Annotated in this window: 117 protein-coding genes (2 of these 117 cut by a window edge); 42 read left to right on the top strand and 75 right to left on the bottom strand. The window is 44.2% G+C overall.

Annotation, left to right across the window (positions count from 1 at the left end):
• From ruvA to JHD45_RS06950, 4 genes are all read right to left on the bottom strand, one after another.
• A protein-coding gene (gene ruvA / locus JHD45_RS06935; protein WP_199475788.1) for a Holliday junction branch migration protein RuvA crosses the window boundary here: on the bottom strand, positions 1-240 show its 5' end (the start). Its footprint begins 360 nt before the window's first position; 240 of the gene's 600 nt are visible here — the first part of the coding sequence; the start codon lies at positions 238-240; the stop codon falls past the left edge of the window.
• Positions 237-794: a crossover junction endodeoxyribonuclease RuvC gene (gene ruvC / locus JHD45_RS06940; protein WP_233407663.1), complete on the bottom strand. Its 558-nt coding sequence runs from the start codon at positions 792-794 to the stop codon at positions 237-239. Before ruvC ends, ruvA begins: the two co-directional genes overlap by 4 nt.
• 259 nt (positions 795-1,053) lie before the next feature.
• A complete protein-coding gene (gene aspS / locus JHD45_RS06945) occupies positions 1,054-2,826 on the bottom strand; it encodes an aspartate--tRNA ligase (RefSeq protein ID WP_199475790.1) in 1,773 nt (590 codons plus the stop codon).
• Positions 2,827-3,066: 240 nt separating this feature from the next.
• Positions 3,067-3,558, bottom strand: a complete 492-nt coding sequence (locus tag JHD45_RS06950) for a GreA/GreB family elongation factor (RefSeq protein WP_199475791.1) — start codon at positions 3,556-3,558, stop codon at positions 3,067-3,069.
• 249 nt (positions 3,559-3,807) lie between these two features.
• On the opposite strand from JHD45_RS06950, the gene JHD45_RS06955 reads away from it, so the two are divergent.
• Together JHD45_RS06955 and JHD45_RS06960 are read left to right on the top strand one after the other, a co-directional pair.
• Positions 3,808-4,236, top strand: a complete 429-nt coding sequence (locus JHD45_RS06955) for a MarR family winged helix-turn-helix transcriptional regulator (RefSeq protein WP_199475792.1) — start codon at positions 3,808-3,810, stop codon at positions 4,234-4,236.
• A 10-nt stretch (positions 4,237-4,246) separates the two neighbouring features.
• Complete coding sequence (locus tag JHD45_RS06960) at positions 4,247-4,987, top strand: siderophore-interacting protein (protein WP_199475793.1); 741 nt, start codon at positions 4,247-4,249, stop codon at positions 4,985-4,987.
• A gap of 126 nt (positions 4,988-5,113) precedes the next feature.
• Here the strand turns inward: JHD45_RS06960 and cysN are convergent, their stop codons facing one another.
• The 4 genes from cysN to JHD45_RS06980 all read right to left on the bottom strand — a co-directional run bounded on the left by cysN (position 5,114) and on the right by JHD45_RS06980 (position 10,273).
• A complete protein-coding gene (gene cysN / locus JHD45_RS06965; RefSeq protein WP_199475794.1) occupies positions 5,114-6,727 on the bottom strand; it encodes a sulfate adenylyltransferase subunit CysN in 1,614 nt (537 codons plus the stop codon).
• An 18-nt stretch (positions 6,728-6,745) separates the two neighbouring features.
• Positions 6,746-7,654, bottom strand: coding sequence for a sulfate adenylyltransferase subunit CysD (gene cysD / locus JHD45_RS06970; RefSeq protein WP_199475795.1), 909 nt, complete (start codon positions 7,652-7,654; stop codon positions 6,746-6,748).
• 184 nt (positions 7,655-7,838) lie between these two features.
• Positions 7,839-9,203: a tRNA 5-hydroxyuridine modification protein YegQ gene (gene yegQ, locus JHD45_RS06975; protein WP_199475796.1), complete on the bottom strand. Its 1,365-nt coding sequence runs from the start codon at positions 9,201-9,203 to the stop codon at positions 7,839-7,841.
• 131 nt (positions 9,204-9,334) lie between these two features.
• Positions 9,335-10,273 carry a hypothetical protein gene (locus JHD45_RS06980; RefSeq protein WP_199475797.1) on the bottom strand — a complete coding sequence of 313 codons (939 nt, stop codon included), beginning with the start codon at positions 10,271-10,273 and terminating at the stop codon, positions 9,335-9,337.
• 156 nt (positions 10,274-10,429) lie between these two features.
• Between JHD45_RS06980 and JHD45_RS06985 the strand changes: the two genes are divergently transcribed.
• A complete protein-coding gene (locus JHD45_RS06985; protein WP_199475798.1) occupies positions 10,430-11,014 on the top strand; it encodes a superoxide dismutase in 585 nt (194 codons plus the stop codon).
• Between the two features lie 178 nt (positions 11,015-11,192).
• Here JHD45_RS06985 and JHD45_RS06990 read toward each other — a convergent pair whose 3' ends face one another.
• Both JHD45_RS06990 and JHD45_RS06995 read right to left on the bottom strand, forming a co-directional pair.
• Positions 11,193-11,633, bottom strand: a complete 441-nt coding sequence (locus tag JHD45_RS06990; RefSeq protein WP_199475799.1) for a TerB family tellurite resistance protein — start codon at positions 11,631-11,633, stop codon at positions 11,193-11,195.
• A complete protein-coding gene (locus JHD45_RS06995; RefSeq protein WP_199475800.1) occupies positions 11,618-12,154 on the bottom strand; it encodes a DUF6942 family protein in 537 nt (178 codons plus the stop codon). The genes JHD45_RS06990 and JHD45_RS06995 overlap by 16 nt, the downstream gene beginning before the upstream one ends.
• Positions 12,155-12,358: 204 nt before the next feature.
• On the opposite strand from JHD45_RS06995, the gene JHD45_RS07000 reads away from it, so the two are divergent.
• The 3 genes from JHD45_RS07000 (at position 12,359) to JHD45_RS07010 (ending at position 14,658) form a co-directional block, all read left to right on the top strand.
• On the top strand, positions 12,359-12,769 hold the full coding sequence (locus tag JHD45_RS07000; RefSeq protein ID WP_199475801.1) for a YeeE/YedE family protein: 411 nt from the start codon (positions 12,359-12,361) through the stop codon (positions 12,767-12,769).
• 10 nt (positions 12,770-12,779) lie between these two features.
• Positions 12,780-13,202 carry a DUF6691 family protein gene (locus JHD45_RS07005; RefSeq protein ID WP_199475802.1) on the top strand — a complete coding sequence of 141 codons (423 nt, stop codon included), beginning with the start codon at positions 12,780-12,782 and terminating at the stop codon, positions 13,200-13,202.
• Positions 13,203-13,491: 289 nt separating this feature from the next.
• Positions 13,492-14,658: a type III PLP-dependent enzyme gene (locus tag JHD45_RS07010; RefSeq protein ID WP_199475803.1), complete on the top strand. Its 1,167-nt coding sequence runs from the start codon at positions 13,492-13,494 to the stop codon at positions 14,656-14,658.
• A 119-nt stretch (positions 14,659-14,777) separates the two neighbouring features.
• On the opposite strand, the gene JHD45_RS07015 is transcribed toward JHD45_RS07010, so the two are convergent.
• From JHD45_RS07015 to gcvT, 4 genes are all read right to left on the bottom strand, one after another.
• Positions 14,778-15,500, bottom strand: coding sequence for a flagellar brake protein (locus JHD45_RS07015; RefSeq protein WP_199475804.1), 723 nt, complete (start codon positions 15,498-15,500; stop codon positions 14,778-14,780).
• Positions 15,501-15,590: 90 nt separating this feature from the next.
• Positions 15,591-16,730 (bottom strand): 4-phosphoerythronate dehydrogenase, encoded by a 1,140-nt coding sequence (locus JHD45_RS07020; protein WP_199475805.1) that lies wholly within the window; start codon positions 16,728-16,730, stop codon positions 15,591-15,593.
• The gene (locus JHD45_RS07025; RefSeq protein ID WP_325097266.1) at positions 16,711-17,256 is read right to left on the bottom strand and encodes an elongation factor P hydroxylase; all 546 of its coding nucleotides are present in this window, start codon (positions 17,254-17,256) and stop codon (positions 16,711-16,713) included. Before JHD45_RS07025 ends, JHD45_RS07020 begins: the two co-directional genes overlap by 20 nt.
• Positions 17,257-17,486: 230 nt before the next feature.
• Positions 17,487-18,587 (bottom strand): glycine cleavage system aminomethyltransferase GcvT, encoded by a 1,101-nt coding sequence (gene gcvT / locus JHD45_RS07030; RefSeq protein ID WP_199475807.1) that lies wholly within the window; start codon positions 18,585-18,587, stop codon positions 17,487-17,489.
• 372 nt (positions 18,588-18,959) lie between these two features.
• On the opposite strand from gcvT, the gene glyA reads away from it, so the two are divergent.
• The 3 genes from glyA (at position 18,960) to gcvP (ending at position 23,650) form a co-directional block, all read left to right on the top strand.
• Positions 18,960-20,237 (top strand): serine hydroxymethyltransferase, encoded by a 1,278-nt coding sequence (glyA, locus tag JHD45_RS07035; RefSeq protein WP_199475808.1) that lies wholly within the window; start codon positions 18,960-18,962, stop codon positions 20,235-20,237.
• A 54-nt stretch (positions 20,238-20,291) separates the two neighbouring features.
• Positions 20,292-20,675 (top strand): glycine cleavage system protein GcvH, encoded by a 384-nt coding sequence (gene gcvH / locus JHD45_RS07040; protein ID WP_199475809.1) that lies wholly within the window; start codon positions 20,292-20,294, stop codon positions 20,673-20,675.
• A 110-nt stretch (positions 20,676-20,785) separates the two neighbouring features.
• The gene (gcvP, locus tag JHD45_RS07045) at positions 20,786-23,650 is read left to right on the top strand and encodes an aminomethyl-transferring glycine dehydrogenase (RefSeq protein WP_199475810.1); all 2,865 of its coding nucleotides are present in this window, start codon (positions 20,786-20,788) and stop codon (positions 23,648-23,650) included.
• Positions 23,651-23,738: 88 nt separating this feature from the next.
• Here the strand turns inward: gcvP and copD are convergent, their stop codons facing one another.
• The 3 genes from copD to JHD45_RS07060 form a co-directional block, all read right to left on the bottom strand.
• Entirely contained in the window at positions 23,739-24,659 is a 921-nt protein-coding gene (gene copD / locus JHD45_RS07050; RefSeq protein WP_199475811.1) for a copper homeostasis membrane protein CopD, read from the bottom strand.
• A gap of 6 nt (positions 24,660-24,665) precedes the next feature.
• Positions 24,666-25,031 carry a copper homeostasis periplasmic binding protein CopC gene (copC, locus tag JHD45_RS07055; protein WP_199475812.1) on the bottom strand — a complete coding sequence of 122 codons (366 nt, stop codon included), beginning with the start codon at positions 25,029-25,031 and terminating at the stop codon, positions 24,666-24,668.
• 382 nt (positions 25,032-25,413) lie between these two features.
• Complete coding sequence (locus JHD45_RS07060; protein ID WP_199475813.1) at positions 25,414-26,685, bottom strand: glucarate dehydratase family protein; 1,272 nt, start codon at positions 26,683-26,685, stop codon at positions 25,414-25,416.
• Between the two features lie 291 nt (positions 26,686-26,976).
• Between JHD45_RS07060 and JHD45_RS07065 the strand changes: the two genes are divergently transcribed.
• Positions 26,977-27,771 carry a GntR family transcriptional regulator gene (locus JHD45_RS07065; protein ID WP_233407666.1) on the top strand — a complete coding sequence of 265 codons (795 nt, stop codon included), beginning with the start codon at positions 26,977-26,979 and terminating at the stop codon, positions 27,769-27,771.
• Positions 27,772-27,888: 117 nt separating this feature from the next.
• Here JHD45_RS07065 and JHD45_RS07070 read toward each other — a convergent pair whose 3' ends face one another.
• A complete protein-coding gene (locus tag JHD45_RS07070) occupies positions 27,889-28,293 on the bottom strand; it encodes a DUF805 domain-containing protein (protein WP_199475814.1) in 405 nt (134 codons plus the stop codon).
• A 149-nt stretch (positions 28,294-28,442) separates the two neighbouring features.
• Positions 28,443-28,901 carry a hypothetical protein gene (locus tag JHD45_RS07075; protein WP_199475815.1) on the bottom strand — a complete coding sequence of 153 codons (459 nt, stop codon included), beginning with the start codon at positions 28,899-28,901 and terminating at the stop codon, positions 28,443-28,445.
• Between the two features lie 352 nt (positions 28,902-29,253).
• Here JHD45_RS07075 and JHD45_RS07080 point away from each other — a divergent pair, with 352 nt between their 5' ends.
• Positions 29,254-31,155 carry a PhoX family protein gene (locus JHD45_RS07080; protein WP_199475816.1) on the top strand — a complete coding sequence of 634 codons (1,902 nt, stop codon included), beginning with the start codon at positions 29,254-29,256 and terminating at the stop codon, positions 31,153-31,155.
• A 91-nt stretch (positions 31,156-31,246) separates the two neighbouring features.
• On the opposite strand, the gene JHD45_RS07085 is transcribed toward JHD45_RS07080, so the two are convergent.
• The 4 genes from JHD45_RS07085 to JHD45_RS22510 form a co-directional block, all read right to left on the bottom strand.
• Positions 31,247-31,945: a hypothetical protein gene (locus JHD45_RS07085; RefSeq protein ID WP_199475817.1), complete on the bottom strand. Its 699-nt coding sequence runs from the start codon at positions 31,943-31,945 to the stop codon at positions 31,247-31,249.
• 103 nt (positions 31,946-32,048) lie between these two features.
• Positions 32,049-33,221, bottom strand: a complete 1,173-nt coding sequence (locus tag JHD45_RS07090) for a lipase family protein (RefSeq protein WP_199475818.1) — start codon at positions 33,219-33,221, stop codon at positions 32,049-32,051.
• 32 nt (positions 33,222-33,253) lie between these two features.
• Positions 33,254-33,682 (bottom strand): DUF6795 domain-containing protein, encoded by a 429-nt coding sequence (locus JHD45_RS07095; RefSeq protein ID WP_199475819.1) that lies wholly within the window; start codon positions 33,680-33,682, stop codon positions 33,254-33,256.
• Between the two features lie 136 nt (positions 33,683-33,818).
• On the bottom strand, positions 33,819-33,992 hold the full coding sequence (locus JHD45_RS22510; RefSeq protein ID WP_199475820.1) for a DUF805 domain-containing protein: 174 nt from the start codon (positions 33,990-33,992) through the stop codon (positions 33,819-33,821).
• A 139-nt stretch (positions 33,993-34,131) separates the two neighbouring features.
• On the opposite strand from JHD45_RS22510, the gene JHD45_RS07105 reads away from it, so the two are divergent.
• The gene (locus JHD45_RS07105) at positions 34,132-35,175 is read left to right on the top strand and encodes a helix-turn-helix domain-containing protein (RefSeq protein ID WP_199475821.1); all 1,044 of its coding nucleotides are present in this window, start codon (positions 34,132-34,134) and stop codon (positions 35,173-35,175) included.
• Position 35,176: 1 nt separating this feature from the next.
• On the opposite strand, the gene JHD45_RS07110 is transcribed toward JHD45_RS07105, so the two are convergent.
• The 3 genes from JHD45_RS07110 to JHD45_RS07120 form a co-directional block, all read right to left on the bottom strand.
• On the bottom strand, positions 35,177-36,196 hold the full coding sequence (locus tag JHD45_RS07110) for an alpha/beta hydrolase family protein (RefSeq protein WP_199475822.1): 1,020 nt from the start codon (positions 36,194-36,196) through the stop codon (positions 35,177-35,179).
• Between the two features lie 114 nt (positions 36,197-36,310).
• The gene (locus JHD45_RS07115) at positions 36,311-36,949 is read right to left on the bottom strand and encodes an alanine--tRNA ligase-related protein (protein ID WP_199475823.1); all 639 of its coding nucleotides are present in this window, start codon (positions 36,947-36,949) and stop codon (positions 36,311-36,313) included.
• A gap of 155 nt (positions 36,950-37,104) precedes the next feature.
• Entirely contained in the window at positions 37,105-38,571 is a 1,467-nt protein-coding gene (locus tag JHD45_RS07120) for an anion permease (protein ID WP_199475824.1), read from the bottom strand.
• Between the two features lie 310 nt (positions 38,572-38,881).
• Between JHD45_RS07120 and phnF the strand changes: the two genes are divergently transcribed.
• From phnF to phnE (JHD45_RS07190), 14 genes are all read left to right on the top strand, one after another.
• On the top strand, positions 38,882-39,574 hold the full coding sequence (gene phnF, locus JHD45_RS07125) for a phosphonate metabolism transcriptional regulator PhnF (RefSeq protein WP_199475825.1): 693 nt from the start codon (positions 38,882-38,884) through the stop codon (positions 39,572-39,574).
• Entirely contained in the window at positions 39,574-40,044 is a 471-nt protein-coding gene (gene phnG, locus JHD45_RS07130; RefSeq protein ID WP_199475826.1) for a phosphonate C-P lyase system protein PhnG, read from the top strand. Before phnF ends, phnG begins: the two co-directional genes overlap by 1 nt.
• 2 nt (positions 40,045-40,046) lie before the next feature.
• Entirely contained in the window at positions 40,047-40,673 is a 627-nt protein-coding gene (phnH, locus tag JHD45_RS07135) for a phosphonate C-P lyase system protein PhnH (protein WP_199475827.1), read from the top strand.
• Entirely contained in the window at positions 40,674-41,786 is a 1,113-nt protein-coding gene (locus tag JHD45_RS07140; RefSeq protein ID WP_199475828.1) for a carbon-phosphorus lyase complex subunit PhnI, read from the top strand. It abuts the gene before it with no gap.
• The gene (locus JHD45_RS07145) at positions 41,783-42,703 is read left to right on the top strand and encodes an alpha-D-ribose 1-methylphosphonate 5-phosphate C-P-lyase PhnJ (protein WP_199475829.1); all 921 of its coding nucleotides are present in this window, start codon (positions 41,783-41,785) and stop codon (positions 42,701-42,703) included. The genes JHD45_RS07140 and JHD45_RS07145 overlap by 4 nt, the downstream gene beginning before the upstream one ends.
• Positions 42,696-43,502 carry a phosphonate C-P lyase system protein PhnK gene (phnK, locus tag JHD45_RS07150; RefSeq protein WP_199475830.1) on the top strand — a complete coding sequence of 269 codons (807 nt, stop codon included), beginning with the start codon at positions 42,696-42,698 and terminating at the stop codon, positions 43,500-43,502. The genes JHD45_RS07145 and phnK overlap by 8 nt, the downstream gene beginning before the upstream one ends.
• Positions 43,503-43,527: 25 nt before the next feature.
• Positions 43,528-44,253 carry a phosphonate C-P lyase system protein PhnL gene (gene phnL, locus JHD45_RS07155; RefSeq protein ID WP_233407668.1) on the top strand — a complete coding sequence of 242 codons (726 nt, stop codon included), beginning with the start codon at positions 43,528-43,530 and terminating at the stop codon, positions 44,251-44,253.
• Positions 44,254-44,269: 16 nt separating this feature from the next.
• Positions 44,270-45,406 (top strand): alpha-D-ribose 1-methylphosphonate 5-triphosphate diphosphatase, encoded by a 1,137-nt coding sequence (gene phnM / locus JHD45_RS07160; protein WP_199475831.1) that lies wholly within the window; start codon positions 44,270-44,272, stop codon positions 45,404-45,406.
• 65 nt (positions 45,407-45,471) lie between these two features.
• A complete protein-coding gene (gene phnN / locus JHD45_RS07165) occupies positions 45,472-46,056 on the top strand; it encodes a ribose 1,5-bisphosphokinase (RefSeq protein WP_199475832.1) in 585 nt (194 codons plus the stop codon).
• Between the two features lie 13 nt (positions 46,057-46,069).
• Complete coding sequence (gene phnP / locus JHD45_RS07170) at positions 46,070-46,915, top strand: phosphonate metabolism protein PhnP (protein ID WP_199475833.1); 846 nt, start codon at positions 46,070-46,072, stop codon at positions 46,913-46,915.
• A 219-nt stretch (positions 46,916-47,134) separates the two neighbouring features.
• Positions 47,135-47,905 carry a phosphonate ABC transporter ATP-binding protein gene (gene phnC / locus JHD45_RS07175; RefSeq protein WP_199475834.1) on the top strand — a complete coding sequence of 257 codons (771 nt, stop codon included), beginning with the start codon at positions 47,135-47,137 and terminating at the stop codon, positions 47,903-47,905.
• Positions 47,906-47,943: 38 nt separating this feature from the next.
• On the top strand, positions 47,944-48,873 hold the full coding sequence (phnD, locus tag JHD45_RS07180) for a phosphonate ABC transporter substrate-binding protein (RefSeq protein WP_199475835.1): 930 nt from the start codon (positions 47,944-47,946) through the stop codon (positions 48,871-48,873).
• Between the two features lie 54 nt (positions 48,874-48,927).
• A complete protein-coding gene (gene phnE / locus JHD45_RS07185; RefSeq protein WP_199475836.1) occupies positions 48,928-49,797 on the top strand; it encodes a phosphonate ABC transporter, permease protein PhnE in 870 nt (289 codons plus the stop codon).
• Positions 49,794-50,702, top strand: coding sequence for a phosphonate ABC transporter, permease protein PhnE (gene phnE, locus JHD45_RS07190; RefSeq protein WP_199475837.1), 909 nt, complete (start codon positions 49,794-49,796; stop codon positions 50,700-50,702). The genes phnE (JHD45_RS07185) and phnE (JHD45_RS07190) overlap by 4 nt, the downstream gene beginning before the upstream one ends.
• A gap of 125 nt (positions 50,703-50,827) precedes the next feature.
• On the opposite strand, the gene JHD45_RS07195 is transcribed toward phnE (JHD45_RS07190), so the two are convergent.
• Together JHD45_RS07195 and rluC are read right to left on the bottom strand one after the other, a co-directional pair.
• On the bottom strand, positions 50,828-52,294 hold the full coding sequence (locus JHD45_RS07195; protein ID WP_199475838.1) for a DASS family sodium-coupled anion symporter: 1,467 nt from the start codon (positions 52,292-52,294) through the stop codon (positions 50,828-50,830).
• A gap of 202 nt (positions 52,295-52,496) precedes the next feature.
• Positions 52,497-53,468, bottom strand: coding sequence for a 23S rRNA pseudouridine(955/2504/2580) synthase RluC (gene rluC, locus JHD45_RS07200; RefSeq protein WP_199475839.1), 972 nt, complete (start codon positions 53,466-53,468; stop codon positions 52,497-52,499).
• Positions 53,469-53,933: 465 nt separating this feature from the next.
• On the opposite strand from rluC, the gene rne reads away from it, so the two are divergent.
• Entirely contained in the window at positions 53,934-57,440 is a 3,507-nt protein-coding gene (rne, locus tag JHD45_RS07205) for a ribonuclease E (RefSeq protein WP_199475840.1), read from the top strand.
• 385 nt (positions 57,441-57,825) lie between these two features.
• On the opposite strand, the gene murI is transcribed toward rne, so the two are convergent.
• From murI to JHD45_RS07245, 8 genes are read right to left on the bottom strand one after another with little or no spacing between them, the layout of a single operon-like run.
• Entirely contained in the window at positions 57,826-58,629 is an 804-nt protein-coding gene (gene murI, locus JHD45_RS07210; protein ID WP_199475841.1) for a glutamate racemase, read from the bottom strand.
• Positions 58,626-59,705 carry a UDP-N-acetylmuramate dehydrogenase gene (gene murB, locus JHD45_RS07215; protein ID WP_199475842.1) on the bottom strand — a complete coding sequence of 360 codons (1,080 nt, stop codon included), beginning with the start codon at positions 59,703-59,705 and terminating at the stop codon, positions 58,626-58,628. The genes murI and murB overlap by 4 nt, the downstream gene beginning before the upstream one ends.
• A 25-nt stretch (positions 59,706-59,730) precedes the next feature.
• Positions 59,731-60,201, bottom strand: a complete 471-nt coding sequence (locus JHD45_RS07220) for a low molecular weight protein-tyrosine-phosphatase (RefSeq protein ID WP_199475843.1) — start codon at positions 60,199-60,201, stop codon at positions 59,731-59,733.
• Positions 60,198-60,395 (bottom strand): Trm112 family protein, encoded by a 198-nt coding sequence (locus tag JHD45_RS07225; protein WP_067017837.1) that lies wholly within the window; start codon positions 60,393-60,395, stop codon positions 60,198-60,200. Before JHD45_RS07225 ends, JHD45_RS07220 begins: the two co-directional genes overlap by 4 nt.
• Entirely contained in the window at positions 60,388-61,425 is a 1,038-nt protein-coding gene (lpxK, locus tag JHD45_RS07230) for a tetraacyldisaccharide 4'-kinase (RefSeq protein WP_199475844.1), read from the bottom strand. The genes JHD45_RS07225 and lpxK overlap by 8 nt, the downstream gene beginning before the upstream one ends.
• Positions 61,422-61,844 (bottom strand): ExbD/TolR family protein, encoded by a 423-nt coding sequence (locus JHD45_RS07235; protein WP_199475845.1) that lies wholly within the window; start codon positions 61,842-61,844, stop codon positions 61,422-61,424. The genes lpxK and JHD45_RS07235 overlap by 4 nt, the downstream gene beginning before the upstream one ends.
• Positions 61,841-62,470, bottom strand: coding sequence for a MotA/TolQ/ExbB proton channel family protein (locus tag JHD45_RS07240; protein ID WP_199475846.1), 630 nt, complete (start codon positions 62,468-62,470; stop codon positions 61,841-61,843). Before JHD45_RS07240 ends, JHD45_RS07235 begins: the two co-directional genes overlap by 4 nt.
• 25 nt (positions 62,471-62,495) lie before the next feature.
• Positions 62,496-64,469 carry a ComEC/Rec2 family competence protein gene (locus JHD45_RS07245; RefSeq protein ID WP_199475847.1) on the bottom strand — a complete coding sequence of 658 codons (1,974 nt, stop codon included), beginning with the start codon at positions 64,467-64,469 and terminating at the stop codon, positions 62,496-62,498.
• Between the two features lie 43 nt (positions 64,470-64,512).
• On the opposite strand from JHD45_RS07245, the gene JHD45_RS07250 reads away from it, so the two are divergent.
• A complete protein-coding gene (locus JHD45_RS07250; RefSeq protein WP_199475848.1) occupies positions 64,513-65,025 on the top strand; it encodes a DUF2062 domain-containing protein in 513 nt (170 codons plus the stop codon).
• A gap of 159 nt (positions 65,026-65,184) precedes the next feature.
• Here JHD45_RS07250 and JHD45_RS07255 read toward each other — a convergent pair whose 3' ends face one another.
• The 5 genes from JHD45_RS07255 to dapA form a co-directional block, all read right to left on the bottom strand.
• Complete coding sequence (locus JHD45_RS07255; RefSeq protein ID WP_199475849.1) at positions 65,185-65,898, bottom strand: ABC transporter ATP-binding protein; 714 nt, start codon at positions 65,896-65,898, stop codon at positions 65,185-65,187.
• The gene (locus tag JHD45_RS07260) at positions 65,891-67,135 is read right to left on the bottom strand and encodes a lipoprotein-releasing ABC transporter permease subunit (RefSeq protein ID WP_199475850.1); all 1,245 of its coding nucleotides are present in this window, start codon (positions 67,133-67,135) and stop codon (positions 65,891-65,893) included. Before JHD45_RS07260 ends, JHD45_RS07255 begins: the two co-directional genes overlap by 8 nt.
• 71 nt (positions 67,136-67,206) lie before the next feature.
• Positions 67,207-67,923, bottom strand: coding sequence for a phosphoribosylaminoimidazolesuccinocarboxamide synthase (gene purC, locus JHD45_RS07265; RefSeq protein ID WP_199475851.1), 717 nt, complete (start codon positions 67,921-67,923; stop codon positions 67,207-67,209).
• Positions 67,924-67,958: 35 nt separating this feature from the next.
• The gene (locus tag JHD45_RS07270) at positions 67,959-68,939 is read right to left on the bottom strand and encodes a hypothetical protein (RefSeq protein ID WP_199475852.1); all 981 of its coding nucleotides are present in this window, start codon (positions 68,937-68,939) and stop codon (positions 67,959-67,961) included.
• Positions 68,939-69,814 carry a 4-hydroxy-tetrahydrodipicolinate synthase gene (gene dapA / locus JHD45_RS07275; protein ID WP_199475853.1) on the bottom strand — a complete coding sequence of 292 codons (876 nt, stop codon included), beginning with the start codon at positions 69,812-69,814 and terminating at the stop codon, positions 68,939-68,941. The genes JHD45_RS07270 and dapA overlap by 1 nt, the downstream gene beginning before the upstream one ends.
• A gap of 193 nt (positions 69,815-70,007) precedes the next feature.
• Between dapA and bcp the strand changes: the two genes are divergently transcribed.
• Positions 70,008-70,457, top strand: a complete 450-nt coding sequence (gene bcp / locus JHD45_RS07280) for a thioredoxin-dependent thiol peroxidase (RefSeq protein WP_199475854.1) — start codon at positions 70,008-70,010, stop codon at positions 70,455-70,457.
• A 93-nt stretch (positions 70,458-70,550) separates the two neighbouring features.
• Here the strand turns inward: bcp and JHD45_RS07285 are convergent, their stop codons facing one another.
• A complete protein-coding gene (locus JHD45_RS07285; protein WP_199475855.1) occupies positions 70,551-71,444 on the bottom strand; it encodes a choline sulfate utilization transcriptional regulator in 894 nt (297 codons plus the stop codon).
• A 131-nt stretch (positions 71,445-71,575) separates the two neighbouring features.
• Between JHD45_RS07285 and betC the strand changes: the two genes are divergently transcribed.
• Positions 71,576-73,099 carry a choline-sulfatase gene (gene betC, locus JHD45_RS07290; RefSeq protein WP_199475856.1) on the top strand — a complete coding sequence of 508 codons (1,524 nt, stop codon included), beginning with the start codon at positions 71,576-71,578 and terminating at the stop codon, positions 73,097-73,099.
• Between the two features lie 54 nt (positions 73,100-73,153).
• Positions 73,154-74,107, top strand: coding sequence for a choline ABC transporter substrate-binding protein (gene choX / locus JHD45_RS07295; RefSeq protein ID WP_199475857.1), 954 nt, complete (start codon positions 73,154-73,156; stop codon positions 74,105-74,107).
• A 139-nt stretch (positions 74,108-74,246) separates the two neighbouring features.
• Here choX and queF read toward each other — a convergent pair whose 3' ends face one another.
• From queF to JHD45_RS07310, 3 genes are read right to left on the bottom strand one after another with little or no spacing between them, the layout of a single operon-like run.
• The gene (queF, locus tag JHD45_RS07300) at positions 74,247-75,062 is read right to left on the bottom strand and encodes an NADPH-dependent 7-cyano-7-deazaguanine reductase QueF (protein WP_199475858.1); all 816 of its coding nucleotides are present in this window, start codon (positions 75,060-75,062) and stop codon (positions 74,247-74,249) included.
• A gap of 10 nt (positions 75,063-75,072) precedes the next feature.
• The gene (locus JHD45_RS07305) at positions 75,073-75,846 is read right to left on the bottom strand and encodes an ABC transporter permease (protein WP_199475859.1); all 774 of its coding nucleotides are present in this window, start codon (positions 75,844-75,846) and stop codon (positions 75,073-75,075) included.
• A gap of 4 nt (positions 75,847-75,850) precedes the next feature.
• Positions 75,851-76,765: an ABC transporter ATP-binding protein gene (locus JHD45_RS07310; RefSeq protein ID WP_199475860.1), complete on the bottom strand. Its 915-nt coding sequence runs from the start codon at positions 76,763-76,765 to the stop codon at positions 75,851-75,853.
• 59 nt (positions 76,766-76,824) lie between these two features.
• On the opposite strand from JHD45_RS07310, the gene JHD45_RS07315 reads away from it, so the two are divergent.
• Positions 76,825-77,232, top strand: a complete 408-nt coding sequence (locus JHD45_RS07315; RefSeq protein WP_199475861.1) for a PA2817 family protein — start codon at positions 76,825-76,827, stop codon at positions 77,230-77,232.
• A gap of 37 nt (positions 77,233-77,269) precedes the next feature.
• On the opposite strand, the gene fabF is transcribed toward JHD45_RS07315, so the two are convergent.
• The 7 genes from fabF to JHD45_RS07350 all read right to left on the bottom strand — a co-directional run bounded on the left by fabF (position 77,270) and on the right by JHD45_RS07350 (position 82,411).
• Complete coding sequence (gene fabF / locus JHD45_RS07320; RefSeq protein WP_199475862.1) at positions 77,270-78,508, bottom strand: beta-ketoacyl-ACP synthase II; 1,239 nt, start codon at positions 78,506-78,508, stop codon at positions 77,270-77,272.
• 103 nt (positions 78,509-78,611) lie between these two features.
• Positions 78,612-78,845, bottom strand: a complete 234-nt coding sequence (gene acpP / locus JHD45_RS07325; protein WP_067017871.1) for an acyl carrier protein — start codon at positions 78,843-78,845, stop codon at positions 78,612-78,614.
• Between the two features lie 137 nt (positions 78,846-78,982).
• Positions 78,983-79,717, bottom strand: coding sequence for a 3-oxoacyl-ACP reductase FabG (gene fabG, locus JHD45_RS07330; RefSeq protein WP_199475915.1), 735 nt, complete (start codon positions 79,715-79,717; stop codon positions 78,983-78,985).
• A gap of 66 nt (positions 79,718-79,783) precedes the next feature.
• Entirely contained in the window at positions 79,784-80,707 is a 924-nt protein-coding gene (gene fabD, locus JHD45_RS07335) for an ACP S-malonyltransferase (RefSeq protein ID WP_199475863.1), read from the bottom strand.
• Positions 80,704-81,657, bottom strand: a complete 954-nt coding sequence (locus JHD45_RS07340; protein ID WP_199475864.1) for a fatty acid synthesis protein — start codon at positions 81,655-81,657, stop codon at positions 80,704-80,706. Before JHD45_RS07340 ends, fabD begins: the two co-directional genes overlap by 4 nt.
• Positions 81,658-81,668: 11 nt before the next feature.
• Complete coding sequence (rpmF, locus tag JHD45_RS07345; protein ID WP_013661159.1) at positions 81,669-81,848, bottom strand: 50S ribosomal protein L32; 180 nt, start codon at positions 81,846-81,848, stop codon at positions 81,669-81,671.
• An 11-nt stretch (positions 81,849-81,859) separates the two neighbouring features.
• Positions 81,860-82,411 (bottom strand): YceD family protein, encoded by a 552-nt coding sequence (locus JHD45_RS07350; protein WP_233407672.1) that lies wholly within the window; start codon positions 82,409-82,411, stop codon positions 81,860-81,862.
• Between the two features lie 116 nt (positions 82,412-82,527).
• Here JHD45_RS07350 and JHD45_RS07355 point away from each other — a divergent pair, with 116 nt between their 5' ends.
• Positions 82,528-83,118: a Maf family protein gene (locus JHD45_RS07355; protein WP_199475865.1), complete on the top strand. Its 591-nt coding sequence runs from the start codon at positions 82,528-82,530 to the stop codon at positions 83,116-83,118.
• Positions 83,119-83,173: 55 nt separating this feature from the next.
• Here the strand turns inward: JHD45_RS07355 and JHD45_RS07360 are convergent, their stop codons facing one another.
• The 9 genes from JHD45_RS07360 to dinG form a co-directional block, all read right to left on the bottom strand.
• Positions 83,174-84,112 carry a patatin-like phospholipase family protein gene (locus tag JHD45_RS07360; RefSeq protein WP_199475866.1) on the bottom strand — a complete coding sequence of 313 codons (939 nt, stop codon included), beginning with the start codon at positions 84,110-84,112 and terminating at the stop codon, positions 83,174-83,176.
• 11 nt (positions 84,113-84,123) lie between these two features.
• The gene (locus tag JHD45_RS07365; protein ID WP_233407674.1) at positions 84,124-84,900 is read right to left on the bottom strand and encodes a DUF4892 domain-containing protein; all 777 of its coding nucleotides are present in this window, start codon (positions 84,898-84,900) and stop codon (positions 84,124-84,126) included.
• 58 nt (positions 84,901-84,958) lie between these two features.
• On the bottom strand, positions 84,959-85,828 hold the full coding sequence (locus JHD45_RS07370; RefSeq protein ID WP_199475867.1) for an alpha/beta fold hydrolase: 870 nt from the start codon (positions 85,826-85,828) through the stop codon (positions 84,959-84,961).
• Positions 85,829-85,912: 84 nt separating this feature from the next.
• Entirely contained in the window at positions 85,913-86,410 is a 498-nt protein-coding gene (locus JHD45_RS07375) for a SixA phosphatase family protein (protein ID WP_199475868.1), read from the bottom strand.
• Positions 86,397-86,681, bottom strand: coding sequence for a DUF4389 domain-containing protein (locus tag JHD45_RS07380; RefSeq protein ID WP_199475869.1), 285 nt, complete (start codon positions 86,679-86,681; stop codon positions 86,397-86,399). The genes JHD45_RS07375 and JHD45_RS07380 overlap by 14 nt, the downstream gene beginning before the upstream one ends.
• Positions 86,674-87,708 (bottom strand): NAD(P)H-dependent glycerol-3-phosphate dehydrogenase, encoded by a 1,035-nt coding sequence (locus JHD45_RS07385; protein WP_233407676.1) that lies wholly within the window; start codon positions 87,706-87,708, stop codon positions 86,674-86,676. The genes JHD45_RS07380 and JHD45_RS07385 overlap by 8 nt, the downstream gene beginning before the upstream one ends.
• 125 nt (positions 87,709-87,833) lie before the next feature.
• Complete coding sequence (locus tag JHD45_RS07390) at positions 87,834-89,255, bottom strand: protein adenylyltransferase SelO (protein ID WP_199475870.1); 1,422 nt, start codon at positions 89,253-89,255, stop codon at positions 87,834-87,836.
• Positions 89,256-89,335: 80 nt separating this feature from the next.
• Entirely contained in the window at positions 89,336-90,688 is a 1,353-nt protein-coding gene (locus JHD45_RS07395; RefSeq protein WP_199475871.1) for a DEAD/DEAH box helicase, read from the bottom strand.
• Positions 90,689-90,826: 138 nt separating this feature from the next.
• Positions 90,827-92,950, bottom strand: a complete 2,124-nt coding sequence (gene dinG, locus JHD45_RS07400) for an ATP-dependent DNA helicase DinG (RefSeq protein WP_199475872.1) — start codon at positions 92,948-92,950, stop codon at positions 90,827-90,829.
• A gap of 70 nt (positions 92,951-93,020) precedes the next feature.
• Here dinG and lexA point away from each other — a divergent pair, with 70 nt between their 5' ends.
• On the top strand, positions 93,021-93,644 hold the full coding sequence (lexA, locus tag JHD45_RS07405) for a transcriptional repressor LexA (RefSeq protein ID WP_199475873.1): 624 nt from the start codon (positions 93,021-93,023) through the stop codon (positions 93,642-93,644).
• A gap of 125 nt (positions 93,645-93,769) precedes the next feature.
• On the opposite strand, the gene JHD45_RS07410 is transcribed toward lexA, so the two are convergent.
• The 3 genes from JHD45_RS07410 to topA are packed head-to-tail and all read right to left on the bottom strand — an operon-like array spanning position 93,770 to position 97,136.
• The gene (locus JHD45_RS07410) at positions 93,770-94,036 is read right to left on the bottom strand and encodes a hypothetical protein (protein ID WP_199475874.1); all 267 of its coding nucleotides are present in this window, start codon (positions 94,034-94,036) and stop codon (positions 93,770-93,772) included.
• Between the two features lie 2 nt (positions 94,037-94,038).
• Entirely contained in the window at positions 94,039-94,509 is a 471-nt protein-coding gene (locus JHD45_RS07415) for a DUF6586 family protein (protein ID WP_199475875.1), read from the bottom strand.
• Complete coding sequence (topA, locus tag JHD45_RS07420; protein WP_199475876.1) at positions 94,506-97,136, bottom strand: type I DNA topoisomerase; 2,631 nt, start codon at positions 97,134-97,136, stop codon at positions 94,506-94,508. The genes JHD45_RS07415 and topA overlap by 4 nt, the downstream gene beginning before the upstream one ends.
• 188 nt (positions 97,137-97,324) lie before the next feature.
• Between topA and JHD45_RS07425 the strand changes: the two genes are divergently transcribed.
• Complete coding sequence (locus JHD45_RS07425) at positions 97,325-98,116, top strand: DNA topoisomerase I (RefSeq protein ID WP_199475877.1); 792 nt, start codon at positions 97,325-97,327, stop codon at positions 98,114-98,116.
• Between the two features lie 83 nt (positions 98,117-98,199).
• Here the strand turns inward: JHD45_RS07425 and JHD45_RS07430 are convergent, their stop codons facing one another.
• Positions 98,200-98,685, bottom strand: coding sequence for a hypothetical protein (locus JHD45_RS07430; RefSeq protein WP_199475878.1), 486 nt, complete (start codon positions 98,683-98,685; stop codon positions 98,200-98,202).
• A gap of 91 nt (positions 98,686-98,776) precedes the next feature.
• Here JHD45_RS07430 and JHD45_RS07435 point away from each other — a divergent pair, with 91 nt between their 5' ends.
• Entirely contained in the window at positions 98,777-99,214 is a 438-nt protein-coding gene (locus JHD45_RS07435; protein WP_199475879.1) for a universal stress protein, read from the top strand.
• A 122-nt stretch (positions 99,215-99,336) separates the two neighbouring features.
• On the opposite strand, the gene cysS is transcribed toward JHD45_RS07435, so the two are convergent.
• The 5 genes from cysS to JHD45_RS07460 form a co-directional block, all read right to left on the bottom strand.
• Positions 99,337-100,719, bottom strand: a complete 1,383-nt coding sequence (gene cysS / locus JHD45_RS07440; protein ID WP_199475880.1) for a cysteine--tRNA ligase — start codon at positions 100,717-100,719, stop codon at positions 99,337-99,339.
• Between the two features lie 4 nt (positions 100,720-100,723).
• Positions 100,724-102,397: a glutamine--tRNA ligase/YqeY domain fusion protein gene (locus JHD45_RS07445; RefSeq protein WP_199475881.1), complete on the bottom strand. Its 1,674-nt coding sequence runs from the start codon at positions 102,395-102,397 to the stop codon at positions 100,724-100,726.
• Between the two features lie 149 nt (positions 102,398-102,546).
• Positions 102,547-102,867 carry an AzlD domain-containing protein gene (locus JHD45_RS07450; RefSeq protein WP_199475882.1) on the bottom strand — a complete coding sequence of 107 codons (321 nt, stop codon included), beginning with the start codon at positions 102,865-102,867 and terminating at the stop codon, positions 102,547-102,549.
• Positions 102,864-103,598 carry an AzlC family ABC transporter permease gene (locus tag JHD45_RS07455; RefSeq protein WP_199475883.1) on the bottom strand — a complete coding sequence of 245 codons (735 nt, stop codon included), beginning with the start codon at positions 103,596-103,598 and terminating at the stop codon, positions 102,864-102,866. Before JHD45_RS07455 ends, JHD45_RS07450 begins: the two co-directional genes overlap by 4 nt.
• Positions 103,595-104,566 carry a bifunctional helix-turn-helix transcriptional regulator/GNAT family N-acetyltransferase gene (locus tag JHD45_RS07460; protein WP_199475884.1) on the bottom strand — a complete coding sequence of 324 codons (972 nt, stop codon included), beginning with the start codon at positions 104,564-104,566 and terminating at the stop codon, positions 103,595-103,597. The genes JHD45_RS07455 and JHD45_RS07460 overlap by 4 nt, the downstream gene beginning before the upstream one ends.
• Positions 104,567-104,808: 242 nt before the next feature.
• Between JHD45_RS07460 and queC the strand changes: the two genes are divergently transcribed.
• From queC to JHD45_RS07480, 4 genes are all read left to right on the top strand, one after another.
• The gene (gene queC, locus JHD45_RS07465; protein ID WP_199475885.1) at positions 104,809-105,468 is read left to right on the top strand and encodes a 7-cyano-7-deazaguanine synthase QueC; all 660 of its coding nucleotides are present in this window, start codon (positions 104,809-104,811) and stop codon (positions 105,466-105,468) included.
• A gap of 162 nt (positions 105,469-105,630) precedes the next feature.
• Positions 105,631-106,281: a 7-carboxy-7-deazaguanine synthase gene (queE, locus tag JHD45_RS07470; protein ID WP_199475886.1), complete on the top strand. Its 651-nt coding sequence runs from the start codon at positions 105,631-105,633 to the stop codon at positions 106,279-106,281.
• Positions 106,282-106,324: 43 nt separating this feature from the next.
• On the top strand, positions 106,325-106,828 hold the full coding sequence (locus JHD45_RS07475; RefSeq protein WP_199475887.1) for a peptidylprolyl isomerase: 504 nt from the start codon (positions 106,325-106,327) through the stop codon (positions 106,826-106,828).
• Positions 106,828-107,610, top strand: a complete 783-nt coding sequence (locus JHD45_RS07480; RefSeq protein ID WP_199475888.1) for a UDP-2,3-diacylglucosamine diphosphatase — start codon at positions 106,828-106,830, stop codon at positions 107,608-107,610. Before JHD45_RS07475 ends, JHD45_RS07480 begins: the two co-directional genes overlap by 1 nt.
• A 171-nt stretch (positions 107,611-107,781) precedes the next feature.
• Here the strand turns inward: JHD45_RS07480 and JHD45_RS07485 are convergent, their stop codons facing one another.
• Both JHD45_RS07485 and JHD45_RS07490 read right to left on the bottom strand, forming a co-directional pair.
• Positions 107,782-108,084, bottom strand: coding sequence for a hypothetical protein (locus JHD45_RS07485; protein ID WP_233407678.1), 303 nt, complete (start codon positions 108,082-108,084; stop codon positions 107,782-107,784).
• A gap of 182 nt (positions 108,085-108,266) precedes the next feature.
• A complete protein-coding gene (locus JHD45_RS07490) occupies positions 108,267-108,884 on the bottom strand; it encodes a tRNA-(ms[2]io[6]A)-hydroxylase (protein ID WP_199475889.1) in 618 nt (205 codons plus the stop codon).
• A gap of 177 nt (positions 108,885-109,061) precedes the next feature.
• On the opposite strand from JHD45_RS07490, the gene JHD45_RS07495 reads away from it, so the two are divergent.
• Positions 109,062-110,816 carry a formylglycine-generating enzyme family protein gene (locus JHD45_RS07495; RefSeq protein ID WP_199475890.1) on the top strand — a complete coding sequence of 585 codons (1,755 nt, stop codon included), beginning with the start codon at positions 109,062-109,064 and terminating at the stop codon, positions 110,814-110,816.
• Positions 110,817-111,013: 197 nt separating this feature from the next.
• Positions 111,014-113,617, top strand: a complete 2,604-nt coding sequence (gene acnB / locus JHD45_RS07500; RefSeq protein ID WP_199475891.1) for a bifunctional aconitate hydratase 2/2-methylisocitrate dehydratase — start codon at positions 111,014-111,016, stop codon at positions 113,615-113,617.
• Between the two features lie 587 nt (positions 113,618-114,204).
• Here acnB and hpf read toward each other — a convergent pair.
• The 3 genes from hpf to JHD45_RS07515 form a co-directional block, all read right to left on the bottom strand.
• Entirely contained in the window at positions 114,205-114,597 is a 393-nt protein-coding gene (gene hpf, locus JHD45_RS07505; protein WP_199475892.1) for a ribosome hibernation-promoting factor, HPF/YfiA family, read from the bottom strand.
• Positions 114,598-114,877: 280 nt separating this feature from the next.
• Positions 114,878-115,243 carry a GFA family protein gene (locus JHD45_RS07510; protein WP_199475893.1) on the bottom strand — a complete coding sequence of 122 codons (366 nt, stop codon included), beginning with the start codon at positions 115,241-115,243 and terminating at the stop codon, positions 114,878-114,880.
• An 84-nt stretch (positions 115,244-115,327) separates the two neighbouring features.
• Positions 115,328-115,343, bottom strand: partial view of a hypothetical protein gene (locus JHD45_RS07515; RefSeq protein WP_199475894.1) — the 3' portion only. It continues 674 nt past the right edge of the window; only the last 16 of its 690 coding nucleotides appear in the window; its start codon lies beyond the right edge, outside the window; its stop codon occupies positions 115,328-115,330.

Genomic DNA, 115,343 nt, shown 5'->3' on the forward strand with positions numbered 1-115,343 from the left:
GCCATTTACTTTGATTAATACACGAAACAGTGCCCGTTCTGCTTTATCAATAAATCCGTACAAGGTCTGTGAGTCTTCTTTTACTTGAAAATGCGTAAACAAGACAACCTTTTCGCCAATCGGAGGCAAGTCATAAATGGTTGTCATGGAGGCACTTATTTCATACCCCACACCATTCACATCAACCAATAGCTCTGGTGGAGTTTTCTCCACCAATGTCCCAACAATACGTCCGATCACACAGATTTCCTTATATCCAATTCAGACCATCTTTTCGATGTGCGCCCAGCGCGCTTACCTACGCCGAACTCTATGCCCCCCGATGTACGAGTATTGGCATGACACAAAGCAATGGCCAAGGCATCAGCCGCATCGGCTTGTGGCGGAGAAGGCAGTGACAACAGCAACTGTACCATCGCCTGCACTTGGCTTTTTTCAGCGTTCCCGTTTCCCACCACCGACTGTTTCACTCGCCGTGCGGCATATTCATGAACAAATAATTCCTGCAAAGAAGCCGCTACAATGGCTGCCCCTCTTGCTTGTCCTAGCTTTAATGCCGAGTTGGCGTTTTTTGCCAAGAACACTTCTTCAATCGCAAACTCCTTTGGCTGGTACTCTTCCAGCAAGGAGCACACGCTATTGAAGATATTTTTTAACCTAACGGATAACTCATTATCTGGTAAACGAATGCAACCGCTCGTCACGTAAATGGACTTCCCGTTGATAACGTCAATGATGCCAAAGCCGGTAATACGTGAACCAGGGTCAATCGCTAATATTCTTGTGTCTTTCAAAACCAGACCCATATCAGTTTATCATTACTGTATATTCCAACAGCCCTTTACAAAGTATGCAATCGATAAATTCAAAAAAACGTCTTTACACTGTTAGTTTTACGGATATTTTTCAATCTCTTAGCACTAGCCAAGGTTACACGAATATTTGATATCTAAACATACAAGAATAAAAAAACCTCTGGCAACCAAGATCACCAGAGGTTTTTATAAAAATCAAACATATTTAGTCTAGAACTTTTATGCTCAATAAAAAGAACTAACCTTCAACAACAGGCTTTCTGACGCGAATATTGAGCTCTTTGAGTTGCTTCTCACTTACTTCACCAGGCGCTTGAGTTAATAAGCAAGTGGCGCTTTGCGTTTTCGGGAACGCAATAACGTCACGAATAGAGCTGGAGCCAGTCATCAACATTACCAGACGGTCTAGACCAAACGCCAAACCGCCGTGTGGTGGCGCACCAAATTTCAATGCATCCAACAAGAAGCCAAATTTTTCATCTTGCTCTTCTTTGCTGATTTTTAGTAATTCAAATACGGTTTCTTGCATAGAAGATTGGTGGATACGAATAGATCCGCCACCCAGCTCAGTACCGTTCAAGACCATGTCGTATGCTTGCGACAACGCTGTTAACGGACTTGCTTTAAGCTCTTCAGGAGAACAAGAAGGAGCGGTAAATGGATGGTGAATGGCTGTAATGCCGCCATCAGACGTTTCTTCAAACATTGGGAAATCAACAACCCACAAAGGTGCCCATTTGCAAGTATAAAGATCCATATCATCGCCCAACTTGCAACGCAATGCGCCCAAAGCTTCATTCACGACGTTCTCGGAATCCGCACCAAAGAAAATCAAGTCCCCATCTTGTGCTTCAAGACGCTCAAGTAAAGCCGCGCGCACTTCGGTTGGCAGGAACTTAACGATCGGTGATTGTAAACCTTCTTCTAGGTCAGACTTGTCGTTTACCTTAATGTAGGCCAACCCTTTCGCACCATAAATACCGACAAACTTAGTGTAGTCATCGATTTGCTTACGGGTCAGTGCATTACCACCAGGAACTTTCAGAGCTGCAACACGGCCTTTAGGATCTTTGGCTGGGCCAGAAAAGACCTTAAAGTCCACATCGGCCATCAAATCCGATACGGAGACAATCGTTAACGGAATACGTAGATCAGGCTTATCACTGCCGTATGTTTCCATCGCTTCAGAGTATGGCATGCGTGGGAAAGTCCCTAAATCCACATCCAACAACTCTTTAAACAATTTCACGATCATGTCTTCCGTCATCGCCATGATTTGTTCTTCGCTCATGAAAGACGTTTCGATGTCTACCTGAGTGAATTCTGGCTGACGGTCAGCACGAAGGTCTTCGTCACGGAAGCATTTGGCGATTTGGTAGTAACGATCAAAACCAGACACCATCAACAATTGCTTGAATAGCTGTGGAGACTGAGGCAATGCAAAGAAGCTACCTTGTTGTGTTCTGCTTGGTACCAAATAATCACGAGCCCCTTCTGGTGTGGCGCGCGTTAAAATAGGAGTTTCGATATCCAAGAAGCCATTGTCATCCAAATAACGACGTAACACAGACGTTACTTTTGAACGGAAACGCATTTTTTGCTGAATTTCTGGACGACGTAAATCGATGAAACGATTTTTCAAACGCACATCTTCGCCAACAGATTGGTGTTCATCAAGCTGAAATGGTGGCGTTTTTGAGGCATTAAGAATTTCAAGCTCTGTGCCCAAAACCTCAATCTCACCCGTATTCATATTCGGGTTAACTGTCCCTTCAGGGCGAGCGCGAACCAAACCTTTTAGCTTCACAACAAATTCGTTACGAACGCTATCGGCAATGGCAAAGCTGTCGGCACGATCTGGGTCAAAAACAACTTGCGTAATGCCTTCACGGTCACGCACGTCCAAGAAAATAACACCACCGTGGTCACGGCGACGATGAACCCAACCACATAAAGTGATTTCTTGTGAAATGTTAGAAGCATTTAACTCGCCGCAATAATGGCTGCGCATAATTTTTTTCCTATTACTGTCTCAGTGAGAGAGTGATGTGTTCTTACAATGTCTTTTTTGTTTAGCGGGTAAGTGATATTTCGATGGCACGACCAGTGTTTATGTCATCGTCGACTACCATTTTGCGTCTACCGAACAAAAAAAAGAATCTTTTAAGGCGAAGCATTATATGCGAACCGCGCCGGACTCTCTAGAGCCAGAACCAAATTTGTCAGCGACAAAGTACCCGGATAAGCGTCATCAACACACTCTGGTTATTTCATACACAACTTCTAGGCCATTCTGACGCAAACACACCTCGTCACCCTCTTCTTTTCCTATTAACACCTTTCCAACAGGGCTAGAAGGTGTTACCAAAAAAACACTTTGTTGACTTTGCTCTACAGTGAGTCCGCCAGCACAAGGAGAGATAAAAAACCATTTAGTATGGAACGTATTTTTTTCGAGCGCACTCAGTTCGACTAACGCCCATAGAGCGACGGTACTACTGTCTTCAAACAGCACACACCCCTTCTTCTCAAAAGTGCGCCAGTCATTCTCACAGTCGATCACGCGCTGAGATTGCCCATGGGCAAGATAGGAGGCCTCTAGACCAAAGGTATCGTATTTATTTTCTGCCACACTTTCTTCATTTGTCGCGGCATCATGGGCTTGCTTGGCTGCCCATAAAGCCGTATCGAAACGCTTTCTTAACGCGCTTGTGATCGCTTCATATACTGTCTGTTTCTTCATACCATCGATATACCTCGAATTGCCTGCAGGCATTGTAGTCATTCATCATTAGAAAAAAAGACATCATGGAAACTTCGTCACTTATACCCCTTAAAAACAAACCTGATACAGAGTCCCAAAAAGCCAAAAAATAAGGAAGTAACGTCTGTCCTCAGAGAAACGCATTTTATTGACGATTCTGAGTTGACTTAATCAACTCATAGCAGTATTTTGATAATCATTCTCAAAAAAAGACAAGTGCACATTACCATGCAAGATTCCATAGGCGAATCGCTACACAAATTAATTCACAGCTATAAAAGCACTCTTAGAGAGACGGCAATTCAATCAGGTATTAAATTGCCAGTCGGCCACATTCGCCTACTCAAAAGCCTAAAAAAAGAAGGGTGCATTGCTAAGGCTGTTGCGACTCAATTGTGCTTGGATAAATCTCAAGTGACGAGAGTAATTAACGATCTTGTTGAGCGCGGCTATCTCACCAAGGAGCGTCACCCAACGAACCATCGCAGCAGCCTACTCATCCTGACTCATTCAGGAAAAACATTACTGGATGACATTCAGACCTTTGAAAAGACCATTTCACAAGAAATGGCCATAGGGCTAACCGATCAACAAGTCGACCAATTCATCCAGATCGCCGACACAATGCGGCACAATCTCGAACAAACCAATGACTAAGGAGTCAGCAATGAGCAGACCACAACCAAGAGAACTCAGAGTGACCCGAAAAACACTGATCACACCTAATATGTTACGCGTTACACTAGGTGGAGAGAACATTAGCACCATTCCCGCAGACCAAGAAAGTAGCCACGTTAAATTGATATTTCCTCAAGGAGAAACGAAACCATTTGTCCGAACCTATACGATTCGACAACAGCGCCCAACAGAAATAGACATCGACTTTGTACTACATGAAGATGGTGGTCCAGCGTCGACTTGGGCGAAAAACGTACAAACCAATGAAGCCATTATGATCGGCGGCCCTGGCCCTAAAAAGATGATCACTCATACAACCGATTGGCAATTGTTGGTCGGAGATATGACCGCCCTACCTGCCATTAGTGTCAATCTTGCTAAATTGCCGGATGACGCAAAGGGCTATGCGGTAATCGAAGTGGTGAGTGAAGAAGACATTCAAGCACTTAGTCACCCTGCGGGGATTGAGTTAAAGTGGATCATAAACCCTCACCCAGGCCAACACTCAACCACTCTACTTGACGCAGTAAAAGCATTACCTTGGTTAGAGGGCGTCCCCTCAGTATGGACGGCTTGTGAGTTTAGCAGCATGAAAGCGCTGCGTGCCTTCTTTAAAAATGACAAAGCCGTTAGCAAAGAAAATCTCTATATTTCAAGTTATTGGAAACTAGGAAGCAATGAAGATCAGCACAAAATTGCAAAACGAGACGATGCTGAAACAGCGCTATAAAGGGCACCCTCTTTAATGGCCTAGACATCGACAATCATCTAATCAAAAAAATGCCAGCTCAATCTGATAAGCTGGCATTTTTGTTACCCTTAAGAACTAAGCTTCAAGTTATTGAGAACCAAGCGCTTACAAACGAGTGCTTTCGATGATCAAGTCTACCACATCATCAACACGGGTTTCTTTGATCTCAGATTCTGCAATATCCGCATTACCAACAAGGAAAACCACACCCGTTTGGCGAACCAATTGAGCTTCTTGTTCAGAGGCATCGGCTTTCACTAAAGCAACCACCCCTTTACGCAATAATTGGCGCTCCAGTGACACACTGCTAGCTAGTACTTCGGCAGACAAAGCGATGATGGCAGGCTTTTGACCAAGACGAGCGGCACGGTCTTCCGCGCTTACTTCTGACTCTTCATCTAATTCAGCAACCACCTCTTCCACCATACCCGCGCCCACCGTGACGTTAGTCAAACGGTCGATCACCACCAAGGCCCCAGTAAAGCGGCTGTCTGTGTATTGATCAAAAGCAACTGGCGCATCAAATTGAATCACCGCATCACCAATTTCATTCAAACCCAATACGTCAATATCACTTTCTTCTAGGGTATTAACATCCACACGATGGTTAAAATGATGGACTTTACCAGGCACCGTTTGTGCGCCCAATTTGAAGTCATACAATTTGCCTGAAACCAGTGGATGATCTGACATCCAAACCACAGAGGCTCGAAGTGTCGAACCAATTAAAGGCTCCTGACCAACATGGGACAACATATCACCACGACTGATATCAATCTCGTCTTCCAAAGTAATAGTGACCGCTTGACCGGCTTTAGCAATCTCCAAGTTACCGTCGTAAGTCACAATCTCAGCGACCTTGGATTTTTTACCGGAAGGCAAAGCCACCACTTCATCGCCAGGCTTCACTGCACCCGCCGCGATAGTGCCGGAGAAACCACGAAAATCTAGGTTAGGACGGTTCACATATTGCACAGGGAAACGGAAAGCATCACGTTTCACATCACGGTTAATCTGTACATTTTCCAGTATGGCCATCAGTGGCTGCCCAGCATACCAAGGCGTACTCTCGGAGGCATTCACCACGTTATCGCCACGCAAAGCGGAGATGGGCACAAACTTAATATCTTCTGGGCAACGATTACCAAGCTGCTCAGTAAAGTCCAAGTAAGCCGCTTGAATCTCTGTGTATTTGGCCTCTGAGAAATCGACCAAATCCATTTTGTTAATCGCCACGACTACATGTTTAATGCCTAACAGTGCGGCAATATAAGTATGACGGCGTGTTTGCGTCTGCACACCATAGCGAGCGTCGATCAAGATAATCGCCAAATCGCAGGTCGAGGCACCAGTGGCCATGTTGCGCGTATATTGCTCATGCCCTGGGGTATCAGCGATAATGAACTTACGCTTCTCTGTGGAGAAGTAGCGATAAGCCACATCAATGGTAATACCTTGCTCACGCTCTGCTTGCAGACCGTCTACAAGCAAAGCCAAATCCACTTCTTCGCCCTGGGTGCCAGACTTTTTGCTGTCACGTTTAACAGCATCTAAATGATCTTCATAAATCAATTTAGAATCATGCAGCAAGCGACCAATCAGGGTACTTTTGCCATCATCTACGTTACCGCAGGTTAGCAGGCGAAGCAGGTCTTTTTCTTCGTGTTGTTTCAAATAACCAAGGATGTCTTGGCTGATCAATTCGGACTGGTGAGACATTCTTTCTTTACTCCAAACTTAGAAATAACCTTGTTTCTTCTTCTCTTCCATCGACCCTGAAGAATCGTGGTCGATGACTCGGCCTTGTCGTTCTGAACTCTTGGTTAACAGCATTTCCTGAATAATATCAGGCAAGGACGCCGCTTCAGACTCCACCGCGCCAGTCAGTGGATAACAGCCAAGAGTACGGAAACGTACCGATTTCATATCAGGCACTTCGCCCTCTTTAAGTGGCATGCGGTCATCGTCCACCATGATCAGAGTACCATCACGCTCAACCACAGGGCGTTGTGCAGAGTAATACAAAGGAACAATAGGAATACTTTCTAAATAGATGTATTGCCAAATGTCCAACTCCGTCCAGTTGGACAAAGGAAAGACACGAATACTTTCGCCCTTATTCACTTTACCATTGTAGATATTCCACAATTCTGGGCGTTGGTTTTTCGGATCCCAACGATGCTGCTTATCGCGGAAAGAATACACTCGCTCTTTGGCACGGGACTTCTCTTCATCGCGGCGTGCACCACCAAAAGCGGCATCAAAACCATACTTGTCTAACGCCTGTTTAAGTGCTTGGGTTTTCATGACATCGGTATGTTTGGCACTGCCGTGAGTAAACGGGTTGATCCCTTGCTCAAGACCTTCTTTGTTTTGGTGAACGATCAGTTCCAGACCTAGATTAGCAACCAGCTCATCACGAAATTTAATCATTTCTTTAAACTTCCACCCAGTATCCACATGCATCAATGGAAAGGGTGGTTTACCTGGGTAGAAAGCCTTCATTGCAAGATGCAGCATCACCGCTGAATCCTTACCAATGGAGTAAAGCATTACCGGATTATCAAACTCGGCAGCCACTTCGCGAATAATATGAATACTCTCAGCTTCGAGCTGTTTAAGGTGTGTCAATCTTGCTTCAGTCATAATTTCCCATCTCAGATTGTAGGACTCTAGCATTTTTTCCACTATATCATGCATAGAGGTTATAAAAACCATGTCAACTAGATCATGATGATATATAGATATTAAAAAAGGCTCATAAGGTGAGCCTTTATAGAAAGAGATGAGATGACTAAAGAAACCTCAGGCGTTAGAACGTTCAACCAGATTAAGCATTTGGAAGATTGCGCATAATCATACCGAACGTCAAACCTTCAGGGCAGCTATCCATAGGAATACGCACCTTATGGCCTGACCCAGGCGCGACGACCATTGACTCTCCACGGAGGGTTTCCATGGCTTGCAATTGAACGAACTGGCTACCAGCGGGCGTCATTAATTCTAATGTGTCGCCTACCTTAAAACGATTTTTTACCTCTACCGTCAACCAGCCATTTTGCCAATCCAACATTTCGCCGACAAACTGCTGCTGGGTAGAGATAGAATTGCCATGTTGATAGTTCTGATACTGGTCATGTACATGACGGCGATAAAAGCCTTCGGTATAGCCCCGGTGGGCAAGGCCGTCTAGCTTATTCATTAAGCCCATATCAAAAGCACGCCCGTATGTCGCATCATCAATGGCTTGACGATATAATTGGGCCGTACGAGCCGCATAAAAATGCGATTTAGTACGCCCTTCGATTTTCAATGAGTGCACGCCCATTTCAATCAATTTTTCGACATGCTGAATGGCTCTTAGATCACGACTGTTCATAATATAAGTCCCATGCTCATCTTCGAACGCTGGCATGAACTCCCCCTCTCGACCTTGTTCACGAAGCAATACTACCTCGTCAAATGGCTTCCCTATCCCCAAAGTGGTTTGCTCCTTTGGATCAAGCGCTTTGGGATCAAACAACTGTGGTGAGGTTAAATGGCTGCCATCGGCAGGGACAATATCGCCCGTTATCTCTTCTTTCGCCGCTTTCACATCGTATTGCCAACGGCATGAGTTGGTACATGTACCTTGGTTTGGATCTCGACGATTAAAATAGCCAGATAATAAACAGCGCCCTGAATAAGCAATACACAAAGAGCCATGGACAAAGGTTTCAATTTCCATGTCTGGCACCATGGTGCGAATCTCACCGATCTCTTCTAAAGAAAGCTCTCGGGATAAAATGACACGGGTTAAACCGTAGTTATGCCAGAACTTTACCGTCGCCCAGTTCACCGCATTTGCCTGAACCGAAAGGTGAATGTCCATATCTGGCCATTTTTCTTTAACCAACATCATCATGCCAGGATCAGACATAATTAAGGCATCTGGCTGCATATCGATAACGGGCTCAATGTCTCGCAGGTAAGTTTTGATCTTGGCATTATGAGGAGCAATGTTACTCGCCACATACAATTTTTTGCCTTGCTGGTGGGCTTCTTCAATCCCCACTGCAAGGTTTTTCATATCGAAGTCATTATTACGCACACGCAAGCTATAGCGTGGCTGCCCTGCGTAGACCGCATCGGCACCATAGGCAAAGGCGTAACGCATGTTTTTGAGAGTACCGGCGGGAGAAAGTAATTCAGTCATGGGATCAATAAATCAGAATAATAAGAATGGGCGCATTCTAATCATTTGTAGGACGGTGGCTATTTGCAGAACAAAAAAAGACCGACAAAGTCGGCCTTTCAATGATGTAGATCAAGCGAGGTTAAAGATACTCAATTTGACCCTGAGCTCAACTGCTGCTGCAACATGATTTGATTGATCTGTTTACGAATCCGCAAGATCTCAGAATTAACTTGAGCTCGGAAAGCATCGTTTGAATTGAGGGCATCCTGATGCTTGCTAAGCTCTTGCTTCATCGCCGTAAGATCCGATCCACCATTAAGTTTCGCAACCTTTTTCTGCAAGGTAGACAAATCCTGAGACACTTGATCAATGCTCAATGCTTGCGCATCGTTACTGTCACTTTGGGCAGCAATATTCTGTTCAAGCTTCGCCAGTTTATCGTTAATCTTAGTCAAGCTACTTTTTAGATCACTTGTATCCGATGCGATAGGTTTGACCTTATCCGTTAAATCGGCCACGGACTTGACCACCTTATTGTAGTTGTTTTCCAGCTCGTTAAAAGAATTGCCTTGCATAGCAACACGCTGCCCTTGGCTTGAGACATTATCCTTCAACAAGGCAAGTTTCTTATTGAGCGCATCAATCGCATCACTATTATCTGAAATGTTTTTTCGGTTACGGTCGTAGGCAACTGCCCAAAGCTTACGTACCTCGCTCTCGTTATCCTTAATGCGATCTTCTAAGCTTTGGCCTTTCTTATCGGCTGACACATCCGCAGCAAGCAACTGATTGTCCAAGTTTTCAATCTTATTTTTCGCACCAGACAATTCATTGCGCAATTGTAAATTCTGCTGCCATAACCAGTAGCCTGCTCCGGCAGCGGCGGCTAGAATGAGGAAAAGTAATAGGTAAATACCAGCAAGACTTGGCTTTTTGTACACCACAGATTGGTTTGTGGATGGTCTTGTTGGGGGTGGATTTAAGCGGCGTTTAGGATCCTGCTGCGACCGCTGTTGTGGGCGTCTATCGCTGACTTCGTCCTGGTCTAAAGTCAAACTTGGTATTTCGATGTCATCTTTTCTTGGCATGGCGTTATGGTATCTTCGCTATTAACAAAAATTATGAAACTAATAACCACAAAAACTTAATGATTATTATATTTCAAAGTTCGGTGCTACTATATAAGCACCATTAACTGCTTGATAACAAGCATTTTTCGTTAATACAAAGCAAGGAGAAAAGAAATGGCTTTTGAATTACCCGCTCTTCCTTATGCTAAAGACGCACTTGAGCCTCATATGTCAGTTGAGACCCTTGAGTACCACTACGGCAAGCACCACAACACATACGTAGTGAAGCTAAATGGTTTGATTCCTGGCACAGAATATGAAAATAAATCTCTAGAAGAAATCATCACTTCTGCTCCAGCGGGTGGCGTATTCAACAACGCGGCGCAAATCTGGAACCATACGTTCTTCTGGAACAGCCTAAGCCCTAATGGTGGTGGCGAGCCTACTGGCGCGCTAGCTGAAGCGATCAATGCAAAATGGGGCTCTTTCGCGAAGTTCCAAGAAGCATTCAACGACAAAGCGGTTAACAACTTTGGTTCTAGCTGGACTTGGCTGGTTAAAACCGCTGACGGTTCTCTAGACATCGTTAATACTAGTAATGCTGGCAATCCACTTACTGATGGTTTGACGCCTGTACTGACTGTTGACTTGTGGGAACACGCTTACTACATCGATTACCGTAACGTACGTCCTGATTACCTAAAAGGTTTCTGGGCATTGGCTAACTGGGATTTCGCTGCCGCAAACTTCGCAGCGTAATTCACTTTTACCAAATTGTAATGCAGTCTAAAAACGCGGCCAAGTGCCGCGTTTTTTCTTATTGATGAATCAGTTAGAGCTACCAATCAATAAATACACTAAATAGTCATTATTTTTCAAACCCATCTAGGCTTAAAAAACCTTTAACTTAATAGTTTTTATTAATACATAGAATCAATCATTTTTGCATTTCTTTTTGCGCAATCAACTTAGCTTGAATAAATTCTGAATGAGGCATAAACAGCAGATCACTAATAGAGCGAATACGATGATCTTCGTAGGCGTCAACATCACCATCAGCATAGGCAACTCGCCATAAGCCAATCAACAATTCCATTTTTTGCTCTAAAGAGGCATTATCATTTATCACTTTAGTAAACTGATAAAGATCGTTCGCCTCCTTAATACCCGCCTTTGCTTCTTCAAAAAGCATGTCCACATCATCTCCTAAATCCGTCACGCCTTTTAGGAAGTCTTTCATTTGAGTGACTTCTTTTTCATTGACGTCATCATCCGCCATAATAACCTCCATCATGAGCGCTGCCACTGCTCTTTGATAAGAGATACGCTCATGGGGCTCAGTAGATACCTGAAAAAGGCTTTTTAATGCTTGTAACATGAATTCTCCAGTAAATTATCTAGAACTTGATGACGCAACTCACTAATCAAACGGTTGGGGAACTGACGATAATCAAGGTATGGACACCAAACTTGATGGTCATAAAAAGCAGCCTGCTGTTTGTCTCCCACCACCGTCGCCCTTTCATCAATCACTATGTCTTGACGAAAGGTATTACCAACGATAAACACAACACATTCTTGACTGACCTCATCACTCGCCGCGTAATACTCCTCCAGCTGGTGCTTATCCCAAATGATCGCACAACGAGAAAATAAACACTCATCACGATAATATCGCCAATCTTCCTGCGAAGGCACTAACAACTTCGCTATAATAGTGAATATTTTACGCCAATGATTCCCATTTAATTCAATCAGCAAGGGAACATTCGGATAAGATAAAAAGGCCTCATCATAATCCGACGGCAACACAGGCTTATTTGGCATGAGAAAAATACATTGCGCGGTTTCCTTTGGAGCGCCTAACCACAGCAACGCATCATTACTTAAATCAGACATCCCACACCTTGAATAGGTTCATTTATTATGACCATAGTAACTAACTAATGTTCAAAGACGATGGAAGAAGAGAATATTCATTAAAAAAACAAATAGCATCCTAGATTAATCCTTTAATTTCATACGAAACTTAACAGAATAAGCTTATTCTATTATGATATATTATTAACTATCTTCTCAGACAACCTCAACGAGATTACCACCATGACTGACATACTTTATCCCATCCTTGGCGGGCTTTGCATTGGTCTTTCAGCAAGCATTTACTTGTTAGCAACAGGTAAAATTATGGGCATCAGTGGCCTGTTGTCCCAAGCATTGTTTGGTCCACCTGGCATGAATACAAAATGGTTACCTCTTATATTTCTTGTCGGCACCGTTGTTGGTGGCGCAAGTTACGGTGTTTTAACTCACCAGACGGTACCCTTTCCCGATCCCAGAAGCCCGCTTTTATTGATTACTTCTGGCCTTCTCGTTGGCTATGGAACTCGCCTTGGCAGTGGTTGCACCAGTGGGCATGGCGTATGTGGCATTTCCCGTGGTTCGATTCGCTCTTTGACCGCAACCGCCATATTTATGGTGACAGCTATTCTAACCGTGATGATCACGAAATAAGGTCCTGATTATGATGATATTAATTACGCTATTTTGCGGTATTTTATTTGGTGTCGGCCTCGCGTTATCGCAAATGACTAACCCCGCAGTCGTTCTTGGCTTTTTAGACATTTTCGGCAACTGGAACCCGTCTTTAATTTTTGTAATGGGCTCCGCTATTGTAGTAGGGGTTATAAGCTATGCCATCAAAAATGGCCGTCAAGCCCCTTGGCTAGCCAAAAATTGGTCTGTCCCAACCCATACTCATATTGATGCTAAGCTGGTTATCGGCAGCGCTCTATTTGGCATTGGCTGGGGGTTGAGTGGTTACTGTCCGGGACCAGGCCTAACCGCTTTAGTTAACAACCCTCAAGAAGGCTTTTACTTTATTGGGGCAGTTATTATAGGAAGTGGTATTTTTTATATACAAAACAAACGATTAGCAAAAGCCTAACCCATCAAAGCATGGATTTTTTAGTCATAAAAAATTCATGCTTTCTTCCTGCTACATCCCTAACTACACTTTCCTTTCTTGAGACAAAAAAAACACTTGACGCGAGACCCCTTGGGTTTTAAATTTCGCCCGCGTCATTGCTGAACATAATCCGCACCGCTTCAACTGCTGCGCTAGTCGCTTAAGGCCTTAGAGCCGGATAAGTAACAGCTTAAAGTAGGATGGAGGGAGGTAAAGACGTTCTTACTTTTATACGGTTTATGTTTTGCCAGATAAGGAGCTTTAGCCCATGACTACTGACGTCTATTCTTTTTATACCCCAGAACGTTTCGCGCGCTTCAAAGCATTTGCTGATACCAAAGAAACACCCTTTGTAGTGATTGATACGCAAATGATCGATGAGGCTTATACCGAGCTGACAAAAGGCTTCCCTATTGCGGATGTGTTTTACGCGATTAAAGCGAATCCGGCCCCCGAAATACTAACCCTATTACGTGACCGTGGATCCAACTTTGATGTCGCCTCTCGTTATGAGTTAGATAAGCTGTTTTCTATTGGTGGGATTTCGCCAGATCGCGTGAGCTATGGTAACACCATTAAAAAAGCTAAAGACGTTCGTTACTTCTACGAGAAAGGCGTGCGCATGTTCGCCACCGATTCCGAAGCAGACTTACGCAATATCGCTAAAGCCGCGCCAGGCTCTCGTGTTTATGTGCGCATTTTGACTGAGGGCACTGTCACAGCTGATTGGCCTTTATCTCGCAAATTTGGCTGCCGTCCGGACATGGCTATGGATCTACTGATTCTTGCAAAAGAGCTTGGCTTGATTCCTTACGGCATTTCGTTCCATGTTGGCTCTCAGCAACGCGACATCGGGGCTTGGGATGCAGCCATTGCCAGCGTAAAAGTCATTTTTGAACGCTTGAAAGAAGAAGATGGCATCCAATTAGAAATGATCAACATGGGCGGTGGTTTCCCCGCAAATTACATCGCCCGCACCAATGACCTTGCAACCTATGCGGAAGAAATTTCACGCTTCTTGGAAGAAGACTTTGGCACCGATTTGCCAAGAATTATTCTAGAGCCTGGACGCTCTTTGATATCTAATGCTGGAGTATTAGTTAGTGAGGTAGTGTTGATCTCCCGTAAATCCCATACAGCTCTTAATCGTTGGGTATTCACTGATGTGGGTAAATTCTCTGGTTTAATCGAAACCTTAGACGAAGCGATTAAATACCCTATTCATGTTGAGAAACAAGGTGAGTTAGAAGAGGTGATTATTGCCGGACCAACTTGCGACAGTGCCGACATTCTATATGAACACTATAAATATGGTTTGCCACTAAACTTAGCGATTGGTGATCGTATGTACTGGCTATCAACTGGTGCATACACCACAACTTATAGTGCAGTAGAGTTCAACGGCTTCCCGCCTTTGGCATCTTACTATTTATAAAACGTCTTAAACTGGACGGTGCGTTAGACAACAGCGCTAAACACGATATCGGGTTGCTGGCCTCTTCTGAGACCAGCAACTCATTTATCCAATAACATCGTTCGTTGATTGATGTGTCGTTAATTGAGCCGACTTTTTTGCGTTTCCAAAATAAAAGCTTTTAGGGTGATCGCGGCCTCCCGGCTTATATTCTCAAAACGAACACCATAAACATAAAAGTACTCTGCATTCATTTTTTCTAAGAACTCATTATCAACCAGACTGGCCTGAAGCTGCTCAAGCATCTGTATTTCTTGAGAACGAATTTCACCATCAAGCTTTAACGCCACATGATAACCAGCCACATTCACACCTAAAGACACTTTAAGTTTCTGACTCACTAGACCAAAATCTTCCTTGGACACCAACTTGGCCCCACCAAGACTAAGATCCACCAATACGCCAGTTGTAAATGCCGGAATCGAGTCCGAACCATCAACGGGCTCTAAGCGACAAATTAATCTCGTCTCTACTCGAGCGGCAGTCCGAACCACTGATGCTTCCACATACTCAGGGTAGGCGATATGAATATGAGGCCCTGGTTCCAAATAACTTTTTGCCACTTTACTACTAAACGCACATACCTCGGTGTCCAGCATGACACGAATGTTTACGAGTTGACTTTCACGTACCAGAATATTTTTACCATTCACTTTAGGGCAAGACAGAATAAGCGAGCGGCCAGGAATAGCACCCAAGACACTCACCATATATCGACCTGGTGGAGAAATAAACTCCAACTGTACGCTTGTCCCTATCGGTACATCCAATTCATCAAAATCTACTTGTCTTACTCCAGACATGAAATGCTCTCTTCTCATTTTTGTAATCGATATCAAGACCTGCTCCCCACTGGGACAACGCTCCTCAACAGGTCTTGAAATAAAAACACCTTAAAACCCCATTGCTTTCAATTTTGTAAGAGCCTGTTCACTTGACGGCTCTACTATGCAAGTGGCGAACTCATCCCGCTCAACATAATGCTTACGCAACCAATCAAAGGTTGTCTTATTAGCATAGCGGCGATAGTTAAATCGCAAACGAGAATCGTCCCTTGCCACGTCATAAATCGCATGCGCAGCGCGGGCCAACAATTCTTCGCCGCTTAAATCGTCATGAAGTGACACAGCACGCAGCCGCCCTGGACTAATGGCATCTCTTAATGACACTTGATTGTCGATATTGAAATGTCGACAAAATGCTTGATAGACCATCCAAGTGCCCTTTTCACGACCTTGTTTGCTATACCCTGCAATATGTGGCGTCGCAATATCCACAATAGCCAAGGTCTCAACATCAAGGTCAGGCTCCCCTTGCCAAACATCCCAAATTAAATGCAAATCGCCACGCCGCTCTTTATATAACTCTCGCAAGGCCGCTTCATCGATTACACCACCACGACCAGCCGATATAATCGCAGTACCCGCTTTTACTTGTCGCAGTTGCTCCTTACCAACCATACCAATGGTCGGATAATCACCGTCCCTCGTCAGTGGGGCATGCAAGGAAATCACATCACAAGCCATGACTGAAGCCAAGGAAACAAACGGCACTGAGCCTATATTCTTGCTAGCATACTCTGCCTGTTTGATTGGATCATAAACGCACACATCGCAACCCAATGCAGCAAAACGATCAAATACCGTCTTACCAACATTACCGTAACCAATCACGCCTATTTTTTTATTCAACCACATGAGATTTTTTGTTAATGCCAAAAAACCTAATCCACTAAAAACATAGTCCGCCACCGCATCGGCATTGCAACCTGGGGCACTACTAAAGGCAATGCCTTGTTCTGCTAAATACTCAGTATCAATGTGATCTACACCAATAGTAGCACTTCCTACAAAACGTACACGGGAACCTTTTAACAGTTCGGGCGATACCTTAGTTACAGAGCGCACCAATAGAACATCAGCACCTTTAACTTGTTCTTTAGTTAATGTACGACCATTGACCAATTCAACCTCACCAAAAGCTGAAAACAACTTGGTCACGTTGGGCATATTTTCATCGGCAATTATTTTCATATTGCTGGTTCATGTACCTATCAAAGTCCGTATCTGAGCAACGCATTGACAACAGATACTGAGAAAAAGTGAGAGCTCGCTGAGGCAAGCCCGACATTAGATAACGTTTTACTTGTTCATAAACAGCACGTTCAAAAACACTAGCGTCATACTCTGGCAATGCCAAATTATCAACGCTCACACGAAACCTCATACCCGCAGCCCAATGGAAGAGACACTCAACCGCTTGCGGCTTAACTTCGACCGTTTCAAAAAGCTGTTGTTGCTCTTCAGTGCGCGTATCAGGCTCATACCAATATCCATAATCTTCCAGTTTGCGCCGCTCATCACCAGCGATACACCAATGACTGATTTCATGAAGCGCACTGGATGGATAATCTAAGCGAAAATACAATAAGGCTGGATGCGTCTTGGTGGGAGGAAGATATAAAGGCTCATCAGCGCCACTCATAAGCACAGTGTTAAAATCCGATTGAAAACAGGCATTAAACGCCTCAATCAGTTGTTTAGCTGTTAGCAAAAGCACCACTCCGGAGACTAAAATATCAAAAGCGAAATTATTACACATTTACAATGTGTGGGCTATTCAGCATTTGAGGCTTGTCCGTAGAAAAATGCTGAATAGCCATCAAAAAACGCCCCAGCGGATACAACCCAATGAGGCGCATTGTGTAGTCTTTGAATAGAGGGCTTAACTCTCCGAAGCTTTTAACTTCTGAAGTCCTTATCCTCTGAAACTCTTAACCTCTAAAACTTTCAACCTCTAAAGTAATGGGCAGGCACAAACGGCATTTTGGTTTGAATCAATGGAATGCTTTTCCCGCGAACATTGGCAAATAACGGCGTCTCATCCGTTAAGCTTTGTGTTTCAACATACGCCATGACAATAGGCTGCGACAGACTAGGAGAAAATCCTCCGCTGGTCACCGTCCCTTTCACGTCTCCAGCTTCATTAATGATCTCAACACCTTCACGAACAGGCGCCTTACCATCCACTAAAAAGCCAACACGCTTGCGGTTTGGTTTGTTAGCAAATTCAGGCAAAATCACATCCGCCCCGATAAAGCCTCCTTCACGTTCGCCCCCAAGACGACGAACGGGTTGAATGGCCCAGTTCAGTGACGCTTCAACTGGCGTTGTGCTGGTATCGATATCATGACCATACAAACATAGCCCAGCCTCCAAGCGCAGAGAGTCTCGAGCCCCCAAGCCAATCCACTCCACTTCGGGCATATCAAGCAAAGCATCCGTTAAAATTTGAGCGTGCTCATTGGGGACAGATATTTCGTATCCGTCTTCCCCCGTATAACCTGAGCAACTTACCCACAATTCAATACCTTGCCATTCAAACTGCGTACTCTGCATAAATGTCATCTTAACCGCATCTGGTACCAGTCGAGCAAATGCCTCACGCGCTTTAGGTCCTTGGATGGCTAATAAGGCACGATCATCAATCACCTCAACCTCACAACCAACCAGCGACGCTTTCATATGAGCAATATCGTTGTCTTTGCAAGCCGCATTAACAACAACAAAAAGCGCCTCACCCCAATTCGCAAACATGAGATCATCTGAAATAGCACCATTTTCTGTGGTAAACAGACCGTAGCGCTGCATACCTTCTGGCAAACCTAAGACATCGACAGGGACAATTTTCTCAAAAGCCTCTTTAACATTGGCACCACGCAGCATCACTTGTCCCATGTGCGAAACATCAAATAACCCCGCATTTTCACGAACCCATAAATGTTCTTTTTTAACGCCAAGGGGATATTGGACAGGCATTTCATAACCAGCAAATTCAACCATTCTGGCGCCTGCAGCAATGTGCTGCTGATATAGAGGGGTACGTTTCATAAAACAGACCTTTCGATGATTTAGAGAATTTTGTTTCCGATTGGAAACAGATTATCTAAAAAAACACCCATTTTACAAGTGATCCGTACAATTTAATCTAGACTGAAGAAGATTAAGCCTCAGAAGCGGTCTATAGAATTAACCAAGTGGTCAGTATTTTTTGCTGCTTTAAAATGTCGTACTTGCTTGTTTATTTCTTGTTTCCAATCGGAAACTTTTTCGTTATGATGATGGCAAGTTGACGCATAACGGTCATTGATCGGCGCTCTTATAAAGATGATCTTTTTTCATCATCTTGGACGGCTCAAATGTTATCATTGGATAACGATTTATCGTATTGGACAGAAATGTTTATTTAAGAGGAATTATACCATGGCCAACACCGAAGCCTTTTTCAGTCAATCACTGGCTGAACGAGACCCAGAACTTTTCGCGACCATTGTTGAAGAACAAAATCGTCAAGAAACTGGCATCGAATTGATTGCTTCTGAAAACATCACCTCTAAAGCCGTTTTAGAAGCTCAAGGCTCCGTTCTAACAAACAAATACGCAGAAGGCTACCCTCATCGTCGCTATTACGGTGGTTGTGAAGCGGTTGACGTCACTGAACAACTTGCTATTGACCGTGCGAAGCAACTTTTTAACTGCGAATTTGCCAACGTTCAACCACATTCAGGCGCTCAGGCTAACGGCGCCGTCATGCTTGCACTGCTGCAACCAGGTGATACGATCTTAGGGATGTCTCTAGACGCTGGTGGTCACTTGACTCATGGCGCGCCACCAGCTCAATCGGGCAAATGGTTCAACGCTGTTCAATATCAAGTGAACCCTGAAACCCTGTTGATAGATTACGATGCTATTGAAGCACAAGCATTGGAATGCAAACCCAAAATGATCATCGCTGGCGGTTCTGCCATCCCACGTGTGATCGATTTCAAACGCTTCCGTGAAATTGCCGATAAAGTTGGCGCTTATCTTTTTGTCGATATGGCTCACATTGCTGGTCTTGTTGCAACAGGCGCTCACCCTTCACCACTGCCATATGCCCACGTCGTGACCACCACAACACATAAAACACTACGTGGCCCTCGTGGCGGCATGATCTTGTCTAATGACCTTGATCTTGGCAAAAAAATCAATTCTGCGGTTTTCCCAGGTTACCAAGGCGGTCCATTAATGCATGTAATTGCAGGCAAAGCGGTTGCATTTGGTGAAGCGTTAAAACCTGAATTCAAAACCTACATTGATCAAGTCGTTGCCAATGCGAAAGTATTAGCAGAAGTCATGATGGAGCGTGGCTGTGATATTGTTACAGGTGGTACAGATAATCACTTGATGCTTGTAGACCTTCGTCCAAAAGGCCTAAAAGGTAACGTTGTTGATAAAGCCCTCGAACGAGCTGGCATCACTTGTAATAAGAATGGCATTCCATTCGACACTGAAAAACCAATGATTACCTCTGGTATTCGTCTTGGCACACCTGCGGCGACCTCTCGCGGATTTGGTGAAGAAGAATTCCGCAAAGTGGGCCATTTGATCAGTGACGTGCTAGACGGCTTGGTAGAAAAACCAGAAGGCAATCCAGAAGTGGAAGCCCGTGTACTTGCAGAAGTAAAAGAGCTTTGCAAGCGCTTCCCTCTATATCGCTAATCACAAACAACCCGAGCCTAAACATCTCGGGTTATTTTTTAATGGGGCAAAGATATGAGCACTATTCCAGACAACCTAAAATACGCTGATTCTCACGAGTGGGTATTGGATAATGGCGACGGCACTGTGACCGTGGGCATTACAGACCATGCGCAAGACCTTTTAGGTGACGTGGTTTATGTTGAATTACCTGAAGTTGGCACCGAAACCGTTGCAACCGAACAATTTTCATTGGTTGAATCTGTCAAAGCCGCTTCTGACATTTATGCACCTGTCTCGGGTGTAATAATCGAAATCAACGAAGCGTTAGACGACTCACCTGAGTTAATCAACGAATCGCCATACCAAGACGCTTGGATTGCTAAAATCAAGCTTTCTGAAGGCGCTGACCTGAGCAAGTTATTGGATGCAGACGGCTACGCGTCAAGTATCGAATAATTCTGTTATCCGCTCTCTTATGCTAGCACGCACCTTGCCGCTAAAACATGTTGCAGCTAACACTAAGAGAGCCCATCTCTCCTGCTTTATTTTAATAGGTGATTATTACCATGACCTCGTGCATCCGTGATTTGCAAAACAATGACGAATTCATCGCACGCCACATTGGCTCTGACATATCTGAACAAGGCCTGATGTTGCAGACAATTGGTGTCGACTCATTAAATGCGTTGATTGAAAAAACCATACCCGAAGCAATTCGTCAGGCAAACCTTGACCTGTCTACCCAGCCTGCCAGTGAAAGCGACGCACTAAAACAGCTCAAAGCCATTGCCAGCAAAAACACGGTGGCACGCTCCTTTATTGGCATGGGCTATCACGATACACATGTCCCCTCGCCTATTGTACGGAACCTATTAGAAAACCCGGGCTGGTACACTGCTTACACCCCTTACCAACCTGAAATTTCGCAAGGTCGCTTGGAAGCCCTCTTAAACTTTCAACAAGTGATTATTGACTTAACCGGCATGGAAATATCCAACGCTTCACTGCTTGACGAAGCCACCTCCGCTGCCGAAGCCATGACGCTAATGAAGCGCTCTAACCGCAAAAAAAGTAACATCTTATTTGTTTCAGACCAGTTACTACCACAAACCATTGATGTTATTAAAACACGTGCCGCACTACTGGACATTGAAGTAGTTGTTGATAATAACGACAACCTAGGCAATTACGATGTATTTGGTGCCATTTTCCAATACCCAGGCATCAATGGCGAGGTTATCGATCTAACCGATCTTATCACTCAAGCCCATGAGCAAAATGCATTGACCAGTGTTGCCGTCGATTTATTAGCCCTTGTGCTGATTAAATCCCCAGGGGATATGGGAGCGGATATTGTTTTCGGCAGTGCACAGCGTTTTGGCGTACCAATGGGATTCGGCGGTCCTCATGCGGCATTTTTAGCAACCAAAGATGCGTTCAAACGCTCTATGCCAGGTCGTGTTATTGGCGTTTCTAAAGATAGCCACGGCAAACCTGCCCTTCGCATGGCGATGCAGACTCGCGAACAACACATTCGTCGCGAAAAAGCCACCTCCAACATTTGTACAGCTCAAGCACTACTTGCCATGATGGCTGGCTTTTACGCCGTTTATCATGGTCCTGCTGGCTTAAAGAAAATCGCTTCTCGCGTTGCTGCCCTAACCCACTGCTTTGCAACCGCATTGCAAAAGAAAGGTTTTACGACCAACGCCAACTACTTTGACACCCTTGTTGTCGATACCCAAGACAAAACACAGAGCATTATTGAGGCAACTCAAGCGAAACTGATCAACCTTTTTCAAGTGTCTGATCGTGCGTTGTCGATTTCTTTCAGCGAAACGACGACAACAGAAGATGTGATCGATCTAGCGGCGTGTTTTGGCATAACATTAAACCAAAATGATATCGACTCAAGTGCCGCTGGCATTGGCTTTGATGAAAGCTTACTGCGCCAAGATGCCATCTTAACGCACCCCGTATTCAACTCTCATCACAGCGAAACCGAGTTGATGCGCTACCTGCACCAACTCGAAGTCAAAGATATTGCCTTGAACCAAAGCATGATTCCACTTGGTTCTTGCACCATGAAGCTAAACGCGGCGTCTGAAATGATTCCCGTCACTTGGGCGGAGTTCGGCAGCATCCATCCATTCGCACCGCAAAACCAAGCAGCAGGCTATCACGTCCTGTTGTCTGAGTTGATCGACATGCTCGCAAAAGCCACAGGTTACGATACGATTTCTCTTCAGCCAAATTCAGGCGCTCAAGGGGAATACGCAGGTCTACTCGCTATCGACAAGTACCACAAGTCACGTGGCGACCACACTCGAAATGTGTGTTTGATTCCAAGCTCTGCCCACGGCACAAATCCAGCCTCTGCAGCCTTGGCTGGCATGAAAGTCGTGATTGTGAAATGTGATGAAAATGGCAACATTGACTTGGTCGACCTCGCTGAGAAGGCAGAAAAGCACACCGCCGAACTAAGCTGCATCATGGCGACGTACCCATCTACTCATGGTGTATTCGAAGAACATATTCGCGAAGTATGCGAGATTGTCCATAAATTCGGTGGACAAGTGTACATCGATGGCGCCAATTTAAACGCACTTGTTGGTATCGCCCCTCCTGGTGCATTTGGTGGTGATGTTTCCCACTTGAACCTACATAAAACCTTCTGCATTCCACATGGTGGTGGTGGCCCTGGTATGGGACCAATCGGTGTTAAATCACACCTCGCCCCTTTCCTTCCAGGTCATAGCGTTGAACCAGTCATGGGCATGACAGAGCAGCATGGCGCTGTCTCCGCAGCCCCATACGGTAGCGCAAGCATTCTTGTTATTACTTGGATGTACATCAAAATGATGGGCGACAAAGGCCTGCGGGATGCAACCTTTAACGCCATTTTGAACGCCAACTACATTGCCAAGCGTTTAGCCGATCATTACCCCGTGCTTTACACGGGCAAAAATGGCACAGTTGCCCATGAATGCATTATCGACATTCGTCCAATCAAGGCAGAATCTGGCATTAGCGAAGAAGACATTGCTAAACGATTAATGGACTTTGGTTTCCATGCACCAACGATGTCTTTCCCTGTTGCTGGTACATTGATGATCGAACCGACAGAATCCGAGTGCAAAGAAGAGCTTGATCGTTTCTGCGATGCTATGATTCAAATCCGCAACGAGATCAGTAAAGTACAGTCGGGTGAATGGTCCTTAGAAGACAACCCTCTCGTTAATGCTCCGCACACAGCAGACAGTCTGTTAGACATGGAATGGAACCATGCTTATTCGCGAAAAGAAGCAGCATACCCATTACCTTGGATCAAAGGGCGTAAATACTGGCCGAGTGTTGGTCGTATCGACAACGTTTATGGTGACCGCAACTTGTTCTGTGAATGCCCACCGATCGACAGCTACGAAAGCTAAACTAAGCATTAAATGCAACACATCAAAAAGGCAAGCCAGAATATGGCTTGCCTTTATTTGATTCGCTTCAAACTAAGTCGCAACTTAATTAAAAATCTCCCGCATGGGGATCTAAGACACCAAATATAGCGACGGCTAAAATTACCAAAATCCCCAAAAACCATTCAAGCATGGTCGCTTTTTTAAGTGACGCTATGCTTTCTTGTCGTAGATCGGATTGACTAAGCCTTGGTGCTAATACCACCTTATTACGAATCGCCAACCCTATCATTAGTACTACCAAGAGTATTTTCCCTGTCAGCATTATCTGATAGGTATTTTGCAAACCAAATGGTAAATACCCGAGAATCAATAAAGTGTTAAGCGCGCCAGAACAAACGATAATACTAACGGATACCATACCAAGGCGAGAAAAGCCCTGGACCGCGTTGATTAAAGGCAAAGGATTTTCTGTGTCATCAAGGGCCTTAAGAACAAAATAAAGAGCGAATAATCCCCCTACCCAAGAAGCCCCTGCAAGGACATGAAGAATATCTGAGAGTTGATGAACTAACCCTCGCCATCCTTCATTCATTTGAGCATGACCCGTAAAAGAAAAGCTCACTAAAATAAGCCCTACACCAAGCAATAACAGAAGTACTTTATATTCCTGTCTTAGCTTGACGGCAAAAACGTTCGCAAGCAGGAGCACACAGCACCCCATGATACTTATTTGCCAAGCAAGACCTGCTGAGGTTTCAGTTATAACAGGCCACCATAAAGAGTCAGAAAATACATCTGACCAGCCATCACCGATCATCGCAATATTGATAGGAAGAGTAACGAGAACACAACCAACTAACACCCAAACACAGGGGGTTATGAGCTTAAGAATGGGAGACGGTAACACTTGGGGAAGTTCTGCCCGCAGACAAATAGCAGGATAAAGTAACATCCCCCACACCAAAGAACCAACCGCTTCTAAAATGAAGCGGTTGGTGACTAATGCCAAATGAACCGTTAAATCCACGCAGCTTTATTTCTTAATGACAAAAGTATAATGGCCTTTTGTTTTATGACCGTCTTTCGACAAAGCATGCCACTCTACTGTGTATTTGCCTTTAGCCAAGGCATCAGGTAAAGGCACAACCATCGCTTTATCATCGCTATCAGATAATAATGCTGTCCCTGTTTTAACTGGCTGATGCTTTCCATTCAGTAATTTCACCCCTGTAAAATGAATATTAAGACCCTCACTAAATTTCAAGACAAGGTTAGCAGGAGAGTTAGTCGCAACACCATTTATAGCAGGGAAAGCCGATTTCAAATGAGCATGCGCAAAAACAGCACCGGACATAGAAAGGGCAGCGGTCGCCATCATACCTAAAAAGATTTTTTTCATACTGTATACTCGTTAAAAATGAAAGTTGAGAGAAGTACAACTCTATATGAAGCAGTAAAACAAACGATTTACTATCATTCGAGTAGGACTGGGCAATAAAGCAGTTAGGCTCCTAATCTGGACTATTACCCTTATGTTTTGTCTAACATATAACCAATAATCCCTTAATAATCAGACATTAGCTTTATGAAAACCAAAGCATTATGCCCCCAATAAGAGTCATTTTTCAGTAAACAATAAGCAAGATAGGGCATTTTTTATAACACTTAGCATATAAGAACAACCACCTACCAACGACACCAGTTCAGCAACACCATGAATCAACGTCACCTGAAAAAAACATCAATCTTCTACGCCAACCCCATCAATATACCGCCACCTACTAAAAACGCGGTACTGTGCCCTGCCAATCTAGCTGGTATTTTTGCATCTCAGTCACGTCGTTACGCTCTCGAATCCCACAGTTTTTATAGTTTTCCGCTAAAGCAGCCAGTGCCTCACGATCCAACTCAACACCCAAACCTGGCTTATCCGGCACAACAACAGCGCCATTGTTAAATTTGATTTTTCCCCCTTTAATTACTTCTTCTTCCTGCCAAGGATAATGGGTATCACACGCATATGTTAAGTTTTCAATCGTCGCAGCAGCGTGGGTCATGGCCATCAAACTAATACCAAGATGGGAATTAGAATGCATCGACAAGCCAATGTTCCAGGTTTTACAGAGTCTTGCCAATTCTTGCGTCGCTCTTAATCCCCCCCAATAATGGTGATCGGAAAGAATCACTTGCACCGCGTCGCGTTCAATAGCTTCTGGCACATCAAAATACCCAATGACACACATGTTGGTCGCCAACGGGATATCAGTAACCGCACTCACCTCTCCCATGGCGACTTTCCCTGGCGCAGGGTCTTCTAGGTATTGCAGCAACCCTTCGCTAAATTCGGGCAATAGCTTCTTCGTCATCTCAACAGACCAACCACCATTGGGGTCAATGCGTAATGGCAATTCAGGAAACACCTCACGTAATGCTTTTAGTGCTTTTATTTCCTCTAATGGTTCGAAAACGCCTGCTTTCAGCTTGATGGATTGAAAGCCATATTCTCCTATCATTTTTTTCGCTTGAGCAACAATCCCTTCAGGCGTCAGCGCTTCACCCCATTTATCGACCCAAGAATCGTTAGTAAAGCCATGACGTTCGTATTTGTAGAATAAATAAGCGCTGTAATCCACTTCGTCTCGCACTTTTCCGCCAAGCAAATCACATACAGGACGTCCAGTGAGTTTCCCCATGACATCCAGACAAGCGACTTCATAAGCAGAAAAAATACGGGGTACTGTGGTGGCTCCTAATGTACCTGGCGCAATTTCAAGACCTGATTTTGGGTCAGGCAAGGTAACAACTTTTTCGATTTTCTGACGAATGGCGTTTAGATGAAACACATCCATGCCTATTAAATGGGGAGCGACTTGTTTCAACTGACTGATGGTTTGCTGATCACCATAGCTTTCCCCCAAACCATACACCCCCTCCTCCGTATGTACCTCAATGATAGTCCGCAACGCCCACGCCTCGTGAATACCATAGACATTGAGTAACGGTGGATCACGAAAAGCAATTGGGGTGACTTCCACTGATTTAATAAGTGACATAACCTTTCTCCGAGATAAATGATGTCTTATTAGCAAATAAAGCACTAATCGACAGATTGAACATAACATCCGCCGCCGCGATGACTCTAATCATGAAGCGACACCCATCCAGTAAAAGAGATAAAGACGACGAGAGTCGCTATGGGAAAGGCCTGCAATCTCATTTATCCACTCCCACTATTTTTAGATTTATTGTTAAGGATGCATAACTTACCAACTAATATATTAGCTAATACAATCATTAATATACTAATATATTAGTTATAAAGTGCAATCGTTTTATGCGTACTTATGGCATTATCGACAAAAAGCAAACAAACAAATCGGCAGAGTGCCCCGATAATCACACTAGATAAACATGCCAATATGATAGAAAGACACAGCATAGAGCTGATCAAAAAGTATCTTGATCATCTAGATGAAACACCCAAATCGGCAGTAGATCGAATCTACGCTGACTTATACAGAAGAATCACTAATTTAGAACTTCCTCCAGGAGTTCCTTTAACTAGGGTTGACCTTTGTAAAGAGTATAACGTCAGCCAAACCCCCGTTAGAGAGGCCCTACTTCGTCTAGAGCAAGTTGGTTTGATTAAGGTTCGTCCACAATCCGGCACGGAAGTAAGCTACATTGATATACAGCAATTAGAACAGAATCATTTTTTGCGAGAAGCGTTGGAATTCGAAGTGGTTAGATGTTTATCATTGCATCAAGACAGTAGACTACTGTCTCATTTAACCATGTTAGTGGATATGCAAGAAAGCTTAATTGGAGGCAATGCAGAGGACATAAACTTATTTAGCAAATTAGATAGATTATTTCATTCCTCGATGTTTGACGCTGTCGGCCAAAGCCAGTTATATGAGCTTATTTGCTCTCGATCTGGACATATGGACCGCATTCGCCGTTTACACCTCCCTTCAGAGGGAAAAGTACGTGGTGTTATTTTATCTCATAGAAAAATAATCCAAAGCATTGCTTCCGGCGATCCCATCCAAGCAGTCGACTCGATGCGTGAACACTTAAGTGGCACACTATCCAAAGTCGAGGAAATTAAAAAAACGTACCCAGAGTTTTTTTTATAATCTCGTTAACAACACCTATTTAACAGAGAAATGAAAACGAGGCGACCGCGGAGGAGAGCTGAGCTGCTGTCGCCTTTTTGTATTGTGATAATTTTGATAAATTATATATTTAAATTATCAAATGGTGATTGGAGCGCTCCTTGATGTTATCCAGCTTGGATCTTCACCAAATCGATTATCACCAATCGAGCCTTCTAAAGATAAGAGAAAGATCAGTAAGAGGGTACCAAATACAGGGATTACATTAAGAAAGATAAACCAACCAGAACGGTTTATATCATGCAGACGGCGAATGCTCACCCCAATGGTTGGGGATAGAATCAAAAAGTTAAACACCAAAACAACGATCATTAATTGATCTAAGGTGATCAATGATTTTGATAAGAAGGATTGCACAAAAAACAAGAGACTGAGCAATAGATTGACCATCATATTACCCATAACAAAATACCAAAACTCTTTGCGAGACGAACGACCTGAAAACACGGCATATTTCTTAAAGGCAACCAGATACCAACCCATATCTTTCCTTCTCTTTTCATTCAGTTAGCTGATAGATAAACGCTCTGTAAAGAATATAACAGCATGGAATTAATCGCTAAAAAAATTACAACTAACCCTCAAAAAAGAGAACAGATTCAAACGCAAGTCTAGAAAACCATTAAAAAACCTTATACCGCACCAAACTGACGAGCAAATTCATCCAGTTTTTTACTGCGAATCGATTTCAGTTGGGCCAGTTCGGTTTTTGCTGACGTTTTTGCTTCAACAACAAGCTTGGGATCCTGATTGATTGCCGCATTTTTCAAGGCCGCTTCATAGGTATCTAACACCTCATCAAAATGATCCTGATAAGCCTCTTCTACCATGGCAAGTGCTACGTGGTAAGAAGCATTATTAGACTCCGCATCACGTTTTATGCGATCTAAAGAGTTTTGAAAATACAAGGACTGTAAAGTAACGTGGGGAGAAGAAGTACCTCGGGATTCTCTCCTTTCATTTACAACAATGCCTGATGAGGCGGGCTGAGTCGAAAAAACCGTACTTGCCTGTGTGTAGCTTACAGGCATTGTGTTCAAAACAAGAATTGCAGTGAGCGACTGCAATCTCTTAAAGAGAACTTTTTTCATGTTCACCTACTCCTATTGAAAAATAGCAACATACAATCTCCTCTATAAAAACGCGATTCGATTCTATGAAAAGTGAGATTTCATTCTATGGGGCAAGCGTGAACAGCACAATCCAATCAGTCCCATTGCACATTTAAACCTAAACCTTGCATTTTTATGACAAGACAATACGCAAGAAAAAATAACAAGTATGCACAAATAACCAAAAATACCCCATAAAAGTAAATTAATTGTCATGAAATTGTCATGCTTACTATGGTTTACTCTTTGACGATAAATTCGATCGGGCAGTGATCGATATTTCTATTACATATCAATCAGGTATCACCCTGACTCAATGAGGAACGAAGAAATGACCCAGTCCGTTGATAATACTCGTCGTCGTATGCTCGGTTTTATGGCAGGCGCCCCTTTACTCCCTCTTGCTGGTGGCATATTCACCTCCAAAGCGTTTGCCGACAACATCACAGACTCCCCATTAGCCTCTGTCAGTTTTGTTCCAATGGCGGCTCCATCGTTAAGTAACCCAGCAGCCATGGCGACAACCTATATCAATTCGGCAATGCAGCTTAAGTTTGAAGATGGCTCTAGTCGCCTAGTTAAACTTGACTACCATCCTTTTTTCATTTCTGGCGATAAAGTTCCTGATGGTCAAGGTGGAACAGTCGTTGCTGGCGGTTATTATGATATTAACAACCGTCCAATTAACGATCCAACAGCGGGTAATCGCCAATTTTTCTCAGACTGTCCAGATGGTTCAAGTCTATTAACGGTAGAAGGTGCAAACGTACCTGGTGTTTACGGCAAACCAGTATTTGCGGTGGTTCAATTTGAATATACTTCCCGTGACGGCGGCGGTAACGATATGTACGGTCGTCTACCCTCCCCTATTGCTGTATTAACACTGGATCAAAACCAAGAAACGGGTGAATTGAAACTCGTGAAATATCACAATGTTGATACTTCCAGTGTTGGTGGTTTATGGATCACCTGCGGGGCAAGCTTGTCACCATGGGGCACTCACCTTTCCAGCGAAGAATATGAGCCAGACGCATCAAAAATGGATGATAAGCGCTTCAAAGCTTACAGTAAGAACTTGTTCGGCGATGAAAATAAAGCCACACCTTATAATTATGGTCACCTGCCAGAAGTCACCGTCAACAAAGACGGTACAGGGTCTATCACCAAGCATTACTGCATGGGCCGTATTTCTCATGAGCTTGTTCAAGTCATGCCAGATGAACGCACTGTCATCATGGGTGACGATGCGACAAATGGTGGTCTGTTCATGTTTATTGCTGACAAACCACGTGACTTATCTTCTGGTAAGCTATATGTAGGAAAATGGCATCAAACTTCTAACGAAGGCCCTGGTGCGGGCGATATTTCTTGGATCAAACTGGGTGAAGCCAATAGCGATGAAATCAAACGCCTTGTTGATGCGGGCATCAAATCTTCTGACATCATGGAAATTCATCATAAAGACCCAAAAGACCCAAGCTTCACTAAGATTGGCTACGGCGGCAAACCAAACTGGGTAAAACTGAAACCAGGTATGGAAAAAGAAGCGGCCTTCTTGGAAACACACCGTTATGCAGCACTTGTTGGTGGCTCTTTAGGCTTTACCAAAATGGAAGGTACAACGGTCAATATCAAAGACAAAAAAGCCTACTCCGCGATGTCCTACATCTATAAAACCATGACGGATGGCAGCAATGACATCCATGTTCAAGGACCAAAAGCCGGCGCCGTATACGAACACAAGCTAACAGGCGGTCAAACAGACAGTGATGGCAACAGCATTGACAGTGAATGGGTATCGGTTCACATGCACGCTCCATTCAACCTAACAGGGGAAGACCTAAAAACAGCCGATGCAATCGGCAATACGGCCCATGCTGACCGCATCGCTAACCCAGATAATATCAAGTACTCTGAAAAGCTTCGTACTTTGTTCATTGGTGAAGACAGTGGCAATCATGTTAATAACTTCCTATGGGCATACAATGTAGACAGCGGCGACCTGTCACGCATTATGTCTTGCCCAGCAGGCGCGGAATCAACTGGCCTGCATGCGGTTGACGAAATTAACGGCTGGACCTACATCATGAGCAACATGCAACACCCTGGTGACTGGGAAAGCCCATTGCATGACAAAGTAAAAGATGTATTAGATCCATACGTCCGAGCTAACTACAAAGATCGTTATGGTGCTGCTGTGGGTTATATCACAGGGATTCCTAAAGTCTCTTAATTAATAAGCGACTTTACTACGATTTATCTGATCGGATAAACAAAAGGGCAACCATCTGGCTGCCCTTTTTTCTAAGCCATGAGCTAAGCAATTAATACCAATGAAAAAAACCATTTACCACGTAAAGTAGGATTGATAATAAAAGTGCACCAGCGAACCCAAGAGCAATCCTATTCTCATCTTCAATGTTATCTTTAAAAAAATGCTTCTGGCACGCACCAAGAACGCAAACCACAACCAAAAACGTCACGCCTTGGCTTATCCAAAAATAGTTACCAAATAAAGGCAATATAGGGCTAACACTTGCATAGAGAACAAGAAATTTAGACGCAGCGAGACGACTTCTATCTGATACCAATATCACTGCACTAATAGCTAAAGCCGCAGTACTCAGACTTAAAAAGACAATCACAGGCCACCAGATAGGCTCAGGAAAAGCCAATAGACTATGCAGTGAATCCGATATTTTTTGAGACGAAGGCAAGCTAAAATAAGAAGTAATAAAGCGTACTACCCCAAAAAGCATAAACCAACAAATAACACCTGAGAAGAAGTAGCTTGGAGAGAACGCTGTATATCCTTTACGCTCTGCTAACTTAACAAGTAGCACACCGACTAAATTAACTCCACCAAAAATAAACAAAGCATGTAAAAAGTCATGACCGTAAAAAATACTCATTGGCATCGTCATGGCAATAAAAATACTCGGACGAACAACACTCTTTATGTATAAATAAACAAAAACTGGCTGTAATATCAGCATGATGATGGCTAGCGCCTTTAGTTCCATTTCCTTTTCCTTAAGTGTTCATAATCATTAATTTTTCTAAAAAAAGCGCTTCAAAATTGAAGCGCTTTTTAAAGTATATAAAACGATGTAAATCAACCAGATATTAATCGACTAGAGATAATGCCGTTCTAGCTAAACGATAAACCATCTTTAACGTTTGCTCAAAAACCCAGCGAATAAAACTATAGGACAAATCTTTAACCTTAACGCCCGTATATCCAGAAAACTTCAGCATACATGCAAGGAGCCCAGTCGCAGCTCCCGCAAGACTTGGCGAACCAAGAGCTCCTTCTGATAAGATCATAGCTATTTTATCATATAGATTTAAACCGTTAGCTACTGCAGACTGCAACACTTGAGCTGCTCCATGCTTAGTATCATTTAATAGAGTCAATAACCCTTCGCTTAGACGATTCATCCAGAAAATAGATGGCTGTACCTGTGAAGCCTGTCTTACACTTAAAACAACTCTTTTATTTGAATGAAAACCAACCTCTTTATTGATAGACTCCCAATTTTTGCCTTTACAATTACGACTATAACGCACCATTTTATGCTGAAGAGGGTTTATTAATTTATTATTATCAAGGCAATATTCGGCTGCATTATAGGGAACATGAACAAATGGCCATACAGGAACCATTGGTACAACGTCTCCACCATTGACACAACGGTATATATTTTTTACTCCAATTCTGTTTGTAGCAGAGAGGGAAAAATCAGTATAGCCAACTTTTGGGGCTCCAAAACTATAAAGCTTCACCTCACAGGAATATGACGATTTGACCCAATCAGCAACCATTAATGCTAATGCTCCGCCCAAGCTATGCCCAACACAATGCAGAACTCCGCCAGGTTTCATTTGCTCTACATGTTTAGCCAAGGGGCCCTTGATCATTTCAAAAATTGCATTAAAACCAGAATGCACTGTTTTCCCAGAATCACTTACACAAATGGAGGTTCTAAAATCACTTGACCAATCACTGGCAGCGTCAGTACCTCGGATAGCAAAAACTAAATCATTTTTAAAGGGATTCGACCGGCCAACAGTTGTAACCCCCTTACCTACCAAAACAAAACCAGTCTCATTTCCTTTCATATGAGACACAACACCGCCTGAAGTAGCTTTAATTGGGCCGTTTGACAAATCGAAAATGAAATGTGATTTTAAATCGTTAGAGGCTGTTATCCTATACCTACCCCTAGAGTCAGGTTTTTTTATTTCATATGTAAGCCTGCATAACTCTGCACTTACTGAAGGTGTTAATATACCCATATTACTATCCCTTATCCCTTATCCCTTAATTTCTACCAGTCAACTATACTTAAGACATAGTAATCATCGAACTCATCACCATCTTTCTCTATCAAAGTATGCTGTTTCTCTTCTGTTTCAAGATCAGCATTTAAAGACACAAGACATTGCTGAAACACCTTAGGAGTTTTTATCCCTCTTTGGTTACCGAAAAAAAGTGTATAAACTTCACCTTCATATTCAGTGTCAACAATAATACGAACGACAGGTTGGTGTAAAATATTGCCAGGCTTTCGTGATTTTAATGACCTAGCTGGCATAGAAAAATAGCCATCATCATCGGTATAAACACTATCAAGCTCTTCATCATCGTAAGTTAAACTCCGTTCTACCAACTGATTGGCAAGAGGCTTCCCTTTTAATGTCAAACGCCCTTTCACCTCACAGCATAAATGAACCTTATATCGTATCAATCCAAACATCGATAATTCCCTGTGCATTACTTCATATAGGCGCACCAAGCTATCAAAACAGCGCTGTACTTTCAATATATCTAGGAACAGCTTGCTTTTATATTGAAATATCTTACAAAAACCTATAAGTATCAGACCAACTTCTTCATATGAAATTTTTTATTACTAACACACACCACCAACCAGAGCGATTCGTGTCGTGAAGCCTTCGCACCGTTAAAGACAACATATTCCCCAAAAAGAAGGTCAAAAAGGCTCCTCGCGATGCTCTTCCTGAAAATTGCCAAAAACGCCGCCAACCATCAAAATACCCGTTCATATTTTTCTCCAACAAAACCTATCGAAGATGAAAATCTAGAGTTTTGAGGAGACAATAGCGTCCTAAATCAGGTTCTAGGACGTCCTTGATGACTTTCTAGGTCATAATAGCAACCAAAGGAATAAGATACGGAGTTTAGATGATTGCTATTCCCTTACCTTTTGTGGTCGCCCTGTTGCTAGGTATTTTGGCTATTCTGCTGTTTATTAGACGCGAAGAAACCACCCCTTCAGCATTTGTCTTTATTGCTTTATGCACCCTAACGACAACAGTCGTTGGTCTACGTTGGACATTTGATTACCCACTGTTTCGTTTTTTCCAACCAATCTTGGCGTCTTGCATCCCTGTTACCGCTTGGTACTGTTTTGCTAACGCTTATCAACGTCATCGATTTCGATTTTGGCATCTATTGCCGCCTATTTTTGTCTTTTTAGGCTCTCTTACCTATCCCTTTTGGCGACCGCCTTTAGACCCTCTTTTGACATTACTCTATGTAAGCTACGGCGTCGCACTGATTCGAGCCTCATATAGAGTAACCAATATTCCTGAGCAGGTACGCTTATCCGATATTGATCAAGCACTAAAAGCAGAACGTGTGGCGGGGGCCATGTTGTTAATGTCGGCTTGTATTGATGGCGCGTTGGCCATTGATTTCTCGCTTTTCGCAGGCGTTCACGCCATTCATATCTTAGCCATAGGTCACGCCATATTATTGCCAATGCTCGCTATCGCAGTGATCAGGATTAGTCTAAGTATCGCACCAAACATGACGGAAACAGCCAATGAAAATGAAGAAGAAATCACGTTAGAAGAGCAAAAGAATAGGACGTATCAGCAAACCGACAACGAAGCGAAAACCATAATAGATAAAATAGACACCCTACTCACTAAAACAGAAGTTTTTTTAGACCCAGACCTCTCTTTAGACAGACTTGCCAGAAAGGCCTGCATTCCCGCACGCCAGATTTCCAGCGCAATAAATCAAATTTATGGGCGAAATGTGTCTCAAGTGGTTAACGAATACCGTATCGAACGCGCCAAACAGTTGCTCATCACAACAGATAAGCCCATCACCCAAATTTACTTAGACTCCGGCTTCCAAACCAAATCCAATTTCAATAGAGAGTTTGCCCGTGTTACTGCGCAGACGCCGAGCGCCTTTCGACGCTCGAACAGACAATAAATTAGGACTGACGTAGAAAAGACAAAATGTCCTCATACATAGCTTGATGCAGCGCCTTTCGTGAACGTCCCTTACCATCTCGACAAACAATCCCATCGCCTGGGTTTTCTTTGTCGATCATCGTTATCGCCCCCGGTTTACACAGCTGAATGAAGCTAAAATGCGCAGCATCAGGGTAGACAATGTAATGACGCCTGTTTTTAGGGATATACTTTGCGAGAAAACCCGATTCTTCCGCTTGCGGTAAATCGCCAATATCAACACCTGCGGCGAGTATCAGAGTGGGTGTGGTCAAAGTTTGTAAACTGTGACGTGACAAGCTTCGTGCTAGGCCCAAATCCAACGAAACGACTCGCTTAATCCGCTTGTCTTTTAGGCTGCCTGTTGGCTCACCGATTTGCGGCTTATCCAAGCCCAATTCAGGCATCAAACCACATATTCGAGGATTTGGCTTGGCAAGGCATTCCTGCTTCAACTGGCTTCGATCAAATTGCGCGCCCGCTAAAAGCATCACAGTCCAGCCTCCCAAAGAATGTCCTATAGCGGTAATATCGTGGTGATTAATGTCACGACGCCACATGGATGAACGTAACAACCAATCCAATAAACGTGATATATCTTGGGGGCGTTGCCACCATTGCGCTGCCGCTTGTGGTGAGCGGTCGAACGTCGTGGTACCAGGGTGATCAACGGCCGCGACTATATAACCCTCTTGAACCAACTTAGTTGCTAACCAATTTTGATTACGCCAGTTCCCGCTATAACCGTGAGAAATGACCACCAGCGGAAAATTTCCTGTCATCGGCGTCCCAATTCGGACCACATCCGTTCCAATAAATGCTGCATTTTCAGCGACTCTCTCTACTGGAAAACGCGTCTGTGACGGATACCAAATACTGGTTTTTAAGGGTCTATCACTGTCCGGATACAAAATAATTTGCTCAAAACCCACCGCATCTTGTGCTATGACTTTACTGGTCATACTCACTGCCAGTAACATCAAAACCAACACTAATTTCATTACTTCACTCCTCATAGTGATTGCAAACACAATCACTATGAGGAAAAGAGAACCATAGAACGACCTAAAACAAGATCGAGGACATAATACAAAACACGGGGTCGGCAAATAGGGTCATACCAGATAAATTTCGACTCGCTCTTTCCCTTTGCCTATATTTTTGCGTTTTAGTTTGATGCGTCCCACTTCTGAGGTGCGGTTAATATGGGTGCCACCGCAAGGCACTTGAGCAAAATGTTCGACCTTCCAATAACGCCGCCCCTTTTGTACATCCGAAAAGTCTTTCTCGATGGGCAAATCAGCATCAAACAACGACTGAGCTTGAGCTTGTATCTCGGGTAACATGGGCGAGATGCTTTCTGGCAACTCAAAATCAATACGGCTTTTCGATTCTGAAATGTGCGCCCCCATTTTTTCAAGATTGGGAATCGCTTTATAAAACAACTCAAGAATCACTTCCGCAGCGAAATGCAGACGCATCAAGTTGTATCGCCTTGGCCAATCTATTTTGACATCGACGGTTTGCCCAATCTGAAAACCCTCAGTCGATTCTAGCGTATAAAGAATCGATTGATCCCTTTTCTCAGCGCTGACTACCTGGTAACCGCCAATCGTGCCCCCATCACTTTCTTGGCCACCCGACTCCGCATAGAAAATCGTTTCGGCAAGTTCAACTTGGTTTCCATCCAGTTTGCTAATAGTCGTCGTCAGTTCAGTCTGATACGGATCCACCCAAAATTGTTTTTTTGTCACGTTCCTTTCTCCTCAGCTACATCAAGCCAAAAGCTAATGCTTTATGTTACCCAGTAGAGAAAGGAAATACAGTCAAACGTGAACCTTTACAAGCAAATGATGACCTACCAGAGACCTTTGCACGAAGCCGCAAGCACGACCACCATAAAAGTACTCTACCAATAACCCAGTACTTTCCACCATAGACCACCAACGATGCCCCAAACCGAGAGGTTCACTAGGCTCATGATGAATCCCATAATCCACCAATCTTCCATGGACACATAACCAGAGCCGAAGATAATTGGCGATGTGCCTGTGGCGTAGTGAGTCAGTGACATCATCAAAGAAGAAGCACCAGCAAGCAATAAACCAAGGTACAAAGGAGGTGCGCCCAATAACAAACCCGCCGCGTAAAAAGCCGCAAACATGGCGGTGATATGGGCCGTCGTACTAGCGAAAAAGTAATGCACATAGAAATAAGTTGCCACCAAGATCAACACCGAAATTTCCCAACCAAAGCCTAAATGCTCAATATTGCTTTCTACCACGGTGGAAAACCAATGCACCAAGCCAAGCTTGTTTAAAAAGGTCGCCATCATCACCAAGGCAGAGAACCAAACAACGGTATCCCAAGCGGATTTTTCCTTAAGAACATCATCCCAGCTTAATACACCTGTGACTAAGAGCACCGACAATCCTAAAAAAGCGACTGCGGTTGTATTAACGGCAAATGCCGAGCCAAACAGCATCGCAGGTACACCGGCCCAAAGGATCAGTAGGAGAGCAAACACCGCCACCATGACTTTTTCACCGTAGCTCATTACCCCCATTTCACTGAGTTTGGATTTGGCAAAGGCCCTCGCATCCGGTGTGCTTTTCACCTCTGGCGGATAAATGGCGTAAACCACTAAGGGCACAAGCGCAATACACACTAAGCCAGGCAAAAGAGCCGCCAATGCCCAAGTGCCCCAAGTGATGCTAATGTTCGCTCCAGTTGCATCGGATATGAGCTTAACAATCAAGGGATTGGGAGCGGTCGCCGTAATAAACATGGCAGAGGTAATCGGATTAATATGGTAATTCACCAAGGCTAAGTAATGACCAATTTTTCGAGACGAGCCCTCTTCTGGTGAAGAACCAAAACTGGTTGCGATGGATTTCATAATGGGATGAATAATACCTCCGCCACGGGCAGTATTACTCGGCGTCACGGGAGCAATCACTAATTCCGAAATCGCCAAAGCATAACCAATACCAATGGTTTTCTTGCCAAACAGAGAAATAAAATAATAGCCAATGCGATTCCCTAGCCCCGTTTTAGCAAGACCACGTGAAATCATAATAGCAATACCGATCAACCATATAAGCGAGTTTGAAAAGCCACTTAACGCATCTTTGATCGCACCTGAGGGGGAATTATTAGTCACTCCGGTGAAGGCAACCAAAGTGATCGCCAGAATCGCAATCGCGCCAATGGGCATCACCTTACCAATGATCGCAACGACGGTCCCCACAAACAAAGCCAGTAAATGCCAAGCGTTGGCAGAAACCCCTTCAGGCACTGGCACGACAAACCAAATCCCCAACGTCACAACGATCGAAATCATTCCTGGGACAATTTTTACACCACCCACCTTCATACATATTCCTTTTACAACAACACGAAAAAGACTTTAAAAGGACATAATAGCGGGACAGCCAAAGTCTGGTGATGACTTATATCAGAGAAGCTTTGATCATGAGTAAAATAGGAAAAGTAAGAGAATAGTCTGACTTTATTTCATTGCTTGGCAAAAAACCACTGTCATGTATTCTTCATTTTTTTGACTTGTCTAGATAACCAAACCGTCACAAACATCCCCTACCATGATTTCAACAAACCCATAATTTGTTTCTTTTTTTGTCTTATAAATTTGTCTAGACAAACCAAGAAATATGAATGAGAACATCATGGCCATTTATTTAGATATTGCCCAACAACTAAAAAATGAAATTCACCATCAGTACGAATCGGGTGATTTACTACCAGCCGAACAAAAGTTAGCCAGTCGCTTTAATGTCAATCGGCATACCGTTCGTCGCGCTATTGATGAACTGGTACAAGATGGTTTAGTAAAACGATTTCAAGGGCTTGGTAATCAAGTGACCCGACCTGCTATTGATTACTCCCTAAATAACCAGTCATGCTTTACCTACAATCTCTCAAAAGCAGGTTTAACATTAGACACTCAGGTGCTCGAATGCTGTGAATACAAGCTTCCTCAGGAGCTTGCCTTGCGCCTTAAACTGAGCACAAAACAAGAGGTGTTGTTAATCAAAACCTGTCGCTCTATTAATAAGCAAGCCACCACGCTGATCAAACATCACTTGTTTGGCGTCGACAAAGAGATTATGAGCCAATACCAATCGGGATCCTTACACGGCTTTTTAAAAACACACTACCACTTTCATGCCACCCGAGGCACCACACGACTTAAAGCCCGAATGCCAACCTTTGATGAATGTCAGCAGCTACAAATTGGTCGTGGGGTTCCAGTCATGGAAATTCATTCTCAATATTATCTAATCGAAAGCGGTAAGCTGATGGAGTATTCAATTAGCATCAGCCGCAGCGATATTTTTGAATACAGCGTGGAGCCTTAATGATGCCGAGTGAAAACCTTACCGAGTCAAACCAACAAGCGCGACAACACTGGATGTCAGTAATGGCAAAATCACGTTCAGAAACGTTAATCGCCTTATCAGATACTTATATCAATGAACATCGCTTTGAAACCATCCGCGCAGCCGAAGTAGGCCTAACCCAAGTACGTGGTCGCATGGGCGGTACTGGGTCTCAATTTAACCTTGGCGATATGACCATGACCCGATGTGTGGTGCGTTCCAGCAATGGTCATTATGGCCACAGCTACATTGCAGGACGCAATAAAGAACACGCTACTCGCGCTGCGCAACTGGATGCCATGCTACAAGACCAAACCTACCAACAGGACTTGATAACCAACATTATCCAGCCTTTGGCACACCACTTAGCCGAGCAGAACAAAAGGAAAGCGAATGAAGTCGCCCAAACCAAGGTGAACTTTTTTACTCTAGTGAGAGGAGAAGACTAACCATGACCACACCTACCTTAGTGAAAGGTTTCCAACATATCATCCATGACAGTCAAATAGCCTTTCGACAATTACTCAAAGCCATGAGCGAGCCCGGCTCTCTGGTTTCAGTGAGTTCACCTGAACCCATCGATCATCTCAATGCCAGCACCTTCGCCATATGCCAAGCCATGCTAGACCAGCAAACACCGCTTTGGCTATCACCCCATTTTCATACCACGAATATAAAACACAATCTACATTTTCATACTGGCGTGTCCATTATTGACGAAAGCCAACAAGCCTTATTCGCTTTGCTTTGCCCCGGTGATTTGGATTCATTTGCCGACTTGTCTCAACACTTTTCGCAAGGAACAAATGAATACCCAGAAACAGGCTGTACCCTGATCGTACAAGTCAGCAGCATAAAAGACGATCTCTCAGACGAGGGGAATTTACGCCTCACTGGGCCTGGCATAGAAACGGCGAAATTCGTTTCTATCAGTGACCTTCCGCTTGCGTTATTGGACTACTTATCAAACCAAACAGGAGAACGAAATGCCTCTTTTCCACTTGGTTTGGATTTTATCTTCGTCGATCAAACGCACTTAGTTTGTCTACCCCGAACCACTCAAGTGGAGGTACTTTAAATGTACGTTGCCGTTAAGGGTGGAGAAACCGCCATAAACAACGCACACAAATTACTCGACAAAACCCGTCGTGGTAGTTTGGACATTCCTGAATTATCGGTGGCACAAATCAGCGAGCAATTGCCTTTGGCGGTTGCCCGTGTAATGACTGAAGGTTCCATTTATGATCCGCAGTTAGCGGCTTTGGCTATCAAGCAATCCGCCGGAGATCTGGTTGAAGCCATTTTTTTATTACGTGCCTATCGCACCACACTCAGCCGCTTTTACAGCAGCGATCCAATCGATACCACACAAATGCAAGTTGAACGGCGTATTTCAGCCACCTTTAAGGACCTTCCCGGTGGACAACTGCTAGGCTCCACATTTGACTATACACACCGACTATTAGACTTCACTTTACTTGCCGACGGCCGAACACCCGAAGAACTCGAAACGATCACCTCGACCAGCCAAGAAGATGATGCCGAAGCCATGACACGTGTACTGCAAATGCTGGAGCGAGAAAATCTTATGGTGGAGGAAATCGATGAACAAACCACACCCACTGACATCACCCAAGACCCACCAGCTTACCCTTGCCATCGCAGTGCTCGACTACAAGCCCTAGCCCGTGCTGATGAAGGTTTTTTACTGGCACTGGGGTATTCCACCCAGCGAGGATATGGGCGCAATCACCCTTTCGCGGGAGAAATTCGCACAGGCGACGTCACCATTAGCATCACCCCAGACGAACTGGGCTTCAGTATCGATATAGGTACTCTGCAAGTCACCGAATGCGAAATGATCAATGGCTTTAGCAAGTTAGAAAACGATGATATTAAGTTCACTCGCGGCTACGGGCTGGCCTTTGGACAAAACGAACGTAAAACCCTGTCTATGGCTTTAATCGACCGCTCCTTGCAAGCCGAGAAATACGGAGAAGAGCGTGTTTCTCCGGCCCAGCAAGAAGAGTTTATTTTATCCCATTGTGACAACGTGGAAGCCGCAGGCTTTGTTTCTCACTTAAAACTTCCCCATTACGTTGACTTTCAATCTGAGTTGGAATTATTACGTCGCCTTCGCCAAGAGAGGATGGATAACGAACAACAAGGTGCCTCAGGAGAACAAGCATGAGCATTTCTTCTACTACATCGATAAACAAAGCCACTCTTGAGCCCATTAAAGACGGCTACAATTTTGCTTATCTTGATGAACAAACCAAACGCATGATACGTCGTGCGCTTCTCAAAGCCGTAGCAATCCCTGGTTATCAGGTACCCTTTGGTGGCCGAGAAATGCCCATGCCTTATGGTTGGGGAACGGGTGGAATACAATTAACCGCTGCGCTCATCGGTGAATCTGATGTACTAAAAGTCATTGACCAAGGGGCCGACGACACAACAAATGCCGTCAGTATTCGTGCCTTTTTTAAAGCCTTAACGGGAGTCAAGACAACGGAAAACACCGTAGAAGCCAGCTTGATTCAAACCCGCCACCGTATTCCAGAAACGCCATTAAAAGCCGACCAGATTCTCGTTTACCAAGTGCCTATTCCTGAACCGCTGCGCTTTATCGAACCCAGCGAAGTGGAAACGCGAAAAATGCACGCCCTACAAGACTACGGCGTTATGCACGTCAAACTCTATGAAGACATCGCCCATTTCGGCCATATTGCGACTACTTACGCCTACCCGGTGCAAGTCAATGATAGATACATTATGGACCCATCGCCCATTCCAAAATTTGACAATCCAAAGATGCATCAAATGCCAGCCTTACAGCTGTTTGGCGCAGGACGCGAAAAGCGTATTTATGCCATTCCACCTTTCACTAAGGTCAAAAGTTTAGACTTCGAAGACCATCCGTTTGAAATACAAGCATGGCAAGAGCGTTGCGCAATTTGTCACTCAAAAGACAGCTTCTTAGACGAGGTCATCATCGACGATCAAGGCACTCGCAGCTACATCTGTTCAGACACGGATTACTGCCGACAGCAGGTAAGCAAAAACGAGGCGGCTCCCTCCCAAGCTGGAGAAAAAACTCATGACTAATACCCAGTTGTTCCAACAAGATCGTTCAAATGCACCGTTACTCAAAGTGAACAATCTGACCAAGCTGTACGCCCCAGGAAAAGGTTGTGAAGACATTAATTTCGATCTCTATCCCGGTGAAGTATTAGGTATCGTGGGTGAATCAGGCTCTGGAAAGTCCACATTATTAACTTGCCTATCCGCCCGCCTTGCGCCAAATGATGGCGAGGTACTGTATCTCAACCGAGAAAATAACTGGCTTAACCTATACCAACTATCAGAAACCGAACGTCGTTACTTATTAAGAACCGAATGGGGAGTGGTCCACCAGCACGCCCGTGATGGTTTACGTATGGGGGTCTCTGCTGGAGCCAACATTGGTGAGCGCCTGATGGCCATCGGTGAACGACATTACGGGAAAATCCGCGAAAAAGGCATGAAGTGGATGCAAGATGTTGAACTGGAGGTGGATCGCATCGACGATAAACCCTCTACCTATTCGGGCGGTATGCAGCAGCGTCTTCAGATTGCCCGCAATCTGGTGACGCACCCAAGGGTCGTTTTTATGGACGAGCCGACCGGCGGTCTCGATGTGTCGGTACAAGCCCGCTTGTTAGACCTGTTACGCACCTTGGTTACCGAGATGAACCTATCGGTGATTATCGTCACCCATGATCTGGCGGTTGCCCGCTTGCTGGCCCAGCGTTTAGTGGTGATGCGCCACGGCAAGATAGTCGAAACCGGATTGACCGATCAGGTACTCGATGATCCGCAACATGCTTACACCCAATTATTAGTGTCTTCCGTGCTGACCCCTTAATCCTCTTTAACAAGGTAGATTTAACATGACAACAATGATCAATGTGGAGCAGCTCAGTAAAACCTTCACTTTGCACAATCAAGGCGGTATACAACTGCCTGTTTTAGACAAGGTTGATTTACAGGTTTTTGCCGGTCAATGCACCGTGCTGCATGGCGACAGTGGTTCAGGTAAAAGCACCTTGCTACGTACTTTATACGCCAATTACCTGCCAAGCTCCGGTGCCATTTACGTTCGTCATCAGGGAGAGATGTTGGATCTGGCCATAGCCTCTAGCCACCAGCTGCTGAGCGTCAGACGGGATACAATGGGATATGTCAGTCAGTTTCTGCGCGTGATTCCCCGTATCGCCACGTTGGATGTGGTCATGCAGCCGCTAAAAGAGCGAGGGGTTGCCGACAAGGAAGCCAAAGACAGAGCCGCCGACCTACTACAAAAACTCAATATTCCTGAACGGCTATGGTCACTTGCCCCCAGCACCTTTTCAGGCGGTGAGCAGCAACGGGTTAATATTGCCCGAGGATTCATTCAAAATTACCCGATTTTATTGTTGGATGAACCAACCGCTTCTTTGGATCAAAAAAATGCTGATGTCGTCGTGCAATTGATTAAAAAGGCGCTCGCCAACAATACCGCTGTCGTCGGTATCTTTCATGATGCGCACGTTCGTGACGCTGTTGCTGATCATGTCTTTTCAGTCTATAGCGATACCTCCCATGCAAATGATCAAACACCATCGCACATAAATTGATGCTGGAGCACTCACCATGATCTTAACCAATGCTCGAATCGTCTTACCAAATGAAATCATCAAAGGCACCCTAGTCATCAATGAAGGGGTCATCACACAAATAGATCAAGGCAATGTTTCATTGCCTACGGCACTAGATTGCCAAAATGGTTACCTAACCGCTGGCATGATAGAACTGCATACAGACAATATGGAGAAGCATTTCACTCCACGACCCGGCGTCAACTGGCCCGCCATCCAAGCCTTTAAGGTGCACGATGCTCAAATGGTTAGCGCAGGGATTACGTCCGTGTTCGATGCCATCTCGGTGGGGGATGTCATCGAAGGCAGTGAACGATTAAATAATCTAAGTCGTATGGTAGAAGCGCTCAATGAATCCCGTGACCGTGGTTTAACACGTGCAGATCACTTCTTACATTTACGCTGCGAAGTCAGCCATAAAGATACGTTAGCAAACTTTCACGCCTTATTAGAGCAAACGAACGTGCAGTTAGTATCGGTGATGGATCATTCTCCAGGACAACGTCAGTTCGCCAATATAGAGAAATATCGTGAGTACTATCAAGGCAAATATAAATTATCCAATGCGGAGATGGAGGCCTTCATTACTCGCCAACTGGATGACAGCCAACGCTATAGTGCACAGTTTAGAGAAACCATATGCGACACTTGTCACAACCGCCATATTCCTCTTGCCAGCCATGACGATGCCACGATTGAGCATATTGAAGAGTCACATCATTTCAACATGGTGATTGCTGAGTTCCCCACAACGGAGAAAGCGGCAAAAGCAGCCCATGAAAAAGGTATGAGCGTCTTAATGGGCGCTCCCAATGTTGTTCGTGGCGGCTCTCATTCAGGCAATATTGCCGCTCATGAATTAGCTTCTGCTGGGGTATTGGATATTCTCTCCAGCGATTACTACCCCGCCAGTCTTTTGGAGTCGGCTTTTAAAATCGCGCGATTAGAAGATAATGATTACGACATTCCAAAAGCGATGAACCTAGTCAGTCTTAATCCCGCAAAAGCCGTTGGTTTACACGACAGAGGTTTAATTGATTTAGGGTGTAAAGCGGATCTAATTTGGAGTAGCGCGAAGGAAGACCATGTGCACATTGAGCAGGTTTGGAAAAATGGTCAACGTGCTTTTTGACCCCAAACCTCATCCATGTTGACGAGTATTATCACGATAAACCGTCTGTAAAGTGAAACATAGCGATGAAAAAAACAAACAAAATCCTTTATTTAATTGGTGCTTCAGGCAGTGGTAAAGACTCGATTATCTCCGCGTTACGTCAGCATATTGACGTTTCTCAGGCGCGGCTAAACCTAATGGTTGCTCATCGCTATATCTGTCGAGATTGGCACTCTGGCAGCGAAAATCATATTCAGTTGAGCGAAAAGGAATTTTGTCAGCGCAAACAATTAGGGCTCTTTGCCTTAGATTGGCAAGCCAATGGCCTACGCTATGGCATAGGCCGTGAAATAGACCTTTGGCTGGCACAAGGGCAAACGGTGATTGTTAATGGTTCCCGTGGCTATTTATCCACCGCAAGAGCGTTATACCGTGAGCAGTTAGTACCAGTATTGATCACAGTCGATGAGGCCATCTTACGTCAACGTCTTATCGACAGAGGACGAGAGTCGCTTGATGACATCGACTCACGCATTATTAGGAATCAACAACTCACTCGGGAACAAAAGCTACTCGCTGATTGCTACAGGATTGACAATAGCACGCAAATTGATCATGCCGTTAAACAACTGATGGCGTATATCAACCGTCTATTGGATCATCAGTAAAGGAGTCAGTCATATGCTAAAGCGACCTGAGAAAAGACCAATCTTAGAGCAAACCAAAGCGGCGAAATCTCTATTAACGATTCGTATTCTTGGCTCAGGCAACGCGGCACAGGTTCCTGTGTGGGGTTGTCACTGCCTAGCCTGCGAGCGCGCCAGACGAGATCATTCCTTTCGCCGTGGCCCTTGTAGCCTTGAGATTCGTACGGAACTTGGCACCACACTAATCGATGCAGGCTTTAGTGATTTGGCTGAGCGCTACGACTTCGAAGAGATAACACGCATTGTGTTGACGCATTTTCATATGGATCATGTACAAGGGTTATTTCATCTTCGCTGGTCAGAAAGAGCGCAGAAAATTCCAGTCTTTCGGCCGGATGATGAAAAAGGCGCAGACGATCTCTACAAACATCCTGGCGTACTGGATTTTCAAGCGCCTTTTATTCCATTTAATACCGTTCAACTTCAGGATTTTTCCATTACGCCTTTACCCTTGATTCACTCTAAAATTACCTTGGGCTATGTGATCGAAAAAGACGGTTTCACCTTCGCCTATCTGACGGATACCGTAGGATTACCAGATGCTAGCTTGGCTTTCTTAAGAAACAAAACCCTCGACTGTCTGATAGTAGATTGTTCCGAGCCACCGACTCCAACCGCGCCAAGAAATCATAACGACATCAACCTTGCCCTTTGGATGTATAACACCCTAGAGCCCAAGCAAATGATACTGACCCACATTAGTCATCGACTCGATTGTTGGTTGTTAGAACATAAGGAAAGTTTACCAGCCAATATAAAGATAGCCAGCGATGGACTGACAATATATCAAAACACAGAATTTTCATCAGGAAAACATTAAAAATATATGATAAAACGATATTAAACATTTTATCTTACATTCTTCCCCCCCCTTTAATGGCATTTTAATATGCCATGATTCATTACGTTCGCTATTTATAAAATCCATCCAGTTATTTTATAAAATTTTTTATTCATCCATTATAAAATCTTTATTTAATAAAAATGTAAGATAAATATGTTCTATTGGTTTTATTAAAACTCATCGGAACAAAATCATATGCAACCTGAAAAACTTCTTTCCATTGTCAATTTGGATAAAAGTTATGGAAACCATCATCCCGTTATTAAAAAACTCAGTATGGATTTATACGCAGGTGAGTTGGTGGCCATCATTGGGCGATCTGGCGCGGGAAAATCGACACTTTTGCATATGATTAATGGCACAATCAGCACCACTGCTGGCGACATCATCGCCTTTCCCGATAGCGATACGCCCCAAAAAACCCACTTATTAAAAGGCAAAGCACTGCGCCATTGGCGCTCTCAATGCGGCATGATTTTTCAAGATTTTTGTTTGGTTCCTAGATTAGATGTAATCACTAACGTGCTATTAGGAAGATTAAGCGATACGGGTACGCTGCGCTCTTTATTTAAATTTTTTCCCAAGAAAGATGTGGAACGTGCCATTGAATTATTGGAATGGACAGGGCTAATCAATCATGCCTTACAGAGGGCGGAAAACCTATCTGGAGGTCAAAGTCAGCGTGTCGCCATTGCCCGAGCATTGATGCAAACACCGCGTATTTTATTAGCCGATGAACCAGTTGCATCTTTAGACCCCAAAAACACTCACCGAGTCATGGAAGCCCTACAAGAAATCAGCGCACAAAATATTGCGGTGATGGTCAACCTGCACTCCATCGAACAAGTGAAACAATACTGTTCCCGCGTTGTTGGCATTGCTTCTGGAGAAATTATTTATAACGGCTCGCCAGATGGACTGACCGAGGACATTCAGCAACGGATTTATGCAAACCCGGCCTCTTAGGCACTCATAATACTTATCTCAACGAGGATATTCAGACAATGAAAACCAAACTCATTAGCCTACTTTTAGGCTCGACGATTTTAGCCTACAGTGCCACCGCTTCTGCCGCTGTTCGTGAATTAAACTTAGGCATTTTAGGTGGTCAAAATGCCACTGAGCAAATCGGCGATAATCAATGTGTCAAAGCATTCTTAGATAAAAAATTGAATGTTGATACAAAGTTACGTAATTCATCTGATTACTCTGGCATTATTCAAGGACTCATCGGTGGCAAAATCGATGCCGTTATCAATATGTCTCCGTCAGGCTATGCTTCTGTTTATATCAACAATCCTAAAGCGGTTGATATTATTGGTATTACTGCAGATGACAAAGATCAATCTAAAGGTTATCACTCTGTGGTCCTCGTTCGTGCGGATAGTCCTTATCACAAATTGGCGGATTTAAAAGGCCACTCTTTTGGTTTTGCTGACCCAGATTCAACCTCGGGATTTTTGATACCGAACCATGTTTTTAAACAAAAATTTGGTGGCAACAAAGACAACGACTACAACCATTTTTTCAGTTCAACGACTTTTTCTGGCGGTCATGAACAAGATATTTTGGGCGTATTAAATAAACAGTTTGATGGCGCCGTGACTTGGACATCCATGGTCGGCGATTATAATAAAGGTTATACCGCCGGCGCTTTCACGCGTTTAATGCGTGTAGATCAGCCTGATTTGATGAAAAAAATTCGCATTATCTGGGAATCCCCATTAATTCCAAATGGCCCAGTGATTATCCGTCATGACCTACCTGCTAAGTTCAAAAAAGAATTAACTCAGGCGCTTTATGATCTCGATAAAAATGACCATAGCTGCTTTGCTAAATCAGCAGGCGGTAAGGTTCATATGGTTCCAGCTTCGGTCAAAGATTACCAAAACATAATCGATCTAAAACGTGAGCTTATGCAAGGTAATCGTTAATTCCAACAGAAACAGCAAAGACCAAACGCAGCCATTAAAAGAGAAACGCGGGATATGCCAAGCCAAACATTTGAATCTTATTATCAAAGTATTCGACAACGTCAAAAACGTGAGAGTTTACTTTGGTCTATCGGAATTTTAATCGTCTATTTTTATTCAGGTTATCTATCCGAATTTAGTCTATCAGTCGTTTGGCAAGGCATACCGCATTTTTTTGACTACCTGTCGGATATTTTGCCCACTCTGCATCTTCCTGTTTTATTTGCTGATGGTCACACCAAGGGGTCTTTCGCCTATTGGGGGTATCGCTTAAATATTCAGATTCCTCTATTAGGACAAACCATTGCCATTGCCATCGCTGCGACTTTATTTTCAAGTTTAATGGCAACCTTTGCCTCTTTTCCTGCTTCCAATAACACACAAATACATTGGTCACTACGTTATAGCTTACGCTCTATTGCCGCGTTTTGTCGAACAATGCCGGAACTTGCTTGGGCCGTAATGTTTGTCATGGCGTTTGGCGTTGGCCCCATTCCAGGCTTTTTTGCCCTATTCCTTCACAGCTTTGGATGCCAAACAAAATTGTTTTATGAGACCGTGGAAGTTGCCTCTGACAAACCCGTCCGTGGCCTTCGTGCTTTAGGTGCCAGCCGATTAATGCGAATGCGTTATGGACTGTGGCCTCAGGTAGCACCCACCTTTATGTCCTATACCTTTATGCGCCTAGAAACCAATTTTCGTCAATCCACTATTTTGGGGTTAGTTGGCGGCGGGGGTATCGGCCAAGAGCTAATGACATCAATTAAACTCGACCATTACGATCAGGTCAGCATTGTGCTCATACAAATTATTCTCGTTGTCTCATTACTGGATTTTATATCCGGTAAGTTACGTCATCGCCTATTAAAAGAGATGTCAGTATGATAAATCACAGCAATACAATATCAACATCAGAGCGCTCTAATAATGAGCGGCAATATGCTGCAATCTATGCCAGCCGAAGAAGACATATGGTGATCACCTTCAGTCTGGGTCTGATTATCCTCTTCTATTATATCTTCTTTTTCTATTTCAATGGATTAACACCAGAACAGATGTTTCAAGGGCTTGATAAACTGGGGCAATATTTTGCTCGAATGTTTATTTGGCGCAATGTCAGTCAATGGCCATTCGGCTACTATTTCACACAAATTGCAGTGACATTAGGCATTGTTTTCGCTGGCACTTTCACAGCAACATTACTCGCCCTTCCTCTCTCTTTTTTAGCCTCTCGAAGGGTGATGAACACGTTTGTTTTAGCCTCTATTTCCGTTGTCATACGACGTCTTTTTGACATTATGAGGGGAATAGACATGGCAATCTGGGGGATGATTTTTATTCGTGCCGTGGGTATGGGGCCCCTGGCTGGTGTCATGGCGATATTTATTCAAGATACCGGGCTACTGGGTAAATTGTATGCTGAAAGCCACGACGCGGTTGATAAGCGCCCCAGCCGAGGATTAAGCGCCTTAGGAGCAAACCACCTACAAAAGCACCGATTTGGTATCTTTACCCAGTCCTTCCCGCAATTTTTAGCCCTAACACTTTACCAAATAGAGTCCAATACCCGCTCGGCAGCGGTTCTTGGTTTCGTGGGTGCAGGAGGAATAGGATTGGTCTACGCGGAAAATATGCGACTTTGGAATTGGGACGTGGTGATGTTTATTACACTGGTTCTCGTCTTATTAGTAATGCTCATGGACAAAGCCTCAGAACTCTTGCGCAAAAAATACATCATCGGCGAGGACATCCCGCTGTTTAATCAGCCAACACAACATACAGAAAAATAAAAAGCCTTAACCCCCACACCCAAGCAAGAGTTAAGACAAAACAATACAGGAAAAAGCTAGAACCACTCTTTCTCTATCAGGCGCAAGAGTATTTAGACAACCTCTTCGCGCCACTCAATCCATTATTACCAATAACCAAGCACCTTCCACCACAGGCCGCCCACCACGCCCCAAATCACTAAGTTGATCACGCTCATCAAAAAGCCCGCTTTCCACCAGTCCCCCATGCTAACGTAACCAGAACCAAAAATAATTGGCGAGGTTCCCGTTGCGTAGTGTGTCAGTGACATCATAATAGAAGAAGCCCCCGCAAGTAGAAGACCAAGATATAATGGTGGCGCCCCTAGCGCTAAACCTGCTGAATAAAAAGCAGCAAACATGGCGGTAACATGAGCCGTTGAGCTGGCAAAAAAGTAATGGGCATACAGGTAGACGCAGACAAGAATCAAAGCAGACGCTTCCCAGCCTAGACCAAAACCTGCAATGTTGCCCTCAATGACATGAGAGAACCATTGCACTAAACCTAGCTTGTTTAGATAGGTTGCCATCATGACCAAAGCGGAAAACCAGACAATGGTATCCCAAGCAGATTTCTCTTGGAGTACATCCTCCCAAGTCAAGACACCGGTAACCAACAACACAGAGAGCCCCATGAAAGCCACTGTTGTGGTATTAACAGCAAAGGCTTCACCGAAAATCATCCCTGGAATGTTTGCCCACAACAGCAACAACATAGCAAATACACCAATCATGACTTTTTCGCCGTAAGCTATTGGCCCCATTTCTGCCAATTTCGCTTTTGCTTGCTGGCTGGCGTCAGGGGTTTCTTTTAACTCTGGCGGGTACAGCGCATAAATAATCATTGGTAAAAGAAGAATACACACTAAACCAGGTAATAAAGCGGCTAATGCCCATGTTCCCCATGTAATACTGATCTTCGCCCCGGTTACATCGGCAATCAATTTCACAATCAGCGGATTGGGTGCAGTCGCCGTGATAAACATACCCGACGTAATGGTGTTCGCGTGGTAACTGACCAAGGATAGATAGTGACCAATTTTACGAGAGGTCCCTTGCTCTGGAGAGGAGTTAAAGCCTGCCGCAATGGATTTCATAATGGGGTGAATAATGGCCCCACCTCGGGCGGTATTACTAGGGGTTACTGGGGCAATAACCAAATCAGACAAGGCTAAGGCGTAACCGACACCAATGGTTTTTTTACCAAAAACAGAAATGAAGGCGTAGCCAATACGACGCCCCAACCCTGTTTTGGTTAAACCACGCGAAATGATAACAGCAATCCCAATCAACCAAATCAAAGAGTTAGAGAAACCACTTAGCGCATCTTTAATCGCAATTGATCGATTTGCATTGGTCACACCAGTCAAAGCAACCAGAGCAATCGCCACTATCGCAATCGCACCGATTGGCATCACCTTACCGATAATCGCCGCAATGGTTCCGACAAACAAAGCAAGCAAATGCCATGCATTCGCAGATACACCCTCTGGCACAGGGATAACAAACCAAATCAGCAATGTCAGCACCACTGAAATGATCCCGGGTACAATGTTTATACCACCAACTTTCATCTCAACTCCTTCCAAAATCGATAAGCTCCCACTCAAGGGTGGGATGTCGGCGCGATTCTAGCATGGAGAAATTCAACTGTATGAATTCTGACACTTTAGATACTTATGTAACTAAAATTACTGACCATCCGGTCAATATGATGTTTAAAAATAAAAAAAGGACTGGTATTTACCAATCCTTTCTATTAATTCAAGCTAAACATCACCCAAACTTTGCTTCGAGCTTCTCATTCATTAAGCTTTGCCATTCTTTATCTAGAGGCGCCTCAAACAGCATACGCTCACCATTTAACATAATGTCTAAGCGTGTTGCATGTAGACACAAGCGCTTAAAGCCCAACGCTTTAGTTTCTTTTAGACATTCTGAAGGCGAGTACTTGTCATCACCGACAATGGGATAACCTGCGTGAAGCGTATGCACCCGAATTTGATGGGTTCGTCCTGTAACGGGCTCACACTCTACTAAACTATATCCTTCAAACTGTCTGACCAACTTAAAGCGCGTTAAGCTTTCTTTGCCATCGGTATGGACTTTAACGATTCGTTCGCCAGATTTGAGCTCATTTTTCAACAACGGCGCATTCACTTGTTCCTTGCGCTTAGGCCAATTTCCATAAACCAGTGCTAAATAGGTTTTCTGTACACCTTCTTTTTCACGCAGAGCCGTATGCAATTCTTTCAATACACTGCGTTTTTTTGCGATCATGATCAAACCCGAGGTATCTCGATCCAATCGATGAACAAGCTCAATGAATTTCTCATGTGGTCGCATTTGACGAATCACTTCCACTAAGCCAAAACTGAGACCACTGCCACCATGCACCGCCAGACCTGATGGCTTATTAACGACGATTAACCCTTTATCTTCGTAGACAATGCGCGACTCAATGTCATTTTTTAAGCGATCTGGCAATGTGGGTTTCTCCGACTCCGGGGCAACCACAATAGGCGCAATACGAACGATATCATCATGGACCAATCGATAATCGGGTTTTGTACGTTTTTTGTTAACGCGGATTTCACCCTTTCTAAGTAGGTTGTAAATTTTTCCCTTTGGAACACCTTTTAGTAAGGTAACCAAGAAGTTATCGATTCGTTGACCGGAATTATTGTCATCAATGGTGACATAACGAACCGCTGGACGAGGGGCTGAATTTTGTTCTGAATCCGACATAACCAAAGATTGGTTTCCTTTATAATTGAAGCACTTAGTTTTTACTGCTATATTCACATTCGCAGAGGGTAAGAGGCAACAAAACACCTCGAAGATAAGACGCTGAAAATGAAATATATAGCCGAAGCGACACTTCGGCCCCCTATCTTACCTCTGTAACAGTTAAGCTTAAATAATAAACCGCATGATTCGGATAATTCTGTCTCAGTGGAAGAATTTTTCATTAGTTGCATGGCCGTGCGTTCGCGTCGTTTGGTAAAAACGCAAAAAACGAGACTGGTATAGAGACTTTTTGTTATTGATTTGGCGGCGACCGCATAAAAACGTTTTATTTTAATAAACGCACCGCGCACTCCTTTGCTAAATACAACGAAATAGCACCTCAAGACTTGGGTCAGCGCATCTAACTGTGGCTCTCTTTCACTGAACATTTGTTCGCATCAGCTAACAGAGTTCACATATATAATGATTAGAATGTTAATAAATGCAACTCAACAAGAAGAGTTGCGAGTCGCCCTTGTCGATGGACAGCGTCTTTATGATCTTGATATCGAATCTGGTTCACGCGAACAGAAAAAAGCCAATATTTATAAAGGCCGTATCACTCGTATTGAACCAAGCTTAGAAGCTGCTTTTGTAGATTACGGCGCGGAACGCCATGGCTTCCTTCCGTTAAAAGAAATTTCTAAAACCTATTTTTCTAAAAAATCGAACCACGACGGCCGTATCAACATCAAAGATGTGTTAAGCGAAGGCCAAGAAGTTATCGTACAGGTTGATAAAGAAGAACGTGGTAACAAAGGTGCTGCACTCACCACATTTGTGAGTTTGGCTGGCCGTTATTTGGTATTGATGCCAAACAACCCTCGCGCTGGCGGTATTTCCCGCCGTATCGATGGCGATGATCGTTCACAACTCAAAGAAGCCATGTCTGGTCTTAATACGCCAGAAAACGGTGGTTTGATTGTCCGTACTGCGGGCGTTGGCCGCTCTACAGAAGAGCTGCAATGGGATTTGGATTATCTAGATACCCTATGGAGTTCCATCACCAAAGCCGCATCGGAAAAACCTGCTCCGTTCTTAATTTATCAAGAAAGTAACATTGTCATTCGTGCGATACGCGATTACCTTCGTGAAGACATCGGCGAAGTACTAATCGATGAGAAAAGCGCCTACCAAGATGCCATCAACTTTGTCATGCAAGTTATGCCGCATTTCAAATCGCGCATCAAAATGTACACGGATTCTACCCCACTATTTAACCGTTTCCAGATCGAAACTCAGATTGAAACAGCTTTCCAACGTGAAGTCCGTTTACCTTCGGGTGGCTCTATCGTTATAGACCCAACAGAAGCCCTTGTGTCTATCGACATTAACTCTGCCCGCGCCACCAAAGGCGGTGATATTGAAGAAACGGCACTACAAACGAACTTAGAAGCCGCTGACGAAATTGCCCGTCAATTACGTCTTCGAGACATTGGCGGCTTGGTAGTCATTGACTTTATCGATATGACACCCGTTCGTAACCAAAAAGAAGTCGAAAACCGCATGAAAAATGCACTGGAAGCGGATCGTGCCCGTGTCCAGCTCGGTCGAATTTCACGCTTTGGCTTATTAGAAATGTCACGTCAACGTTTGCGCCCTTCTCTTGGCGAAACCAGTGGCATCGTCTGCCCTCGCTGTAATGGCCAAGGCTTCATCCGTGATGTTGAGTCTCTGGCCCTGTCGGTACTTCGCCTTATCGAAGAAGAGTGCTCGAAAGAGCGTACGGCTCAGATCCGTGCCGTATTACCGGTCTCTGTGGCAACCTTCTTGCTGAACGAAAAACGCACTAACATTGCGAAAATCGAGAAGCGTAATAACGTTCATATTATCTTAGTGCCCAACCCGCACATGGAGACACCACATTTCGAAGTTGAACGTATTCGTGATGACAGTTCAGTTGTCTCGCAAAATGAAAACAGCTACACCTTGGTTGAAACACCAGAACAACCACCTTACGAACCTCGTCAGGTTAAAGAAAGTGCTCGACCACAAGCAGCAGTCACCAGCATTGCACCTAAATCCCCTGCGCCAGCTCATACTGTGGCATCCCCCTCTCCTGCAGAACAAAGTACGAAGAGCGTGACGACACAAAAACCAGGCTTACTCAAGCGCATAATAACCGCGCTATTTGGTGAATCTGAGCCTACTCCTGCTGCGAAATCAACGCCTGCAAACAAAGCGCAAACCAGCAAGCCTGCAGCAAAAACTGAGCGCAATAGTGGTGAACGGAATACTGAGCGCGATCGCAACAATGAACGCCCAGCCAGCAAAAATGCGAACCGTAATAATCGCAATAAACGCAGTAAGCACCAAAATGCTGATCGTGATAATGCAGCTGAGGCAAGTAAAGAAAATAGTCGTTCGACTCGTCAATCTCGTCGTGAGCAAGCGGAAGCTAGCGCGAAAGGTAATCGCAACAACACCAATACGCGCGCGAATAACAAGCAAGAGTCTCAAGAGGCGAAATCCGACAGGAAAGACGTCTCTACTAAGGCACCACGTCAAGAGAAGTTTGTTCCAGAAGTTGTCGAGCGTAAACGCGAGAAAAACGAAAACATCCGTCGCAGCGGCAAGCTCAAAGAGGAAGCCATTGAAGCCGAAAAACTAAAAGAGCAAGAAGATGCTGCTTTAGTCGAAGCTGCTGCTCAAGCAGAAGAAACACGTCGCAATGATGAAGCAAGTAACGAAGATGGTACGCCTCAGCGTCGCTCTCGTCGTTCTCGCCGTTCTCGTAAGCCTGCTAACAGAAATGAGGACAGCAACACAAACGAAGGAAGTGAAGTAGAGCAAGCCACTCAGGAAGAAAGCAAACAGGAAAAAGCGCCTGAGACTCAAGAGCCAGCTCGGACAGAAGAAGCAGCCTCTTTCGATAAAAAAGCATCTGAAGACAATGTACCTGAAAGCAATATTTCTGACGACACGGCATCTGAAGAGAAGGCATCTGTAGAAACAGCATCTGAAGCAGCTCAACCTGTTGAAGCCACTGAAGAGATTGCCGGTGCACAAGCTCCGCAAACTGCTGCTGAGCAAACGGAAACGGAAACGGATACCGTGAGCGAAGAGAAGGCTGAGACAGAAGTCAAACAGACCAGTGCCGTAACAACAGAGGCTGAAGAAAAAGCAGACGTCGCTCCTGAGCCACGCCCTGCCAAGCCAAAAATGTCTGCGAAAGCGCAATTAGGCGATGTCCGTGCCACACCATCTCAAGCAGAGCAAACTGAAGTGTCATCCACTGAAAGTACTGAGCAGGCACAACCAGCCGAAACAACGGAATCGGCTGAGAAAGCTGAATCCGCTGATATCACCGAAGAGACCGCTTCTTCTCAAGAACCAGTTGTTGCTGATGAGCCAGTCGCAGTCACACAACAACCAATTGAAACAGCAGAAGCAGAATCAAGTGAAGCAAAACCGGAATCGTCTGAAGCAGAAGAAAGTGATGCCGTAACGACAGACTCTCAGACAACCTCTGCCGAAACAGAAGAAGTGTTAGTAGAAGAAAGTAAGCCGTCTGAGCCTGAAGCCGCAAACACTGCCTCTGAAGCAACAGAGAAAGTAGAAAGTGTGGAAGAATCCAAAGAGGAAGCTGCATCCAACACGGCAACAGAAGCGCCTACTAAATCAGAAGAGCAAAGCGCGCAAGAAGATTCCACTAATGGTTCTGCTCGACGCATTCGTACCCCTCGCCGAGGACGTGGCAAAACGGTTACAGCAAAGCCTACTACAGCGCCTAAAGAGCCAATTGAGCTTCCAGAAGCCATTCTTGCTCAACAGGAAAAAATGAAGCAAGAACTGGCAGAAAAGCGTCAGAGTAGCTCGTCATCTCGTCGAAGATCGTCTACAGGTCGGGTGAAAAATGATCCTAGACTTGAAGAACAAGCTGCTCAAACAGAAGAAAATACCGTTACTGAGACATCTGAAACGGAATAAGTTTTCACTATAAAACATAAAAAGCCCGCTTAAAGCGGGCTTTTTTTTGACCTCTAACCATCGATTGCAATATTCTTAGGGCCATTACAATACGGTTTTTATTTTCTTTATTTTTTCACAACAAAATAGAGGAATATTGTCTCTTAGCGAATAATCAATGGCCGCCTATTATGCTATTTTTCGACGAATACCAATTTTTGCTCCAACGATGGAGTCAAGACCTGTGACGGCCAAGCCGCGTTAAACCAAGTAAAATCAAAATTAGGAATTTAAGAAAAATGTAAACCATTTAGTCATTCAACTGGTAACTGACTTGCTACAACACTGGTTGAATGACTGAACCTTCTCGTGGTAAATACCATACATAGATAGGCACAATACAAAGTTAGAGCGATACACTTCGAACATCTATCGGTGCCGTTTGATCTTCCACCCAGCACCGTAAAGATTGCGCTTTGACGATATCTTTTGTGCTGACCAATTCAATACTACCTCTATGTTCCGACCCGGCTAAACCTTGCACCTCATATGGATAGGCTTCTTGAAGGCGACGATATAATTGAGCCGTCACCCCTTCACTTGGTTCAATGATTTCGCAGTTTTCACCAAGATACTGAATAAAGATTTGCTTTACCAAAGGATAATGGGTACAAGCTAAAACCAGTGTATCTACTTCTGCCTCCAACATATGCTGACAAAGCTCTTTGACCAACTTATCAACCACGACTTCGGAAGCGGGCCACTGATCAATTTCAAAGGCCAGCGTGGGGCTCGACATAATTTGTACTTGACTATCTGACCGCCACAATTCGATTAATTCTTTTAAACGATGACTCTGTGCTGTTAATGGCGTTGCTAATACCGCAACATGACGCTTTTTGCTGACTCGAAAAGCAGGTTTGACAGCAGGCTCGACACCAATAACGGGCAAATGAGTATGAGCACGGAGAACATCAATAGCGACAACGGTGGCCGTATTGCAGGCAACGACGATGGCATTGACACCTTGTTTCTCAAGGAACTCTCCGATCTTAATCAAACGAGATTGAATCTGTTCTGGGCTTTTTTCTCCATACGGCGCAAAGGCAGAGTCTGCAAAATAGAGTAAATCCAAAGCAGGCACTTTTTTTCGAATAACATTGAGAATGGTCAGACCACCTGCGCCAGAATCCAATACGCCAATTTTCACTGAATACCACCTTCAACGACACTTGCCATGGCATCTACTGCAGGTAATTTAACAGGTTCCCGCTCCAAGAACACACCATACTTATCCAATACTGATTGCTTGATTTTAGATTCAAGCTCTAACAATGCATCTGCTTTATGCTCTGAGTAATTCACTAGCACTAAAGCCTGCTTATCGTAGACACCCACCCCCTTGTGAATAGCCCCTTTCCAACCAGCTTGGTCAATCAACCACCCCGCCGCTAATTTAAACGCCTCGCCAAAAGGAAAAGACACCAAATTTGGAAAGCGCCTTTTTAACTCTTCATGTTGCTCAGCACCAACAATAGGGTTTTTGAAAAAGCTGCCAGCGTTAGCAAGCTTGGCGGGATCCGGCAATTTACTTTGGCGCACCTCACAAACGGCATCAAACACTTTTGCAAGCGTCACCTCACCTTGGATTTGCTGCTTAAGGCCACCATAGTTAAGAGAATAGGAAGGCAAACAGTGCAATTGCATCTCAACAGCGGTAATGATGTACCGCCCTTGCCAACGCCCTTTAAAATGACTCTCTCGATAAGCAAAACCGCAAGACTCTGCTGACAGCCACTCAAGCGTCTCTGACATAACATCTAAGACTTGGACACGTGTTAATACATCCTTAACTTCAACCCCATAGGCACCAATATTTTGTACAGGCGCAGCCCCCACGGTACCAGGAATAAGCGCTAAATTTTCAATGCCATACCACTGATGCTCAACCGCATAAGCCACTAGCTGATGCCAGTTTTCCCCCGATGCTACTTGCAAAAAAACACTGTCACCTGATGTTTCAGCCGTTTTCCCCATTAGACGGTTAATCAAGACAAGCCCAAGCACCTCATCACTAATGAGTAAGTTACTACCACCCCCAATCACGGTCACGGGAATTTCAGCACGCTTTGCCCAGCGTAATGCCTTAGTCAAGCGGTCAAGACTATCAATCTCGGCAAAATATTGTGCTTTATGCTCAAAACGGAAGGTATTGTAGGACGCTAAGGAGACATTTTCCTGAATAAACTGTGGTTGCAAAAAGGTTTCAAGGGAATCGTCAGTCATGACATTACAGCCTTGTTAATTGAAGTTAGGAGCGAGCAGCAAGGTGCTCAATAAAAGATTGAGACATGAGTTGCAAACGCTCTCGCATTTTCACAAAACCATCCTCTTTACCATAATAGGGATCGCCAACCTCTCCAAAAGAGACGCCGTCAGAAAATTCACCAAACATAACCAGCTTGGCTCGACTACTTTCAGGTTGCAGTTGACGTAAGTGCTTAAGGTTGTCCTTGTCCATCGCGAGAATCCAATCAAAATAATCGAAATCCTCTAACACCACCCTTCTGGCCTTTTGTTTGGCAATATTGATCCCGATATCGGCTAATGCGTTAATGGAGCGCGAGTCAGGTCGCTCACCAACATGGTATGCCCCCGTCCCAGCCGAATCAACCTCAAGGTCAACACCATACTCAGCTGCACAAGACTCTAAAATGCCTTGCGCAGCGGGTGAGCGACATATATTTCCCAAACAAACCGTTAATATTCTGATGCGTTTCATTTTGAAGAACTGGATTCCAAACGTTCATCAGTCGTCAATGTCCGCGCCTCAGATTCAAGCAGTACAGGGATATCGTCACGAATCGGATAAGCCATCCCCCCCACTTTACTAATCAATTCTGAGCCGTCTTTGCTCAATGTCAGCGGTGTTTTGGTCACAGGACAGACCAAGATATCCAATAGTACTTTATTCATGGCGTTTCTCATTTTGAATGTTGTTTAATTTTTGAAGCAATTGCGTCTTCAACTCAGCAGGTAGTTCCAACCTAACAGGCAAAAACCATACTTCATCATTAGCTAGAGACAATGCTTTACATTTTACCGCATCTTTTTCTGTCATTATAACAGGACCCAGCTTTGGTATATCATCTGCTTTATAGCCATAATGATCAGTAAACCAGCGTGCACTGCCTACTTTATCCAAACCCAAAGATTTTAAAGTTGATAAAAACCGCTCTGGATTACCAATCCCCGCCATCACATGCCAAGGTTTATCCCCTTTAATGAATGCTTCTTCAAAAGAGAGTGAGCGAGAGCCATCCAAGGATAATAAGCAGTCACTTTGCAGCGCGGCGGGGATCACCTGAAAAGGCAAGCTATTTAATTTAGCGGTCAATTGCTCGGTTATACTAACAATGAAGTCCACACTCGCCAAACGTTCGACAGGCTCCCTTAACGGACCCACTGGCAATAAATAACCATTCCCGACACCACGTTGTGCATCAATCATCGCCATTTCGATATCCCGATTCAGCGCATAATGCTGCATACCATCGTCACTGATGACTACATCCACGTCAAACCGCTCAAGCAAGCATTTTACCGCTTCAGCACGCTTAGGATAAACCACCATTGGGCACTGAGTACGGCCTGCCAACATAGCAGGCTCATCGCCGACATCTTGTGCAAGGCTTGACTCTGTCACAATTGTTGGCGCCGACAATTTGGCACCGTGACCACGAGACACAATACCGGGCTTAAAGCCCTCACTCCTTAACCATTCACACAAAGCCACCACCATGGGAGACTTACCCGTTCCACCCGTACTGATATTTCCCACAACAATAACCGGAACGGGAGCCGTATACGACAGAGCAGGATTCGCCAAGAAGACCGCCCGTTTTTTCTCCACAATACGTCTTACAAGAGGTATCAAAGGTAAAAAAAGCTGCGTCCATTTGGCCCCACCATACCAAGAACGGGTCAGTAACGATTCTAGGCTCACTTAGCTGGCTCTTTTTGTGTTGTATGAGCAATTTTTGTAATACCCAGCTGAGAGGCCGCGTCATAAATTTTCAGCACCATCTCATAAGGGGCTTTAGCGTCCGCTGTGATTATTAAAGGTCGGGAGTAATCACCATGAGCGACCTCTTTGATGCCTTGCACTAACGTATTGATTTTCTCATTAATCAGTGTTTGACCATTAATCACATATTGACCATCTGCGGTCACCACAATATCAACATCTTTACTGGTGTCATTCGCAGGAGCACCTGCTTCAGAAGAGGGCAAATCAATGGTTAGCTCGGAACTATGATTAAAGGTGGTACTGATGACAAAAAACAGCAATAACAGAAAGACCACATCAATCAAAGGCGTTAAATTGATTTGCACGTCATCTAATTTTTGACGACGAAATTTCACTGTTTAGCTCCTGATTTTGGTTCTCTTTCACCATGAAGAGCATCGACAAGCTTTGTCGACTTCTGCTCCATTGAAACAACCAATACATCAATTTGGCGACTGAAATATCGATGGAAAATAAGCGCGGGGATCGCCACACCAAGTCCCCCCGCTGTGGTTAACAATGCCTCGGAAATACCACCTGCAAGCAAAGCCATGTTACCCGCCCCTTGCTCCATCAAAACAGAGAAAACTTTAATCATACCAACTACGGTACCAAGCAAACCGAGAAGCGGCGCGACGGCGACAATGGTTCCCAACAGATTCATAAATCGTTCAAGTTCATGAATGACATGACTGGCAGCCTCTTGCATACTTTCTTTCATGGCGACACGCCCATGCTTTGAATTGAGCAAACCTGCGGCAAAAATCGCGCCCAACCCTTTCTGAGCCTGCAGAGAACGAATAAACTCGACGTTCATTTTGTCTTCGCGAAGACGTGTCATCACCTCTAATAGTAAGTTTTTGGGGGTGACTTGTGACTGACGCAACGCCCAAAAACGCTCAAGAATGATCGCAAGCGCCAAAATAGAACAAGCCAATAAAGGCCACATAAAAAAGCCACCAGTTTGAATAAAGGTTAACACTGTGCACTCCCTTCTAAATTTCTTGTTAATTTAACACAAACTCTAACGTTTCAACACGCTTGCAAGTGTCAGATTTAAAGAGAAAAAAGGCAAAAGAACAAGCCTGATGCCAGACATAAATATGATGATTCACTTTACGAAATTGCAACCTCTCATCAATTGGCACAACAATCCATTTCACTTGTAATGCAGATAAGCGCGCCAACATCGTCTTGGAAGGGACCTTCTTAAGCAACACCCAGTCAATGTGGTTTTTTATTAGACTGTTTGCTGACAGGGTTTTCTTATACGCATTGGGTAATAATATCCTCGGAGTAGATTTGGAATCGCTAATCCAGGGATCAATAAACTGACTGGACACCTTGTCATGCCAATGATCGGACATTAGTAGTTCCCCTCCGCGCTTAGCTACCAGATAGCTTCCTACATGCCATACCGTTAACAATGGCGTTCCAGCAAAGAAACCACGCGGCAATAAGAGTACGCCCCAAATAGCCACCACACCAAACCATCCGCGTTTTAGTGGCGTTTGCCATACCCAAAAAGCCAGTATACCCAACAGAAAAACTTTCAATAGATCGGAGAAAACCAACTCAAATGATAGCAGCGGCCAATGAAACGCCACGACCTCAAGACCATGAATAACAGGCTCTAATAATGAGTCGAGCAAAGCATAACAATAGAGACTGTTAAACAAACAACACGCTAAACAGGCGATGATCGCCCCTGGAAACCAAACAAATGCAGCGAATGGAATCATGATAATATTGATGACAATTGTGGCGGCTGAGACATCAGATTGCCAACCGAGAATTAACACCGAGGATGCAGTAGAAAACATGATTTGCATTACCAGCAGACGCGACCATTTTCTCTCACCTTGCACAAAACCAATTAACAAACACACCAAACTAAACGATAACCATAGCCCTGGCTCAAGCACACTTCTTGGATCAATGAGCAAGATCAACCACAATGCAAAGCCGACTGTCTTATACGGGGACAAACGCACAACAGATGCTCTGGTTAACAAATACAGGCTTAGCATAATCCCTGCTCGCACCACTGGCGCCCCCCAATTGGTCAAATACGCATAGGCAAACAACAAGGGAATAATCAGTAAAGCATCCAACCGCCAAGTGGTCATTTTACCGGACAGCAAGAGTGACTCAGGCATCAATCGCCATGTCCCACGACTTAGTAAGCGCCCAAAGCCATAGACAAACCCCGTATGCAAACCTGATACAACAAACAAATGAGCCAACCCCAACACTCTAACAAGCCATTTGTCTCGTTCACTCCAGTCATCACTGTTTCCTAATAACAGGGCTTTCGTGAAGCGCCAGCTCGCAAAGTCAGCAAAACGCTTATCAAAGTAAGCATTAATCTGCTGCCTCAATAAATTTTTCTCAATAACCATACTGCTATTGTGATGACTAGCCTGATTTGCTTTATAACTAAGCCAATGAACATCTTGCAACGAGAGGCGAACAATCTGGTGATCAATATAAAGTTGCCGCTCTACCCATCCACCTTGTTTATTCGGCAGCATGAAGCTGGAGACTTTTCCAACCAACATCGGGACCGCCTTTTTGCCCTCCCCCTGTTCACTAAATGGCGTCTCTCCACGAAAAGATGGTATGGCTTTTATTGACACATTCGTAATACGTTGGCGTTCTCCATCTGGCATGGTGAGAACAAGAGTAGCCTTTGCTTTACCAAAAATAGGCTGTGTCGGTAATGGGTCGGTATAAAGGACTTTCTCTTTAAGATTGACATAAACGAGCAGCCCAGTATTGGGGCGCCAGCTCGAATTCGCTGAATAAAACCCATTGATCACGATGGAAGTAAAGGAAATTAACACTAAAATAAGGGATAAAAAGCGATGATAGCGGATTAAATAGAGACACAAGATAATGATATGAGTAGAATACAGCCACGAATATTCACGCGGCACCACAATGGCGCCAATCAAAATTGACACAATACTTAGTAACATCAGACCTCCATGTCTTACGTTGCTAACTTGACATTGACAGCTTATGCCAAAGCGCTATATAAAAAAATTTATCCCAAATCCCGAAAAACTAAGACAAAACAAAGCCCTAGGCTTATTAGGAAGTCAGATTTATGAGCCTGACCTCTGGCATCTTAGTCGCCGATCTGTTGCAAAAGCCTTTTTAAATGGGTTGTTTTGGGCTTTTATCCCAATGCCCTTTCAAATGCTTGCGTCTGCCCTTGTAGCCATTCCAATCAAAGCGAATATTCCTTTGTCTATCGCCCTTGTTTGGATAACTAACCCACTGACGATGCCCTTTGTCTTTTATTTTAATTACAAATTAGGAACATGGATACTTGGCTCAGATAGCCAAAAAAACTTCCATCTCTCCGTCGAGTGGATTTGGGCCAAGCTTGAACACATTTGGTTACCGCTGTACGTTGGTTCAGCCACCGCTGGCCTAGTCTGCGGCATCGCTGCCTACTTTGCTATTTTGTTCGTGTGGCGTTTACACGTTATCAAACGTTGGAAGAATCGCAAGGCAAGTCGTTCATAATCTTGAACCAACAAAGCGTAACCCAATAGCTGAACACTGCAAAAAGCTAAATTATAAAAAAGCCGCTTAGAGATTCTAAAAGCGGCTTTTTGCTTATTAATGCCTTCGATACACGACTCGTATTAACATCTTCAATACAGAGTTTCTAGCATGACAACGTCACTCATCACGAATGGATTTAATTTCCCCAAGAATCGGCTTAAGCTGACCTTTTGATAAACGAAAGGCACTGTCCATCCAGCCAAGCATTTTCTCATCGTGAGTCACCACCAGGAAAGCCATATTATGACTAATTTTCAATTCATTAATCAGCTTTTGAATTTCCTGAGAGGTGGTTTCGTCCAAGTTCCCCGTTGGTTCATCCATCAACACACAGGCTGGCTTGTTCGCTAAAGCACGAGCAATAGCAACCCGCTGACGTTCGCCGCCAGAAAGCTGCGCGGGTTTATGATTGCCACGTTCTGCTAAGCCGACCTGGGCAAGCAATTGATTACCTTGCTCAATAGCGACCGATTTTGCAACGTCAGCAATCCACATTGGCATCATAATATTCTCAAGCGCGGTGAACTCAGGCAGTAAATGATGAAATTGATAAACAAAGCCCATGTCTTTATTTCTCATCATGGCACGCTTTGAATCTTTAAGGCTCGCCCAAGACACATTCGCCAACTTCACTTCACCACTGGTGGCGAGATCTAAGCCAGCCAGCAGGTTTAACAAGGTTGTCTTACCTGAACCCGACGCCCCCACGATGGCGCAGGCCTCCCCTTTGTGCAAAGCAAAATCGATGGATTCAAATACGTTAACGACCTGCTTACCGTCTTTATAGTGTTTAGATAAGCTCTGGCACTCTAAAACAATGTCTTTATTCATAGCGTAACGCCTCGGCTGGTTCAACTTTTGATGCTCGCCATGCGGGATAAATAGTCGCTGCCACTGTCATAATAAATGCACTGGAAACAATCACTTTGACGTCAGACCATTCAAGCTGTGAAGGTAAGTAATCTATGAAATACACTTCTGGACTTAAAAATTGCACATGCAATAGTTCCTGCAACCAATTCACTAAGGTACTAACATTCAGCGCCAATGTAATGCCGCAGGCTAGACCAATTAAGGTGCCGACTAAACCAATAAACATACCCTGAACGATAAAAACACACATGACTTGCCGAGATGTCAGTCCCATAGTTCGCAAAATAGCAATGTCATTGCGCTTATCGGTCACCACCATAACCAAGGTAGATACAATATTGAACGCCGCTACCGCAACGATGAGTAGCAACAATAGCCCGATCATGGTTTTTTCCATTTTAATCGCATGGAATAAATTCCCCTGCGTGCTGGTCCAATCACTGACGCGATTTTCTCCTGGAATAGCGCGAGCAATCTGCCAAATTTTAGTTGGCGCCATAAACAAATTATCAAAACTAATACGCAGCCCTTCGACTTGATTAGGTTGGTAACGCTTCAAACGAGCAGCATCTTTGTAATTTATGTACGCTAAAGAGGCATCCAACTGAGCGCCAATTTGAAAAATCCCCACCACGGTAAAACGTTTTAATTCTGGAGAAATGCCCGCAATCGATACATTGGCCCTAGGCAGAATAGCGGTAACCTTGTCACCTACTCCCACTTGTAACATTTGTGCCAGCTGAGATCCTAAGACAATGCCGTAAGGTGTTGTATTAAGCGCCTCTAACGAGCCTTGTATCATGTGCTTACCAATGATAGAGACTTTTTGCTCCATTTTTGGATCAATACCATTAAGCAACGCCCCATGAACACTTGAGCCAGCTTGGAACATCACTTGCGCTTCTGTATGGGGAGCAACCGCTTTAACACCAGGCATCGCTTCAATTTTTTTCATATCCTCTTGCCAATGTGGCAAAGTGGGATTTCCCCACAAGGTGGCTTGAGGAACCATTCCTAATATGCGTTGCTGAAGTTCACGATCAAAGCCATTCATAACGGACAGTACTGTAATTAATACCGTCACCCCCAGAGCAAGCCCTGCAACAGAAGAAAAGCTAATAAAGGAAATAAAATGATTGGAACGCTTTGCTCTCGCATAGCGTAAGCCAATAAGAACGGGAAGAAAGTTAATCAAAGTGAGTCCTTATATACGAAAAATGAAGGAGGCATAAAAGCCTCCCTCATCATTTACGACGTCACCAAGCGTTAGGCGTCAAAATCAATACCAATACGACGACCTACGTCTTCGTATGCCTCAATGACACCACCTAACCCTTGACGGAAACGATCTTTGTCTAATTTTTCTTTAGTTTTGGCATCCCATAAACGGCAGCCGTCTGGAGAGAACTCATCGCCTAAAACAACTTCTCCCTTAAACAGACCAAACTCTAACTTATAGTCAACCAGCATCATGCCACCATCAGCAAACAATGCTTTTAAGACATCATTTACTTTAAAGGTAAGCTCTTTTGCTTTTGCCAAATCACTGGCCTTTGCCCAACCAAAAGCCTCAACATGAGACTCGTTGATCATGGGGTCGCCAAGCGCATCATTTTTCAAGAAAAGCTCGAAGGTTGGTTTCGTTAGGACAAGCCCTTCTTCCACCCCAAGACGACGACACAAACTGCCTGCCGCTACGTTACGGACAACGCACTCTATTGGCATCATATCAAGGCGCTTAACAAGGCTTTCTGTGTCACTTAACAATTTTTCAAAATGCGTTGGAATGCCAGCTTCTTGCAACTTTGTCATGATGAAAGCATTGAACTTATTGTTCACCATGCCCTTACGGTCAAGCTGTTCAATTCTTTTACCATCAAATGCTGACGTATCATCACGAAACAGCAGAACCATCTTGTCAGGGTCATCTGTTTCAAAGACAGATTTGGCTTTACCTGCATATAGCTCTTGTCGTTTTTCCATTGGAGAATCTCCGGTTTTTGCTGTGAGGGTTAATCTTATTTCGCTATAAAGCGTTGCACCAATTGGAACGACGCCAATTCGGGATCCGTCACTTTAGACGCATCGATCACTAAAAACTTACCATCCCGCTGGGTTTGTATTTTATACGGAAACGTCTGTTCATCCAGTTGCATACTAGACTGAGTGTCTTGCTTATCAATCGCTAACATATTTGGTTGACCATCAACAAAATGTAACCCTGCCGCTTTTATTTGAGCCGCCACATCTGTCGTTGTTTTAAGGTGAACGGCGAAAATCCCTCTGTGATCCACCCAAATTGGAAATGGCGAGTTTTCACCGCGCTGAGAAAGATAGGCGGACGCTTCACTGATTTGGCGGCCCAAATTCCCCCACAAACGCACAGCGTCAGTATAGCGTTTAGGATCTTTCTCTGGGCTTAGCCAAGATGTGACATCCTTACCTTGCTCTTGCTGCTTAAACTGCATTGATACAATCGTGTCATTACCAGACGGTTTAAAGGTAAAGGCGAAGACCGTTTTTTCAGGAAAATTGCGGGTAAAGGTACTAGCAACTGATGCCCAAAAACCTTCTTTCTCAAATTCAAAGGGAACACTGATTATTTTATTGTCTTTATCCGTTGCTATGGCATCCCCCTGACCATGCAAAGCCCCTAAAAAGCCCTTGATCATCTCTTTGGTTTTATCCAACCCAGCAGGCACATCAAAGACCATCCGGTCAGGCTCGCTAGAAACGGGGATTTTAGTCATTGGGTAGAAGATAAAAGGGGCTCTAGGCGTAACAAATTTCCCTGTTTTTTTAATATCAGGGATTTCGCTTGCATTAGGAATCACCAAGTCATCGCGCACTTGAAGCGAACCCGGTGGCTCTTGCAATTTAGTGGTGTTGGAAACGGCATATTGATAATCGTTCGTATGATTGGTCAATATGGAGCTACAGCCAGACATTGCCAATGCTAGTACACCAGCACTGGCCAGTTTAAAAGAAGTATTTTTCATTAAAGGATTCCTGCTTGAACCATCGCTTGTTTCACTGCTTCATGATGGGCTGCCGACAGTTCTGTCAAAGGCAAACGAATGCCTGTACCACACAATCCCATTTGAGCACAGGCCCATTTAACAGGAATTGGATTGGATTCGACAAACAGATTCATATGCAAAGGTGAAATGGTTTGATCAATTTCATGAGCGCCTTGAGCGTCTCCTGCTATCGCCAACTCTGCCGCTTTAGCAACCGCTTTAGGAGCAACATTCGCCGTCACAGAAATATTCCCTTTGCCACCCAATAGCATCAAACCTACTGCAGTAGGATCATCACCTGAATAGACAAAAAAATCGCTCGGCACAGCTTCAATGAGGGCTTTACCTCTTTCCAAATTACCTGTTGCATCCTTAATGCCAACGATATTGGGAAGACGAGATAAACGTACTACCGTCTCATTTTGCATATCGCAAGCGGTACGACCCGGTACATTATACAGAATCTGCGGAATATCAACGGCTTCGGCAATGGCCTTGAAATGCTGAAAAAGACCTTCTTGAGTCGGTTTATTGTAATATGGCGTCACTAATAGACATGCGTCTGCACCAGCTTCTTTGGCTTGGCGTGTTAAATCAATGGCTTCGTGTGTGGAGTTCGCACCCGTTCCGGCAATCACCGGAATCCGGCCATTCACGGTTGCAATCACTTGGCGGATAACATTGGCATGCTCTTCATGAGTCAATGTGGAAGACTCACCTGTCGTGCCAACAGCAACAATGCCGTGAGTTCCTTCTTTAATATGAAACTCAATCAGATCATCTAACTTTTTTGCGTCAACCGCTCCATCTGATGTCATAGGGGTAATGAGAGCGACTAAACTGCCTGTGATCATTTTGAGCCTCCAATTAATTATAAGCGTGCATATAGTACCGTTCAGACTAAGGTTTAACAATCATTCAGGGACGTAAAGCACGAGTAAATTACAAGGAAGCGATTTTTGAGGGGGATTTTTCTCTCGACTGTTGATAAGCTAATAATATTAAGAGATTTTTTACCTTAACCATAACGGAACCGGAGATGAAAGTATGTCACTAAAAGTTGGCGATATTGCCCCTGACTTCTTAGCAAGAGACCAACACGGCGAAAACATCACCCTAAGCCAATTTAAAGGCAAAAAGGTGATTTTATATTTTTACCCAAAGGACTCCACGCCTGGTTGTACTGCTCAGGCTTGTAACTTGCGCGATAATTACGAAGAACTGCTGGAAAAAGGCTATGTGGTTCTGGGTGTCAGCACAGACAGTGAAACGCGCCATCAAAACTTTATCGCTAAAAACGAACTCCCTTTCTCTTTAATTGCCGATACTGAGCGAGTAGTACATGATCTCTATGGCACATGGCAGCTTAAAAAATTCATGGGACGTGAATTTATGGGGACGGTTCGTACCACGTTTGTTGTTAATGAAAAAGGTGTCATTAGCAAAATCATTGAGAAAGTGAAGACAAAAGACCACACTGCTCAAATTTTAGACTAATTCTCACTATGCCTGCCATTTCCTATGGGACGTCTTACGACGTTCCATAGCCTCAACAAAACTAGCACCTTAAGAATCATCGCGACTGTCGCTTTAGGCTTTGAGCCAATCTAGAAAGGCCTTAGTAGAATCTGATGGCACATGATGATTAGACTGCACAATGTGGTATCCGTTATTAGACTCTACGGTAAAATGGGGCAAAGCGACCAATACGCCACTTTTTATATAATCATCCAACAGAGGTGACCAACCAAGACCAATCCCCTGTCCTGAAATAGCAGCTTGCACCAAAAGTGTATAATTATCAAACTCCATCACAGAATCGGATGGTTGCCATTGGGCACCATGCAAATGAAAAAGTTGCTCCCAATCCATCCATTTTTGACTTATATCTGCATTCAATTTCAGCAAAGGCGCCTTTACCATATCGGTAAGAACCGTAAAACCAGAAAACTCCTCAAACAATTTTGGACTACACACTGGATAGACTTTTTCGGACAACAACTTTTCCGACCGGTACCCTTGATAACCCCCTTCACCAAATAAAATTGCCACGTCCGAATCCATTGATGGCAAATCCGTCCCTGACTGGGATGTTTGTATGCGAATATCAATCTCTTTATGTAAGCCTCGAAATTCTGGCAACCGTGGCATCAGATAAAAAGCAGCAAAAGCAAAATCAGTGACCACAGTAATTCGACGCGGCGCGGATTTTTGCTTGATTTTTTGCAGGACTTCTCGCAAATCTCGCAAACTTGACTGTGTCGTTTTTAGCAAAATATGACCAGCATCTGTTAACACCACACCACGATAGATGCGCTCAAACAAAGCCACCCCAAGAGATTTCTCTAAAGCCCGTATCTGCTGACTTACCGCCGGCTGGGTGGTGCCCAACTCGTGGGCAGCAGCGGTAAAACTCAGCAACCTCGCCGCTGCCTCAAAAACGACAAGCCATTGCAGTGGCGGCAACTCTGAACCCATTAACATAAGTAGTACTTATCCCATGCATAATATTTTAGTCAGTTTACAGGGCATTTTTCATAGCGCAACCTAATAAGAGCTTATCCAACACGAGACTATTAACGCTTAATTTAGCACTCACTCCATTAGAGGTAGTTATGACAATAAAGCAACCGAATATTCTTTTTATTATGGCAGATCAAATGGCCGCCTCAGCACTGTCGGTATATGGCCACCCCATTGTCAAAACCCCCCACTTAGACAAGCTCGCCAATGAAGGAGTCGTCTTTGATTCCGCCTATTGTAATAGCCCTTTATGCGCGCCTTCTCGTTACACGTTAATGACGGGGCAATTACCAAGCAAGATAGGGGCATACGATAACGCCGCCGACTTTCCTGCCGACATTCCCACCTTTGCACACTATCTGCGGGCGCAAAATTACCAAACAGCTCTATCTGGTAAAATGCATTTCTGCGGACCCGATCAACTCCATGGCTTTGAAGAAAGACTGACAACTGATATCTACCCTGCCGACTATGGCTGGTTTCCAAACTGGGATGACTTAAAGACTCGACCTACCTGGTACCACAATATGTCCTCTGTCACACAAGCAGGACCTTGCGTAAGAAGCAATCAGTTAGATTTTGATGATGAAGTGGCGTTTCATGCCCAACGTTATCTTTTTGACTACGTTAGAAGCAACCAAGATAGGCCTTTTTGTCTTACCGTCTCTATGACACACCCACATGATCCTTATGCCATTGCGCAAGAATACTGGGATAGATACAAAGATGAAGAGATAGACCTACCGAAAGTCGCCATTAGCAAAGCCGATCAGGATCCGCATTCGGCCCGCCTACAAGCAGTTTATGCCTATCATGATCAAGACATTAGCGAACAGCAAATACGCAATGCCCGACGGGCATATTACGGCGCCATTAGTTATGTAGATGATAAAATTGGCCTATTGCTCAAAACACTCCAAGACACTGGCTTAGATGACAACACCATCATTGTCTTTTCTGGAGATCATGGTGACATGCTGGGCGAACGCAATCTTTGGTATAAAATGTCTTTCTTTGAAGGCTCAGCTCGAGTCCCCATGATTGTTCACGCACCAAAGCATTTCAGCGCTAAGCGGGTCAAAGAGTCCGTCTCGACCATGGACCTGTTACCTACCTTTCTAGATATTGCCACTAACCGCCAAGACCACACCTATGCCATGCCCATTCAAGGTCAAAGCTTGATGCCTCACTTAAAAGGACTTGAAGGTGGGCATGATGAGGTGATTGGCGAATACTTTGGCGAAGGCACCATTGCACCACTCTTTATGATCCGCCGTGGACAATACAAATACATCTACTGTCAAGCCGACCCAGAACAGCTATTTGACTTAGAAAATGACCCTCAAGAACTTACTAATCTCGCAACAAACCCTGGCTTCAGTGACCAGCTCAATACCTTTAGACAGGAAGCCATCGGTCGTTGGGATTCAGATAAGTTGACCCAAGAGGTTTTAGTCAGTCAACGACGTCGTCGACTTATTGTCAAATCGATGAATACTGGCAAAAAAACACCCTGGGATCATCAACCTATTTTTGATAGCAGTGAAATGTATATGCGCAACCACATTGACTTGGATGTCTTAGAACAACGTTCGAGATTTCCAAAAGTATCATAACCCTCTAATAACTATAAATAACGAAAGCAAATATCAACACACAGGAGCAGCCCAATGATAACATCACCAATTACCAAACGATTACTGGTCGCCGCAGCTAGCTCAGCACTGCTTATCGGCTCTAGTATGGCCTTCGCTCAAGAGCCAAAGCAATGTCAGGACGTCACATTAAGTGACCCAGGCTGGTCAGACATTGGTGCAACGAACGGTATTACGACCACGTTATTGCAAGCAATGGGTTACAAAACGAATGTTTTTCTACTCAGTGTACCAGTTACCTATGAAAGTATTAGAAACGGTAAAATTGATGTATTTATGGGAAATTGGATGCCTGCTCAATCAGCTTTTATGAAGAAATACAAAGGCAGCATTGATGTAGTGAAAACCAATTTAGAGGGTGTAAAGTTCACATTAGCCGTACCTGACTATGTCTATAAAGCTGGGGTAAAAGACTTCTCCGATTTACATAAATTTGCTGATAAGTTCCATCGAAGAATTTATGGTATTGGCGCTGGCTCACCAGCCAACCAAAAACTGCAAAAAATGATCAATACCAATGATTTCGATTTAGGAAAATGGCAACTCGTGGAATCTGGTGAGCAAGCCATGCTATCTCAAGTGGCTCGAACCATCAAAAGAGATAAGTTTATCGTTTTCTTAGCGTGGGAACCGCACCCAATGAACATTAGGTTCCACTTGAAATACTTAAGCGGTGGCGATAAATATTTTGGCCCTAATTATGGCAGCGCAACGATTCATACAGTCACTCGCAAGGGCTACTCAAAAAGTTGCCCTAATGTGGGGAAATTGCTCAGCAATCTCAAATTTAGCTTAAACATGGAAAACCAAATCATTGCCGATGCAAAGCAGAAGAATCAAAAATCTCGCGTGGCTGCAGAAAACTGGATAAAAGCGCACCCTAAAATATTAACCCAATGGCTTCAAGGTGTTACTACTTTTAGTGGTCAACCGGCTCTTCCAGTCGTTAAGAAAGAATTGGGACTCTAACACACTCAACCATCATAAAACGCATCCCCTTCAACCCACGCTCGAAATAAGATAATCAGGTGCGTACACAACCCAAAAAGCCACCTTGTCATACCTGAACAAGGTGGCTTTTTGATCTACTAGCTATATGAGCAACAACCTACTGTCTTGTCAGGCGATCATTACCCAATACCAACGGCATAGAAGAGCGGTATGGATTAATATCCAATCCTCCACGGCGAACATAACGAGCATACACAATCAAACTTTCAGGCTGACACTGTCGCATAATGTCAATATAGATGCGCTCAACACATTGCTCATGAAAATCCGTGTGCTCACGAAAAGACACAATGTATTTTAATAAGCTCTCATGATCAATTTGTGGCCCTTTATAATCAATAAACACAGATCCCCAATCAGGCTGGTTCGTCACAGGACAATTTGATTTTAGCAAATGACTGACTAAACGTTCTTCAACGATGCCAGTGTCCCGATCAAGCGTCAGTAGATTAGCATTGGGATGGTATTCATCAATCTCAACATCCAGCTCATCAATACAATAGTCAGGTGTGAGCACGACAAGAGACGACATGGAGTCGACTTCTCGTAGAATCACCGTCACAGCAGCACCAGCGGCATTGGATAGATCCTTCTCCAAGACCGACTGAACCTCTTCTTGTGAAACATAACGCATCTGATTCAAAGAATTTAAATACAATTTAAACGATTTCGACTCAATAATATTAGGTGAATCGCAAGGCAAACGAAATTCAGCCAACGCAACAATCGGCTTACCTTTACTGTTTAACCATGAGACTTCATAAGCGTTCCAAACATCTTCGCCATAGAAAGGAAGGCGCTCAGAGGCGACGCCCATTTCCTTCCATTTATCAACTCGAGCAATGGGATAAAGCAACCCTGGATCGTATTCAGAAACGTATTCAGTTTGCTGACCTAAGGGTAAAGTGCCCATATTTATTTCCTCAACTTCTAATGCCTTTGCCTTTATTAAGCAAATGCAAACCAAATGTAAACAATACTACGATAAAAATGCCAACAATCACTAACGCCATGTATACATTAATATCAGAAACGCCAAGAATACCGTATCTGAAAGCATTTACCATATAAAGAACAGGATTTAGAAGCGATACATGCTGCCAGAAGCTAGGTAATAAGTCGATCGAATAAAAAACCCCTCCCAAATAGGTCAACGGGGTCAAAATAAACGTCGGCACAATAGAAACATCATCAAAGTTTCTTGCGTATATAGCATTCACAAATCCGCCTAGGGAAAACATAATAGCCGTTAAGCACACCACTGCAATCGTTAAAAATAAATTTTGTAAATGTAGATGAGTAAAAAACAACGACAAGATTGTCACAATACCCCCTACAAACAGGCCACGAGCCACACCACCTAACACATACCCCACCAAAATAACCCAATTAGGGGTCGGTGATACCAGTAGTTCCTGAATACTATGCTGAAACTTTGCAGAGAAGAATGAGGACGATACATTCGAATAAGAGTTGGTAATCACAGACATCATAATCAAACCAGGCACAATGTACTGCATATAGCTAAAGCCACCCATTTGACCAATTCGACTACCGATCAAATTACCAAAAATAGCGAAATACAAAGACATGGTAATCGCTGGCGGCAATAAAGTTTGTGGCCAAATACGAGTGAAACGACGTATTTCACGACGCAAAATAGTATAAAAGGCGATAAAAATTTCCGAATTAGACATACAATTAACCTTTAATCAATTTGACGAAGAGCTCTTCGAGACGATTCGATTTATTTCTCATACTGATCACATTAACGCCAATCTCATCCAGTGCTTTAAAAATATGATTAATCGACTGCCCTTTGATCACCTCTACTTCAATAGTAGATAAGTCCTTACTCAGTTTTGTTGTATAGCCATCAACATGCCAGTCGTCACTCACTGATTGATCAAGGTCTAAAATAAACGTTTCTTGATTCAGGGTTTTTAGTAACGCCTTGACGCTAGTATTCTCAACAATTTGCCCGCTATTGATAATGGCAATATTACGACACAATTGCTCAGCCTCTTCTAAATAATGGGTAGTCAGAATGATTGTCGTGCCCTGCTCATTAAGATTTTTGATAAACTCCCACATAGAACGTCGTAGCTCAATATCAACACCCGCCGTTGGCTCATCCAAAATAAGCACTTCAGGCTCATGAACCAGCGCACGAGCAATCATCAAGCGTCGTTTCATCCCACCTGACAGCATGCGCGACTGGTCATTTCTTTTGTCCCATAGATCCAATTGCTTTAAATATTTTTCAGCCCGCTCTTCAGCAACTCGGTTACTGATTCCGTAAAAGCCAGCCTGGGTCACAACAACATTAAAAACGGTCTCAAATACATTGAAGTTAAATTCTTGAGGCACGACACCAAGGTACTGTTTCGCCTTAGCAAAATCTTTATCAATATCGGCCCCAAAGATAGACACTTTCCCTGAGGTCTTGTTTACCAGAGAGCACAAAATACCAATGGTTGTGGATTTGCCCGCCCCATTAGGACCAAGCAGCGCAAAAAAATCGCCCTTTTCGACATTAAGGCTTATTCCCTTAAGGGCTTCAAATCCACCTTCATAACGCTTTTTAAGATCACTTATTTCAATTGCATATGTCATAATGGTATATCTCGTTAGGCTATAGCCAACTTAATCGTTACATTTAAATAGGTTTTTACGTGGAATCTCGCAATCAATATATTCTTAACGCTTTTACAGAACTACGCCAACGCATCGCTGAACACGACCCATTCAATAGAGAAGATCTGGCCGAAGAAGAAGTTGATTTTCTTGAAAAATGGGACCAATTAGAGCCCAATATAGAAGCGAACAGCGTAGACTATATATTTGACGCACAGGAGCTACTATCACGCTTTATTCGTTGCTATCCCAACCTAGTCCCTCTCATTAAAAGAGAGCTACTTTGGTTTGTTGGAGGCGAATGTTTGCATTTCCTAGGGGATGAAGAAATTTCGCTTTATCAACATCTTGAAGAACACCTCTATGAATTAGATTCACAAGGCAAAACTTACAATATTTCAAAAGAAATCAGCGTACTCAGAGGTGACTTAACACAACGACATTAACAAACGCTTCAGGGCAGTGGCGCTGCCCTGATTAAAATCACACTCGCTTAAACACAAGCGTCCCATTTGTACCGCCAAAACCAAATGAATTATTCAACACCACATCAATTTTACGCTTTTGTGGGGTCGAAGCCACATAATTCAAGTCACACCCTTCACTTGGATCCTCTAAGTTTATTGTGGGCGGTGCTACCTGATCACGGATGGCTAAAATAGAAAAAATCGATTCTACAGCCCCTGCTGCCCCCAATAAGTGTCCGATCATCGATTTAGTTGAACTGATTGCCACATCCGATGCATCAGTCCCCATCAATAATTTTACAGCTTGTGTTTCTGCCAAATCACCTGCCATCGTTGAAGTACCATGGGCATTGATATAATCCACTTCGTGAGAAGCGATACCAGCATCTTTGATGGCCGCATTCATGGCAGCAAACGCCCCTTCTCCCGTTTCTGGAGGAGCCGTAATATGATAACCATCATCACTCATGCCAAAGCCCGCCAACTCGGCATAAATAGTCGCACCACGAGCAACAGCATGCTCATATTCTTCAAGCACCAAAATCCCGGAACCATCCCCCATCACAAAACCATCACGATCTTTATCCCACGGACGACTTGCTGTCTTAGGGTCGTCGTTACGAGTCGATAAGGCTCGTGCCGCACCGAAACCACCAATACCCAACGGTGTAATGGCCATTTCAGCCCCTCCAGCCAACATTACATCCGCATCCCCATAGGAAATCATCCTAGCGGCCATGCCAATGTTGTGAGTCCCCGTTGTACATGCTGTCACAATGGATATATTCGGCCCTTTAAAGCCAAATCGTATCGCTACATGACCTGAAATCATATTAATGATGGCACCTGGCACAAAAAAAGGTGAGATACGTTTAGGCCCAGATGCTTTTAAAAGGTCAAGGTTTTTTTCTATCATCGGCAAACCACCAATGCCAGACCCTATAGCACAGCCCACGCGAGTCAAATCCGCTGTTTCTGCATTCAGCTTAGCATCCTCTATAGCCTGTACCGCAGCGGCAATACCATATTGAATAAAAAGATCCATTTTACGGGCTTCTTTAGCGCTCATATATTGAGTCACATCAAAGCCTTTCACCTGAGCTGCAAAACGCGTAGAAAATTGGCTGGCGTCAAAAGAAGCAATATCAGAGACACCACTTTTCCCTTCCAACACATTATCCCACGTATCTTTTACATTGTTGCCAAGGGGTGTCACCATTCCCATTCCAGTGACGACGACTCGACGACGCGACATAGGATTCCTCCGAAAATAGCCCTAAACCTTCAGGGACTTATTAATAAGAAAAGCCGCTGTAACGAATACAAGCGGCTTTTCGGGAAACTCAATTCACTGAAAATTACAAGTTAGCGTTAATGTAGTCGTTCGCTGCTTGCACTGTAGTGATTTTTTCAGCTTCTTCATCAGGAATTTCAGTATCAAATTCCTCTTCAAGAGCCATAACCAATTCAACAGTATCTAGGGAATCGGCACCCAAATCATCAACAAAAGATGCTGAAGGGACAACCTCTTCCTCTTTAACACCAAGCTGTTCGCATACGATTTTTTTAACGCGTTCTTCAATGCTACTCATTAGAAGTTCCTACTTTACTCGTTAATAGCTCATTTTGAGCAATATTATAATGTTCGACAACCTAAACTAAAAGGCGTGATTCTCAACATGAACCGGAGACGTATTTTCGTTGAATTAAATATAAAATTCAACTCAAATTACGACATATACATGCCACCATTGACATGTAATGTTTCACCGGTAATGTAAGCTGCGCCATTAGACGCTAAAAATGCGACAGCCGCCGCGATTTCTTCTGGTTGACCAAGACGCGAAGCTGGTACTTTTGATACTAAATTCGCTTTATGCTCTTCAGGAAGCACCTTAGTCATATCCGTTTCAATGAATCCAGGAGCAACACAGTTAACTGTGATGCCTCGAGACCCAATTTCCGCCGCCAAAGAACGACTAAAACCTTCTAGTCCTGCCTTAGCTGCAGAGTAATTAGACTGTCCGCCGTTACCCATAGAACCAACGACCGAACTAATGCTAATAACACGACCAAATTTTGCCTTGGTCATGCCACGCAAGCAAGCTTTTGTGACACGAAAAACAGATGTTAGGTTAGTATTAATTACTTGATCCCATTCATCTTCTTTCATGCGCATCATTAGGTTATCACGAGTTATCCCCGCATTGTTAACCAAAATTGTAGGCGCGCCATATTCTGCGTTAATTTCTTTGATTACCGCATCAACAGATTCGCTAGACGCAACATCTAACACCCAGCCTTTGCCATTTTCACCAAGATATTCGCTAATGCTTTGAGCACCAGACTCGCTTGTCGCGGTTCCGATGACCGTCGCACCTTGCTGAACAAGAGCAATCGCAATGGCTTTACCAATGCCTCGCGTTGCTCCTGTTACCAGTGCAATCTTGCCTTCCAGACTCATCATTGTCTCCAATTTTCGATTTACTTAGTTGCTATATGGTACTAAAAAATCTTCTCACAACCCCAATTACGCAGAAATTGCAGCCTCAAAGCCACTTAAATCCCCTAAGGATGAAGCCGCCATGCCTTTAACAATGCGTTTATTCAAGCCACATAAAACCTTGCCAGGGCCGCACTCCAAGGTCGTTTTCACCCCCAACCCAGCCAGTAGTTCAATGGATTGAGTCCACAATACTGGCTCACTCAATTGAGACACCAAATTGGCTTTAATTACTTTAGCATCAGATACCGCTTGCGCACTGAAGTTTTGCACCAAAGTACAAGTTGGCTCATGGAATTCGATCGAAGCAAGTTTCTCCGCCAACTTTTCACCAGCCGGTACCATCAACTCACAATGAGATGGCACACTGACAGGGAGAGGCAGTGCACGTTTTGCTCCCGCTTCTTTAGCATGAGCCATTGCTTCTTCAACCGCCTTCACATGACCTGCAATCACTACCTGGCCTGGAGAGTTAAAATTCACCGCGCTGACAACACCAGTCGCCGCTTGACAGGCCGCTATGACCTCATCATCCCCTAAGCCGATGATTGCCGCCATTGCCCCTTCACCAGCAGGGACGGCATCTAGCATGTATTCTCCACGTAGTTTAACGAGTTCAACCGCCTCCAAAAAGGTAATAACACCAGAACATACTAATGCGGAATATTCACCCAAACTATGACCTGCAACATAAGCAGGCTTTGGACCACCTTGTTGTTCCCACAAACGCCACAAAGCAACACTGGCAGTTAACAAAGCGGGTTGTGTTTTATCGGTTTGATTTAGCTTATCTGCATCGTTTTGAACAAGGTCCCATAAATCATAACCAAGCACTCCTGACGCTTCCGCGAAGGTCTGACCAATAGTGTCATACTTTTCAGCTAAATCCGCCAACATGCCCAACTGCTGGGAACCCTGCCCAGGAAAAACAAAAGCTAACTCATTACTCATTTAGACTCCTCATTATCAAGTCGCGCTGCGATAGCCTTAGCTAAATTCACTTGCGCAATATCAATTCCGTACTCTATCGCCCCAATCATGGCCGCTAAATCCGACCCACCGTGACCCTTTACCAAATTACCGTTCACACCCACAAGGCAAGCCCCATGTCGACGCTTAGTTTGGTAAAACGTCTCGAACAACGATTGATCGCCACCTTGTTCCTTCAGCTGCTTCATCAGAAAAGACAACAACCCCTCTGACGCTTTTAGCACAGCGTTCCCTACCATGCCATCACATACAATGACATTTTTCTCACCATGGAACAGTTCACTTCCTTCTGCGTAGCCTAAATAGATAGGCCATGTTTTGCCAGAAAGCAATGTGTCTGCTTGACGAATGACAGAACTGCCTTTCGTACTTTCCACTCCGACATTCAGTAAACCGACCTTCGGCACTTCGTTACTCAATACTTCAACATATGCCGCACCAAGCTGCGCAAACCCCTCTAGCATTGACGGTGGACAATGAACATTTGCCCCCAAGTCCACTAAACAACGTAGCGGCTCAGCGTGCAACTCGCGAATCAATGCGGGATACAACTTAGGACGAATTACACCCATCAAATGCCGCGCCAGAGCAACCACAGCTCCGGTATTCCCAAACGTTACCACCACATCCGCCTTACCGCCCCGCAAACTCGCAATGGTTTGATACAAGGTGCTGTCCCGACGTTTAAACAAAGACAAGACAATATCATCCTCAGCACGGATTTCATCCAAGCAAGGCACAAGCACTAATCGACTATGATGAGTTAGAGGGATACATTCTGACGTTAAGTGAGAAGAGTAGTAGAGAGTAATTTCTACATTAGGATACTGAGAAAGCACCTCAAGTGCGCTTTCAAATGCAATGCGGGGACCTAAGTCCCCGCCCATAGCGTCTAAAGCTACCCTGATCATGGGTATCTTAGTTACTCACCTTTAGGGGTGATAACTTGACGACCACGGTAGAAACCGTCTGCAGAGACGTGGTGACGACGGTGAAGTTCACCAGTAGTCTGTTCTACAGATAGAGTTGCACTTGTCAAAGCGTCATGAGAACGGCGCTGGCCGCGACGTGAACGTGTCACTTTACTTTTTTGTACTGCCATTTTTGGAGCTCCTAACTTTTACTTGGCTTAAAATTAGCCAATATACTAAATGGATTCGGTTTTTGTTCGTCATCCGGTGCGTCATCGGTAGACGAGGCATACTTTACAGCTGTTGGGTTGCAACCACTTTCTTCATGATAGGCGACGATAGGCAAAGCGAGTATAATTTCTTGCTCCACCATGTCTGCCAAGATTATTTCACCATCGGTCATGACAACAGGGTCATAATCACTCGGTATATTTTTCGCGTGTTCTTCGTCATAAACGAAAGCAAGCGACAAATCGACCGTCAGTTCCTGTGAGACCATCTCCATACAACGTTGACAAACAACCTGAACAACGGTCTTCAGAGAACCTGTAGCAATGTAGCGCCTATCTTCATCAACTCTAAAGTCTAGATGAATAAACGCATCACCCTCATCCGACGCCAAGACAGCACAAAGCTCCTTAAGCTGGTTAAGGGGTAAGTACCCTTCAATCGCTGACTCATGGTGAGCGTATTTGCGAGGGTCAAAATATTTAGGTAATGAGTCATTCAACATGGCGGCAAATAATATGGACAAGTGTCCGTCTTGTCAAAGTCTAAGTGCATTCAAAGGCCTTTTTTTCACTGTTTTTCACTTTCAAGCTGAAAAAAACGTAAAATAACGCTCTTCTCTAATCAACTAGCGATTTTTTTATGACCAAAAAACTCATTCTCGGCTCATCATCCCCTTATCGTCAAGCCTTATTAGAACGACTCAATTTAGCATTTCAGTGTCACTCACCCGACATTGACGAAAGTCCAAAAGAACAGGAAACACCAGAGCAATTAGTTAAACGCCTAACCACGCAAAAAGCACAAGCCGTTTACCAAGACTTAAACCATCACGACCTTCTCATTATCAGCTCCGATCAAGTTGCCGTATTAGACGATCATATTCTAGGCAAACCACATACTGTGGAAAATGCTATCGCGCAATTATTACGCTTTAGTGGACGAAAAGTCACTTTTTTAACCGGGCTAGGTGTTTTGGCTTCAGACACAATGACGTATTCCTATACACTCAACGAATATCATGTATATTTTCGAGAACTTAACCAAGAAGAAGTCGCCCGTTATGTCAGCATAGAGCAGCCTTTGGATTGTGCGGGCAGTTTTAAATGTGAAGGGTTGGGAGTCGCCCTCTTTGAAAAAATGGAAGGCGATGACCCTACCAGCCTAATCGGCCTACCTTTAATTACTCTCTGTAAAATGTTGCGCCAACACGGTATTTCGCCTTTCTCTTAAGGCAAGAGACTGAAAAGCGGGAGACAAGACACCTCAAAAGGGTTGTCTTCCCTTATCACACCCCTTTAGGAAAAGAGAAATGAATGGGGTTTTCAGAGGTAAGCTCTTTCAACGCTTTCACCGTTACCTCATAACCAAACTCTATCAGCTCAGTGGCGCGCCAGAACTCATAAAAACCAGAAAGATCTTTAGGAATGGAAATCAACAAATTGGGGGAATACCCTGCCAGCTTGTACTGAGCCAAAGATTCTTGCATGGTTTCAAACATCATATTGACGGTTTGAATTCGCCCCCAGCTGGTTACATTACTTTTGCGCCCCATGCTTGCTGAGGGAGCTTTCGGCTCCTCCTCATCGGATTTATGACGACCAAACAATCCTTTAAAGGTTGACCACCATTCAGGCGTATTACTCTGCTCGACCAAAGACTCAGAGGTTAATTCTTGCGCAGGGCCATTAAGGTCCACAGCAACCAAATAATCCGCACCAGCCGACACTGTTGGAATGATCGGCAAAGGGTTTAACACTCCACCATCCACATACACTCGCCCATTCAGTTCAACAGGCGACACAATAGAAGGAATTGCAGAAGAAGCACGCATTGCATCAACGAGATCCCCTTTTTGGAACCAAAACTCTTTTTGATTGAGAAGATCCACCGCAACAGACGTAAAAGGAATCGGCAACGACTCAATAGTAGGACGACCGATAATATCTTCAATCACCTTAAAAAAACGATCCCCTTTAATATAAGCCCCATTTCGAAATGACATATCCAGCATGCGAAGCACTCGCACTTTATCTAAAGAAGTCGCCCATTCCGAAAAATCAGATAACCGCCCCGCCGCATACACCCCACCAATGATCGAACCAATAGAGCAGCCAGAAACACTGATAATCTCATAACCATGATCTTCAATCGCATTTATGACACCAATATGCGCATACCCTCTTGCTGCGCCACTGCCCAGCACCAAAGATACTGTTTTCTTCATACTCACAAGCCTTAGGGTAAAATATAAACAAAGGAAACACGATCCTGACCAAGCGACGTTCGTCCCATATCAGCCACATTAATAAAGCGCACTTTAGCCTGTAATCTCTCGCCGATCCCTAGTTGTATCTGTTTAATAAACTGATCCCCTCGAGACAAGGCACTATACCCTGCTTCAGCCTTACTGGAGACATACCCCACAACGTGTTGACTCGGCAACAAATCGCTTAAAAAACGACGAATTCTTGGAATATCCTGGACATCAAACTGTGCTGCCACCTCAAAATCCGCCTTACCGGTTGCATTGGTAGAAATATCGCTTATCCATACCATTATGTCACCGGCACCACGTTGATTAATATACAGCACTTGATAATCCCCAAGGCCATCCTGCAATGACATCAACATTTGATTATCATCAGCACCATACAACAAATACTGCTTAAAAAAATTATTAGCCCATGCATTACTGCTGCCACAGTTACGACCATCACATTCAAACAACAGGCGCCTATCTCCCTTGAGCATCACGGATTTGTAATAAGCCAATACACTGCTTAAGGGTTCATTTCGATTAATTTTATACAAGGAGTAACTATTTTCACCTTTCACCCGAATCACTGACTCTGGCTCCCAGCCACGACCAGATCGACGAATCTTTCCTAAGGGTACTTCAATTAAAGACACGTCATCAGTACCACTTTTTACTAACTGAGCCCCTCGGTAAGGCTCAATATTCGCTAAATCCGCCAACGCGATGCTACTCACCAACATTGAACATGCAATCATAACTTTCTTAAAATTGACCATGAGCCTTACCTGCCAGCTAAACCACCATTGTGCGGTGTTAGTTTTGATCAATGAACTTCCTCACTTCCTCTGCAACCGTTGGCGCCGTATCACGCTCCAGATGAAAATGATGATTCCCTTCTAACCATTTAAGTTTAATCCAAGGAAATTGAGCAGCACGCGCTCTTACAAACGCCTCACCTTCCTGATTTGCATACACTCCCTCTTTGGCTACTAAGGACAAAGCAGGGCATTTTATTTCAGCAATAAGCGCCGCTACACCCTCTTCATCCATTCTATAAGGGGATGGAAAAGACAACTTATGATCATGACGCCACCCCCAAAGATTGTCATCGGTTAGAATCGCCCCACGCTCAACCAATTCATTAGCCGCCTCACGGGACAAACTGGTAAAGCCATACATTCGAGCACTGACCATATCATCCAGAGTTTCGTAGCGAGCAAAGCGACCTTCGCGATGTTTTGCCATACGCTGAATAGCACGTTGCAGCATAGCAACACGCTCCGCAGGTTTCGTTGTCAAAGGCCCCATATTATCCAGCACCACCAAACCACGCACTTTTTCTGGAGCGATTGCAGCAACAATCATGGCGACCGCCCCTCCCATACTATGACCAATCAACCAAGTGCTTTGATTCGATAAATTCAGAATGGAAACGACGTCTAAAGCATAATCCCAAAGATGATAAAACGATCCTGCCGCACGATGATCCGATAAACCATGCCCGGCAAAATCAATAGAGCTATGAGTAAAGCCAGACAAATAAGGAGTGAGACAATTAAAACTGGCGGCATTATCCAGCCAACCATGCAAACATAAAACTTTGACCGCAGAAGGGTTGGATGACAACGTTTGCAACCCTGCGATTTTGGTGTGAGCCAGATTAAAAACTACATCACTCCCCATGAAACCTACTCCTTAAAACAACATACATAACACGACATTCAAAATGACTTAAGAGGCCTCTTCTCGCAGCTAACAACCAACGTCTCACTGAGGAATAAACCACCGGAATTGACAGCAAGCCGTGGCAAAAAGCTCACCTTCAAGGGCGGCTAATGATGCCGTCATCATTGAAAAATCATGTGGCAACGGCGCATCCGACAACAAATCAACCAATTGATAAGCAAATGGCTGATGAGTCACCAATAAAATAGACTCATAGGGCTGTTCATTTAGCCATAACGCCACATCTAAGGCTTTTCCGCTCGGCGTAATCAGCTGGCATGTTTGCCCTTCCAAAGGCGAATCATTGTCGTCGTTGATTTGATTTAGCTCCGTTAAAAAATGCTGCGCCGTTTGTTGAGCTCGAACATACGGACTAACAAAGACAGCATCCAACCGGTCACCTTTTTCTCGAAACGCTCCAGCCGTTGCAATCACTTCCTCGACACCAAGAGGCGTTAACTCGCGAAAAGCATCTTTATCAAAACCATAAGCCTGCGCATTACCATGACGCAGTACATATAAACGCTTAGTTTTGCTCATCAGTATTCACCTTAGGCCAAGGCTGAAATGGAAAGGGTTTTTCCTCGTCTTCAAACGACAAAAAGCGACATGCCTGACGAATAAACATACTCACGCTTGTCAGCCAACCAGATAGCATCTCAGCCTTTGATGAAGTGAGCAATCTTATGAGACTCACCACCACTATCAGTGCGCCAAACACTGTCAAGGCAATATTTAAAATCAACCAATACAACACCATATAAATTAATCGTAACCAAAAACCTTGATCGGTATAACTTGGCTTAGCCATGTTTTGTCTCCTTATCTGTCGCAAACTCGACATCCCATTTTTGCTCACCTGTCATCATTGAGCCAATTAAAGTATCCAGTTTAGCACCATCAAATAAAAGCCTAGACAAACCCACTGCCAATGGCATATACAACTGATGCTTACTTGCTTCCTCGACCACCATACGTAGCGTATTCACCCCTTCGGCCACTTCGCCAATTTCTTCTACAGCAGACTCAAGAGATTGCCCGGATCCGATCGCAAAACCCACACGATAATTACGACTCAATGGAGAAGAGCAAGTGGCAATCAAGTCTCCCATACCTGCCAACCCTAAAAAGGTCATCGGATTCGCACCAAAATGCACAGCAAAACGGCTCATTTCCGCCAAGCTGCGAGTCATGATCATTGCCATGGTGTTTTCACCCACTTTAAGCGCTTTCGCTAAACCACACACAATGGCATAAATATTTTTTAACGCCCCAGCCAACTCGACCCCAGTGCTGTCTGCGTTTTCATACACGCGAAATGTCTTCGACTTAAGCAGCTCAATCACTCGAGCACGAACCTTCTCATCATTGCTGGCAATCACCGATCCAGTGATTTGACCCGCCGCAATCTCCTTTGCCAGATTAGGACCACTTAACACACCAATTTTTTGCGTAGCCGGGTTGCGACGTAAAATATCACTCATCAGCTCAAAACGATTTGGATTAAAACCTTTTGTAGTGCTAATAAGCATCTTATCCGCCGTTAACAAAGGCGCGATTCGCTCAACCACTTGTTCAAATGATTTAGAAGGGATAGAGACAAAAACAGTATCGCTGTCTTTGATCGCTTGTTCTAAGTTACTGGTCGCCAGTAACTCATGATGCAGTTCCGCACCAGGCAGATAACGACTATTTAAACCTGTCAGATTAATTTCTTCTACCTGCTGCTCATTGCGCATCCACTGGCTCACCTGATAGCCATTATTCGCCATAATATTCGCCAAGGCGGTACCAAAACTGCCGCCACCTAATACGCAAACTGACTGCTTTTTTATCATCCTTTTTCCTACAATTTTTACTCGCGTGTTCTCACAGAATATAAACCTACTTTTCGGCGAGAAAGCTAATATTTATACGTTAAGAAGACCTAATATCATTATTTACCGAGCCCACTCTGTTCTTGTTATGAAGAGCAGCTCACCTCTAATGACTTACCCCAGTCTGGCGCTCTTTGCGCCAACTGCTCATTCTCTACATGCTCGTCAAACGGCGCATTTAGCACCGATAACAAACGACGAAAAGGCAAATAATCACCCTGCTCTGCGGCGACAATGACTTCGTGAGCAAGGTAGTTTCGCAATATATATTTGGGGTTGACTTGCTGCATTTGCAAACTGATTTGTTGCCAGCTTGCATTTTCTTGTTCACGGGCTTGCTGATACTGTGCGAGCCACTGAGACATTCGTTCTCTATCAATGACCTCATCCAGCACGATATGAGAATTATCAGGCGTCAATTTACTCAATAAACGGAAAAAGATGCTGTAGTCCATTTTCTCGGCAGCCAATATGGCAAACAAACTTGGTAACAGAGTCTCCAACTGCTGCGTATTAGTTATGCCCATCTTCGCCTTCATCAAATTTTCATAATGCGACTGCAATTCAGGCTCATAATGCTGCAAAATAGCAATCAGTTGCTCACGCTCAAGCAGCCGAGAAAAACAACGCATCAAACAGTTTAAATTCCACAAACCGATACTTGGCTGCCTAGAAAACGCGTAGCGTCCTTCGTAATCGGAATGATTACAAATCCAGTCCGGCTCATAATCCTCCATAAAACCATATGGGCCATAATCAATGGTTTCACCGGTAAACGAAAAATTATCGGTGTTCATGACGCCGTGCTGAAACCCAACAGCCTGCCACTTAGCAATCATTCTGGCGGTCCGTTTCACCACTTCAATTAGCATATTTTCAAGCGGCGCGTCTGTAGCTAAACACTGTGCGTAATAATGCTCAAGACAGTAGTCAAGTAACGCCTTGAGTTCATCATCTCTACGTTGATAAAAGAAAAACTCAAAATGCCCAAAGCGAATATGCCCTTGTGCCGTACGCAATAGCATAGCGCCTTTTTCGGGCGTTTCACGATACACAGGCTGTTCGCTGTCAAACAAGGCCAAAGCGCGGGAAGTAGGAATCGACAATGCATGCATTGCCTCACTGGCCAGATACTCACGAATACAAGAACGCAGTACCGCCCGACCATCGCCACGACGAGAATAAGGTGTTGGGCCCGCCCCCTTCATATGAAGGTCTTGCAAAAGACCACGATCATCACGTACTTCGCCCAACAAAACCCCTCTGCCATCGCCTAACTGAGGAGAAAAACCACCAAACTGATGGCCAGCATATACCATACTTAAGGCTTGTTCTATTGGCGCTTCACCGCTCAAAAGAGACTTGATTTCAGGAGATTTAATGTCGATAGACAGAGAGTGAGCAAGTTCCTGATTGAATTCAACCAAGCGCTGCTGAAGAAGTGGCTGGATGTGCGTCTTGGCAAAAAACGCTTCACCCAAACCCGCAAAGTGGTGCTCTAAGTTCATAGGTACTCACTTGATAAGCCTTTTACACAATGGCATTCGCTATACACATATTGTAAAAGGCTTTTAATGTAAGAAAAGTATTAAAGTGCCGTATTCACCATATATTCACAACGTATACTTTCACCCACGACCTTTTCAATTTCAGGAATCAAAAAGGCGTCATCTTCACTGGCAAAACTGACTGCTTTACCAGTCTCCCCGCCACGACCAGTACGACCAATACGGTGCACATAGTCTTCTGGGTCTTCCGGTAAAGCATAGTTAACAACCAGTTCAATATTATCCACGTGAATACCACGCCCGGCGACATCCGTTGCTACTAATACTTGAATAATGCCTTCTTTGAAGTTTTTCAATGTTTTGACACGTTTATCTTGCGCCACTTCACCCGACAGAATTGCACAATTAATATTCGCTTTTCTGAGTTTCTCATAAAGGTCGCGGGTTTCATCACGACGATTCGCGAAAATAATCGTTCTCTGATTGTTATTACCTTCAATCAACTGCTGCAGAACAGGCCATTTCTGCTCGGCCTCCACCGTATAAATCACTTGATCAATATTCTGGTTTGTCGCTTCTTTTGGTACAACAGAGACTTCTTTCGGAAAGAACGTCCATTGGCGTGCTAATACCTGAATATCTTTTGGAAAAGTCGCACTAAACAGCATCGTTTGGCGCTTCTCTTTATGGGGTGTCATGCGAATAATGCTTTTGACATCCGGAATAAAACCCATTGACAACATACGGTCAGCTTCATCCAACACTAAGCATTCCACCTGATTTAACATAACTTTTTTGCTGCGAGCAAAATCCAACAAACGACCAGGTGTCGCCACAAGAATATCCACATTCTCGTTTTCTAAAGCTTGCTTTTGCTTTTCATAGCTCATACCACCCACCAAAGAGACCACATTCAAATGGCAATTTGACGTCAATTTCTCCGCTTCATCGGCAATCTGTAACGCCAGCTCACGGGTTGGTGCGATAATCAAGCCACGGGCAAAGTGATTAGCACGTTTGCCCTCTAGCGGATAATCTAAAAAGTCACTGATCATGGCGATCAAAAAGGCAGCCGTTTTTCCGGTCCCTGTTTGCGCCTGTCCGATAATGTCATATCCCTTAATAGTCATTGGCAAGGTTTCTGCCTGAATTTCACTACAGTACTCAAACCCCATTTCAGAAATGGATTTTAATACCCGGTCAGGCAGGTTTAAATCATGAAAGCGTAATTTACCGTCTACTTTTGGCACTTGAAACTGATCGATTGACCACACTGAACCGTTATTTTCCATTTTTTCCGCCACTGAAGAAGCTGTTTGTGCAGACGCACTATTATTCGATTTGCTATTTTTGTTCGGGCGCTTATTAGAGCGGCGCGGACGCTTAGGTCTTGTTTTTTTCTCTGGAGCGGATTCTGTTGTTTGGTTTTCCATATTGGAATCTATATTCTTCTATATTTTTGAATTTATGAAACTTTGCGGGGAGTGTACCTAAATGATAGGTTTTTATCACCCCTTGCTTTGCTAAGTTGCACGTTTTCATACCCTATCGTAGGATTAAAAGACGACAAGCTATACCATACGATACGGTGGGAGACTATCAATTAACTGTTGCCCGTAACGTTTTGTCTTGAGACGCTTATCCAATATATGGATTTCTCCCGAGTCTTTTTCACTTCGCAACAAACGCCCCGTTGCTTGAACCAAGCGCAAAGAGGCATCTGGGATGGTAATTTCCATAAAGGGGTTGCCACCACGTTTTTGTATCCACTCAGCCAATGTGGCCTCAACGGGATCATCCGGTACCGCAAAAGGAATCTTAGCAATGTACACAGAGGTCAAATAACTACCAGGCAAGTCTACCCCTTCGGCAAAACTGGCCAACCCAAATAGCAAACTGCCCTTACCTTCATCAATCCTAGCCCTATGAGAATCTAGAATCACCCGTTTAGACTGCTCGCCCTGAATAAGAAGAATCTCTTGCAACCCAGCAGAAAGTGATTTAGCTACCTCCTCCATCTGACGACGCGAAGAAAACAGCACCAAACTCCCCTTATCAGTATGAACATGCTCATTCAGATACGTCACAATCTCCGCAGTATGCTGATCCACACGATTTGGCTCATGCTCCATATTGGGCACCACCAATAGACCATTATTCTGGAAGTCAAACGGACTTAACACCCGCAAATATTCACTTTCCCGAGGCACCCCTGAGCGCATATTAAAACGATGAAATTGATTCAGCGCGGTCAGTGTGGCCGATGTGACCACCGCTCCAAAGCACTTATCCCATAACTGCTGACGTAGCGTATTGGCCGCCAGAATTGGTGAACCACCAAGCTCAACATCTTGCTCCATCCCTTGCCCTATCACCACTAACCAACGGGCATTAGGCGGAAAGTTTTGATCATCAACCGTAGAGTATAGACGCCATAACTCAATACATTGCTCTAAACGGCCTAAAATCACGCCCAAAATCGGCTGCCAAGTCTCCGCTGTTTCTGGGGTAATCCCCATTCCTTCGTTCTGTTTGGTTTTCTTACATTCATCCTGAATACTTTCGATATTATTGAACAGCTTCTGATAAGACGTCTGCAAACTGTAAGCCAATTGTCGCAACTCGTCCGGTATCACACCAAATTCAAAGCGGTGCTGATTATTGTCTTGATCCAACCCTAAACCTTGTATGTAAGGCGCCAAACCTTGCTGAGCATACTGAATAAAATTCACAATACTCTGAATCTGCTGGGGGATTTTCAGCAATAACTGACCAGTTAAACTGACCGCATCGGTCAACTCCTGCTTCAAATTCACCAGGTTTTTCTCCAACTGGCGAAGCCAAGTAATACTTTGCTGTAAACGCACTTCATGACGAAAGTGGCCAATGGCTTTATCAGGAAGGTGATGGCCTTCATCGAAGACATAGATGGTTTCTTTTGGTGGCGTAAGAATGGCGCCGCCGCCTAGAGATAAATCGGCTAATACAAGATCATGGTTGGCAACAATCACATCGGCAACCTCAATCTCAGCCCGTGCTTTAAAAAATGGACAGGCAGAATAATTAGCACAATTTCGGTTCGTGCATTGTTGGTGATCTGTCGTTAAGCGGCGCCAATCTTGATCGCGAATCACGCCTTCCCAATTATCTTTATCCCCGTCCCATTCGCCTTTAGATAACGCCACATCCATTTCTTGGTACAAAACCGTATTCACATCATCAGCTTGTAAATGCTGCTCAAACAGTCCTGCAAACATGTCCTCCATACCTTGATCTTCCGAGCTTAAAAAGCTCTCAAGGTTGTTTAGACAGAGATAACGCCCACGTCCTTTTGCCAATGTATATTTGAAGCTTAATTCCGTGTGTGCAAGCAAGTTAGGCAGTTCTTTATGCAAAATTTGCTCTTGCAGAGCCACTGTTGCCGTAGAGATAATGAGTTTCAAGCCACGTGCTTTCGCTATTGGAATGGCCGCTAAACAATAAGACAGTGTCTTTCCGGTCCCCGTTCCAGCCTCAATGACCGCCACGTGCTTTTCGTCTAGCCGATTACCTTCGCTGTCTTGTTTGATATTCCCCAAAGTACGCGCGATTGCGCCGATCATCTGACGCTGACCAACTCGGGGTTTATGCTGTTTTGCTTCCAAAGAAGCACGATAAGCAAGATGAATTTGTGTTTTTAGTTCGTCTGAAAGCATTTAAATTATTGAGAATCGTTGGTGATGCTGTATATAATAACAGTTACTGTATAAACAACCAGATGGCCCTATGATTAAATTAACCAAAAGACAATCTGACGTACTAGAAACCATTCGCGAATTTATTAGCGAAACCGGCTTTCCTCCAACACGTGCAGAAATCGCAGGTCGCTTAGGCTTTAAATCGCCCAATGCCGCCGAAGAACACCTGAAGGCCCTTGCCAAAAAAGGTGCCATCAAAATGCTCTCTGGCGCATCCCGAGGCATTCAATTAATTGAAGACTCTGTCGAGGCTGCCAACGACGAAGAGCTTGGCCTACCCGTCATTGGCAAAGTGGCCGCGGGCTTTCCAATTCTTGCACAAGAAAACATCGCATCACATGTGAGCGTGCCGCCTAATATGTTTTCCCCTAAAGCGGATTACTTTTTATCTGTCTCCGGCACCAGTATGAAAAATATTGGCATTATGGAGGGCGATCTCTTGGCTGTCCATAAAACCACTACCATTCGCAATGGTCAGATCGTTGTTGCCCGCATTGGCGATGAGGTCACGGTTAAGCGTTTCTATCAAAAAGGCAGTCAAGTACGTCTACAACCCGAGAATGAAGAATTTGACGATATTCTTGTTGATCTGGAAAGCGAAGAGTTTGCCATCGAAGGCTTATCTGTCGGTGTCATAAGACAAACCGTTTAAGCTAATACCTTAAGCTAACCCGGCACATATTCTAACAGATAAAGATGAGGCCGACCTAACCAACCATTAATAGGCGGCCAAGAAAAATGCGAAGCCATGGCTTCGCATTTTTTATATCGTCCTGATCAATGCAGGATTTTAGGGCGCATTTCCAAATCTTCTAAGTACTCAGCATCGTCTCCAAAAGCGGATTCATCAGAATAAACAAAGTCTATACCTGCATGAAACATGCATTTAGCCAATTCAAAATACCGCTCTTTTAAGTATGACTTCGTTGTATCGGAAATGACCAAGGTGGCCAGCGGCTCAACACTTTCTCCGTCTTCACTTGCTGGTCTCAACACAATGTCGCCATTATCGAGTTCAACAATCTCTAGATAAGATTCTTTCATAATTAATACTCTGATGATTCTTCTCTAAAACGCAACACCAACTCAACAAGCTTGGACAAGTACAGACCAACTGAAGCACCGGCATCCGATCCTTTACCAATTATATTGTCCGAACTCATACCAGAAAACGATGTATAGTGACATTCCAACTGGGCAATGAATGCTTGCTCTAATTGATTCAGCCAAGAAAGGGGTTGTAAAGCAAGATCTGCTAGCTCGCTCAATGTGGGTACCACAACCCCTATCTCTTTCGCTGCATGTTGTAATTTCAAGATATCTAATTCTGATTTCAGACTATAAGCCGTTTTGATCTCTTGTAGCAAACCGTTCAAGGCACTGCGAAGGTGAAACAAAGACGCTCCTTCTAGTCCAGCGAGCAACCAAGACTCTTCACACTGCTGGCTTTTCTGCAAAAAACGTCGTGCTGCGTCTAACTTCTGGTTGGTAACACTCGCTTGACTAGCGCTACTCATTTCTTTTTCTTACCTTCTTCAACAACCCATTTACTACCAACATAGTAAGCTTTCCAGCCCGTTGGCTTTCCTTCTTCTTCGGTCATCACATATTGCTCTTTCGTTTTACGACTATAGCGAATCACCGTAGGACGGCCTTCATTATCCTTAACTGGCGCGGTCTTGAAAAAGTGATATTTAGGATCAATCTGATCCATAAACGGCAGCAGTTCTTTCACTAACGGCGCACGCGTCTCTCGTTTACGAGGAAACTGACTGGCCGCCAAAAACAGACCTGTTGCTCCATCACGCAATACATAATGGTCATCAACTTTGTCACAAGCCAAATCTGGCATAGGAACAGGATCCATTTTTGGTGGTGCTGCCTCACCATTTTTCAATAGCTTACGGGTATTTTTACACTCTTCGTTTGTACACCCGAAGTATTTCCCAAAGCGACCCGTTTTAAGCTGCATTTCGGAGCCACACTTATCACACTCCAGCACTGGGCCATCGTAACCTTTGATTTTAAAGAATCCCTTCTCTACTTCGTATCCAGAACAAGCAGGGTTATTACCACAAACATGCAGCTTACGATGCTCATCCATCAAATAGCTGTCCATGGCAGAACCACAAATTTTACAGCGGCGCTTTCCGATTAGAGCCTTAGATTCCCCTTCTTCATCATCAACCGCAATTGCTTCATCGCCGCGAATCAAATTAATTGTCGCCTTACAACGCTCTTTGGGCGGTAACGAATAACCGGAACAAGATAAGAACACCCCTGTACTCGCCGTACGGATTTGCATAGGACGAGAGCAAGTCGGACACTCAATATCAGTCGGTGTCGGCTCGTTAGGCATCATCCCTTCATCTGGCGATTCCGCCTTAGCCAACATACCACTGAAGTCTTTGTAAAACGCATTCAACGTTTTAATCCAGTCTTTTTTACCTTCTGCAATGTCATCCAGCTGTTCTTCCATCTCAGCAGTAAAGCTAAAATTCATCAAAGAATGGAAGCTATCCACTAGACGCTCGGTAACAATATCTCCCATTTTTTCCGCGTAAAAACGACGATTTTCAACACGCACATACCCGCGCTCTTGAATCGTTGAAATGATAGAAGCGTAGGTAGAGGGACGACCAATACCACGTTTTTCCAGCTCTTTTACCAAACTGGCTTCGCTAAAGCGTGCGATAGGCTTGGTAAAGTGCTGCTCGGGCAACAAAGAGTCAAGCACCAAGGTTTCCCCTTGAGCCACATCTGGTAGGATATTGTCTTCGCCTTTTTTCGCGAACGACTGCATAGCCCGAGTGTAACCATCAAAGCGCAAAATACGCCCTTTAGCTTTAAATTCGTATTCCCCACTCGTCACCGTAACAGAGGTAGATGTGTACAAAGCTGGCGTCATTTGACATGCCATAAATTGACTACGAATCAGGTCATAGAGACGATGGGAATCTTTTTCCATGCCCTGCAGATCATCCGGTCGTACGTTCACATCCGATGGACGGATGGCTTCATGGGCTTCTTGGGCACCCTCTTTACTACTGTAACGTAGTGGCTCTTTCGGTAAATATTTATCACCAAAGTTCGATAAAATATACTCTCGTAGCGCCTCAACCGCTTCAACACTTAAGTTGGTCGAATCCGTACGCATATATGTGATGTAACCCGCTTCGTATAAGCGCTGGGCAAGCATCATGGTTTTTTTCACACCAAAGCCTAAACGCGTACTCGCCGCTTGTTGTAACGTCGAGGTGATAAAGGGGGCGGAAGGCTTACTACTGGTCGGCTTATCTTCGCGATTGCTAACGTGATAACTCGCACCATCCAGTCGGGCCACATGAGCATCAGACTCTTCCTTGCTAACCGGACGATATTCTTTGCCTTGATATTTTACCGCATCAAACTTAATCGATTCTTTCGCTGGCGTTTTTAGTAACGCTTGCAACTCCCAGAACTCTTCTGGAACAAAGGCGCGAATTTCTTTTTCTCGCTCAACAATTAAGCGTACAGCAACGGACTGAACCCGCCCAGCAGATAAGCCTCGAGCTACTTTCGCCCAAAGTAAAGGCGACACCATAAAACCTACTACGCGATCTAAGAAACGACGTGCTTGCTGTGCATTAACACGGTTAATGTCAAGCTCAGAGGGCGTTTCAAACGCGGCTTGAATGGCTTTTTTAGTGATCTCATTAAAGACCACTCTTTTGTAGCGGTTGTCATCACCACCTATGGCTTCGCGCAAATGCCACGCAATGGCCTCCCCTTCTCTATCCAAATCCGTTGCCAGATAGATCTGATCGGCATTCTTTGCTAAGCGTTTTAGCTCATCAACTACCTTCTCTTTGCCTGGCAGCACTTCATAATGGGCTTCCCAGTCATTTTCAGGGTCAATGCCCATGCGAGCGATAAGCTGCTGCTGTGACTTACGACGCTTATACTCCACCTTTTCTTCAGGGCTCATCTTACGTGTCAAAGCCGCTTGCTTAGCACGCTCTTGAGGCGTTGACTTCGCTGTCGTACCAGAAGGCAAATCGCGAATGTGACCCACACTCGACTTAACAACAAAGTCATTGCCTAGGTATTTGTTGATGGTTTTCGCCTTAGCTGGCGATTCCACGATAACCAGTGATTTTCCCATTGAACTGTATAAGCCTTCTTTTTGAGTACGTCTGCAAAATTCGTTTTGCGTAAATTAGTCTTCGGGGCGCTGATATTAAGCAAACACCTTTTATATGACAAGTGATCGCTGTATTGTTTCGCATATTATCGCTTGCTGAACTAAGTATTTCTTATTTAACATACTGAATTCATTGCTCAAGGACAATCATGGCAACACTTCAAATTCTTACTATTGCTTTTTTAATGATCATAGTCGTTCTTTCAGTTGTCATTGGTTCACGTGCCCAACAGAAAGAAAAAGAGTTAACAGAACGTCGTTTTAAGCAATTACAACTGACCAATCGAGCGGATCGCGCCGAATATCATCTGCGAGGTCTAAAAGATATTAATACGGACACCATCGTGACCGATGTGCTTTACGATTATTATCTAGACACACTTCGCGAACTTTTACAATATTCTGACGATCCAGAAAAAGTAGAAGTCCGCATCGCCAAAGCAGAAGAAGATCGTAATGCATTACCCGTTGAATTTAACCCTGAGCCAGAAGCCCTTAGCTTCCAACAAAAAGCCAATTACAAAGAGCGCCTGACGAAAACAGCTAAAATGTTACTTTATCTTCGTCGCCGGGGCCGCATTAGCAACTCCCATTACAAGCTCTGCTATGACTACCTTCGCTGGCTTAATTTATGGGTTCAGTTAAACCGACAAATGGTGCAAGCCAACAAAAACTTTAATGGCGGAGATTTGCGCGTTGCACAAACCCTCTATGGCGTTATTTTGTCTCATATCAAGTCCGACTCCATTGAGCGGCCAGAAAAGAAAGCACTCCAGGATTACGTCATGGATAAGATGAAACGCATCATGCAACCTAAGCTAGACGCCATTAAGGATGCTGAAAACCCAGAAGAAGTGCTAAGCAAACTGATCCAAAACATTGAAGCAAATAACGATGTGGCCAACATGATCAACAAGCAACTGGATGCAGATAACCAATAGACAAAGCCAATTAACCAAACATTAAACGTGTGATCAGCTGTTTGTTTGACCACATGTTTGTTTACCCTTCAGTCTTCCCAGTTTCAAATCAAGGACGGCTTTGCTAAAGAATGGGCCAACCTTGAAATCAGTTTAACGGTATCCTCGTCTCCTTTTTCCTCATCCCAGTACACTGATACGCCGTCTTTATTGATCTTAATAGCCGTGGCAACACCGGATAATGTCAACAAATCTTGCTTATCCTGATCGGTTAAATTTAGCTCTTTACTCATCCACCAGCTTGACACGACAGGAAGGTATTTCCATACCTCATAAGAGATCAACCAAAGTTCTTCTTCAATTAAATCAAGCGGTTTGTCTCGAAATAAGCAATAAGCATAAAATTTTTGCACGTCTTTTGACTTATCCCACTTGTCAGGTAGCCCGATTGATGTAAGCTGAACAGTAAGTTTTAATTGTCGTGCGTTCATTCGTAGTTCTCCCAAACGCCGCTCTCGTTTGGTAGGGAGAATCCATGAGGCTGCTCCCATAATGGATAACGTAATAAAAATAATGATCGCTAATTTCATACACCTTGCTCGTTACATATAGACTAAAATAAATAGAAACTGATATTCGCATTTAAGCACTTAAAATCAGCATCCAAACTGGAGGTATCCTATGTTGTACCAAAAAATACTACTTGCCATTGATCTAACTGACGAGAGCATTAAAGTCGCCAACAAAGCAGCCGAACTGTCTAAGGCCATGGGAGCCGAACTCATCATTGTACACGTTATTGAGTCTCTCAATTACGCTTATGGAGGCGATGTCCCGATTGACATCACTGACATACAAAATCAGCTTAAAGACACGGCGAAAGAACGCATGGCCGTCTTGGAAGGCCAAATCGACGTACCTGTCAAAGAAACCTGTGTCACTCAAGGTGGCATCGAAAGTGAAATCCACCGCATTGCAGAAGAAAAAGGCGTCGACGTTATCGTTGTTGGCAGTCACGGCCGTCATGGCCTAGCTCTTTTATTAGGCTCGACTGCCAATGGCGTACTTCATGGTGCACCATGTGATGTGCTAGCCGTTCGCGTTCACCGCAGCGAATAACACTTTCAACCAGCATCACTTGAGTAACTTCCAGTATTCAAGTCGCTCCCAGTAAAAAAGGCGATGCCAATTAAAAACATCGCCTTTTTATCTACTAGATGTTACGAAAAAACCTCAAGCCACTAATGGCGTGTCCACGTTGTTCCTTCGCGACTATCCAACAGCTCAATGCCTTGTCTTGCCAACTCATCACGAATTTCATCACTGCGAGCAAAGTTTTTATCTTTGCGGGCTTGTGTACGTTCATCGATCAACGCCTGAATCGCCGCTTCATCTAATCCTTCTGACAAAGTGCTGTTTTGCAAGAAATACTCAGGATCCTGACCAAGTAGCCCCAGCAACTCCGCTAATGCTCGCAATTCCGCCGCTAACTTAGGTGCCATTGTCGGCGACTCCGTTTTAGCTTTATTCAATTCGCGAACCAATTCAAATAGAACAGACACTGCTACAGCGGTATTGAAGTCGTCTTTCATCGCGTCTTCAAAACGCTCAGTAAATTTGGTCGGCTCATAGGAATCAGCAACCTCTTGTTGGCGTAGCGCTGTGTAAAGACGCTCCAGCGCCACTTTCGCCTCCTGCAAACTTTGATCCGAGTAATCAATTGGGCTGCGATACTGGCTCGACACCATTAGGTATCGAATCACCTCTGGATTAAATTTCGCTAACACATCGCGAACCGTGAAGAAATTACCTAATGACTTAGACATTTTCTCATTGTTCACACGCACGGCACCACAGTGCATCCAATAGTTAACATAATCCTTACCCGTTGCCGCTTCAGACTGAGCAATTTCGTTTTCATGGTGAGGAAACTTAAGATCAGGCCCCCCACCATGGATATCAAAATGACTCCCTAGGCAACTCGTCGACATGGCAGAGCATTCAATATGCCAGCCAGGACGGCCTTTCCCCCATGGGGAATCCCACGCGACCTCACCTTCTTTTGCGGGCTTCCACAATACAAAATCAGCGGGATGCTCTTTCGATGCCTCCACTTCAATACGTGCACCAGCGAGCATATCTTCAAGCTTACGATTGTTTAGCTTTCCGTAATCTTTGAATTTAGCCGCGCGATAGTACACATCACCAGAAGCGCCCTGATAAGCAAATCCTTTATCAACTAAGATGCTTACCATATCAATGATTTCTTGCATGAACTCTGTGGCTTTGGGCTCACGATCAGGCATTTTATTACCCAACGCCAACTCATCTTCACGTTGAGCCGCGATCATGCGCTCAGTCAGTGCCTGAGTCGACTCATTATTCTCTTCCGCACGTTTGATAATTTTGTCATCGACATCCGTAATATTGCGAATATAGGTCAAATCATAACCAAGGTGACGGATAAAACGTGAGATAATATCGAAGGAAATCATCGCGCGAGCATGCCCAATGTGACAGAAGTCATACACGGTATTGCCACAGACATACATACCGACTTTGCCTTCGACAATGGGTTTGAAAATTTCTTTTTTGCCCGTTAGGGTGTTATAAATCTTCAACATGCTCTTACTTTCCTTTTGCTTCGATTTTCGCCCAAGAATCACGTAACGTTACAGTACGGTTAAAGACCATACCCTCTTCTTTCAAATCGCGACAAAAATACCCTTCACGCTCAAACTGAAAGCCCTGACCTTTTTGCGCAGAAACAAGAGACGGTTCCACTTTCGCATTGGTTAAAACAGTCAATGACTCAGGGTTGATAAAATCTAAAAAGGTTTTGTCTTCATAATTCGCATCAGGCGCTTCATTAACAAACAAGCGGTCATACAAATTCACGGTGGCATCAACAGCATGTTTTGCACTCACCCAATGGATCACCCCTTTTGGTTTATAGTCTTCTGGGTTAACCCCCAAGGTGTTCTCATCGTAGCGGCATAGCAGTTCAACCACTTCACCCGCTTCGTTCTTAATCGCCTCATCACAGGTAATCACATAACCACCACGTAGACGAACTGCACCATCCAATGTTAAACGCTTCCACTTGCGAGGAGGTACTTCTGCAAAGTCTGCCGCATCAATATAGAGCGATTTACTGAACGGCACCTCACGAGTGCCAGCTTCTTCATTTTTCGGATGATTACTGACTGTGAAGATTTCTTCTTTGTCTTCTGGGTAGTTGGTCAACGTTACTTTAATGGGGTTCAAAACCGCCATGGCACGGTTAGCATTCGCATCCAAATCTTCACGAATCGCGTGTTCAAGCATACCCACATCAACCACGCTGTCCGATTTTGTAACACCAATACGTTCACAGAAATTGCGAATAGATTGAGCCGTATAACCACGTCGACGAAGACCGGAAATGGTTGGCATACGAGGATCATCCCAACCGTCTACATGCTTCTCATCCACCAACTGTTTGAGTTTACGTTTACTGGTCACGGTGTAGTTCAAATTCAACCGAGCAAATTCGATTTGCTGAGGATGAACGGTTTTTAGGGTTTCCAACACCCAATCATATAATGGACGATGATCTTGGAATTCCAACGTACAAATGGAATGCGTTACCCCTTCAATGGCATCCGACAAACAATGAGTAAAATCGTACATTGGGTAAACGCACCATTTATCACCAGTTTGGTGGTGATGAACGTGACGAACACGATAAATAATCGGATCACGAAGATTAATGTTTGGGCTGGCCATATCAATTTTGGCCCGCAACACCACTTCACCATCTTTGTATTTGCCGTTTTTCATGTCCATAAAAATGGCCATATTTTCTTCCACGGTACGATCACGGTACGGGCTGTTTTTACCCGGCTCTTTCAAGGTGCCACGGTATTCACGCATTTGCTCGCCATTCAACTCACATGCGTAAGCTTTACCGGCTTGCACAAGTTGAACCGCATAGTCAAACAGTTGGTCAAAATAGTCAGAAGCAAACTTGGGCTGATCTTTCCACTCAAAGCCTAACCACTCGACATCGTGCTTAATAGACTCAATGTACTCAACACTCTCTTTTTCAGGGTTGGTATCGTCAAAACGTAGATTACATTGCCCATTGTAACGTTGCGCTACGCCGAAGTTTAGACAGATAGATTTAGCATGACCAATGTGTAAATAGCCATTTGGCTCAGGTGGGAAGCGCGTTAGCACCTTGCCTCCATGCTTTCCTGATTCGTTATCTTTATCAATGATTTGGGTAATGAAATTACCTGGTTTTGACGTTTCTGACATGTTTGATGTAAGTCCCGATTAATATTCGTCTAACAATAATTGTTACTTTGATCGCCAAGTATATATTATTTAGGTTTCCCTTGGATATTGAGCGTAAAATCTTTTTGTCTCTTTTTCTTCGGGTAACTTATTGACGAGCCCCCTCTTTCTTACCAATACTTCGCCACAAAAAATACCAGCACTCCAACGACAATAGTCAACAGCTGATGCTGACGCCAAACCCCCACAGTAAACGCTGCAATGGCTCCTAACAGCCAAGGATTATCCAGCGAAATATCTAGATGCTTGTTTGGCATTAAAACCATGGGCGTGATAATCGCAGTCAACACAGCCACAGGCACAAACTTCAATGCTTTCTCAACAAAAGCAGGCATAACAACCTTATCTGCTCGAGCAAACAAGACAAAACGCACTCCAAAAGTCACTATAAACATACCAGCAATAATCAAAACATAATCGGGCAATGTCATGATTTCACCTCCTGAACACCTTTATCATTTTGTGACGCAGGCTTCACCATTACATCCGCGACAACGCCCATCAAAACACCAATTAATGCAGACACCAGCAAACCTAAATTATTGGGTAACCCAGATAACAAAATGGAAGATCCCCCCGCACAGACAAGACACAACCAAAACGACTTGTGCTTTAAATAAGGAGTAATAATGCCAATAAAAGTGGCGACCATCGCGAACTCTAATCCCCAGTCGCTCATTCCCGGAATCAGTTCACCCGTTAAAATCCCCAGCAGTGTGGTCAGATTCCACATGACATAAAACGATAAAAAAGACCCCAGATACACTTTATAGCCTGTGGCTTCGTTGACAGCCCCCACTGAATACATTGGTCGAACCGCCGCATAAGTCTCATCAATGAGTCCAAAGCCCATAATAAAGCGTATGGGTAGGGGCAAATGACGAACAAATTTCACCATGTCAGCGGCATACAAGAGGTGACGTAGATTAACGATAAAAGTCGTTGAAACAATGACCCAGATAGGCGCATGTAGGGCAATTAACCCAAGGGCAACAAACTGAGCAGACCCTGCAAACACAATAGCCGACATCGCAATGGCAAACCAAGGACTCAAACCATGACTAGATGCTAGAGAACCAAATAACAAACCGAACGGTATACCTCCAACAATCATTGGAATGGAAGCAACAAAACCACGGCGCATTTCCTTAAAGGTACTCATATATGATCACCCAATGATTTTTCCATATAGACATCCGCCCTTTCATATGGAGAAGCGTAAGGAAAGGCTTTTTCCACAAAGCCATTTTTGTCGTAGAGTCGTCGTGCCGCCGTCAAACAAGATGCAGTCTCTAACGTCAACTTAGACAGATGATTATGTTCAGCAAACTCAAACACCTGAGACAATAACCCTTGGGCAACCCCCTTTCCTTGGCAATGTTCCGCTACGCCTAACTTACATACCTCACCACTGCGCTTGTTACTGGATGAAGTGTCATGGGATGGCACAAAGGCTATGGCGCCAACAACAGAGTCAAATGTTGGCGTCTTTCTTATGGCTACCCAAACCCTACCACCTTTATCAATAATTTCTCGTTGTGGATGACTCAGTAACTCATGATCCTTCTCTGTTATCTGATCAGGAAAATAGCGTTTTAACCATGCCATATTTAGGTCATAAAAGGCTCGCTCATATTTTTTTGCAAGCGGCACAATCGCAATTGTCCCCAAACGATCCATGACTTTATCCGCAAGACTGCCACTAAAGAGTTGTTTCTCCAGTTCAGATAACCCCTCCATAAAGTGGCTACTTGAAAAATTCGTCATATTTTCTATGACCACTTTCATTTCTTCTAGAATTGGCTCTACCCGCTGCATTGCCTGGATACCATGTTCTGATAGCTTCAATAAAGAGCGTCGCTGGTCTTGAGTATCAAGGGTTTTCTCAAGCAAGCACTCCTTTGTCATTTTGGTAACTTGCTTGCTGACAGCGGGATGACTAAGCCTTAGCCTTTCGGCAATTTCAACGACCGATAACCCACCGACATGCTGTAACAAGCGAAGAATCGGAAAATACGTCGACGATATAGGGATATCGCACTGCAAATAAATCGATTGAACCTCACTAAACAGATCATCACTTAGCCTCTTTAGACGACTCCCTAAGGTTAATACACCAAATTGCTCCACTTTCGCCCCCTCCAGCTTACCAACAACATAATCGACTTAGCGTCATATCAAAAAATACGTAACCAGTTACGCAAATAATTTACCTTAACTCTTTCGAGCTTTCAACATCTGTTTTTTTCAATTGAATTTTTCATGATTTCTAGTTCGATTTATCGGCCTTCTGCTATAATCCGCGCCCTTATTACCCATGCTTAGGTAATAAGCCAATACTCTCATCACCCAAGTAATTAGAGGTAACAGATATGTCAGAAAAAGCCGTCGTGGTGTATTCCGGGGGAATGGACTCATTTACCGTTCTCAATACCGCACTTCAAAGCGGACTAGAGGTTTACGCCCTATCTTTTAATTACGGACAAAAACACAGCAAGGAACTACAAGTCGCCGCACAAGTTTGCAGCGAATTGCAGGTGCCTCACAAAATCGTCGATATCACGGCAATTAATAGTTTAATGGCTAACTCCTCTCTCACCAGTGATGAAGACATTCCAGAAGGTCATTATGAAAGTGACAATATGAAATCCACCGTGGTCCCTAATCGTAATATGGTATTACTCTCTATGGCGATTGCTTATGCGGTTTCATTGGAAGCAGGTAAAGTATACTATGGCGCTCACTCGGGTGATCACCATATTTATCCTGACTGTCGCCCTAAATTTGTCGCGGCCATGAATGCCGTTTCTAGCATTGCCAATTACCAACCCGTTGAAATTGTCACTCCATTTTTGCATTCGTCCAAAGGCGACATTTTAAAAGCGGGATTAGCGATGAATTTAGATTACGCTAAAACATGGACTTGCTATAATGGCCGAGAAAAATCCTGTGGCAAATGTGGTGCCTGTAACGAACGACTAGAAGCGTTTGCAGAACAAGGCAAGACAGACCCACTGGAATATGAAGCCTAAGTGTTCATCAACATACGTTAATGACTCACTTACCCTGATTTTAGTCTGCTTGTGTCGGTTGTGACTGGCTTTTGTTCCACAAATTCCCAGCACATCGATAACATAACAACTAAAGTGAACCCTTACCTCGAACTGTTTTTCGAGACGTAACTGGTGTAACACATGTACTCAATTAAAGAAGCCTTTTATTCATTGCAAGGCGAAGGAGCGCACGCTGGCCGTCCAGCTCTATTTTGCCGATTTACTGGCTGTAATTTATGGTCAGGACAAGAGAAAACCCGCGCACAGTCTGACTGCCAGTTCTGCGACACCGATTTCATCGGCACTGATGGCCAAAACGGTGGAAAATTTAAAACGGCAGAACAATTACGCGAACACATCGACGCCCTATGGCCCACTGGTCAAGCACACAAATACGTTGTTTTTACGGGGGGCGAACCCGCGCTACAGCTTGATGAAGCACTCATTGCAGAAATGAAGCAGTATGGCTATACCATAGCCATTGAAACCAATGGCACGCTTCCACTACCACAAGGCATTGATTGGATATGTGTCAGCCCCAAAACGACGAAACCGCTAGTAGTCACCAAAGGCAGTGAACTCAAGCTGGTGTACCCACAAACACACATCACCCCAGAGTTATTTGAAGGCTTGGATTTTACACATTTTTATCTACAACCTATGGACCAAAGCCACTTAACAACCGACCAAATTCCACTAATTGACACCCAACAAGCCACATTACACTATTGTTTAGCACATCCACTGTGGCGTCTCAGCCTACAAACACATAAAATGCTTAATATCGATTAAACATTGAATACGATTTTCTTTTTATCAAGATAAGGAATTATAAATGATCATTTTACATACCAACTTCGGCGACATTCATGTTGAGCTGGATTACGAAAAAGCCCCAAAAACAGCAAAAAACTTTGAAGATCATGTGGTAGCAGGCCACTACAATGGCGTGATTTTTCACCGCGTCATTAACGGCTTTATGGTACAAGCAGGAGGGTTTGAACCAGGCATGACGCAAAAAGAATCGAAACCCTCGATTGAGAACGAAGCTGACAATGGCTTGGAAAACCTAACTGGCACACTTGCGATGGCCCGCACGATGGATCCCCATTCCGCTTCAACACAATTCTTCATCAACGTAAGCGATAACAAATTCCTCAATCACCGCAGCAAATCAGCCGACGGTTGGGGTTATGCGGTATTTGGTAAAGTCACTGCGGGTATGGACATCGTTAACAAGATCAAAGAAGTCAAAACCACTGTGAAAGCAGGCCACCAAGATGTGCCTGTCGAAGACGTCATCATCGAAAAAGCGGAATTGGTTAAAAGCGAGGGCTAATGACTCGTTACTTTATATCCGATCTGCACCTTTACGACAAACGTCCGGATTTAATCCGCGCGTTTGTTCGTATGTTGCAAGAAATCGCCGACAAACACACAAACAGCGATGCCAGTCTCTATATATTGGGTGATCTCTATGAAGCTTGGATCGGCGACGATTATCAAGCTGACTGGAACACCCCAATCAAACAGGCTCTTCGTAGTCTGTCAGATAAAGGCATAGGGTTATATTTTATTCATGGCAATCGTGACTTTTTGATCGGGAATACTTGGTGTCAGGAAGTTGGCGCAACACTACTCAGTGAGCAAACGCTAATAAAACAAGATAACCACTCTATTCTTCTCACTCATGGTGATGAATACTGTCAAGAAGATATTGAGTATCAAAAGCTTCGCGCTATGGTCCGATCCTCACAGTGGCAAACTCAAGTACTCTCCATGTCGCTGGAACAACGACTCGCACTAGCGGAACAATTACGCAATGACAGCAAAAGCATGTCATCAGACAAATCGTTCAGCATCACAGATGTCACGGAAGCTCATGTTGCTCAATCTATAAAAGAGCACCATGCTAACCTTCTTATCCATGGACATACCCATCGCCCAGCACTCCACATCCTCACGGATTATAGCCGTTGTGTATTGGGAGACTGGGATGATTGTGTTTGGTTAGCCACCCTAGACGATCAAGCCTACGTACAAGCTAACGCTAATCTAGAGGATTTTTTAGCCAATGGCCTGAGCGCCTTAAAAAACGTTCACACCCAACCATTAGGCTAATATACTCAACAGCATTGGAGCCAATTGCGAGTTAACATAACGAATTAGCCATTGGCGCCGAAAACAAAAACGCCCAACTGTTTCAAGTTGGGCGTTTTTAATTCATATAAATTTATTATCAGCAAGCCAATCAGAACAAGATGCTCCGTTTGGACAATGCGACCAGATGATTTAATTGAGATGAAGCAGCTCCTTTACCCATTGAGTTTCAGCGCCTTTTCGCAAACGTGAAAATTCTAAATGACGCTCGTGTAATAAAGCTACGGCTCGAAAAAAAGCATTATTCACGACGACTGGATTAAGTTCAACGCCATAGGTTTGCCACCAATGTTGTTGAGCTTTGCTGGTTAATAGTTGATACAAATAATCCAATTCCACAGACCCTTGATATACCTTATCAAGGTTTATCATTTGATCGTTCTTTGATAATTCCAATGCTAACCAATAGGTAACATCTGGCAATTGCTCACTCATTTGCATACCCATCATTCACCTCTTCAATCATCAGCTGTTACACCGATAAGTCTAGCACCCTAAACTCAAATACCTAGTATGAATATGAAATGCTTTGTAGCCTTTCGTAATAACAAAAACAGCCGCTACACCTTGTGTATTAGTGCAATTACCATATATCTTATTCCGCCATACTGCCCTTTTTAGGCGGCAGCAACCATCGGCGGGCCACTATGAACACGAAATTCCTCATCAGGTTCAATGATTAAAGCATGTTCTAATTTACGGAAAAATTCAACGCGTTCTGTAATCGGTTCGCCTGCATATTCTTCTGCTAAAGCCAAATAATCTTCAAAGTGACGAGCCTCTGATTTAAGCAAGGATTGATAAAACTTAGACAGCTCTGCATCCAAATGGGGGGCCAGCACAGCAAAACGTTCGCAAGAACGCGCCTCTACAAAGGCGCCAATAATTAAAGTGTCAACCAGACGAGCCGGCTCATGAGTTCGAATATGTTTTCGCAAACCATCCGCGTAGCGAGATGCCGTTAAATGCTCATAGGCAACATCACGCTTACGCATCAATTTATGCACCTGCTCAAAATGCAATAATTCTTCACGGGCTAAGCGAGACATTTTATGCAGCAAATTATCACGATCCACATAGCGATACATTAAACTCATTGCCGTTGAGGCAGCTTTTTTTTCGCAGTGTGCATGATCATTTAACAGCAGCGATTGGTTTTCAAGAGCCCAATTCACCCAGGCATCAGGGGAGCGACAGGGAAGAAAAGCCACAAGCTCAGGATACGCAGATAACATTACTCTACCTTTTCATCTTAAAAAACGGGATTATACTAGGGAAAGGATGGATAAGTCTTCTAACTCTCAGTCTCTAATAGCAATTCTCATAAAAGATGAGACAATAAAAGCGTTAGTCACCTTCCCTCATCGTATACACATAGGCAGTATTGTCTTGATTTGGACATCAAACGATTAATGATAGAATTCTACGACATAAATAAATTAAAAATCGGCCAGCATGTTGGCGTAGAACTGGATCCTTATGTTTTAAATTACCCAACCAGTAAGAATAAAGCATCTTGGGTTGCGGATCATGGTGGAAGATCCTTTGTCATTCGATTTTATGAAAAAGATCGCGGTAAGGTTGACGACTTTGTCCAAAATGCACGCAAATACGCCCAGCTAAAACACCCAGCGATTACCCCAAATTACCCACCTTTCTATTCCAAGCTATGGGTATTTTCTTGCTCCGCCGTGTGTGGTGGCGAGAGCTTGTACAGTTTTTTAGGCAAATACCCTGATGGCGCTCCCTTAAACGTGGTCGTCAGCCTATTTGACACCATTGCCAAAGCCCTAGATCAGATTCATGCAAAAAGCTTTTTCCACGGCCACTTGGATTTAAGTGCCATTCAAGTGGTGAATGGCATCGGTATCATGACTGGTGTTGGCGCGCATCACTGGATGGAAAGCATCACCAATAACGAAATGGACCCGAGGCTATTTCCACCTGAGTATCTGAAAAAGACACAAAATCGCTCCCCTATTTCAGATCGTTATTGCTTTATGCGCCTACTAATGGCGGCGTTATTAGGTGAGTCCATTTTAGATAAAACTCAGCCCAGCCAACTACCCAACTCTCATCCGTATCTGAGTAATGACACTTGGAAAAAACTCAAAAACTGGACTCGCAGTTCAGAGCGTCATCGCCCGAAGTCCTTAGTGGAAGTCATGCGTTTATTGCGGGCAAACCTATACCGACCAGAAGTTGCCGAAGAAAAGACTCCGCCAAAAGATCGTAGACGTTCGCTCTTATTGGCACGTAAAAATATACTGATCGCAGCGGGCCTGATCACCTCAGTCGCCTTTGCGTCCTGGATATTATGGCCTGAAGAGCCCACACCGAAACCCATTATTGCTCAAGCAGAAACACCCAAAGAAAAAACACCTGAAGAATTATTCAATGCCCTACCACAAGTTCTACAGGAACCATTAAAAGACGGCGGAAAAGCGCCTAAAGTCGAGAAAATTGCCCCTTCGACCTTTTTAATGGGAGATCAGCAACACATAGGCGACGATAATGAAAGGCCCGTTCATGAAGTGAAGATTCCGAAGGGCTTTTATATGAGCAAATATGAAGTCACTTTTGAACAATATGATCGCTTTGCCAAAGCAACAGGGCGACCACTTCCCCCTGATAATGGCTGGGGACGAGGCAATCGCCCCGTGATTAATGTCAGCTGGTACGATGCAAAGGCCTATGCGGCATGGCTATCGGAACAAACGGGGCAAGAGTACCGATTACCGACAGAAATAGAGTGGGAGTATTCAGCCAGAGCCAACTCCAATACCAGCTATTGGTATGGCAACAAAGTCAAAGCCGGCTACAGTGTGTGTGACAGCTGCGGCAGCCAATGGGACGGGGTATCAACCGCGCCAGTCGGTAGCCAAGCTAGCAACCCATTTGGGCTATATGACATGCTTGGTAATGTGGCTGAGTGGGTAGAAGACTGTTACCACAAAAATTATGACGGCGCGCCAACCAGTAACCAGGTCTGGTTATCAAACAAATGCGATAGCCGCGTACTGCGCGGTGGTTCATGGTTTGACATTCCAAGAGTGGGTCGTAGCTCTACCCGATATCGTGCGCAACCTAAACTCAAAGCCAGCAACTGGGGGTTCCGTGTCGTGCGTGTTATTCCAGATTCCGCCCTAACCCCTAAATCAGAATAATTCCGCTAAATGTCACCTATTCGAAATTATTATGGGACTTATTAAGCCTTTAGCCTATTTTTTATATAAAATGAAAATACGCCAAAGGATTAAATTTCTATTGTGTTCAGATCATTTAATAATGAATTATCTGAACTTACGCCTCAACGCATCGGTTACAAGATATACACTGATGTAAAAACCTAAGGGGAACTATTGTGTTAGAAGCATACCGTAAACATGTCGAGGAACGCGCTCAACAAAGCATTCCACCGACACCTCTCGATGCAGAACAAACCTCTGCTTTGATCGAGCTACTTAAGAATCCACCAGCAGGTGAAGAAGAATTTATTCTTGATCTTCTTAAAAATCGCGTGCCAGCTGGTGTGGACGAAGCTGCTTACGTTAAAGCAGGCTTCTTAGCTGCCATCACAAAAGGCGAAGCAACTTCTCCACTGATTGACAAAAAATTGGCTACTGAGATTCTTGGCACTATGTTAGGTGGTTACAACATTCAACCACTTATCGAATGCCTTGAGATCGAAGAGCTTGCCCCTATTGCAGCAAAAGCCTTGTCTCACACATTGTTAATTTTTGATGCTTTCCACGATGTGGAAGAAAAATCAAAAGCAGGCAACGAATTCGCTAAGCAAATCATCCAATCTTGGGCTGACGGCGAATGGTTCACTGCCAAGAAAAAGCTGGAAGAAAAGATTACGCTTACCGTTTTCAAAGTACCAGGTGAAACCAACACTGACGACCTATCACCTGCGCCAGATGCTTGGTCTCGCCCAGACATCCCACTGCATGCTAACGCCATGTTAAAAATGGCCCGTGATGGCATCACACCCGATGTGGATGGCGAAATCGGACCAATCAGCAAAATCCTAGAATTGAAAGAAAAAGGCTATCCTTTAGTTTACGTTGGCGATGTTGTGGGGACAGGCTCTAGCCGTAAGTCAGCGACCAACTCTGTGCTATGGCACATGGGCGATGACATTCCTTTCATCCCAAACAAACGTGCTGGTGGCGTATGTATTGGTAGTAAAATCGCTCCTATCTTCTTCAACACCATGGAAGATGCTGGCGCCCTACCCATCGAAATGGACGTTGATAAAATGGATATGGGCGATGTCATCGACATCTACCCATACGAAGGCGTGGTGAAAAAACACGACTCTGACGAAGTGATCAGCACGTTCTCGTTGAAAACTCAAGTATTGCTAGACGAAGTCCGTGCTGGCGGCCGTATTCCTCTGATCATTGGCCGCGGTTTAACCACCAAAGCGCGCGAATCACTAGGTCTTGGTGCGACTGACCTGTTCACACTTCCAGGTGCCGTTGCCGATTCCGATAAAGGCTTCACGCTTGCTCAGAAAATGGTTGGTAAAGCCTGTGGTCTTCCTGGTGTTCGTCCAAACTCTTACTGCGAACCTAAGATGACAACCGTCGGTTCTCAAGATACGACTGGCCCAATGACTCGTGACGAACTAAAAGACTTGGCTTGCCTAGGCTTTACGTCTGATCTTGTTATGCAGTCTTTCTGCCACACTGCAGCATACCCAAAACCAGTCGACGTAACGACTCACCACACCCTTCCTGATTTCATCATGAACCGTGGTGGTGTATCACTGCGCCCAGGTGACGGTATCATCCACTCTTGGTTGAACCGTATGTTACTGCCTGACACAGTGGGCACGGGTGGTGACTCTCATACCCGCTTCCCGCTAGGTATCTCTTTCCCAGCAGGTTCTGGTTTGGTTGCTTTCGCGGCAGCAACAGGTGTCATGCCTCTTGATATGCCTGAGTCTGTCCTAGTTCGCTTTAAAGGCAAAATGCAACCAGGTATCACACTACGTGACCTAGTCCATGCAATTCCTTACCAAGCCATCAAAGAAGGCTACCTAACCGTTGAGAAGAAAGGTAAGAAAAACATCTTCTCCGGCCGTATCCTAGAAATCGAAGGTCTTGAGCATCTAACAGCTGAACAAGCGTTTGAATTGTCTGACGCCTCTGCTGAGCGTTCTGCTGCGGGTTGTACTATCAACCTATCTGAAGAATCAGTTGCTGAATATCTAAAATCTAACATCGTCATGTTACGTTGGATGATTTCTGAAGGTTACGGTGATGCTCGTACCCTTGAACGCCGTGCGAAAGCCATGGAAGAATGGCTGGCTAACCCAAGTCTAATGCGTGCTGATGCGGATGCTGAATACGCAGCCGTTATCGAAATCGACCTAGAAACCATCAAAGAACCCGTTCTTTGTGCACCAAACGATCCTGATGACGCTCGTCTGCTTTCTGACGTTCAAGGTGAGAAAATCGACGAAGTCTTCATTGGTTCTTGTATGACGAACATCGGCCACTTCCGTGCCGCTGGTAAGCTTCTAGACGCCGCTGGTAAAGTGGTTCCAACTCGCCTATGGGTTGCACCACCAACCAAGATGGACGCTGAGCAATTGACCGCTGAAGGCTACTACAGCATCTTCGGTAAAGCCGGTGCTCGCATGGAAATGCCTGGTTGTTCACTTTGTATGGGTAACCAAGCACGTGTTGCCGAGAAGTCCACTGTGGTTTCTACCTCAACACGTAACTTCCCTAACCGCCTTGGTAATGGCGCAAACGTATTCCTAGCATCAGCAGAGCTTGCTGCGGTTGCCTCTCTACTAGGCAAACTACCAACGCCTGAAGAGTACTTAGAGTACGCGAACAAGATTAACAGCATGTCTGCTGAAGTCTACAAGTACCTAAACTTCGACAAAATGGGCGAGTACGTGAAAAAAGCATCTAGCGTTATTGCGACAGATGCAACAACTGCTTAAACCAGCTTAGACAAGTGTTAAAAAGCCGATGTAGAGCAATCTACATCGGCTTTTTTATTTCTTCCGACATATTTAAGAAGTGTTTAGAGCCTTACGCACACAATCTTAGAAAGGAAATTTTAGACATAAAAAAACCCCAACGATTCATTCAAACCATTGGGGTTGTTGCCTTTTTATGATATCTGCATGCTTTATTAGCAAACCCAAATCGGTCCACGGTGCAACAGTACTTATATTTAATACAAAAATCAGACCAACTTTGAAAGATTACCAAAAAATACCCTCAAACAGGTAACGCTTCCTTGAAATAAGCATCACAACATTAACAAAAGCGACTGTCTGGGCCTTAGCATCACAATAACTATTAACAGAACGCCCTACTTTTAAAGAGCAAACACACTTAGTCGCCCTAAAACCAAACGTTAGCCCGCTAAAACGCACCATTTTAGATCAAACGCTCGCCGTAATACTGTTTTAGGATAAAAGACAAAGAATAGATAACAAAAAGCCCCGCTTAGCGAGGCTTAGGTTTGTTGACACTCACCTTAAGATCATTAAAAGGTAAAGTGAAGGATAATGACCAATATTTAAATAACTTCCCTTTCCACTAATTCGTCAAACTCAGCTTGTTGCTCCCTTTCTCCAATACTCTCCACGTCTTCTGCATTAATATGATGCTGACGACCCGCATGTTTGGTTTTATGTTTCACTAACTGCTTTTCTAATTTAGCGACCAATGCGTCTAATGCAGGTTTTAATTGTTGCTCGTTTTTCACCGTGGCAAAAAGGTCATGACCAGGAATATGCACACTGGCTTCCACTATCAAACGATGTATCTCATGCTTTTCTGTATTTAATATCACTTTAATACTAGTGATTTGTTGATTAATGCGGGCCAAATGATCCATTTTCTCTTTAACTAACTGCTGAACTTCTTCGCCAGATTGTACGTGGTGACCGCTAATGTTTAATGTATACATAGAGAATTTCCTTCATTTTTATTGGAAAGCTGTTTTGTAAAAAAGTCGTCTTGGTTCCTTATGTTAGGTAGATAGTAATAACCTATGGACTATTGCGATGAATTTCAATCCTAAATTTGTAAATTGTTTCACAAGTTTGATAACAAATTTGTCACAACAATGAGTTAGGTCACACCAGTGTCAACATAGCCTTACTTGTCCGCATAAAAAAAGCATGAGCAAACAGAAAATGCTTAAAACAGGTCCCAGCAATTCCCTACTTTTATACGAAACAGCACCATTAACAACCCACCCCACGCTGCTTCAAAGCAACCGATGCGCCATCTATTTTACGAACAGGAATACGTGAAAGCACATCACTTTCCGCCATTCTCATATTAATGGCCAAAATAGTATCTGGGCATTTCTCTGTTGTCACATAATGAGTTAAGCAGCCACAGCAATCACAGCGGTGGAATTCAACCTCTTGATCCCCCCAACAATAGAAAACAGTCTTCACTTTACTGTTGATTTGAACCTGTTCGGGAGGAAAATACGCCCAAGCAGCAGCATAACGTCGACAAATAGAGCAATTACACACCCCCACTTCGTCGGGCATAGTGCTGAACTCCAAACTGACATTGCCACAATGACACGTTAACAACATTATTCGATCTCTTTGTGCTCTACACCTCTTTATCGAATAAACAACTGGTAGCCTTAACCACACAAGAGGTATAGAAAAATAAGGCTAACCCTCTTCATCC

Origin of the sequence: Marinomonas spartinae (assembly GCF_016461715.1) — a bacterium.
Taxonomy (GTDB): domain Bacteria; phylum Pseudomonadota; class Gammaproteobacteria; order Pseudomonadales; family Marinomonadaceae; genus Marinomonas; species Marinomonas spartinae_A.

Excerpts from the sequence above, each read along its gene's own strand:
- JHD45_RS07360 (WP_199475866.1), bottom strand. The coding sequence starts at position 84,112 with ATGAAGAAAACAGTATCTTTGGTGCTGGGCAGTGGCGCAGCAAGAGGG.
- JHD45_RS07090 (WP_199475818.1), bottom strand. The coding sequence starts at position 33,221 with ATGGGTATATTAACACCTTCAGTAAGTGCAGAGTTATGCAGGCTTACA.
- fabD (WP_199475863.1), bottom strand. The coding sequence starts at position 80,707 with ATGAGTAATGAGTTAGCTTTTGTTTTTCCTGGGCAGGGTTCCCAGCAG.
- JHD45_RS07005 (WP_199475802.1), top strand. The coding sequence starts at position 12,780 with ATGATGATATTAATTACGCTATTTTGCGGTATTTTATTTGGTGTCGGC.
- JHD45_RS07140 (WP_199475828.1), top strand. The coding sequence starts at position 40,674 with ATGTACGTTGCCGTTAAGGGTGGAGAAACCGCCATAAACAACGCACAC.
- JHD45_RS07455 (WP_199475883.1), bottom strand. The coding sequence starts at position 103,598 with ATGAGTACCTTTAAGGAAATGCGCCGTGGTTTTGTTGCTTCCATTCCA.
- phnG (WP_199475826.1), top strand. The coding sequence starts at position 39,574 with ATGATGCCGAGTGAAAACCTTACCGAGTCAAACCAACAAGCGCGACAA.
- JHD45_RS07020 (WP_199475805.1), bottom strand. The coding sequence starts at position 16,730 with ATGAAAATAATTGCCGATGAAAATATGCCCAACGTGACCAAGTTGTTT.
- JHD45_RS07110 (WP_199475822.1), bottom strand. The coding sequence starts at position 36,196 with ATGAAATTAGTGTTGGTTTTGATGTTACTGGCAGTGAGTATGACCAGT.
- phnK (WP_199475830.1), top strand. The coding sequence starts at position 42,696 with ATGACTAATACCCAGTTGTTCCAACAAGATCGTTCAAATGCACCGTTA.
- JHD45_RS06990 (WP_199475799.1), bottom strand. The coding sequence starts at position 11,633 with ATGTTACAAGCATTAAAAAGCCTTTTTCAGGTATCTACTGAGCCCCAT.
- JHD45_RS07105 (WP_199475821.1), top strand. The coding sequence starts at position 34,132 with ATGATTGCTATTCCCTTACCTTTTGTGGTCGCCCTGTTGCTAGGTATT.
- JHD45_RS07250 (WP_199475848.1), top strand. The coding sequence starts at position 64,513 with ATGCCAAAGCGCTATATAAAAAAATTTATCCCAAATCCCGAAAAACTA.
- JHD45_RS07410 (WP_199475874.1), bottom strand. The coding sequence starts at position 94,036 with ATGAAAGAATCTTATCTAGAGATTGTTGAACTCGATAATGGCGACATT.
- JHD45_RS07305 (WP_199475859.1), bottom strand. The coding sequence starts at position 75,846 with ATGTCTAATTCGGAAATTTTTATCGCCTTTTATACTATTTTGCGTCGT.
- fabF (WP_199475862.1), bottom strand. The coding sequence starts at position 78,508 with ATGTCGCGTCGTCGAGTCGTCGTCACTGGAATGGGAATGGTGACACCC.
- queE (WP_199475886.1), top strand. The coding sequence starts at position 105,631 with ATGTACTCAATTAAAGAAGCCTTTTATTCATTGCAAGGCGAAGGAGCG.
- JHD45_RS06955 (WP_199475792.1), top strand. The coding sequence starts at position 3,808 with ATGCAAGATTCCATAGGCGAATCGCTACACAAATTAATTCACAGCTAT.
- JHD45_RS07085 (WP_199475817.1), bottom strand. The coding sequence starts at position 31,945 with ATGGAACTAAAGGCGCTAGCCATCATCATGCTGATATTACAGCCAGTT.
- JHD45_RS07365 (WP_233407674.1), bottom strand. The coding sequence starts at position 84,900 with ATGATTGCATGTTCAATGTTGGTGAGTAGCATCGCGTTGGCGGATTTA.
- JHD45_RS07355 (WP_199475865.1), top strand. The coding sequence starts at position 82,528 with ATGACCAAAAAACTCATTCTCGGCTCATCATCCCCTTATCGTCAAGCC.
- phnE (WP_199475836.1), top strand. The coding sequence starts at position 48,928 with ATGCCAAGCCAAACATTTGAATCTTATTATCAAAGTATTCGACAACGT.
- rpmF (WP_013661159.1), bottom strand. The coding sequence starts at position 81,848 with ATGGCAGTACAAAAAAGTAAAGTGACACGTTCACGTCGCGGCCAGCGC.
- JHD45_RS07060 (WP_199475813.1), bottom strand. The coding sequence starts at position 26,685 with ATGTCACTTATTAAATCAGTGGAAGTCACCCCAATTGCTTTTCGTGAT.
- JHD45_RS22510 (WP_199475820.1), bottom strand. The coding sequence starts at position 33,992 with ATGAACGGGTATTTTGATGGTTGGCGGCGTTTTTGGCAATTTTCAGGA.
- bcp (WP_199475854.1), top strand. The coding sequence starts at position 70,008 with ATGTCACTAAAAGTTGGCGATATTGCCCCTGACTTCTTAGCAAGAGAC.
- choX (WP_199475857.1), top strand. The coding sequence starts at position 73,154 with ATGATAACATCACCAATTACCAAACGATTACTGGTCGCCGCAGCTAGC.
- lexA (WP_199475873.1), top strand. The coding sequence starts at position 93,021 with ATGATTAAATTAACCAAAAGACAATCTGACGTACTAGAAACCATTCGC.
- JHD45_RS07225 (WP_067017837.1), bottom strand. The coding sequence starts at position 60,395 with ATGAATAAAGTACTATTGGATATCTTGGTCTGTCCTGTGACCAAAACA.
- JHD45_RS07145 (WP_199475829.1), top strand. The coding sequence starts at position 41,783 with ATGAGCATTTCTTCTACTACATCGATAAACAAAGCCACTCTTGAGCCC.
- JHD45_RS07490 (WP_199475889.1), bottom strand. The coding sequence starts at position 108,884 with ATGTTATCTGCGTATCCTGAGCTTGTGGCTTTTCTTCCCTGTCGCTCC.
- JHD45_RS07015 (WP_199475804.1), bottom strand. The coding sequence starts at position 15,500 with ATGTCTGGAGTAAGACAAGTAGATTTTGATGAATTGGATGTACCGATA.
- JHD45_RS07395 (WP_199475871.1), bottom strand. The coding sequence starts at position 90,688 with ATGGAAAACCAAACAACAGAATCCGCTCCAGAGAAAAAAACAAGACCT.
- acpP (WP_067017871.1), bottom strand. The coding sequence starts at position 78,845 with ATGAGTAGCATTGAAGAACGCGTTAAAAAAATCGTATGCGAACAGCTT.
- queF (WP_199475858.1), bottom strand. The coding sequence starts at position 75,062 with ATGGGCACTTTACCCTTAGGTCAGCAAACTGAATACGTTTCTGAATAC.
- JHD45_RS07340 (WP_199475864.1), bottom strand. The coding sequence starts at position 81,657 with ATGATCAGGGTAGCTTTAGACGCTATGGGCGGGGACTTAGGTCCCCGC.
- JHD45_RS07370 (WP_199475867.1), bottom strand. The coding sequence starts at position 85,828 with ATGGGGAGTGATGTAGTTTTTAATCTGGCTCACACCAAAATCGCAGGG.
- rluC (WP_199475839.1), bottom strand. The coding sequence starts at position 53,468 with ATGTCGGATTCAGAACAAAATTCAGCCCCTCGTCCAGCGGTTCGTTAT.
- topA (WP_199475876.1), bottom strand. The coding sequence starts at position 97,136 with ATGGGAAAATCACTGGTTATCGTGGAATCGCCAGCTAAGGCGAAAACC.
- JHD45_RS07485 (WP_233407678.1), bottom strand. The coding sequence starts at position 108,084 with ATGAGTGAGCAATTGCCAGATGTTACCTATTGGTTAGCATTGGAATTA.
- JHD45_RS07390 (WP_199475870.1), bottom strand. The coding sequence starts at position 89,255 with ATGAACTTAGAGCACCACTTTGCGGGTTTGGGTGAAGCGTTTTTTGCC.
- JHD45_RS07095 (WP_199475819.1), bottom strand. The coding sequence starts at position 33,682 with ATGTTTGGATTGATACGATATAAGGTTCATTTATGCTGTGAGGTGAAA.
- phnD (WP_199475835.1), top strand. The coding sequence starts at position 47,944 with ATGAAAACCAAACTCATTAGCCTACTTTTAGGCTCGACGATTTTAGCC.
- JHD45_RS07010 (WP_199475803.1), top strand. The coding sequence starts at position 13,492 with ATGACTACTGACGTCTATTCTTTTTATACCCCAGAACGTTTCGCGCGC.
- aspS (WP_199475790.1), bottom strand. The coding sequence starts at position 2,826 with ATGCGCAGCCATTATTGCGGCGAGTTAAATGCTTCTAACATTTCACAA.
- phnC (WP_199475834.1), top strand. The coding sequence starts at position 47,135 with ATGCAACCTGAAAAACTTCTTTCCATTGTCAATTTGGATAAAAGTTAT.
- JHD45_RS07375 (WP_199475868.1), bottom strand. The coding sequence starts at position 86,410 with ATGAGCAAAACTAAGCGTTTATATGTACTGCGTCATGGTAATGCGCAG.
- phnE (WP_199475837.1), top strand. The coding sequence starts at position 49,794 with ATGATAAATCACAGCAATACAATATCAACATCAGAGCGCTCTAATAAT.
- JHD45_RS07245 (WP_199475847.1), bottom strand. The coding sequence starts at position 64,469 with ATGTTACTAAGTATTGTGTCAATTTTGATTGGCGCCATTGTGGTGCCG.
- JHD45_RS07385 (WP_233407676.1), bottom strand. The coding sequence starts at position 87,708 with ATGATAAAAAAGCAGTCAGTTTGCGTATTAGGTGGCGGCAGTTTTGGT.
- phnM (WP_199475831.1), top strand. The coding sequence starts at position 44,270 with ATGATCTTAACCAATGCTCGAATCGTCTTACCAAATGAAATCATCAAA.
- JHD45_RS07220 (WP_199475843.1), bottom strand. The coding sequence starts at position 60,201 with ATGAAACGCATCAGAATATTAACGGTTTGTTTGGGAAATATATGTCGC.
- phnH (WP_199475827.1), top strand. The coding sequence starts at position 40,047 with ATGACCACACCTACCTTAGTGAAAGGTTTCCAACATATCATCCATGAC.
- JHD45_RS07475 (WP_199475887.1), top strand. The coding sequence starts at position 106,325 with ATGATCATTTTACATACCAACTTCGGCGACATTCATGTTGAGCTGGAT.
- cysN (WP_199475794.1), bottom strand. The coding sequence starts at position 6,727 with ATGTCTCACCAGTCCGAATTGATCAGCCAAGACATCCTTGGTTATTTG.
- JHD45_RS06995 (WP_199475800.1), bottom strand. The coding sequence starts at position 12,154 with ATGTCTGATTTAAGTAATGATGCGTTGCTGTGGTTAGGCGCTCCAAAG.
- phnL (WP_233407668.1), top strand. The coding sequence starts at position 43,528 with ATGACAACAATGATCAATGTGGAGCAGCTCAGTAAAACCTTCACTTTG.
- phnN (WP_199475832.1), top strand. The coding sequence starts at position 45,472 with ATGAAAAAAACAAACAAAATCCTTTATTTAATTGGTGCTTCAGGCAGT.
- yegQ (WP_199475796.1), bottom strand. The coding sequence starts at position 9,203 with ATGACTGAATTACTTTCTCCCGCCGGTACTCTCAAAAACATGCGTTAC.
- JHD45_RS07000 (WP_199475801.1), top strand. The coding sequence starts at position 12,359 with ATGACTGACATACTTTATCCCATCCTTGGCGGGCTTTGCATTGGTCTT.
- gcvH (WP_199475809.1), top strand. The coding sequence starts at position 20,292 with ATGAGCACTATTCCAGACAACCTAAAATACGCTGATTCTCACGAGTGG.
- JHD45_RS07480 (WP_199475888.1), top strand. The coding sequence starts at position 106,828 with ATGACTCGTTACTTTATATCCGATCTGCACCTTTACGACAAACGTCCG.
- JHD45_RS06960 (WP_199475793.1), top strand. The coding sequence starts at position 4,247 with ATGAGCAGACCACAACCAAGAGAACTCAGAGTGACCCGAAAAACACTG.
- cysS (WP_199475880.1), bottom strand. The coding sequence starts at position 100,719 with ATGTTGAAGATTTATAACACCCTAACGGGCAAAAAAGAAATTTTCAAA.
- JHD45_RS07065 (WP_233407666.1), top strand. The coding sequence starts at position 26,977 with ATGGCATTATCGACAAAAAGCAAACAAACAAATCGGCAGAGTGCCCCG.
- JHD45_RS07510 (WP_199475893.1), bottom strand. The coding sequence starts at position 115,243 with ATGTTGTTAACGTGTCATTGTGGCAATGTCAGTTTGGAGTTCAGCACT.
- fabG (WP_199475915.1), bottom strand. The coding sequence starts at position 79,717 with ATGAGTCTGGAAGGCAAGATTGCACTGGTAACAGGAGCAACGCGAGGC.
- betC (WP_199475856.1), top strand. The coding sequence starts at position 71,576 with ATGACAATAAAGCAACCGAATATTCTTTTTATTATGGCAGATCAAATG.
- dapA (WP_199475853.1), bottom strand. The coding sequence starts at position 69,814 with ATGATCACAGGCAGTTTAGTCGCTCTCATTACCCCTATGACATCAGAT.
- JHD45_RS07450 (WP_199475882.1), bottom strand. The coding sequence starts at position 102,867 with ATGACATTGCCCGATTATGTTTTGATTATTGCTGGTATGTTTATAGTG.
- JHD45_RS07495 (WP_199475890.1), top strand. The coding sequence starts at position 109,062 with ATGATAGAATTCTACGACATAAATAAATTAAAAATCGGCCAGCATGTT.
- purC (WP_199475851.1), bottom strand. The coding sequence starts at position 67,923 with ATGGAAAAACGACAAGAGCTATATGCAGGTAAAGCCAAATCTGTCTTT.
- dinG (WP_199475872.1), bottom strand. The coding sequence starts at position 92,950 with ATGCTTTCAGACGAACTAAAAACACAAATTCATCTTGCTTATCGTGCT.
- queC (WP_199475885.1), top strand. The coding sequence starts at position 104,809 with ATGTCAGAAAAAGCCGTCGTGGTGTATTCCGGGGGAATGGACTCATTT.
- JHD45_RS07120 (WP_199475824.1), bottom strand. The coding sequence starts at position 38,571 with ATGAAGGTGGGTGGTGTAAAAATTGTCCCAGGAATGATTTCGATCGTT.
- hpf (WP_199475892.1), bottom strand. The coding sequence starts at position 114,597 with ATGTATACATTAAACATTAGCGGTCACCACGTACAATCTGGCGAAGAA.
- JHD45_RS07415 (WP_199475875.1), bottom strand. The coding sequence starts at position 94,509 with ATGAGTAGCGCTAGTCAAGCGAGTGTTACCAACCAGAAGTTAGACGCA.
- JHD45_RS07445 (WP_199475881.1), bottom strand. The coding sequence starts at position 102,397 with ATGTCAGAAACGTCAAAACCAGGTAATTTCATTACCCAAATCATTGAT.
- JHD45_RS07425 (WP_199475877.1), top strand. The coding sequence starts at position 97,325 with ATGGCAACACTTCAAATTCTTACTATTGCTTTTTTAATGATCATAGTC.
- JHD45_RS06950 (WP_199475791.1), bottom strand. The coding sequence starts at position 3,558 with ATGAAGAAACAGACAGTATATGAAGCGATCACAAGCGCGTTAAGAAAG.
- phnF (WP_199475825.1), top strand. The coding sequence starts at position 38,882 with ATGGCCATTTATTTAGATATTGCCCAACAACTAAAAAATGAAATTCAC.
- JHD45_RS07075 (WP_199475815.1), bottom strand. The coding sequence starts at position 28,901 with ATGAAAAAAGTTCTCTTTAAGAGATTGCAGTCGCTCACTGCAATTCTT.
- JHD45_RS07195 (WP_199475838.1), bottom strand. The coding sequence starts at position 52,294 with ATGAAAGTTGGTGGTATAAACATTGTACCCGGGATCATTTCAGTGGTG.
- JHD45_RS07070 (WP_199475814.1), bottom strand. The coding sequence starts at position 28,293 with ATGGGTTGGTATCTGGTTGCCTTTAAGAAATATGCCGTGTTTTCAGGT.
- JHD45_RS07285 (WP_199475855.1), bottom strand. The coding sequence starts at position 71,444 with ATGTTAATGGGTTCAGAGTTGCCGCCACTGCAATGGCTTGTCGTTTTT.
- JHD45_RS06980 (WP_199475797.1), bottom strand. The coding sequence starts at position 10,273 with ATGCCAAGAAAAGATGACATCGAAATACCAAGTTTGACTTTAGACCAG.
- JHD45_RS07270 (WP_199475852.1), bottom strand. The coding sequence starts at position 68,939 with ATGAAAAATACTTCTTTTAAACTGGCCAGTGCTGGTGTACTAGCATTG.
- murB (WP_199475842.1), bottom strand. The coding sequence starts at position 59,705 with ATGACTGACGATTCCCTTGAAACCTTTTTGCAACCACAGTTTATTCAG.
- JHD45_RS06985 (WP_199475798.1), top strand. The coding sequence starts at position 10,430 with ATGGCTTTTGAATTACCCGCTCTTCCTTATGCTAAAGACGCACTTGAG.
- glyA (WP_199475808.1), top strand. The coding sequence starts at position 18,960 with ATGGCCAACACCGAAGCCTTTTTCAGTCAATCACTGGCTGAACGAGAC.
- JHD45_RS07380 (WP_199475869.1), bottom strand. The coding sequence starts at position 86,681 with ATGGCTAAGCCAAGTTATACCGATCAAGGTTTTTGGTTACGATTAATT.
- JHD45_RS07435 (WP_199475879.1), top strand. The coding sequence starts at position 98,777 with ATGTTGTACCAAAAAATACTACTTGCCATTGATCTAACTGACGAGAGC.
- JHD45_RS07255 (WP_199475849.1), bottom strand. The coding sequence starts at position 65,898 with ATGAATAAAGACATTGTTTTAGAGTGCCAGAGCTTATCTAAACACTAT.
- JHD45_RS07430 (WP_199475878.1), bottom strand. The coding sequence starts at position 98,685 with ATGAAATTAGCGATCATTATTTTTATTACGTTATCCATTATGGGAGCA.
- gcvT (WP_199475807.1), bottom strand. The coding sequence starts at position 18,587 with ATGAAACGTACCCCTCTATATCAGCAGCACATTGCTGCAGGCGCCAGA.
- gcvP (WP_199475810.1), top strand. The coding sequence starts at position 20,786 with ATGACCTCGTGCATCCGTGATTTGCAAAACAATGACGAATTCATCGCA.
- JHD45_RS07080 (WP_199475816.1), top strand. The coding sequence starts at position 29,254 with ATGACCCAGTCCGTTGATAATACTCGTCGTCGTATGCTCGGTTTTATG.
- phnP (WP_199475833.1), top strand. The coding sequence starts at position 46,070 with ATGCTAAAGCGACCTGAGAAAAGACCAATCTTAGAGCAAACCAAAGCG.
- rne (WP_199475840.1), top strand. The coding sequence starts at position 53,934 with ATGATTAGAATGTTAATAAATGCAACTCAACAAGAAGAGTTGCGAGTC.
- JHD45_RS07310 (WP_199475860.1), bottom strand. The coding sequence starts at position 76,765 with ATGACATATGCAATTGAAATAAGTGATCTTAAAAAGCGTTATGAAGGT.
- cysD (WP_199475795.1), bottom strand. The coding sequence starts at position 7,654 with ATGACTGAAGCAAGATTGACACACCTTAAACAGCTCGAAGCTGAGAGT.
- copC (WP_199475812.1), bottom strand. The coding sequence starts at position 25,031 with ATGAAAAAAATCTTTTTAGGTATGATGGCGACCGCTGCCCTTTCTATG.